We start from the raw sequence: 113,131 nt of genomic DNA on the forward strand, positions 1-113,131 counted from the left end.
CAAACTCTCCGTAAATGTTTGATATCAACCAGTCGAAACCAGTTAACAACCATACGAAGCAAGCACCCCTGCAAAGAGGCACTTGATTAATCAAGGCTACAAACCGAAAACTTGCGTTTTCAATTCATACCAAATAAACCTTGCTGCGAATCAGCCACCAGATCGAAGACCCAGCAACCAACACCAGACAAGGGGTCTTGGCATTGACTATTAAGCACACTGTTGAGTTCTCAAGGAGCGGACGCGCACCACTTCCAGACCGCTAAGGTCCTTCTCTTGGGGCAACCGTTCAAACTTACCCGGTGAATCCCGCCCTGTCCAATCCGCTATTCCTAGCGAATCAAACCGGCCGAAGACACCCTCTCGCGTCCCAGCATCCGATTTCAGGCAGAACCTGACCTCAGGACATCTGGTAAAGGAGTTCCAACCCCGGGAACAGCCACTTCGCGGCGGCTCTTGCGAGCTTCGCAGTGGTGTCTGTGCCTCCCTGTCGGGCTGACTTGATGAACAGTACGTTACGCAGAGGGGTCTTGGCGAATCAGGGTCTCGTGACCGCGATCATGGGGGGCGCGGCGCGACCGTGATCGCTGATCCACCCGGTAGGGCCTGGTCGTGCGTTGCTCGCCTCGCTGCGCGCAGGCAGTTACGACGAACTACGACACGCTCTATGAAGCGGCGCTCGGTGATGCCCGGGTTGGGGTGCAGGCGCTGCCTTTCCACGCAGTGGCTGCTGGAGATGCACGGCGACATCAGTCGGCCGTCACCGATCATCCTGTCGCGGAGCGACTTCGTCAGGTATGCGGCTGCATCCGGCCCCATGGGCGCCGTTGTCCAGTCGCTGCTCATGACAAAGCACTTCCTGACAGGCCTGCCCAGCGAAGCTCAGCCGCGTTGGTCCGCGATCATCGAGGCGCTGATTCCCAGCGGCGCGGACACGACCCCCTGGTAAGACGGCTGCCGCCAGGGCTACGCCCGCCCAGGCCGCCGCGCGTCCTCGCCGATGTCGGTACGGTCGCCTACGCTCTCCCCACGACGACGTCACCCGAGGAGGCTCCCATGCCGCAGCGCAACCGCAACCGGGAACGCCTGCGGGCAGGCGCCCTCACATCCCCTCCTGCCGTGAGCGCAATGGGCACGCCTCCCTCCGAGACTGCTCCGCCGAAGGCCGTGGTGCAGATCCACACCGCCGCGGAGGCTGCTGAGCTGGCCGATCGACTGTTGAGCGCCGGCCGCGGGTGGCCGGTCGCGGTCGTGACCATCGCGACCGGCAGCCAGGCGCCGTTCATCGACGCCGCCGAGCTCAAGACCGAGGTCGGCGACCTCGGCGAGGTCGTCGTGATGCCGACCAGCAACGTCTCCTGGGCGTTCTCGACCGCCATGCCGTCTCAAACGCAGGTCTATGGCGGGGCCGGGCGCGTCTACGGCGTCGACCAGGCGTGGGTGAGCGACCCGTACGCGAGCCCCCTGCGCTTCGCCTACTCCCCTGCGGACTCTCCTAAGGTCGTGGCACAGCTCCTCTCCGACACGATGGCCGCCGCGCTGCGCGCCGGGCTGCTGGTCGGCGACGACCCGCACTCCACCACGGAGCACAGCGGAGTGGTGCAGGGGCTGATCGGCGAACGCGCCATCGTCCAGCTGGACCATGGCGGCCAGGCGACGATCTGGGCTGAGCTGACCGTTCCCGGCATCGCCCTCGAGCAGCTGGTCCGCGCGGGCCAGCCGATCACCGGTCCGCTCGACCCGGAGTCCCGGCGTCTGGACATCCGCCATGCCATCGCTCCAGCCGAAGAATTCCTGCGCGGCTACGCACCAGGCGACGTGGTTCTGGTCGACGTCGCATCCGCCGACGAGGGCAGCGTGACAGTCCGCCCGCATCCGTCGATGGTCGTGCGGATCCCCCGGTTCCTCGTCACCGACAACCCGCTCGACCTGGTCAACGAGCTGTTCACCGCGGGCGAGGTCATCCTGGCCCGGGTGATCGCCGTGGGCTCCCGGCTCGAGCTGCGCCTGGATGACATCGACGACGACGCCCATGTCGACACCCCGGCCCTGCTCCCCGGCGGCCCGCCGTGGCTCACGCTGCCCGCGCCCCGGGTGGCCGCCCCGATCGAGCCCGAGCCGGTCGAAGAGCCACGGGCCGACGTCCCCCCGCCCCCCACCGCCACCATCGCGGGTCCCCCCGCCACCATGCACGACGGCGCGCTGGGTACCTTCCACGAGCTGCTCAGCCTGCGCGTGCTGACCCGCCGCCAGGAGGAGGAGCTGACCAGGACGCGGACCAAGCTTGCGGGGGCCATGACCAAGTACCGCAAGGCCGAGGACACCCGCCGCACGCTGCAGAAGAAGCTCAAGTCACGTCCCGCCGCGGCCGAGACGCACGACTACTCCGGCGCTTTCAACGATCCTGAAGAACAGTTCCGATTCGAGGTGGCGCTGGCCTGGGCGCGCCGGATTCCCGCCGATCAGAAACCCGAGCTCCCGCTCGGCCCGTACATCGTCGGCCCGCGGTTCGTGGCCTCGCTCGCGGCGACCGAGGGCATCAGCCGGGCGAAGGTGGTCGACGTCGTCGTCGAGGTGCTCACGGGGCTTGCCAAGACCAGCGCGACCCGCGCGCCGCACCTGCTCCGGATCAACGGCACGGGCGGGTCGCCCGCTCGCCAGCGCGAGGACGGGGCCGTGTGCTGGCGGGTGGCCCTGCAGCAGAGCAGCCCGTCGGCGCGGCGGCTGCACTACTGGGCGCTCGGGGAGACGATCGAGCTGTCGCGGATCGTCACGCATGACGACATGGAGCCCTGAGGACGACGGACCCGCCCCTGCGTCACGGACCCAACTCAACAGATTCCGTCACCCGGACCCGCGGGGCGCCCGCAAGCACGGTCGCCGCCGTCGGGGCGCCCCAGACCTCGCGCATCGAGGTGAGGAAGGCATCGGCGTCGCTGCGCGAGTCGAAGTCGAGCCCGATCATGACGTAGTTCGGGTCGTCGGTGGGGCGGGAGACGTCGTAGCGGCGGACCCGGTGGCGGGTGCGCATGTCGGAGAAGCGGTCGAAGACGACCTTCCAGCCGTCGAAGTCCTGGACGGCGTGCTCGATGTGGACGGTGAACATGGCGACCTCCCTGGGTTGATATCTCCACGCTAGGACGGTGCGATTCCCCTGCCCATCCCAGGTTTCTGGGATCTTCCCAGCGCCCGGCGTAGCCTCGGATGATGGTCACCGCGACCGTCAGGATCAGAGCCCGCGAGCACATCGAGGCTCTGTGCCACACGGCGACCGACGGAACCGTCCTGCGCGTGGCGCTCCTCGGCGAGATACGCCGCGCGATCGGCTTCGACGCCCACGTCTGGGTCATGACCGACCCTGTCACCTGCGTCGGCTCGACGCCCCTGGCCCAGATCCCCACAGTGCGCGACCTGCCCCGCGCGATCCGGTCGAAGTACCTGACGTCGATCAACCGCTGGACCACCTTGGCGTCAGCGGCATCGCTGGGCGAGCGGCGGGAGCAGAGTCGGCTGTGGACCGACGTGCTGTCCGGCTACGCCATCGGCGACGTCACCTCGAGCGCGTACGCGGACAGATTCGGATGCTGGGCCTTCCTCGACCTGTGGCGGCTAGAGAGCTCGGGGCCGTTCAGCACTGCCGACTGCACCTTCCTCGAGCTCACCGTGCTGAGCCAGACGGTGGCGAGCGAGGAATGGCTCGGCACCCTGCTGCCACCTGCTCCGGGCAGGTCGCCCATCCCGGCGATCGCCTACAACGTGGCGGGGCAGCTTCTCGCGCACGAGCAGGGCGTCGACGACCATCGACCTTCGGCGCGCGCGCACCTGGGCGAAGGGTTCTGGGTCACCGCGAGGGCCGCGCGGATCAGCGAGAACACCATCGCCGTGACTCTCGAAGAGTCGTCGCCCACGGACCGGATCGATCTGTACGCGCGGTCCTTCGGGCTCAGTGCGCGGGAGACCGAGCTGCTGGCCCATCTCGCGTCCGGGCGAGATACCCGAGAGATCGCCGGGCACATGTCGGTCTCGGTGAACACGGTGCAGGACCATCTCAAGTCCGTGTTCACCAAGACCGGGGCCCGCAGCCGGACGACACTGCTGGGCCGGGCGCTGGGGTTCACCGAGTCGACGCAACAGGGAGTCGCGGGTGACCGCTGACCGAGAGCCTTCTCGTCACCCCCGCCGAACTTCCCGCCCAACCCGCGCCACCTCGGCCGCGGGGACGAGGAGCACTGGCTTGCCTTTGGCATAGGCATCGGCCGCGGCCGCGATCGCGCGCTGGGCCACCATGATGGCTCGATCGGCGCAGTTGTCCTCGGTCAGCCTGATCACCTGGGCGATGAGGTCAGGGGTGATCGACGCCGCGTTCCCGACGAGCGTCACCAGGTACCGCGCTCCGATGACGGGCCGCGGATCGTGGAAGATCCAGAACCGCATCTGGCCCGCCGCCGCGGTGGCTACCGTCACCGGACCGCTGACCAGCGACAGCCCGGCGGCCGTCGTGACGGTCGTCAGCGTCGCCGGCAGCCCCTCCTCGGCGAGCCCTCGTTCGCCGGGCAAGCCCTGCGCAGCGGGACCGACCACGACAACCGGGGTAGTCCGCCCGCGCGCCAGTGCATGGTCGCTCACGTAGTACCCGTCGACGAGGCTCACGCCGGGCATCTCGGCGAGGAACTCACCGAACTCCGACTCGGTGCGCCCAGGCGCCCATAGTGCGTCCGCAACAGCCGCCATCAACGCGTGAAGTGTGTGGGGCCCTGCCGCGAGGGCTGAGGACAGGAGGAATCTCGAATATGCCGGAAGCGTCACATTCGCAGACACTACCGTCCCGCAAGTACCTATGCGACGCTCACGGCTGCAACCGCCTCGAGCACTCCCGCCCCGAACTTCTCGAGCTTGGCTGCACCGACCCCGCTGACCGCCGCGAGCTCGTCGAGGGTGGACGGGTGCAGCACGGCGATGTCTCGCAGGGTCGCGTCGTGGAAGACGACGTAGGCGGGCACCCCGGACTCCTTCGCGGTCGCGCCGCGCCAGGCGCGCAACCGCTCGAAGACCGCTGCGGCGGAGTCGTCCAGGTCGACGGCCACCTTTGCGCCGCGAGCACCCGACCGCGGCGTGCGGGCGGCCTTGGCCGCCTTGGGCGCCTCCCGGCGCAACATGACAAGCCGCGCCCCGGAGAGCACCTCGGCGCTCGACTCGGTGAGCTCGAGGGTTCCGTATCCCTCGCTGTCCACCCCGAGCAGGCCGCGTGCGAGCAGCTGGCGCACGACGCCGCGCCACTCGCCGTCGGACAGGTCGGAACCGATGCCGAAGGTGCTCAGGGTCGTGTGGCCGAGCTGGGTGACCCGCGGGGTCTCCTTGCCCAGCAGGATGTCGACCAGGTGGCCGGCGCCGTAGCGCTGCCCGCGGTCGCGCTCCAGCCGCACGACCGTGGACAGGAACTTCTGCGCGGCGACCGTCCCGTCCCAGGTCTTGGGCGCGTTGAGACATGTGTCGCAGTTGCCGCAGGCCGCGCTCTCCTGGCCGAAGTAGGCGAGCAGCTGCACACGGCGGCACTCGACCGTCTCGCACAGCCCGAGCATGGCGTCCAGGTGCGCGGAGAGCTTGCGCCGGTGCGCGGCGTCGCCCTCGGAGGTGTCGATCATGCGGCGCTGCTGGACGACGTCGGCCAGGCCGTAGGCGAGCCAGGCGGTCGCCGGCGTGCCATCGCGGCCAGCGCGGCCGGTCTCCTGGTAGTACCCCTCGACGGACTTTGGCAGGTCGAGGTGAGCGACAAAGCGCACGTCGGGCTTGTCGATCCCCATGCCGAAGGCGATGGTCGCGACCATGACCAAGCCGTCCTCGCGCAGGAAACGCGACTGGTTGGCCGCCCGCACCTGAGCGCCGAGACCGGCGTGGTACGGCAGCGCCGGGATCCCCTGGGCGACGAGGTACTCCGCGGTCTGCTCGACCGACTTGCGGGAGAGGCAGTACACGATCCCGGCGTCGCCGGGGTGCTCGGTGCGCAGCAGGTCCAGCAGCTGGGCCTTGGGGTTGTTCTTGGCGGCGATCCGGTACTGGATGTTGGGCCGGTCGAAGCTCGCGACGAAGTGCCGCGCGTCCTCGAGCTGCAGCCGCCGGGCGATCTCGGCATGCGTGGTCTCGGTGGCCGTCGCGGTCAGCGCGACCCGCGGGACGTCCGGCCAGCGCTCGTGCAGCACGGAGAGCTGGAGGTAGTCCGGGCGGAAGTCGTGCCCCCACTGGGACACGCAGTGCGCCTCGTCGATCGCGAAGAGCGAGACCTGCCCGCGGTCGAGCAGGGCAAGGGTCTCAGGGACACGCAGCCGCTCGGGCGCGAGGTAGAGCAGGTCGAGGGTCCCGTCGACGAACGCGTCCTCGACGGCCCGGCGCTCGTGCGGCATCTGGGTCGAGTTGAGGAAGCCGGCGCGCACCCCGAGCGCGGAGAGCGCGTCGACCTGGTCCTGCATGAGCGCGATGAGCGGGGAGACGACGACGCCGACGCCGGGCCGCACGAGGGCGGGCACCTGGTAGCACAGCGACTTCCCACCCCCGGTGGGCATGAGGACGAGGGCGTCCCCGCCGTCGATCACGGTCGAGATGATCTCCGCCTGGTCGCCGCGGAAGGCATCGTAGCCGAAGACCGAGCGCAGCACCTCGAGCGCGCGGGTGTGGGTGGTGGCGGTGGCGGGCGGCGGGGTCAGATCGAGCGAAGTCACCCGCCCACTGTAGGTGGCGTCACTGACCTCCGACGGTGATCCACAGCCGGGCACGGTGGCCGCGGCTCCCCATCGGGTCTAAGATACAACTTGTATCTATGATCTATACGGAAGAAGCCCAGCACGTGCTCCAGAGCAGCACCACCACCCCCGCGCACCCCGTCTCCGCCGCAGACCGCGCCCACGCCGTCCTGCACGAACGGATCCTCGACGGCACCCTCCCCGGCGGCACCCTCATCAGCGAGGGGCAGATCGCCGACGAGCTCGGCGTCAGCCGCACCCCCGTCCGCGAGGCCTTCCTCCGGTTGCAGGCCGAGGGGTGGATGGAGCTCTTCCCCAAGCGCGGTGCCCTCGTGCGCCCCGTCCAGCCCGGCGAGATCGCCGAGGTCATCGAGGCCCGCCAGGTGATCGAGTCCGCCGCGGTCCGCAAGGTCTGCCTGGACTCAGACGCCGCCACGCTGCTCGCGGCGCACCTGGCGGAGGTCGTCGCCAACCAGAACCGGGCCGCTGCAGCCGGCGACCTGACCGCCTTCGCCCGGGCAGACGTCGACTTCCACCAAGGGATCGTCGACGCCGGCGACAACTCGATCCTGCGCGAGGTCTACCGGACCCTGCGTGACCGCCAGCAGCGGATGACCGCGCGGTCGGTGCGCGCTCGCGCCGGCCAGCTCGACGCGATCGTCGGCCAGCACACCGAGCTCGCCCGGCTGATCGCCGACCAGGACGCCGCAGGCTTCACCCGGGCGCTGATCGATCACATGCACGACATTCACCGGGACCTCCTGCGATGACCGCCCCGACGCTCTCCCCCGCGGCCCCTGCGCACTCGACCTCTGCGCACTCGACCTCGCTCCACCACACCCAGCCACGGGCGGCCCGCCCCTGGCTGCGCGCCAGCGGCGCCCTGTTCGCGGTCGCCTGGGGCGGCAACGAGTTCACTCCGCTGCTTGTCATGTACCGCCACGAGGGTCTCGGTGCGGTGTCTGTGAACCTCCTGCTCGGGGCGTACGTGCTGGGTATCATCCCGGCCCTGCTCATCGGCGGCCCGCTCTCGGACCGGTACGGGCGCCGCCCGCTCTTGCTGCCAGCTCCCCTGCTCTGCATCGTCGGCAGCGCCATGCTGGCGGTGGGCACCCACGCGCAGGTCCTCCTCTACGCCGGACGGGTGCTGTCCGGCGTGGCCCTCGGCCTCGTCATGGCCGTGGGGACCAGCTGGGTCAAGGAGCTCTCCGAGCCGCCCTTCGAGGACTCCGCCGACGCGGGCCTCGGCGCACGCCGAGCCTCCCTCGCACTGACCGCGGGGTTCGCGCTCGGCGCCGCGGTCGCGGCCACGCTCGCCCAGTTCGGCCCAGCGCCCACCGTCCTGCCCTACGCGGTCAACATCGTCATCACGGTCGGCTTGTCCGCCCTCATGCTCTCCGTCCCCGAGACCCGGCCGCGGAGCCTGACCCCGGGCCGGCTCATCAACGACCTGCGGGTTCCGGCCGCCCGCCACCGCCGCTTCCTCTTCGTCGTGCTGCCCTCTGCGCCGTGGACGTTCGGGGTCGCCGCGAGCGCATACGCGATCCTGCCCGCGCTGCTCGCGGACAGGGTCCCCGGGTACGAGACGGGCTTCTCCGGGCTTCTCTGCTTCATCGGCCTGGGCAGCGGTTTCGTCACCCAACAGCTCGCCAAGAGGGTGGACACCCCCCGCAATGCCCGGGCCGTCGCCGTCGGGCTCGCGGTCACCGTCGCCGGGATGGTGCTGGCCGTGTGGGCCTCCTCGACGTTGAGCATCCTCGCCGCGGTCGTCGCCGCAGCCGTGCTCGGGTCGGCCTACGGGCTGCTGCTCGTCTCTGGGCTCCAGGAAGCCCAGCGCATCGCCGGGCCGGACGGGCTCGCCGGCGCCGTCGCGGTCTACTACTCCCTCGCCTACCTCGGGTTCTTCGTCCCCGTGCTGCTGGCCTCGCTCGCCAGCACGTGGACGTACCCGCAGATGTTCGCCGGGGGCGCGGTGCTCGCGCTCGGCTGCTTCGGCGTCGTCGTCTCCTGCTGGCGCCGTCACCTGCCGTCGCCCGTGCCCGACGCCGCAGCTCCCGCCGACTACCCGGCGTCCGTCACCATGGTGGCTTCGACCGACGAATGTGCGGCCACTAGTAGGTGAATGCTGAGATGCGCTCCCGCAGGTCGGCCGACATGCGGGCGAGCTCGTTGACGGACCCGCCCATCTGGACCAGGACCTCGCTGGACGTGGCGGCGCCAGATGCAACCCCGGTGATGTTGACCGCGATGTCCCCGGACCCGGTGGCAGCCTCGGAGACCGATCGGGACATCTCGTTGGTGGTGGCGGTCTGCTCCTCGACGGCGCTGGCGATGGTGAGCTGGTAGTCGTTGATGGAGCCGATGATCGCGCTGATCTCGCCGATGGCGACGACGGCACCGGTCGTGTCGGCCCGGATGGCCTCGACGCGACGGGTGATCTCCTCGGTAGCGCGAGCGGTCTCGCTTGCGAGCTCCTTGACCTCGCCGGCCACGACGGCGAACCCCTTGCCGGCCTCCCCGGCCCGAGCGGCCTCGATGGTGGCGTTCAGGGCGAGCAGGTTGGTCTGTTCGGCGATGGACCTGATGGCCTTGACGACGTTGCCGATCTCCCCGGTGGACACCCCGAGCTGGGTGATCAGGTCGTTCGTGGAGGCGGCCACGCCGGTGGCGTGGTTGGCGACCTTTGCGGCCTCATTGGCATTCTGGGCGATCTCCCGGATCGAGGCGCCCATCTGCTCGGCGCCCGCTGCGACGGTCTGCACATTACGGGAGACCTCCTCGGCGGCAGCGGCGACCACCCCGGCGCGTGCGCTGGTCTCCTCAGACCCGGCGGTCACCTGCGAGTTTGCGGCCGAGAGCTCCTCGGCGGCGGCGGCCACGGTCTGAGCAGTCTCGCCGACCCCGGACAGGGTGTCGCGCAGCGACGCCTGCGCTCGGGCGAGCGCGCGAGCCATGTCACCCACCTCATCCCGGTTCGGGATGTCGGTGGCGACGGTGAGGTCGCCGTCGGCCATGGCTGTGAGCGCGATGACGCACTGCCGCAGCGGGCGCACGATCGACCGTGTGATGCCGGTGCCAAGTCCGACTGCGATCAGAACCGCGAGGGCCCCAGCGACGATCACCTGCAGGCGCGCGCCGGACGAGGCGGCGTCGGCGTCAGCGTCCAGGGTGGAGATCCGGTCGTCCACGCTCGCCTGAAACTCGGAGGTGGTATCGAGCAGGTTGACCCAGGCAGTGTCGAGGCCCCCGTTCAGAATCTCGTGGGCGGCGTCGAGAGACGGCCCGGTGCCCTCGGCGATCAGGCCCAGCATCGAGTCGGTGAGGGCGAAGTAGTCCGCCCACTGGGTCCCCAGGGAACCCACTAGGACCCGCTCGGAGTCGGTCAGGGGATAGGCCTCGAGGACGGTCAGGAGGGCGTAGCCCGCCGCGCGCGACTCGTCCAGCCCCATGATGGTCGCGTTGTCGGCCGCGACTGCGGCGGCGGGGCCGTCGACGAGCGCGTCGACGAACAAGTAGCCCTGCCACCCGCTCACGTCGGCGTCGAGGTAGCGCAGCTGGAGCACATCGGTCCGCAATTCATGCAGCGCTGTGGTCTGCTGCGCCACCGCGCGCTGGCTGATCGAGCCGTTGAGACCTGCGGTGGCGACGACGACGAGCAGCACGCACAGGACGGTGAACGCCGCAGCGAGCCTGCGGCCGAGAGACAGGTAGGTCAGTGGATTGCGCATGCAATGCCCATTTCGTTGACGTCGGCTCAGCGCCGCCGCGAGAGGGCTGGATCATTCGGTCCGGCCTCGAGGGTGGCCTTCCGGCGTCCCTGTCACAAGCCCTATCGACCGCTCAGCCGCAGTTAGTACACAGGAGGCCGCCGGATGATGTCACGGCCCGGGCCCGGGCCCGGCGTGCTCTTGCACGTAGCCTGGGACCAGCACCCCACCACCCGAGGAGAACCATGCCCTGGACCGTCAACGCCGTCGTCGCGCTCGCCAAGGGTGAGCCCGTCTCGACCGTGCAGATCATCGTCCCCGACCCCGGGCCCGGTGAGGTCGTCGTCGACGTCGCGGCCTGCGGCGTCTGCCACACCGACCTGCACTACCGCGAGGGTGGCATCACCGACGACTACCCCTTCCTGCTCGGCCACGAGGCCGCCGGGACCGTCTCGGCGATCGGTGAGGGCGTCGAGAACGTCGTCGTCGGCGACTCGGTCGTGCTCAACTGGCGCGCGGTGTGCGGGCAGTGCCGGGCCTGCCGACGCGGTCGCCCGCAGTACTGCTTCAACACGCACAACGCGACTCAGAAGATGACGCTGCTCGACGGCGCCCCGCTGAGCCCCGCGCTCGGGATCGGGGCCTTCGCCGAAAAGACGCTCGTGGCCGCCGGCCAGGCGACCAAGGTCGACCCCGGCGTCGACCCCGCGGTGGCTGGGCTGCTCGGCTGCGGCGTGATGGCCGGTCTCGGTGCGGCGGTCAACACCGCGCCCGTCCAGCGCGGGGACACCGTCGCGGTGATCGGCTGCGGCGGCGTCGGCTGCGCGGCCGTGGCCGGGGCCAATCTCGCCGGGGCTCGCCGGATCCTCGCGATCGACCTCGACGACTCCAAGCTCGAGTGGGCACGCGCCCTCGGCGCGACCCACACCATCAATTCCTCCGGACTCGACCAGGATGGTGTCGTCGCGGCGATCACTGCCCTCACCGACGGCTTCGGCGCGGACGTCGTGATCGACGCAGTCGGGCGCCCAGAGACGTGGAAGCAGGCCTTCTACGGCCGCGACCTCGCCGGGACGGTCGTCCTCGTGGGCGTCCCCACCCCCGAGATGATGCTCGACATCCCGCTCGCCGACGTGTTCGGACGCGGCGGCGCACTCAAGTCCTCCTGGTACGGGGACTGCCTGCCCGAGCGGGACTTCCCGGCGCTGCTGGAGATGTACACCCAGGGCCGGCTGCCGCTCGACGCCTTCGTCTCCGAACGGATCGGGCTCGGCGACGTCGAGCAGGCCTTCGCGACGATGAAGTCCGGTACCGTCCTGCGATCGGTCGTGGTCCTGTGACCGCGCGGGTGGAGCACCTGGTCACGTCGGGGACTTTCTCCCTCGACGGGCAGACCTTCGACGTCGACAACAACGTGTGGATCCTCGGGGACGACTCCGAGGTCGTCGTCCTGGACGCCCCGCACGACGTCGACGCGATCGTCGCCGCGGTCGGGGCGCGCACGGTCCTCGCGGTCCTGGCCACCCACGCCCACGACGACCACGTCCGCCAGGCGCCCCGGCTCGCGGAGCGTCTCGGTGCGCCGATCTGGCTGCACCCGGCCGACCGCGAGCTCTGGGCGCTCACGCACCCCGATGCCGCGCCCACCGCCGACCTCGCCGACAGCCAGGTGATCGTCGTCGCCGGGACCGCCGTGCACGTCCTGCACACCCCCGGGCACAGCCCCGGCTCGGTGTCCTTCTACGTGCCCGACCTCTCCGTCGTGTTCACCGGGGACACCCTCTTCGCCGGCGGGCCGGGGGCGACCGGGCGCAGCTTCAGCGACTTCCCGACGATCGTCGAGTCGATCCGGACCCGCTTGCTGACCCTGCCGCCCGAGACGGTCGTGCACACCGGGCACGGCGACTCGACCACGATCGGGGCTGAGGCGCCGCACCTGGCGGAGTGGATCGCCCGCGGGCACTGAGGCTGGGACGGTCATCCGCCCCGGCAGGACCGCGCGACCGTGCCTATGCTCGAAGCATCGGTGCTCATCTGCGGTGCTCACCGACGACGCTCACCTACGACGCGCGCCAGGTGCGGAGGCAATGATGTCTGCTCGTCCCATTCGAGTCGTGATCTACGGCTGCGGGAACATGGCCCGCGTCATTGTCGGCTACCTCGTGGAGAAGGGCGCCGACGTGGTCGGCGCGATCGACTCCGACCCGGCGCTCGTGGGGCGAGACCTCGGTGAGGTCGCCGGCCTCGCGGAGCCGCTCGGGGTGACGATCTCCGACAACGCCGACGGCGTGCTCGACGCGACCATGCCCGACGTCGTCGTGCTCACCCTGCTCTCCCTCATGTCCGACATGGAACCGTTCTTCGAGGCCTGCGCCTCGCGCGGGATCAACGCCGTGTCCACCTGCGAGGAGGCCTTCTTCCCGTGGAACACCTCCCCCGAGATCACAGCCCGGCTCGACGAGCTGGCCCGGCGCAACGACTGCACGCTGCTGGGGACCGGCTACCAGGACGTCTTCTGGGGCAGCCTGGTGACAGCGACCGCCGGGGCGACCCACCGCATCGACGCCATCCGCGGGTACTCGACCTACAACGTGGACGACTACGGCATCGCCCTCGCGCAGGTGCACGGTGTGGGCCTGGACCCCGCGGCCTTCGACGCACAGATCCGCGCGGCGAACGTGCCTTCCTTCGCGCTCAACGTCCCGCCGTGGCTGGCGGGCGCCCTCGGCCTGGACGTCTCCGGGATCACCCAGGACCTCGAACCGATCTTCTCGAGCGGTCCGATCACCTCCCTCACCCTCGGGCGCGAGATCCCGCCGGGCCAGGTGACCGGCATGCTGGCGCGGGCCACGGCGACGACCGTCCAGGGCCCGACCCTGGTCATGGAGGTCGTCGGGAAGGTCTACGGCCCGCGCGACGTCGACCACAACGACTGGATCATCGAGGGCGAGCCCCGGACCGAGCTTGTGGTCACCGAGCCCAAGACGGTCGAGCTCACCTGCGCGACGACGGTCAACCGGATCCCGCAGGTGATCGACGCCCCCGCCGGCTTCATGACCGGCGACCAGCTCGGGCCGGTCGCCTATCTCCCCGATCTCCTCACCACGACCCTCGGAATCGACTAAGGAAAAATGGCAACTCTGACCCCACAGCTTGTACTGCTGCGCCATGGCGAGACGGAATGGAGCCGCAGCGGGCAGCACACCGGACGCACGGACCTGTCGCTCACGAGCGACGGCGAGGCGCAGGCCGTCGCTGCGGGCCGGTTCATCACTCGGCACACGTCCCTGCGCGGACGCCCCTTCGCGCAGATCCGCACGAGCCCGCTCGTGCGGGCCCAGCGCACCGCCGAGCTCGCCGGGTTCCCCGGTGCCCAGCTCGACGCGAATCTCATGGAGTGGGACTACGGCCAGGTCGAGGGGCGCACCTCGCTCGAGGTGAGCGACGACGTCGGGCACGACTGGCAGATCTTCCGGGACGGGGTGCGCGACGGCGCGTCCCCACGCGCGGGTGCCCCCGCGCCGCCCACCTCGTCGACCTCACCCACCTCCCCGGGCGAGACGCTTGCCGACGTGGCCACGCGGGCCACACGCGTCATCGACGATGTCGCCGAAGTCCTCGACGGCGGCGGGGACGTGCTGCTCGTGGCGCACGGGCACCTGCTCCGGGTGCTCGGTGCGCTCTGGCTCGGCCTCAACCCCACCTACGGCGCACGGTTGGTGCTGGGCACCGCGGCCACCTGCCTCCTCGGCACCGAGCACGATCAACGCATCCTCGACGGATGGAATCTCCGGTCGTGGGGCCTGTGAAGCCGGCCACCCCAGGAGGCACGACGCCCCTCCCGCACGTCGTCGTCATCGGCGGCGGCTTCGCCGGGGTCGCCGCGGTCAAAGCCCTTGCGGGCGCTCCCGTGAAGATCACGCTCGTGGACCGGCGCGTCTACAAGACCTTCCAACCGCTGCTCTACCAGGTGGCCACGGGCGGACTGAACGCGGGCGACGTCACGTACTTCTTGCGGAGCCTGCGGCTGCGGCAGAAGAATCTCCGGGTGGTCCATGAGCACCTGGTGGGCATCAACACCGAGACCAAGACCATCCGGCTGCTCGACGACGTCGAGATCGGCTACGACTACCTCGTCCTGGCCAACGGTGTCACGACCAACTACTTCGGCACGCCCGGGGCGAAGGAGCACGCCTTCGCCGTCTACTCCCGGTCCCAGGCCCTCGCCATCCGCGACACGCTCTTCGTGCGGCTCGAGCACGCGGCTGCCTCCCCCGGAACCCACGACGGCCTGCACATCGTGGTGGTCGGCGGTGGGGCGACCGGGGTCGAGATCGCCGGGGCGCTGGCCGAGCTGCGCGACCAGGGGCTGCGCCCGGCCTACCCCGAGATCCGTGGCGACGCGTTCAACGTGAGCATCGTCCAGCGCGGCGGCGAGGTGCTCAAGGCGTTCCCGGTCTCGCTGCGCGTCTACGCGGCGAAGCAGCTCGCCAAGCGCAACGTGGACCTGCACCTCGGCGCGGGCGTCGCGTCCGTCCTGCCCGACGCCGTCAAGCTCACCGACGGCACCCGCATCCGCTCCGACCTGACGATCTGGGCGACGGGCGTCGCCCCGCACCCCGAGGTCGGGGAGTGGAACCTGCCGATCGGCGCGCACGGCCGGGTCACGACCGGGCCCGACCTCCAGGTCGAAGGACTGCCGGGGGTATTTGCCGCAGGTGACATCGCCGCGACCCCCTTCGACCTGCCCCAGCTCGCCCAGCCCGCGATCCAGGGCGGCCGCCACGCGGGCAAGCAGATCCGCAACCTCCTCGCCGGACGCCCGACGACGCCCCTGCGCTACATCGACAAGGGCACCCTGGCTGTGATCGGCCGCAGCGCGGCCGTGGGAGACATCGCCGGCAAGATCCGGCTGCGAGGCAAGGTGGCGTGGTGGGTGTGGCTGTTCGTGCACATCGCCGGGCTGCTTGGGTCACGCAACCGCTTCACCACGATCGCTGGGCTGCTCTCGCGGTACTCGATCGGCTTCCACCGCAGGCCCGTGCCGATCGTGGGCGACGTCCCCTCGATCCGCCCGCCCAAACGTGGCGCGCCCCGAGGCCAGGATCGGCCACCGGCTGCCGAGTGAAGGACTGGCTGCCGGCTCAGGCCTCGAGCTGCAGGTCCCAGTAGGCGTGCAGCAGGTCCGCGGTCGCCGTGGGGTTCTCCTCTGCGGGGCAGTGCCCGGCGTCGGGGATGATCCGGTACGGGCCGGCGAGCACGTCGGCCATCTCCTTCTGCCATGCCTGCGGCCAGGCGTCGTCCGTCGCACCGTGCGCGACGAGCACGGGCAGCCCCGTGTCGCGCAGGTCCGCCGTGCGGTCGACCGTGTCCCACAGCACGTCCATGATCCCGCGGAGGTTGTCCGGCGAGGTCGCCGCGGCGCGAACCTTGAGGAAGGCGTCGGCCGGCTCGAGCTCGGCGGTGGGCACCTGAGCCAGTGCGGGGTTCCCGTTCGCCCACAGCCCGAGCGAGCCGCTCGCATCGACGATCGAGCGCAGGTCATCCTTGCTCGAGCCGAATCCGCGCGGGCCGGAGCACAGCAGCACGACGTCGAGGAACGCCTCCGGTGCCCGCAGCGCGGCGGCCCTCGCCACCAGGCCGCCGAAGCTGTGGCCGAGGAGGTGCACCGGGGCACCCACCCCGATGATGTCGGCGACCTCGCAGGCGTCGGCCGCGAAGTCCTCGAGCCGGTAGGCATCAAGGCCCTCGGGTGCGGCCGAGTCGGCCTGGCCCCGCTGGCTGTATGCCCAGGTGTCCCAGCCGTGCGCCGCGAGCAGCGGCAGGAGCGGACCGAAGTCCTCCTTCGAGCCGGTGAAGCCGGGGACGAGGAGAACCGTGCCGCGCGCGGCGGCCGTGGGCTCGGCATGCAGCCCGGTGAGCTCACCGACCGCCGTCCGGATGGTGACAGCGACAACACCGTCGAGCAGCGGAAGCGGTCCGAACGCTTCGCCGGGGCGGACGAGCACACCCGGGTCCCGGGGGGCCATGAACTCAGCCTGCGGCAGGGGCATGTCAGCATCCGTCCCTGGTGTCGTCTCAGGGGTCGTCTCGTGAAGCACCGCCGGGAGCGGCGTGGGGGCTTGGTGAGCGTTCGACGTCATGGTTGACGACCCTACGGTGCGGCACTCCGACAATTCCCACTAAAGAGGCTTCGGATGGGGACCTCTCCCCTGGTGATCTTGCACATAACCCCCGCCGACGCGGGCCAGCAGCCCCAGGTCCAGCACCCCGTCCCAGACCCGGGCCCCCCGCAGCCCGGCTCCCGGCGCCCGGCGCCAGCCGCCAGCCGGGACGTGTTGACAGGCGCGTCCAGCTCCTGTCATTGTATTAATGGATTGATTCATTAGACTTCAGTATCGACGTCAGGAGCGTTGCGATGCGGCCATTCATGTGGATCTACCTGTACCTGGCGGTCATGATCATCGGGCTGGTGCTGGTCGCCGTGGCAATCGTCAAGGCGACCTCCGCCCGCTCCGCCCGCGGGTCCGGGGACCGCCAACCCTCGGCCGCCGCGGCTGCAGCCCGCAGCCACGCTCTCCGGATCCACGTCGCCGCCTGGTGCGCCCTCCTCGTGGCAGCCGTCGCCATGGCGACGGCCTCGGAAGCGGCTGGCGGGCTCGAGACCGGACGAGTCACCGGTTTGGTCCTGGCCGCGGGCGGTCTGGCCTTCCTGGCCGTCTCCGCCTTCGGGGAGATCACCTGGCCCCGTCCGACCGGCTCGGTCCGCACCGCGACGCTGACCCACCGGTCCGTCCGGGACGTGACGCCCCGGCCGGCCGTGATCCTCCTCGCCATCACGTCCGCACTCCTGGTCGTCGCCCTGCTGGTCGGCGGGTTCACCGCCTTCCCGGACGGGCGCAGCTACGGGCGATCCGAGGTCCTGGCCGACGGCTCCAAGACCAGCTGGGCCTCGGGCCCCTACCCGGGGTGGTTCTACGCCCTGCCGCTGCTCATCGCAGCCGCCGCGATCATCGTGGCTGGCCTCGCCTGCCTGATCCTCATCGCCCGGCGCCCGGCGATCTCGGACGCGTCCCTGTCATGGGACCTGGCACTGCGTCGGCTGAGCGCGCAGCGCGCACTCCGCGGGGCGACGCTCACCCTCGGCGCGACCGCCGCCCCGGTCTACGGCCTCCTGGCGCTGCCGTTCCTGCGGGAGGGGCCGATCGTCGTCGCCGTGGCCTTCCTCCTCGGGGCGCTCGCGTCGATCGGCGCCGCCGCGACCGCAGTCGCCCTGCCCGGCTCCCTGGTGCCTGTCACGGCCGAACGCCCAGGCACGACGCCGGGCGCGGGTCCCGACGCTGGACGCACCTCACGCGCAACAGCCTCCGCGACGGACGCCGTGCGCCGCATCCGATGGACCATGCCGTGACGAGCGACCTGCAGATCGCGATCGACCTCGACTCTGGTGTCCCGCCCTACGAGCAGATCCGCGCGCAGATCATGGGGCATGTCTCGGCGGAGAGCCTCAAGGCGGGCGACCGGTTGCCACCGATCCGCGCGCTCGCGACCGACCTCGGCCTGGCCGCGGGCACTGTGGCGCGCGCCTACCGCGAGCTTGAGCTCGCCGGGGTGGTGACCACGCGGCGTCGGGCAGGGACGGTGATCGCGGACGGTGCCGTGGCCGCGGACGTGCTCGTCCAGCAGGCCGCGCGGGCCTTCGTCGACCAGGTGCGCGCCACCGGGCTGTCCGACGACTCGATCCTCGACGCCGTGCGCGGCGCCCTGCTCAGCCCGCCGCCGACCGCCTGACCTGCGTCGGGGCCCTCACTCCACCCAGGACGCCCTCGAGCCACCCGAAGACCGCAGCGAAGAACGCGGTGCGGGCCGGTTCCGGGGACAGGGCGAGGTCGTGGATGCCGCCGTCGATCTGCACGACCGTCACGTCCGTGCCCAGCGCGGGGGCGCGGCGGGCGATCTGGTCGACGTCGAGGATCACGTCGACGCGGTGCAGATCGCGGTTGTCGGCGCGGTTGGCCCCACTGCGGGTGGACGTGCACACGAGCACCGGGCAGGCAAGGTCAAGACCGCGGGCCAGGCGGGCCTGCCCCGCACGGATCGCCCGGAGCCAGCCCGCGAGCACCGCAAAGCCCTCGGGCGGTTTGAGCCGCCGGTCGTACTCCCACTCCCCGCCCGCCTCGCGGTGCAGCGACCGCGAGTACTCCGACGGCGCATGCTGCACGACGACGTAGCGCGCCCGGCCCCCGACCACGTCGAGCACCGCCGTGCCGATCACCCGGTCGAAGAACGGCCGGTTGAGGTCGAGGAACGGGCTGTTGAGCACGAGCGCGTCCACCGTCTCCCGCCCCGTCGCGCTGTGCGCCCACAGCGACGCGATCAGCCCTCCGGTCGAGTGCCCCATGAGGACAAGCCGGTCGTAGCCGAGCTCACCGCGGACGACCCACGTCGCTGCAGCCAGCTCCTCGCCGTACTCGCGCAGGTCCATGCAGAAGTTCGGCCTCTGGTGGGGCAGCAGCGAGCGCCCGTAGCCGTGCAGGTCGATCGCGAAGAAGTCGATGCCGTGATCGGCGAACTGGCGGGCCAGGTGCGTCTGGAAGAAGTAGTCGACGAAGCCGTGCACGTAGAGGACCGCCGCGCGCGGGGTCGGAGCGCCGGGGGCAGGGCCGGCGATGGCCGGGGCGCCGTCGAGCGTCGCTCGCCGGGTCACGAGCGTCGCGACGACCTCACCCTCGGCGTTGGGTCGCAGCGGCATGGTCCGGGCCACCCAGTCCCCACCGAGCACATCTGGGTGCCACGCGTCCGTCATGAGCCTCAGTCAACCACCGGCCGCCGGTGGCGTCCCGGTGAGAGGGCGGCCACGATGGGGAAACCATCCCGATCGCGATCACCAGGTACCCACCATGTCCCAGCTCCGCGTGCACAACGTCTCGATGTCCCTCGACGGCTTCATGGCCGGACCGGATCAGAGCCTCGATGATCCCCTGGGCGTGGGCGCGCAGCGCCTGCACGAGTGGATCTTCGCCACCCGCACCTTCCGGGCCGAGCAGGGGCTCGACGGCGGGACGACGGGTGTCGACGACGCCTTCGTGGCGCGTGGGGAGGCCGGCATCGGCGCCACGATCATCGGTCGGAACATGTTCGGCCCGGTCCGCGGTGACTGGGAGTCGTGGGCGGACACCCACGGCGGCGAGGCCTGGACCGGCTGGTGGGGCGAGGACCCGCCGTACCACCACCCGGTGTTTGTGCTCACCCATCACCCGCGCCCGCCGCTGACGATGGCGGGCGGCACGACCTTCCACTTCGTCTACGACGGCGTGGACGACGCCTACGCCGAGGCCAGCGACGCCGCCGGGGACCTCGACGTGCGCCTGGGCGGCGGTGCGTCGACGATTCAGCAGTTCCTGGCCGCGGGGCTCGTCGACGAGATCCACGTGGCCCTCGTGCCCCTCCTGCTCGGCGCGGGCGAGCGGCTCTTCGGCGACCTCGGCGCGGGCGCCGAGGACTTCGCCTGCGTGGAGATGGTCGCCTCCTCCGCGGTCACCCACATCCGGCTGGCTCGCCGCGGCTGAGGCCGCGCTAGAGCGTCAGCCCCACCAGCACGGGCTCGGCGTCCAGCTCGATGCCGAAGGTCGCCGCGACGCCGTCGCGCACGGTGCGGGCGAGGCGGACGATGTCGGCCGCGGTTGCCGACCCGCGGTTCGTGATCGCGAGGGTGTGCTTGGTCGAGAGGGTGGCAGGACTGTTCGGCCCGTCCACCCCGTACCCGCGGGTGAAGCCGGCGTGCTCGATCAGCCAGGCCGCGGACGTCTTGACCACGGACTCGTCGATCGTGCCCAGGCTCGGGCCGGTCGTGGTCATCGGGGTCGCCGAGCGGACCGGGAAGACCGGCGCCCCCTCGGGCAGGTCCGCCACGAGGTCGGCCGGCAGGATCGGGTTGGTGAAGAAGGACCCGGCGCTCCAGCGGTCGTGGTCGGGGGCCTCGGGATCGGCGTCGAGCAGCATGCCTTTGTTCCCGCGCAGCTCTAGGACGGCCTCGCGGACGGCGCTGGACTCCGCGCGGGCGCCGACTGCCACATCGAGGCGGCGAGCAAGCTCGGGGTAGGCGATCGGGGTCGAGAGAGAGCCGAGGCGGAACTGGAAGCTCACGTCGAGGACGACGTACCGCGGGCTCGGGTACCACGGGGCGAGCGGGTCGACCGGGGTGGACGGGGACACATCCGTCGGCACCAGCTGGGTCGAGCGCTTGAGCATGGACGTGCGGTAGCCGAAGCCGAGCTCGGTCAGGGCCAGGGTGCGCACCCGACCCTGCCCGCGGTCCCAGACCCGCACGTTCGCCACGGTTCCGGAGAGCTCCTGGCCGTAGGCACCGATGTTCTGCACAGGCGCCGCTCCGACGGTCCCGGGGATGCCGGAGAGCGCCTCGATCCCCACCCACTCCTTCGCGACCGCCTCGGCGACGACGTCGTCCCAGGTATGGCCGGCGGGGACGGTCACGGTCGCGCCGCCGCAGGAGTCGGCGCTCTCGACCGTGATGCCGCTGCGGGAGTCGCGCAGGACCACGCCGGAGAATCCCTCGTCCGCCACGAGCAGGTTGGACCCGCCGCCGATGACGAGCAGGGGTGTGCCGGCGTCGTCGACCGCGCGGATGGCGTCGATGAGCTCGGCCTCGGTCGACGCCGTCACGTAGGAGTCGATGACTCCTCCCACGCGCAGCGTGGTGAGGTCGGCGAAGGTGGGTTCGGTCAGGGAGGGGAGATCGACGGTCACTTCACCAGACTAGTTCGACCCAGCGCCCGTCGCTCCCGCTCCTCGGGAGAGGCCGCGACCGAGGACACCAGCAGACCGAGCAGCACGGGGACAGCGATCGTCAGGAGGGCGTGGCGGTAGCCGATATGGTCGGCCAGCCACCCCAGGACCGGCGGGCCGGCGAAGAATGCCGTGTAGCCGATCGTGGACACGACGCTCAGCCGCCCCGCGGCACGGGCGGGATCGTCGCTCGCGGCGCTCATGCCGACCGGGAAGCCCAGGGCGGCGCCCATCCCCCAGGCGATCACGCCCACCACGGCCAACGGCAGCCACGGGGAGAGCGCAAAGACTCCCAGCCCGACGAGCGCCAGGACGGCGGACAGCCGCAGCACAAACACCCGACCGTGCTTGTCGAGCAGAGCGGTGCCCAGCAGCCGCATGCCGGTCATCGCAGCGAGGAACACGAAGAGCACCATCGCGCCGACGGCGTACTTGTCCTCGTAGCCGTCGAAACCGTCGACGACGGAGAGGCTCAGCCAGTCGTTGGCGGCGCCCTCGGTGAGAGCCGCAGCCAGCACGACGAGGCCGATCAGCAGCGTGCGCCGCTCGAGCCAGGCGCCGAAGGGGTTGTGCTTGGTCGGTGTCACCCCGACCGCAGGGTCCGCGTCGTCGAACACGTGCCCGACAACGCCCGGTGCGCCGGACGCGGGGGCTTCGGCGGCGGGCAACAAGAAGCGGACGCTGACCAGCACGAGGGCGAGGGACACCAGGACTGCGAGCGTGACATGTAGGTCCAGCGGCACATTGAGCCAGGAGGCAAGTGCGCCCATTCCGGCGCCGGCCATCGTGCCGAAGGAGAAGCTCGCGTGAAAGCGGGGCATGATCGCCCGGCCCAGGCGCTGCTCGACGGCCGCGCCCTCAAGGTTCATCGCCGCGTCCCACACGCCCATCCCGACGCCGGACAAGAACAGACCCGCGAGGGCCAGCGGCACCGCGCCGTGGGTCACACCCCAGGCCGCGATGACAAAGCCGGCGACGTTGATCGCGGCGAAGACCCCGATGGCCAGACGCGCGCCGATGCGCTGGACGATCCAGCCCGAGAGCGGGAGCGCGAGGATCGACCCGATGGCCGCGATGAGGACGACGCGGCCCATCTGCGCGGGGCTGTAACCCAGCAGGTCCCGTACGAGCGGGATCCGCGAGGCCCAGTTGGCGAAGTTGAAGCCGGCGAGGAAGAAGATCGCATAGACCGCCCTCGCCGCAGCGCTCACGACGGTGGCCTCATTCGGTCTGCTCATGCGTCGACTCGCTCCTGTGGAACCTTCTGGTCGGCGGCGCGCTGGGCGGGCGTGTGCTCGGTCCGGACGATCGGACGGGCTTCGCCCACCGTGGCAGGCATCGCGGGTGCGGACGCGGCTGCGACCGGTTCCGCAGCGTCAGGCAGTGCCGGCGCCGTGACCGTCGCAGCCTCGGGGAGCACCTTCGCCACGTGCTTGGACAGCAGCACGCTCGCCACGAGCGCTACGACGATGAGCGTCAGGGCGTGCCGCGCGCCGATCGCCTCGGCGGCAAGGCCGAGCAGCGGGGGCGCTGCGAGGGAGGACATCGACGCGAAGGCCGAGACGACAGACACCCGCGCGGCGGCCTTGAGCGGGTCGTCGGAGGCCGCGGCGATCCCGAGCGGGACCGCGAGGGCCGCGCCCATGCCCCAGAGCACGACGCCGGCACCCGCCACGAGGAGGTTGGGCGCGAAGCCGAAGAGCAGCAGCCCGACGATCGCCACCGCGCCGGACAGGCGCAGCGTGACCACCCGACCGTAGCTGTCGATGAGGCGGGTGCCGAACATCCGGACGATGGTCATGGCGGTGACGAAGGCACCGAAGACGAAGGCGCCGATGGCCTCGGTCTCGGCGAAGCCGTCGACCACCGCGATGGGCAGCCAGTTGTTGGCCGAGCCCTCCGACAACGACGCGGCCATGATGACGACGCCGATGAACAACGTCCGCGGCTCACGCCAGGCTCCGAGGGCCGAGCCCAGGCTCGCCCGGCGGGCGCCCATGGCGGCCCGGGGGCCGCTGGTCCCCGGCTCGGGGACGACGACGCCGGCGCGGATCTCCGCCTTGCGCACCCGCGCCGAGCGCGCGGTGTCCGCGCGGTCCCAGCGGACGTCGTCGGGCAGGTGGGTGTCCAGGACGACGTGCGGGATCGCGATCAGGCGCCAGACGAGGGTGATCGTGGTGATCGTGAGGAACTGCGCGAGGACGGGGACGCCGAGCATCGAGCAGGCGGCGCCGATGAGGGACCCGAGAACGGCGCCGATCGAGAAGGCGGCGTGGAACTGGGGCAGCACGGCGCGGCCCATGCGCCGCTCGACCGCGGCGGTCTCCACGTTCTGGGGGACGTTCATCAGCGCGATGCTCATGCCGTTGAGCACAAGACCGAAGGCGAGGATCGCCGTGGAACCGACCGTGGGGCCGATGCCCTCGAGGGCGAGGGCGAAGAAGCTGCCGATCGCGGCGACCACGAGCACCCGTCTGCCGCCGAAGCGGGCGACGATCGACCCGGCGAGGGTGACCGCGGCGAGGGAGCCGAAGGCGCCGGCGAGCAGCACCATGCCGAGGTCAGCGGTGCTCAGGTCGAGCATCTCGCGGACCGTGGGCAGCCGGGCGAGCCAGCTGGAGGTGTTGATCCCCAGGAGCAGGAACAAGCTCAGCAGGAACATCCGCGCGCGGTGGACCTGCTGTTCGGGAGTGGTGAGAGCCTTGATGCGGATTCCTCGTCTTCGAATCGATTCGATTGCCCCCACGACTGGATCGAATCGTTTCGAGGCTGAGTAACAATTGTCGGGTACGCTGACGGTGTCCGTCAATTGAGAATCTGGAACGAAAATGTGAGGTTGACGTGTCGGCACACAGACCGACGCTCGCGAGCGTCGCGGAAGCTGCTGGAGTATCGCTGTCCACAGCCTCGCTCGCCTTCGCGGCTTCCGGACCCATCGCGGAGAAGACCCGCGCCAAGGTCCTCGCCGCAGCCGCCGACCTCGGCTACCGCGGGCCCAACCCGCTCGGCCGCCAGCTCCGCTCGGGCCGCTCGGGCATCGTCGGTGTGGTCATCGGCGACCAGCTGCGTCGCAGCTTCCGCGATCCCGTCTCGGTCCAGGTCCTCGACGGCCTAGCCAGCACTCTCGGCGCCCTCGGCCTGGGCATCCTGCTCATCCCCGGCACACCGCCGGTCGACGGGCGCCGCGTCGTCGCTCCGCTCGTCGAGACCGCCGGCATGGACGTCGCCATCCTCATCTGGGGCGTGCACGCCAACGACCCCACGCTGGACGCGCTGCAACGCCGCGGCGTCCCGGTCGTCGTGGGCGAGGGCCATCCGGTCGAGGGAGCCCCGCTGGTCGGCATCGCCGACCGCGCCGGGACCGCCGAGCTCGGCCGCTACCTGCTCGGCCTGGGACACGAGCGCTTCGGTGCCATCACCCTGCCCTTCGGGTTCACCCGCCGCTCGGGCGAGGTCGATGCCACGGGACTGGCCGACTGGACCCCGACCAAGCATCGCCTCGAGGGCCTCACCGATGCCGGGATCACCCCGGTCATCTGCTGGGAGGCCGAGGCATCCCTCGTCGAGCACGGCCACGCCGCTGCCCTGGCCATCCTCTCCCCCGAGCGCTTCCCCGACCCGTCCCAGCGCCCGACGGCGATCGTCGCCCAGTCCGACCTGCTCGCGGCGGGCGCGATCCTCGGCGCCCGCGAGCTGGGTCTGCGGGTCCCCGAGGACGTCTCGATCGCGGGCTTCGACGGGCTCGACCTGCCGTGGCTCGGGGCGGACGTGCTCACGACCGTCAAGCAGCCGCTCGCCGAGAAGGGTGAGGCCCTGGGCCGCGCCGTCGCGGCTCTGCTCGCGGGCGAGGTGCCCGGCGTGACGATCCTCGACGTCGAGCTCGTAGTCGGCACGACGACGGCAGCCCCCCAGAAGTTCTGACCCCGGCCCGGCCCGGTCCGGCCTCGAACTCGTAGACGGGCCGCCGAACTCGTGAGCCACCGGCATCTGCGCGCGAGAAACCGTCCTAGCTCACGAGCTCGGCGAGCGGCTCACGAGTTCGGCGGAGGCGCTGCGGGTAGGGAGGGGCTACGGGTGGCGCTCAGAGCGCGACGACGGCCTGGGACTTGCCGAGGACGCGTGCGCCCTCGAAGGTGACCGTGAGGTCCACCCGGACCCGGGCGGCGTCGAGGTCGATCACGCCGATCACGCCGGACACCTCGACGATCGCCTCGCCCGGGTTCGGCACCGCGACCGGCCGGGTGAAACGCGCCTGGTAGTCGACGACGGCCCCGGGATCCCCGGCCCAGTCCTCGACGAGGGCCACCGCGGCGCCCATCGTGAACATGCCGTGTGCGATCACGCCGGGCAGACCGACGCCCACGGCGAAGGAGTCGTTCCAGTGGATCGGGTTGAAGTCGCCGCTCGCACCGGCATAGCGGACCAGGCGGGCCCGGTCGACGACCACGCTGCGGGAGCCGATCGTGTCACCGACGGAGAGCGTCGTGATGTCGGGACGGACTGAGCTGCTCACAGGCCTTCTCCTCGCACAGCGAGCGTCGACGTGACCGTCGAGACGAGCTCGGTGGCCGGCGCGTCGTCGGGCTGCCCGGTGGCGGGCTTGCCTGCGGCGTCGGGCTGGGCCAGGGCGTAGATGTCGCAGCGGGTCGTGACCATGGCCAGACCGGCGCGCTCGGTGATCGAGACGACCGTGAGCACGGTGACGAGCTCGTCACCGGCGTGGATCGGGCGGTGGTGGACGAAGCGCTCGTCGGCATGCACGACGCGCGTGAAGTCAACGCGGGCGGCCGGGTCTTCGATGTACTGCGCCTCGGTTCGCTGGGCGACGATGACCGCGAAGGTCGGAGGCGCGATGAGGTCCGGATAGCCCAAACCCCGCGCAGTGTCCACAGAGTGGTGCGCGGGGTGGGTCGAACCTGTGGCAGCGGCGAACTCGCGAATCTTCTCCCGACCAACCGAGTACGGGGCGTTGGCCGGATACTCGCGCCCGACGAAGTCGAGGTTGACGGAGGAAGACGTCATCGCTGCTGCGGACTGACCGTGACGGTCAGCGAGTCTCGCGGTGGGCGTTGTGCTTGCCACAGCGCGGGCAGTACTTCGCCAGCTCGAGACGGTCGGGAGTGTTCCGACGGTTCTTCTTGGTGATGTAGTTGCGCTCCTTGCACTCAACACATGCAAGCGTGATCTTCGGGCGAACGTCAGAACTCTTAGCCACGGTCGTGCCACCTCTCGCGCCGCCGGGGCGCTACATACTTCGTTGACGCGCACCGCCGGTCGGCGCACGCAGTGTTGCCAGTGCTGGTAGCGGGGGCGGGGCTCGAACCCGCGACCTCACGATTATGAGCCGTGCGCTCTGACCAACTGAGCTACCCCGCCGCATCGATGTTCAGCGACCGGCGTGAGGTAAATATTCCCACGCCGACCGGCGTCGCACCAACAGAGCCCCCGATGGGAATCGGACCCATGACCTCAGTCTTACCAAGACTGCGCTCTACCACTGAGCTACGGGGGCAGCGCGGAAAACGATACATCCATGTGGGCTGGTTCATGAAATCGGCTCCCGGGGGAGCTGATCTCGGCCCTGCGATCCGCGACGCGCCAACGATACACGAGCCGGAGCCCCCCACAGGCCACCCGTCCACCTCGCCCCGCCGCCGCCCCGCCGCCCGCGCTCGAGCGCACCAACCGCCCCGCTGAGTGCGGCCGAATGGTTGCTCGATGTCCGATTTGGGCAGCCGTTCGGCCGCACTCAGCGGGGTGTGGGGTGCGCCACGTTGGGCATCTGGGAAGCACAAAGGGCGCCATCCGATGGATGGCGCCCCGTTGTGGCAGCTGAGGGATTCGAACCCACGTAGCATTACACGGCAGATTTACAGTCTGCTCCCTTTGGCCGCTCGGGCAAGCTGCCTAGCTTCTCCCCCAGATCTGCGTCGACGGCGCGAGCCATCAACCCGATCTGCAGGAGCGAGACTACGATACAAGACAGACCGGGTGATCGGAAATCGACGCGCTGTGACGGCGCCGACCGCGCATCTCTCGCCCATCCGTCTGCCAGCACAGGTTCCCCTGCGTCGTACGGTTGCCTCGTGCCGCCGACCACCCCCACCCCGTCCTCCCATGCCTCGACCGCTCCACCCAGATCGATGCGGTGGGGCCTCACTCTCGGCATCGCCTGCTACACCATGTGGGGCGCGCTCCCCCTGTATTTCCCGTTGCTCGAGCCGGCCGGAGCCCTCGAGATCATCGCGCACCGCATCGTGTGGAGCCTGCTGTTCTGCCTGGTCCTCCTGCTCGTGACGCGCCAGTTCGGCGCCTACGCCACGGTCCTGCGCTCGGGCCGGCTCATGGCCGCCCTGTCCGTCGCCGCGGTCCTGGTGGCCGCGAACTGGGTCATCTACGTCTACGCCGTGACGTCCGAGCACGTCATCGACGCCTCGCTCGGCTACTTCATCAACCCCTTCGTCACGGTCCTGCTCGCCGTGCTTGTCCTCAAGGAGCGCCTGCGTCCTGCCCAGTGGGTCGCACTGGGCTTCGGCCTGGCGGCGGTCGCCGTCATCACGATAGGCATGGCCGCGGTGCCGTGGTTGTCACTGGGACTCGCCCTGACCTTTGGGTTCTACGGCCTGATCAAGAACCGCGTCGGCCGGGACGTCGCGGCCGTCCCCGGGCTGGCCGTCGAGACGACGGTGCTCGCCCCGGTCGCGGCGGGCTACCTCGTCTGGCTGGCCGCCCAGGGCACGAGCACCTTCCTGCAGGACGGCGCGGGGCACGCCCTGCTGCTCGCGTCGTCGGGCATCGTGACGGCGCTGCCGCTGCTGTGCTTCGGTGCGGCCGCACGCATCCTGCCGCTACGCGTCGTCGGCATGCTCCAGTACATCGCCCCGGTCCTGCAGTTCCTCGTGGGGGTGCTGGTCTTCCACGAGCACATGCCGCCCCTGCGCTGGGTCGGCTTCGCCCTCGTCTGGGTCGCCCTGATCATCCTCACGCTGGACGCCCTGGCCGCCCTACGAGCCACCCGACTCCCCCGCCCAACTCACCACCCCGCCCCCACCCGCTGAGTGCACGAAAAAGCGTGTCGCATCGGCGTGTCGCGTACAAAATCGTGCACTCAGCGGAGGGGGCGGATGGGTGGGGCGCGGGCGTGGATCGGATACGGTGGGATCAGCCCATTTCTACAGTGCGACAGGAGACCTATCGTGGCTGACTCATCGATGGACATTGTGAGCAAGGTCGACCGCCAAGAGGTCGACAACGCCCTCAACCAGGCGGTCAAGGAAGTATCCCAGCGCTACGACTTCAAGAACATCGGCGCCTCGATCGCGTGGAGCGGCGAGAAGATCCTCATGATCGCCAACTCCGAGGAGCGCGTGCTCGCGATCCTCGACGTGCTCGAGACCAAGCTCATCAGGCGTGGCGTGTCGCTCAAGCACATCGACGTGCCCGAGAACGGCCCCCAGATCTCGGGCAAGGAGTACCGCCTCGAGGTCAGCCTCAAGGAGGGCCTCGCCGGCGAGAACGCGAAGAAGGTCACGAAGATCATCCGCGAAGAGGGCCCCAAGGGCGTCAAGACGCAGATCACGGGCGAGGAGGTGCGTGCAACCAGCAAGTCCCGCGACGACCTCCAGGAGATCCAGGCCCTGCTCAAGGGTGCCGACCTCGACTTCGCGGTCCAGTTCACCAACTACCGCTGACGGTGGCGACCCCGCGGGTCGTCGCGACCGACCTCGACGGCACGCTGCTGCGCAGCGACGGCTCGCTCTCGGCCCGGACCCGCGGCGTGCTCGCCGGCCTCGACGACCGCGGCATCCAGGTGGTCTTCGTCACCGCCCGTCCCCCGCGATGGCTCGATGCCGTCGCCGACGCGGTGGGCGGGCACGGCCTGGCGATCTGCCTCAACGGCTCGTGCGTCGTGGAGGTCGCGACCGGTGCGGTGTCCCAGGTGCGCGGCTTCGACGCCGCGACCCTGACCGCCGTGATCTCCGACCTGCGCAGCGCGCTGCCCGGCATCGCGCTTGGCCTCGAACGGCCCGACGGCCCGATCTTCGACCCGCACTACGCGTCAGACCACCACGCGCCGCCCAGCGCGCCCCACGCGGCCGTCGAGGACCACCTGGACGCGCCGGTGGGCAAGCTCCTCGCCCGGCTGGGCACGATGGCACCCGATGCCTTCTTCGCCGCCGTCGAGCAGGTGATCGGCCCCCGCGCGCAGCTGGCGTACTCGGGGGCGATCGGGCTCGCGGAGATGACCGCGCCCGGGGTGAGCAAGGCCGCCGCGCTCGCGCGCTGGTGCGCCGCCCACGACGTGTCCGCCGCCGACGTCTGGGCCTTCGGCGACATGCCGAACGACCTGCCGATGCTCACCTGGGCCGGGACGTCCTTCGCGGTCGCGAACGCCCATGACGACGTCCTGGCCGCCGCCACCCGCGTCACCGCCTCGAACGACGACGACGGCGTCGCCCGGGCCCTGGAGGGACTGCTCGCCCCGTAGCGGGCGGCTGTCCTGAACAGCGACTCAGCTCAGCGGCGAGCCCGGCAGCCCGGCCATCCGCTCGAGGCGGTTGATCCGCTCGGCCATCGGCGGGTGCGTGGAGAAGAGCTTGCCCATGCCGCCCCCGCGGAAGGGGTTGGCGATCATCATGTGCGAGACGTCCACGAGGTCCTGGTTCTGCGGCAGCGGCGTCCGCTGTGTGCCGGCCTCGAGCTTGCGCAGCGCGGAGGCCAGCGCGAGGGGGTCCCCCGTGAGCCTGGCGCCATCCTCGTCCGCGTCGTACTCCCGGGTCCGGGAGATCGCCAGCTGGATGACGGTCGCGGCGACCGGCGCGAGGAAGGCCATGAACAGGGCAGCCAAGGGGTTGCCCCCACGATCGCGGTTGCCTCCGAAGAACATGAGGAACTGCGCCAGGGCAGTGATGATCCCGGCGAAGGCGGCCGCGATCGACGACGTGAGGATGTCGCGGTTGTACACGTGCATGAGCTCATGGCCGAGCACCCCGCGAAGCTCCCGCTCGTCGAGGATGGCCAGAATGCCCTCGGTGCAGCACACGGCCGCGTTCTTGGGGTTGCGTCCGGTCGCGAAGGCGTTCGGCGCGGGCGTCGGGGAGACGTACAGGCGGGGCATCGGCTGGCGGGCCGCGGTCGAGAGGTCACGGACGATCCGGTACATGACCGGCTGCTCGATCTCGCTCACCGGCCGCGCGTGCATGGCCCGGATCGCGAGCTTGTCGGAGTTCCAGTAGCCGTAGGCGGTGCCGACCAAGCCGATCCCGGCGAACAGCACGAGCATCGACGAGCTGCCGCCACCCACGACGGCCCACAGGCCCAGCAAGAAGGCCCACATCACTCCGAACAGGACCACGGTCTTGAGCCCGTTGAAGTGCTTGTGTCCCACGAGCACCGTCCCTCCACCTCGCGCGCCGGGAGAATCTCATATTCTCGGCGGACGACGCGCATCTGCCCAGTTCAACGCACGAACCCCCGTGAACGTTCCCGATTCACCGATACTCACAGGGGTTCTTCAGTGCGCTCCGAGCAGTGACTACTGAGCGGCTCCGCGGGAGATCGCGATCATCTCGTCGCGGGCGATGACCTTGACCCGCGCACGACCCCGCGCCTCGCCGAGGGCACGCTCATGGGCGTCGAGCAGCTCCCAGCCGGACCACTCGATGACCTCGACGCCGCGCTCGGCGAGGAAGCTCGTGATGGCGCTCGGGTCGGGCTGACCGGCCGAGGCGAAACCGGCCTGGTTCTGAGCGTCCTCGACAAGGTTGCGGATCGTCTCGGCGGCGTCAGACTTCGTGTGACCGATGAGCCCGACGGGCCCACGCTTGATCCAGCCGGTGCAGTACACCCCGGGGACCTGCTCGCCATCGATGTCGATGACCCGACCCTCGACGTTGGGGATGACGCCCTTGCGGTCGTCGAAGGGCAGCTCGGGCAGCGGGGAACCGAAGTAGCCCACCGCGCGGTACACGGCCTGGACGGGCCAGTCGTGGAACTCCCCGGTTCCGGAGACCGTGCCGTCGCCGTTGAGCTTGGTGCGCTCGGTGCGCAGCGCGTCGACCGCGCCGTCGCCGTCGGCGTCGACGATCTCGGACGGGGCGTGCAGGAAGTGCAGGTGCAGCCGGCGCGAGGCCGAGAACGTCGCCGGGTCGTTGAGCGTCCAGTCAGTGAGCGTCTTGACGACTTGCTTCGTCTGGTTGGACGAGCCGATCGCGGCGATCGAGCCCTCGTCGAACTCGAAGTCCTCGGGGTAGACGATCACGTCGAGGTCGGGCACGTGGCCGAGCTCACGCAGCTCGAGCGGGGAGAACTTCACCTGAGCCGGTCCGCGACGGGCGAAGACGTGCACGTCGGTCACGGCCGAGTCCTTCAGGCCCGCGTAGACGTTGTCGGGGATCTCGGTGACGAGCAGGTTGTCCGCATTCTTGGCCAGCACCCGGGCGACGTCGAGGGCAACGTTGCCGGCGCCGATGACCGCGACCTGCTGCGCGTGCAGCGGCCAGGTCGTCGGCACGTAGGGGTGCCCGTCGTACCAGGAGACGAAGTCGGCCGCGCCGTAGGACCCCTCAAGCTCGGCGCCGGGGATCGTCAGCGCCGCGTCGGTGAACGCGCCGGTCGAGAAGATCACCGCGTCGTAGAACTCGCGCAGGTCGTCAAGCTTGAGGTCGATGCCATAGTCGACGTTGGAGAGCAGCCGGATGTCACCACGCTCGAGGATCTTGTGCAGCGCGGTGATGATCTGCTTGATCCGCGGGTGGTCGGGGGCCACGCCGTAGCGGACAAGTCCGAAGGGGGCCGGCAGCCGCTCGAAGAGGTCGATGGAGACGTCGAGATCCGTCTTGGACAGGATGTCGGCGGCGTAGATGCCGGCCGGGCCGGCCCCCACGATGGCCACGCGGAGTTGACGGTCAGTGCTCACGGAATTTCTTGCCTTCCGGTTGGAGTCGGCGGGTGCATCTGGAGTACGCATCTCAAGACTTCTCAAAGTCTAGGCGCATGTGCAAGGGGTCAACATTCCCAAACATCTCGCCCTGTGGATACTCCGTCTTGCTCCGCGGACAACTGTTACCTCCTGTAAATTGGATCAAACCAGGACGAGCGAGTCCTGGATCTCCCGGATCTGGGCAAAAGCCGAGTCGACCTGTGCGCCCGCGCACGTCCCAGTGATCTGCACCACATCGAAGACCGGACCCGCTGAGAGCACACACATCCGCAGGGCCTGCACAAGAGTTCCACCCTTCCCGTCCGAGAAGTAGCCCTCGATCCGCAACCCCGGCGCTCCGAGCAGGTCTGCGGAGTCCTCGCGCAGGGTCTCGGTGAACCGCGGCAGCTCCTTGAGCCGGCGGGTCACCTCCTTCCGGGCGACCGCTACGGTGTGGTCCGCGCCGAAGCGCGTCACCGTGACGAGCACGTTCGGACGGAACTGCCCCTTGGGCACCTCCTGGGCGAGGGCGAGCGGCAGCCCGACTCCCGCGAGCGCCACCCACCCCTCCGGCTGGACGACCTGCAGGCTGGGGTAGGCCGGGAACGCCTCGCTCGGGAAGGTCAGCACCGAGCTCATCAGTCGTCGGAGTCCACGTCGAGCAGCGGCAGGTCGGCCGACGTGACCAGGCGGGAGGTGACGGCGTACTCCACGAGCCGCGCCCGACGGTTCGTGGCGAGCTGCTTAGGCCCCCCACGCAGTCCCTTGACTCCCATCCGGTCGAGCTTGTCGCAGACGTTGTCGAGCTTGCGGTTGAACCGGGTCGTAGCCCACCCCAGCCGCTTGGCCGCCTCGGCGGTCGACGGGATCTCGCTCAGACCGGCGCCGTCACGCTTGAGCATGGGCTCGCACAGCGCGACGATGAGCTGCTTCTGGCTCGTAGTGAAGGAGATCACGCCGATCGTCGTCTCGCCGATGAGCGGGTCGTCCGTCACGACCTCCTCGTACGGAGAGCCTTCCAGGTGCACCAGGAGCTCGTACGTCGTCGGGCCAGCCGTAAACACGATCGTGGTCGTCTTGAAGACGATCGGCAGGCGGTTGCCCGGGGAGAGCCAGGACTGCACCCCACCGCTCGCGTCGCACACCGTCACCGAGATGAGGGACCCGATGTTGGACAGCCACCAGATCCCGTCCGTGTAGGAGATCCGCAGGAACCGGCGGTGCAGGTACGGGTTGTCGTCGACGGACAGGTCCGCATCACGGCCGATGTCGAAGGGCTCGTCCAGGCTCGGGCGGAACCACTCGCCGCAGTAGTCGATCGCGAGTTCTGTCATCGCTTCACAGCTCCTTCATCCGCACCGCGCGCTGCGGCACCTCTTGCCCGGGCGGCACCAGCGGGATCCACCGCGCCTGCTCGGAAACTGTATCGAAAGAAACCCGTCATCCGAGGCAGGCCCGGGCCGGTTCCGTCGAGATCCTGCCGTCGCGGACCACGACCACCTCGACGCAGGGGTCCTTGACGTTGAAGGTGTTGACCGAGACGTTGAGCAGGGCGGTCTTGCGGAACGACCCGTCCCCGGCGCGGTAGGCGTAGAAGTCGCCGTCGCGGGGATCGGGGTTCACCCAGGAGAACGTCGCCGCGCTCCCGTCGGCCGTCGGCGTTGCGGCGAGGTCGACGGGCTGGGGCACCCGCGAGGCGCTCAGCTCCATGGTGACCGCGACCAGCCGGTCGTAGATGATGACGCCGCCCGTCACGCCGAGGGCGAGGGCCAAGGCGACGACCACGGCGAGCGGCCGCCGTCGGACCCAGCTCGTCGCGCCCGACGCCGCAGCGGGCCTGGTCGCCCGGCGCAGGTCGGGCGCGGCGTCGGTGAGCGCGGGCGCGGGCGGCGCGACCGCCGGGCGCTGCGGCACGTAGGGGACCCCGTGGATCGAGCCGTAGCTCGTCGAGGTCGAGTCGGAGCCGATCCCCGAGACCGAGTCGACCAGCACCGTGGCGACCGGAGGCTCACGCCGCGGCGCCGCGGCGTGAGCGACGCCGTAGCCGGGATGGAACCGGTCGCTCGCGATCCGGATCCTCGTCCCGCCGTCGACCTCGTCGTCACCCTCACCGCCGCCGGTCTCGTGCCCGTCGGCCGCCGAGATCTCGAAGGCTGCCTGGGAGTCGTTGATGATGTCGATCGGCGTGACCGCGAGGTTCAGGCCCATCTGCACCTGCTGGAGGGCGCGACCCAGGTCGAGCATGCTCGGGTAGCGCTGGTCCGGTTCCTTGGCCATCGCCGCCTCGAGCACCCGCTCGAAGGAGGCGGGCACGTCGCCGCGCTCGAGCGGCGGCAGCGGGGCGCCTGTGATGCGTTCGATCAGCGCGCGCTGGGAATTCACCCCGCCCGGCACCTCGAAGGGCGATCGTCCGGACAGCAGCGTGTACATCGTGGCGGCGAGGGACCAGACGTCGCTGGTCACGCCGCTGCGTGGGGCCGCCGTCAGGTTCTCCGGCGGCGACCAGGGGACGGACATGCCGTCGGCCCCGGCTTCGCTCTGCTCGATGGTCGCCGAGATGCCGAAGTCGGTCAGGGCCGGGTGCCCGTAGTCCGTCACCAGGATGTTGGCGGGCTTGATGTCGCGGTGCACGATCCCGCTGCGGTGCGCGGTCTCGACCGCCCCGGCGATCTGGATGCCGATCCGCAGCGTCTCGGCGATGCCCAGGCGTTCCGTCTTGTACCGGGTGGACAGGTTGGGCCGCGAGCAGTACTCCATCGTCAGGAAGAGTCGGCCGTCCTTGGTGACGTCGGAGTCGAAGATCGTCACGATAGAGGGGTGGCTGGAGACCGTGGCCATCAGGTCGGCCTCGGCCGCGAAGGCCTCCCGGCTCGCGCCCTCGGACCACTGCGGGAGGAGCACCTTGATCGCAACCTGGCGGCGGGGACGGAACTCCTGGTAGAGGAAGACGTCGGCAAATCCGCCCGAGCCGATGAGGCGGAGGTAGGAGTAGCCGTTGATCTCGGGAGGCTGCGAGGGGGGTCGTCTGCTGCTCATACAAGCCCTTGGAAGGACAGCTGGATGCCGTCGCCGAGGTCGACGACGTCACCCTCCGCCACGAGGGTCGCTTCCAGGGGGTGCAGACGACGCGGCGCCTGCCCCGCGCGCAGCAGGGTCGTGCCGTTGACCGTGTCCAGGTCGACGAGCAGCACGTGCCACCCTTCGAGGCGGATCTCCAGGTGAGAGCGGGAGATGTCCTGGCTCGGGCTCGGGACGGTCACCAGTCGCTGGGAGACCGGAGAGCCGGTGGTCTGCGCCTGCGGGAACCGCCCGACGACGATCGGCACGCTGAGCTCGACACGCTCCCCGGTCGAGACGTTGACCCACCCCAACGGGGGCCGCTCGACGAGCTGGGCGTTGGGGCTCAGGCCGCCGCCGCACTGCGCACACGTCATCCGCACCGGCGGGTTCGGGTGCCCGAAGAAGCAGGACCGGGCCAGGATCTCGGTTCCGCGAGGGGCCCGGAACGGTTCCACGGGCAACTGCGCCGGCTGTGACGCAGCCGGAACGGACGACTGCATGGCGACAGGCTGGGGTGCTGCGGGCTGAGGCGCGATCGGCTGGGGCGCGACAGGCGGCGGGGGCGGGGGCACCGGAGGCATGCCTGCGGCGCCATGACCGGCGCTTGGCGACGACGGTTCGGGAGGCGGCGGGGGTGGCGGCATCGAGCTCTTGACCTGGGCGATCGCGGCGGCGAACAGCGTGCTGTCGTCGAAGTCGTCCTCGTCGCCGCCCTCGGTCGAGTCGATCGACTCGAAGGACTCGACAGCTTCGAGCACGGACGGCGCGCCTATCACGGCGTACCCGGGACGACCGTGGACCACGGTGTGCTCGTCGAGGACGGCGTCGTCGTCATCGTCGTCGTCGTCGACCACTGTGACCGGGGCGCCAGGGACATCGGTCGCCTCGTCCGCGTCCCACTCCTCTGGGAACCCAGCGAGCGTTCGTGCAAACTCCGACTCGGCCTGCTGGACGAGGCTGAGCCGGTGAGCCGATGCAGCGGCATCGGCGTCGGCGGTATCGGCATCGGCATCGGCATCGGCATCGGCATCGGCATCGGCATCGGCATCGGATGCTTCGGCCACCGGCACGGACTCGTCGATCGAGGCCACGACGATCGGCGCACCGACGTTCTCGTCGATCTCGCCAGCCGTCTGCACGGTCCACCGCAGCCGATCGACCTGCACGACTCCGTCGGCGATGCTCAGCAGCGCCGCGCCAGCCACGACCGCGTCGTCATCGACCGCGTCGTCATCGTCCGGGACACCATCGGCCGCGCCGGAGGCAAGCAGCTCGAGGCGCGTGACGTCGTGGACGAGCACGTCGACCCAGGTGGTCACCAGGGGGCCGCTGACCAGCTCGGTCCCGACCGGGGTCGTCACCGCGGCGCTGAACGCCCCGCGAACGGCGACCTGCGCCGAACGGCTCGTCAGCACACCGCCACCGGCTGCACCGCCGTCGACCAGCGCGATCGCGAAGGAAGGCAGCGCACGCCACGTGGGGTCGAGGACAGCGGTGACGGTGTCGAGGAGCGTGGCGAGATCACGGGGGCCCGGCGCGTCCGCCGCCTCGATCGCCGTCCACAGTGCAGCGGCAGTCTTGATCCCCACAGACTTGTCGACCATGACGACAAGACCGGGCCGCACCAGGGCGAAGGCCGGTCCGGGCGCATAGTGAATCGACATCTCTACCTCAATCTGCTGGGGGCGGCCGTCGCGCTCTCGCACCGGACACTACCGACTACGCCGTGCGAGCGGAACTTTCCCGGCCGTGGTGGACCATATCGCCCGCCGCCGCGACCCCGCTGATCGCGGGTCTGGCGACGCCCGGCGGGCGCGCCACGTCGACGACCAGGACGGTGATGTTGTCCCGTCCGCCTGCCAGCAGGGCGCTGTTGACCAGCTGGTCGGCGGCCAGCTGGGGGTGCGGCTGGTCCCGCAGGACGCGCGCGATCACGTCCGCGGAGACCTCTTCGGTAAGTCCGTCGGAGCAGATCATCAGGCGCTCCCCCGGAACGATCGGCAGGTACCAGCAGTCCGGTTCCGGCTCGACCATCCCACCCAGGGCCCGGGTGATGACGTGCCTGCGCGCGTAGGTCCGCGCTTCCTCGGGCGAGACCTCGCCCGCGGCGAGCATCTCCTGGACGAGCGAGTGGTCGGTCGTCACCTGAGCAAGCTTGCCCTCGTAGAACCGATAGGTGCGGGAGTCTCCGACGTTGGCGATGAGCCAGCTCGGGACACCGTCACGGCGCACGACGACGGCCCCCGACATGGTCGTGCCCGCGTTCCGTCCGGGTTGGGTCGCGATCCGCGACACCGCGCGATGCGCGTCGCTGACCACGGCGTAGAGGTCGTCCTCGGAGGCATTCTCGGCCTCGCCGATCGAGCACAGCACGGCGACGGCGGTCGCGCTGGCGCGGGCACCTGCCTCGTGGCCGCCCATCCCATCGGCGACGAAGTAGACCCCACGCTCGGCGTGGAAGGCATCCTCGTTGACGCTCCGCCGTCGCCCGGTGTGCGTGGTCGCGCCCCAGCGCAGCGTGGGGAGGGGGTGCCGCTGGTCCACGCGCCCGTCCACCTACCTCTTCTGCTGGGTCTTTGCCGGATCCCGGCGGATCACAGATCCGCATGGCAGGCCGCTCCGCACGTGCGGAGCCACCCGTGCCGCGTTCGTCCGAGCGCGGCGACCGACTGGACTCAGACGCTAGTCGTCTAGACGGCCATCAGCGATGGGGAGTAGTCCCCAGCGCCGCCGTCAGGACGTGCGGTCGACCAGCGACGCGGCGAAGGACACGAGCGCGTCCTTGACCGGGCCGCCCGGCAGCGGGTCGAGCTCGGCGATCGCGTCGTTCGCCCAGGCGACCGCCTGAGCGCGAGTCTCGGCGACTACGTCGTGCGGGCGCAGGGCCGCGACGGCGGCCTCGAGCGCGTCGTCGGAGGCGAGGTCGCCGTCGAGCAGGGCGAGGATCGCCAGGTCGCCCGGGAGGGGGGCCTGTGCGGCCGCCACGCGGCTGCGCAGCAGCAAGGCGGGCATGGTCGGCACCTTCTCGCGCAGGTCCGTCCCTGGGGTCTTCCCGGTGAGCAGCCCGTCGGAGGTGAGGTCGATGACATCGTCGGCCAGCTGGAAGGCGACGCCGAGCTTCTCGCCGTAGTTCGCGACGGTCTCCACGACCTCGGGGCGGCAGCCGGCGAACTTCGCACCGAATCGGGCCGAGGTTGCGATGAGCGAGGCGGTCTTGTCCGAGAGCACCTGGATGTAGTGCTGGATCGGGTCGTCCTGCGGCGTCGGGCCGACTGTCTCGTGGAGCTGGCCCAGGCACAGCCGCTCGAAGGTCTCGGCCTGCCAGCGCACGGCCTCCGGGCCGAGCCCGGCGACCGTGCGCGAGGCCCGGGCGAAGAGCAGGTCACCGGTGAGGATGGCGACGGAGTTGCCCCACACCTCGTGGGCGGAGGGCGCCCCCCGGCGCAGCGGCGCGGAGTCCATGACGTCGTCGTGGTAGAGCGTCGCGAGGTGCGTCAGCTCGACGACGACTGCCGCGTCGATGACCTCCGGGCGGCTCGCCTCACCCAGCTCGGCCGTGAGCAGGGTGAGCATCGGCCGCAGCCGCTTGCCCCCCGCGTTCACCAGGTGCCGGGAGGCAGTGTCCGCCAGCTGGTCGGCGTGGGTCACGGAGTCGCGCAGGCGCTCCTCGACGTAGGCCAGACGTGAGGCGAGCCTCTCGGCGAGTGCGGGGTCGGGAAGTGGCAGCCCAATCGAAGCAGTAGTCACAGGTAGAACTTAGCCGCTGAGCGGACAACATCGTGCACTGACACTCAGCCGATCCCCGTCATCCGGGCGATGAGGTCGAGCACAGGTGCCGGGAAGATGCCGAGCACGAGGATGCCGACGGCCATGACCGTGATGGTCACCGCACTCGGTCCCTCGGACCGGACCACGACGACGGCGGGTGCCCCGGTGGCCACCACGACCGACGTGTGAGCAGCGTTCGCGACTCCCTGCCCAACTCCGACGACGACCGGTTCGAGAACCGCCACGTCGACCGTCTCGACCACGCTCTCGACAACCGTCTCGGCCGGCGACATGAAGAACATGATGACGATGACCCGGATGTAGAAGAACACCGCGACCGCGGAGGCGAGCACACCGATCACGGCGAGCACGGTGGCGTTACCAAGCACCTCGGTGCCCTCGACCGCGGCACTGAATGCGGAGAACTTCGCGATGAAGCCCGCCGTGAGGGGGATCCCGGCGAAGGACAGCAGGAACACCGAGAAGCACCCGGCGAGCCACGGGCTGCGCTTGCCCAGGCCGGCCCACTGGCCGAGGTGGGTGGCCTCACCGAGCACCTCGCCGCCCGGCCCGGTCTCCCGGACCAGGGTGATCACCGCGAAGGCGCCGACCGTGGCCATGCCGTAGGCGAGCAGGTAGAAGATGACCGCCTTGATGCCCGCCCCGTTGAAGGACAGGATGCCCACGAGCACAAAGCCCGCGTGCGCGATCGAGGAGTACCCGAGCATGCGCTTCATGTCCGTCTGGGTGGCACCGACGACGGTCCCGACGATCATGGTCGCGATCGCCACGACCCACAGCGCAATCCTGACCGCCTCGAGCATGTCGGGCGTGCCGGAGAAGCCTCCCGCGTAGATGAGGCGCAGGAGCGCCCCGAAGGCGGCGATCTTGGTGCAGGCGGCCATGAACCCGGTGATCGGGGTCGGGGCGCCCTGGTAGACGTCCGGGGTCCATGCCTGGAAGGGCACGGCACCGACCTTGAACAGCAGGCCCGAGATGACCATGAGGATGCCCACGAGCCAGAGCAGCTCCCAGTGGTCGGGGGCGCCGCCGCCGACCACGGTCGAGGCCATGGTGGTGATCTCGGAAATCTTGACCGATCCGGAATAGCCGTAGAGCAGGGCTGCGCCGAAGAGGAACACGGCCGAGGCGAAGGCGCCGAGCACGAAGTACTTGAACGAGGCCTCCTGGGACAGCAGCCGGCGTCGCCGGGCCATCCCCGACAGGACGTACAGCGGGAGGGAGAGCACCTCGAGCGCGATGAACATCGTCAGCAGGTCACCGGCCGCGGGGAAGATCATCATGCCGCTGATCGCGAACATGAGCAGCGGGTAGACCTCGGTCTGGACCAGGCCGAGGCGCCGGGCCAGCTCCTCGTACTCCGACCCCGGGATGGAGGCCGCGCTCGGGGAGAAGGCGTCCTGCTTCGTGGAGGTGCGGTCGATGACGACGGCCAGGGCGAAGAAGGCCATCAGGACGACGAGGCCCTGGAAGAGCAGGGCCACCCCGTCGAGCTGGAGCACTCCGCCGAGGACCACGACGCCGCCTGAGCCCCCCTCGCCGAACCAGCTCACTCCCTGCCAGACGATCACGGCGAAGGCCGCGGCGAGTGCTGCCATGGCCATGATCACCTGGACCACGCGCCGGCGGTTGGCCGGTACGAAGGCCTCCACGAGCACACCGAGCACGCCTGCGCTGATCACGATGATGAGCGGGGTGAGCGCGAACCACGCGACCTCGGGTGGGACGAACCCTCCCGGAGCCGCGGCCATCTGTGCTGCCTGGGCGATCATGAGTCGCTCCCGTCGGTTGACTCGTCAAGGATGGTCATGTCGCTCCCGACCACGGTGGCCACGCTGATCGACGCCGGTGCTCGCACCAGGTCGAGCGCCGGGCCGGGGTAGAAGCCGAAGATCAGCAGGACGGCGATGAGCGGGGCGACGACCCACTTCTCCCGACCCGACAGGTCCGGCGTCGCGGAGAGCTCATCGCGCACCGGACCGGTGAAGATCCGCTGGTAGGTGACCAGGATGTAGAGCGCCGCGAGGATCACCACGAAGGCGGAGACGATCGCCGCGACCGAGTTGGTCTGGAAGGTCCCGATGAACACCATGATCTCGGAGATGAACGGGGAGAGACCGGGCAGCGACAGCGCCGACAGGCCCGCGACCAGGAAGGTTCCCGCGAGGATCGGGGTGACCTTGGCCAGTCCCCCGAAGTCGGCGATCGTCCGGGACTTCCCTGACGGCGACCGCGCGATGATGAACCCGGCGAGCAGGAACAGCAGCCCGGTCGAGATCCCGTGGTTGAACATGTAGAAGGATGCGCCGGCCGTGCTCACCTCGGTGAAGGCGAAGATGCCCAGGATGATCACGCCGAAGTGGGAGACCGACGTGTACGCGATCAACCGCATGAGGTCCTTCTGACCGAGCGCGAGCAGCGCCCCGTAGAGGATCGACACGACCGCGAGCACGATGATCACCGGGGCCGCCCAGCGGGAGGCGTTCGGGAACAGCGGCAGGCACAGGGTGAGCATCCCGAAGGTGCCGACCTTGTCCAGGACGCCCACCAGCAGCACGGACGTGCCCGCTGGGGCGTGCTCTGCGGCGTCGGGCAGCCAGGAGTGCACGGGGAACATCGGGGCCTTGATCGCGAAGGCGAGGAAGAACCCGAGGAAGAGCAGGCGCTCGGTGGTCGGTGCCATCTGCAGACCCACAAGGTTGGCGGTCAGGAAGCCCTGCTCCCCGCCCGGGCCCTGGGTGTACAGCGCGATGACCGCGACGAGCATGACGAGTCCGCCGGCCAGGGAGAAGATGAGGAACTTGATCGCCGCGTAGCGCCGACGGGCGCCCTCGCCGAAGCCCCCGATCATGAAGTAGACCGGGATGAGCATGGCCTCGAAGACGACGTAGAACAGGAAGACGTCCCGCGCGGTGAAGATGAGCACCATGAACATCTCGACGAGCAGCACGAGCGCGAGGTAGTGCCGCAACCGGCGGGCGCCGTTCAGCGCCACGTCCGAGCCGGTCTCGCCGTCGGTCACGCCCTGCTCACGCCAGGCCGCGCCGATCACGAGCGGCACGAGGAGCACGGAGAGCGCGACGAGCAGCAGAGCCACACCGTCGACGCCGAGCGCGTAGCTCGCCCCGATCTGCGGGATCCACTCGTGCATCTCGGTGAGCTGCTGGACCCCCGAGCGGGACGTGTCGAAGGCGCCGATGGCCAGGGCGAGCACCACAAGCTCGACGAGAGAGAAGCCGAGGGCCACGGGACGGGCCAGCTTGAGCCGGCCCGAGGGCAGGGCCCACAGCACGAGCGCGCCGATCAACGGCACGACAACAAGGACGGTGAGCCACGGGAAGGTCGTATCGATAGTCATCAGGGCGCCCCTCTCAGTTCCACACGAACAGGACGATGACAACCAGCACAAGGAACCCCGCAAGCATCATGGCGGCGTAGGACCGCACGAATCCGTTCTGCATCCGCTTCACACCCGAGCCGATCACGGCCAGCACACCGGCCAGGCCCATGAACGCGCCGTCGACCACCTTCTTGTCCGTGTAGACCAGCGACCGGGTGAGGTACTGCCCCGGGCGCATGAGGAGGTTCTCGTTGACCGCGTCCTGGTAGAGATCCACGCGGGCCGCCCGGGTGAGGGCGGAGCCGACCGGCGGCTCGACGGGGACCGCCGAGGCGGCGTACTGACGCCAGGCCAGGAAGGCCCCGACCAGCACGAGCACGAGCGTGACGACCATGATCACGGCGACCGGGAGGACCGGTTCGTGGTGGGCGACCGGGCCGGTGACCGGCTCGAGCCAGGTGGTGAATCCCCCACCGATCGCGAGCACCCCGCCGAGGCCGGCGGAGCCGACCGCGAGGATGATCATCGGCCAGATCATGAGCGCCGGTGACTCGTGCGGGTGGCGCACGGGCAGCTCAGAGCCGTCTGAGAGCTCCTGCGCCCAGCGCTTGTCCCCGTGGAAGGTCATGAAGAACAACCGCGACATGTAGAAGGCGGTGATCCCGGCTCCCACGAGGGCCACGGAGCCGAAGACCCAGGGCTGCCAGCCGTGGCCGCCGTCGGCCGCGAAGGCTGCCTCGATGATCTTGTCCTTGCTCCAGAAGCCCGAGAACGGCGGGATGCCGAGGATCGCGAGCCAGCCGAAGCCGAAGGTGATCCAGGTGACCTTCATGAACTTCGACAGCGCGCCGAAGCCGCGCATGTTCACGGAGTCGTCCATGCCGTGCATGACCGAGCCCGCGCCGAGGAACATGCCGGCCTTGAAGAAGCCGTGCGTCAGCAGGTGGAAGATCGCGAAGGCGTAGCCGATCGGGCCGAGCCCGGCGGCGAGCATCATGTAACCGATCTGGGACATCGTCGAGGCCGCGAGGGCCTTCTTGATGTCGTCCTTGGCGCAGCCGACGATCGCCCCGAAGAGCAGGGTGATCGCGCCGACGATCGCGGTGACCAGAAGGGCGTTCGGCGCGCCGGTGAAGATCGGGCCGGAGCGGACCACGAGGTAGACGCCCGCGGTCACCATGGTCGCTGCGTGGATGAGCGCGGAGACCGGCGTGGGGCCGGCCATCGCGTCGCCGAGCCAGGACTGCAGCGGGAACTGGGCGCTCTTGCCGCAGGCCGCCACGAGCAGCATGAGCGCGATCGCGGTGAGCTTGCCCCCGTCGGCCATGCCCGGCGCGGCGGTCAGGACCGTCGAGAAGTCGAGCGCGCCGAAGGTGTTGAACATGAGCATGAGCGCGACGATCATGCCGACGTCGGCCACCCGGTTCACGATGAACGCCTTCTTCGCGGCCGTCGCATTCGCCGGGACGTGGTTCCAGAACCCGATGAGCAGGTAGGACGCCAGGCCCACGCCTTCCCAGCCGACGAAGAGCAGCAGGTAGGAGTCCGCGAGGACGAGCAGCAGCATGGCCGCGACGAAGAGGTTGAGGTAGGCGAAGAACCGGCGCCGGTCGGCGTCGTGCTCCATGTAGGCAACCGAGTAGATGTGGATGAGGGTGCCCACGAACGTCACCAGCAGCACAAACGTGAGGCTCAGCGGGTCGATCCGCAGGCCAGCCTCGACGTTGAGCGGACCGGCATTGAGCCAGTCGAAGAGGTGGACGTCGACCACGCGGTCGCTCGCCTCACGTCCCAGCATGGCGATCAGGACGAGCGCGGCGACGACGAAGCTCGCCCCGGAGGCGATGACCCCGAGCCAGTGGCCCCAGGCGTTGGCGCGGCGGCCGGCGAGGAGCAGCACAGCGGCTCCCACGAGCGGGATGGCGATGAGCAACCAGGCAGCGTCGATCATTGAAGTGTCCAATCTGACCGTTCCTCCGTCAGTTCTTCAGCAGGTTGGCGTCGTCGACCGACGCGGACCTGCGGGTTCGGAAGATGGACACGATGATGGCAAGGCCGACCACGACCTCCGCGGCGGCCACCACCATCACGAAGAAGGCGATGACCTGACCGGTGAGGTCCCCGTGCATCCGGGCGAAGGTCACGAAGCTGAGGTTGGCGGCGTTGAGCATGAGCTCGATGCCCATGAACACGATGATCGCGTTCCGCCTCAGCAGGACGGTCGCGGCGCCGATCGAGAAGAGGATCGCCGACAGGACCAGATAGTTGGTGAACTCCATCTCAGTGCTCCTCCTCGGTCTCGGCGGGGGCCGCCGGGTCAACGTCGGGCGCGGCACGCTCGGGGCCGGTGGGAGTCTGCGAGCTCGCCTTGAGCTCGGTGAGGAGGTTGAGCTCGCCCTCGAGCGGGGCACCGCGTTCCTGACCGCGCACGCGCAGCACCCGCGAGACCGAAGCCTCGATGGGCTGGCCGTGCGGGTCGAGGGCCGGGACGTCCATCGCGTTGCGCTGGGCGTAGACGCCGGGCGCGGGCAGCGGGACGAGCGACTTGCCACCCAGGACGCGGGCGTCGGCCATCTCCTTCTGCCCCACGCGCGCGGTGAGCCGCGCCTTGTGAGTCAGGGTGAGCGCAGCGAGAGCCGCGGTGATCAGCAAGATGCCGACCACCTCGAGGTCGAAGACGAAGTCGGAGAACAAGATCCGAGCCAGGCCGACCGGGTTGGTCTCCAGGTTGGCCGTGGCGAGCCCAACACCTTCGGGGAAGGAGACCCGGGTGATCACGCCCACGAGGATCGCGCCCAGCCCGAGGCCGCAGAGCCAGCCCGCGAAGCGCTGGCCCTTGATCGTCTCCACGAGGGAGTCCGAGGCGTCCACGCCGACGAGCATGATGACAAAGAGGAAGAGCATCATGACCGCGCCGGTGTACACCACGACCTGCACGATCCCCAAGAACGGGGCTTCCTGCGCGACGTAGAGGACCGCGAGGCAGATCATGACAAAGACGATGCACAGGGTCGCGTGGACCGCCTTGCGGGCGAAGAGCAGCCCGAGGGCCGCCAGGACCATGAGGGGCGCGACGCACCAGAAGAGGATCGCTTCGCCGCCGCTCGCCATCAGCGCACCGTCCCGGTGGGAGCGCCGGACGCGGGCGACGCCGCTGTACCCGACGCCGCTGTACCCGACGCCGCGACGGCCGCCCGCGCCGAGGCGAGGGTCGGGTCGTCGGGACGGTGGTCGGCGACCCAGGCGACCTGCTCGGCGACCGGACCGGTCACTTCGCCGCGGTAGTACTGGGTGTCCTCGGTTCCGGGGACCATGGGGTGCGGGGCGGCGAGCATCCCCTCACGCAGCGGAGCCAAGAGGTCCTCCTTCTCCCAGATGAGTCCCGCGCGGGTGGGACCGGTGAGCTCGTACTCGTTCGTCATCGTCAGCGCGCGGGTGGGGCATGCCTCGATGCACAGCCCACAGAAGATGCACCGCAGGTAGTTGATCTGATAGACGCTGCCGTAGCGCTCGCCCGGGGAGCGGTGCGCGCCGTCGGGCAGGTCAGCGTTGCTGGCGCCCTCGACGTAGATGGCGTCCGCGGGGCAGGCCCACGCGCACAGCTCGCAGCCGATGCACTTCTCGAGGCCGTCGGCGTAGCGGTTGAGCTGGTGGCGCCCGTGGTAGCGGGGCTTGGTCGGGACCTTCTCGAAGGGGTACTGCTCCGTCACGGTGGGCCGGAACATCGAGGCGAAGGTCACGCCGAAGCCGGCGATCGGCGCGAGGATCTCGGCGATCCCGGTAGGTGGTTCGATGAGCGGCTCGTACGGCTCGTTCGTCGTTGGCTTGTCACTCATCGTCGTCGTCCTTCCCTGTGGTCGAGCTGGGGGCGGTCGGGCTGGGCGCGCCTGCGCCGATCGCAGCGCGGGCGCGGCGCTCGGCCCGAGGCGAGGGGGGCAGCTTCTGCCCGGGCATCGGCGGCACCGGGTAGCCGGCGGCGAAGGGGTCGAAGACCCCGTCCGCACCCGAGCCGGGGAGCTCCGCGGGGGCTGGCGGTGGTTTCTCGGGCAAGAACCGCAGCACGACGATCACCACGAGAGCGACCCCGAAGATGACCACCCCAACGGTCTGCAGGTTGACGTCGTGGAACTCGCGCAGGCCGCGGATGACGGACACGCAGACGATCCAGCCGAGGGCGAAGGGGATGAGGACCTTCCAGCCGAAACGCATGAACTGGTCGTAGCGCAGGCGCAGCAGGGTCCCGCGGATCCAGACGAAGAGGAACATGAACAGCCACATCTTCACGAGGAACCACAAGACTGGCCACCAGCCCTCGTTGAACATGCCGTCGTTGATCGCGGAGATCGGGAACGGTGCCCGCCAGCCGCCGAGGAACAGCGTCGTGGCCACGGCCGACACGTTGATCATGTTGATGTACTCGGCGAGGAAGAACCAAGCGAACTTCATCGAGGAGTACTCGGTCATATAGCCCGAGACGAGCTCTCCCTCAGCCTCGGGGAGGTCGAAGGGCAAGCGGTTGGTCTCACCGACCATGGAGATGACGTAGATGAGGAAGGCCGGGAACAGCGGCAGGATCAGCCAGTAGTCGGTCTGACCGTCGACGATCGCCCCGGTCGACATCGACCCGACCACGATGAACACGCTCACCAGGGACAGGCCCATGGCGAGCTCGTAGCTGATCACCTGGGCGGTTGACCGCACCGCGCCGAGCAGCGGGTACGTCGAGCCGGAGGCCCAGCCGCCGAGGATGATGCCGTACACCCCGACCGAGGCGCAGGCCAGGATGTACAAGACCGCGACCGGGAAGTCGGTCAGCTGGGCCGGGGTGGTGAAATCCGTGAAGGGGATCCGCACCTGCGGGCCGAAGGGGATGACCGCGAAGGTCAGCAGGGAGCAGAACACCGCGATCATCGGGGCGATCAGGTAGACGAACTTGTCTGCCGCCTTGACCGTGATGTCTTCCTTGAGCAGCAGCTTCATCGCGTCGGCCAGCGACTGCAGCAGCCCGAAGGGGCCGTGCACGTTGGGGCCCGGCCGCACCTGCATGCGAGCCACGACCTTGCGCTCGAACCAGATCGCCAGCAGCACGCTCGTGAGCAGGAAGACGATGATCAGGACGGCCTTGATGAGATACGTCCAGAAGGTGTCGTTGGAGAAGTCGACCATCACGCGTCCTTCCCGTCGGCGTTCGCAGAAGTCGTGTGGCCGGCGGCCGCATCGGGGCGGGAGACCTCGACGATGGCACCCGGTCCCACACCCAGGGTGCGGTGCACCTGTGAGCCGGGAGAGTTGAGAGGCAGCCAGACGACGTGGTCCGGCATGTCCGTGATCACCAGCGGGAGCGTGATCGCACCCTGCGTCGTGGTGACGGAGACGAGGTCACCGTCGGTCGCGAGGCTCAGCGTCCGCGCGGTTCCCGCGGACATCCGCGCGACCGGTCGCTTGGCCGTCCCGGCGAGGAAGACCTCGCCGTCCTGGGCCCGGCCGCAGTCGAGCAGCATCCGCCACCCGGCCAGGACCGCTTGCCCCGGAACGGGGCTGGGTGGTTCGTGCGCCGACACGTCCGGGGCACCCACCCGGGCGCCGTCCCAGGTACCGAGCTGCTCGATCTCGGAGCGGACGCCGTCCAGGGTGCCCAGACCGAGCTGGGTGCCCATCACGTCAGCGATCGCGTCGAGGACGCGGTGGTCGGCCATCGCCACGGACTCGAGGGCCTGGCCGAAGGGACGCACGCGCCCCTCCCAGTTCCAGAACGCGCCGGCCTTCTCGGCCGGCGGCGCGACCGGGAAGACAACATCGGCATGGGCCGTGACATCGGAGGACCGGACCTCAAGGGAGACGACGAAGTCGGCCATCTCGAGGGCCACCCGCGCGGCGTCCGGATCGGGGAGGTCGGCAAGCTCGACCCCGCCCACGACGACGGCGCGCAGGTCACCTGCGGACAGCGCCGCGAGGATCGCGGCGGTGTCCCGGCCCGGGGCCTGCGGGAGAGGGTCGGTCCCCCACGCGGCGGCCAGGTCGACGCGCGCAGCGGCATCAGCGACCGGACGGCCGCCAGGCAGCAGGGAGGCCAGAGCGCCCATCTCGACGGCGCCCCGCTCTCCCGCGCGACGCGGGATCCAGGCCAGGCGCGCGCCGGTGCGCTGCGCGAGGCGCAGCGCGGCGGAGTATCCGCCCGGAACCGCGGCGAGGCGTTCGCCGACGACGATGACGGCGCGACCGGCGCCCGCACCCTCAAGGGCAAGGCGCACGTGGGCGAGGTCCTCCTCGGAGCCGATCGCGTCGAGCACCTCGGCCTCGGTGCCCGGGGCGGCGCGCAGCAGCGTGCCCCCGCCGGCCCCGATCCGGGCCAGGCCGCGGGTCGCGAAGGGGGCGATCGAATAGGCCTGGAGGCCGTGGGCGAGGGCGCCCTTGCGCAGGCGCAGGAAGACCACGCCGGCTTCTTCCTCGGCCTCGATCCCGACGAGCAGCACGACGGCTGCGCGCTCGAGGTCGGCGAAGGTCACCCCGATGCCGGACCCGGCGACCGTGGAGGCCAGGAAGGCCTCCTCCTCAGCGGAGTGGTCGCGGGAGCGGTAGTCGACGTCGTTCGTCCCCAGTGCCACCCGGGCGAACTTGGCGTAGGCGTAGGAGTCCTCGATGGTCAGGCGTCCGCCGGGCAGCACACCCACGCCGCCGGCGGTGCGCCGGTCCCCGGCCTGGGCCGCGCGCAGGCCGGCGGCGGCCGCGTCGAGGGCCTCCATCCAGCTGGCGGGGCGCAGCTCGCCGCGGAACCCGCCCTCGCCGCGCTCGCGGATCATCGGGGTGGTCAGCCGGTCCGGCGCGCTCTGCCACGTGAAGGCGAAGCGGTCCTTGTCGGTGATCCACTCCTCGTTGACGGCCGGGTCGTCGCCCGCGAGGCGGCGCATGACCGTGCCGCGGCGGTGATCCACGCGGATCGCCGACCCGGAGGAGTCGTGCTCGGAGACGGACGGGGTCGAGACGAGGTCGAAGGGCCGCGACCGGAAGCGGTAGGCCGCGCCGGTCAGCGCGCCGACCGGGCAGATCTGGACGGTGTTGCCGGAGAAGTAGGACGCGAAGGGCAGCCCGGACTCGTCCGGCTCGGCGAATCCCGACGGGGTGTCCGAGCCGACCGAGCCGGCGTCGGCCGTGTCGTCCCAGCGGTCGATCGAGGAGTCGGCGAAACCGAGGATCACGGGGTCGAAGCGCCCGATCTGCTGCTGCGCGCCGCGCTTCTGCAGGTCGATGAACGCGTCTCCGGCGATCTGCTTGGAGAAGCGGGTGCACCGCTGGCACAGAATGCAACGCTCGCGATCGAGCAAGATCTCCGTCGAGATGGAGATCGGCTTGGGGAAGGTCCGCTTGACGTCGATGAAACGGCTCGTGGCGCGGCCGTTGCTCATGGCCTGGTTCTGCAGCGGGCATTCCCCGCCCTTGTCGCAGACCGGGCAGTCGAGGGGGTGGTTGATGAGCAGCATCTCCATGATCCCGTGCTGGGCCTTGTCGGCGACCGGGGAGGTGTGCTGGGTCTTGACGACCATGCCGGGCGATGCCTCGAGCGTGCAGGAGGCCTGCGGCTTGGGCATCGGGCGGACGTTGCCGTCGCGGTCGGGCACGGCGACGTCGACCAGACACTGGCGGCACGCGCCGGCCGGCTCGAGCAGCGGGTGGTCGCAGAACCGCGGGATCTGGATGCCGACCTGCTCGGCGGCGCGGATGACGAGCGTGCCCTTGGGCACGGCCATCTCCACACCGTCGATCGTGAAGGTCACGAGGTCAGCGGGCGCGGGGAGCGCGGCGGAGGCTTTCACGACGGCGCCCTTGTTGTCGGTGACGGTCATCAGTGGCCTCCTGCGCCGGAACCCGCGAGCACTGCGCGCGAAGTAGGCGTGTAGTCGAACAGCGCGGACCGCTCCGGGGGGAACAGCTCGCTGGCGGGGGTGTGCATGCCTGCCTCGAACTCCGCGCGGAAGTACTGGATCGCGGAGGTGATGCACGACGTCGCACCGTCACCCAGGGCGCAGAACGCGCGGCCGAGGATGTTGTCGCACGTGTCGAGCAGGGTGTCGATGTCGGTCTGAGTGCCCTGACCCTGCTCGATCCGACGCAGGATCTGCTTGAGCCAGTACGTACCCTCACGGCAGGGGGTGCACTTGCCGCAGGACTCGTGGGCGTAGAACTCAGTCCAGCGGGTGACCGCCCGGACGACCGAGGTGGTCTCGTCGAAGATCTGCAGGGCACGCGTGCCGAGCATCGAGCCGGCCTTGGCGACCGACTCGTAGTCGAGCGGGACGTCGAGGTGGGCGGCCGTGAAGATCGGAGTCGAGGACCCACCCGGGGTCCAGAACTTCAGCTCGCGCCCTCCGCGCACTCCCCCGGCCATGTCGAGCAGCTCGCGCAGCGTGATGCCGAGCGGCGCCTCGTACTGACCGGGCCGGGTGACGTGCCCGGAGAGGGAGAAGAGACCATGACCGGCCGAGCGCTCGGTGCCCATCGACGTGAACCACTTCGCGCCGCGGGCGACGATCGCCGGCACGGAGGCCACCGACTCGACGTTGTTGACGACCGTCGGGCGGGCGTAGAGCCCAGCGACGGCGGGGAACGGCGGCTTGAGTCGCGGCTGTCCGCGCAGGCCCTCGAGAGAGTCCAGCAGCGCCGTCTCCTCACCGCAGATGTACGCGCCGGCGCCGGCGTGCACCGTGACGTCGAGGTCGAAGCCCGAACCCTGGATGTTCTTGCCGAGGTACCCGGCCGCGTAGGCCTCCTCGACCGCCTTGAGCAGCCGGCGGTAGACGTGCAGCACCTCGCCGCGGACATAGATGAACGCGTGGTTGCAGCCGATCGCGTAGGACGTGATGACCACGCCCTCGATGAGCACCTGCGGGGTCGCGAGCATGAGGGGGATGTCCTTGCAGGTCCCCGGCTCGGACTCGTCGGCGTTGACCACGAGGTAGCGCGGCCCGCCGTCAGGAGCAGGCAGGAAACCCCACTTCATCCCGGTCGGGAACCCAGCCCCGCCGCGTCCGCGCAGGCCCGAGTCCTTGACGGTCTGCACGACGTCGCCGGGCGCCTGGGCGAGCGCGGCGCGCAGGCCCTCGTAGCCGCCCGTGGCGAGGTAGGTCTCCATCGTCCAGGAGCGCTCGGCGTCCCAGAACGCGGACAGCACGGGGGCGAGCACGGTGGGGGCAGGGGTTGCCTCCGCGGTGGTCTGCTGGTCGGTCATTTCCCTGCCTCCGGCGTCGTGTCGGCTGGGGCGATGGGCGTTCGTTCCGCGCTGGACTGCTCGCCGCCGGTGGCCGGCGTCGAGTCGGTGGGCTCCGCGCCGGCCGCCGCGGGAGCTGCCGCTTCGGTCGTGCCCGCGGCCGGCGCGGAGCCGGGTGCGACCCAGCCCTTCTCGCGGGCCAGGACCGTCCCGGCGATGGTCGGCGCTCCCGCGCCCACGCCCTCGTCGGCGCGTCCGTCGGTGAAACCGGCGAGCACCCGGGACATGGCCTTGAAGGAGCAGACCGACATGGCTCCGCGGCTGGGTGTGACGTCCTTGCCGAGGCGGAGGTCGTCGACCACGGTCGTCGCGCTCGCCGGGGTCTGGTTGTCGAAGAACTCCCAGTTGACCATGACGACGGGTGCGTAGTCGCAGGCCGCGTTGCACTCGACGCGCTCGAGGGTGATCGCGCCGTCGTCGGTCGTCTCGTCGTGCCCGATGCCCAGGTGGTCGGAGAGCTCCTCAAAGATCTCGTCGCCGCCCATGATCGCGCACAGCGTGTTGGTGCAGACCCCGACCGTGTACTTGCCGTTGGGCCGGCGTTTGTACTGCGTGTAGAACGTCGCGACGGCCGAGACCTCGGCCGGCGTGATCGACAGGATCTGCGCGCAGAAGCCGATGCCATCCCGGGAGACGAAGCCATCCTCGGCCTGGACGAGGTGCAGCATCGGCAGCAGGGCCGAGCGGGGCTCGGGGTAGCGGGCGATGATCTCGCGGGCGTCTGCCTCGAGCCGACCGAACGTCACTGCGTCATAGCCAGAGCCGGCGCCGGGACGCGGGGCCGGCTGGCCGCCAGTGGGCTGGGTGTCGATGCTCATCGGTCCACGCCTCCAAGAACTGGGTCCAGTGATGCCACGGCCACGACGACGTCGGCCACCTGGCCGCCCTCGCACATGAGGGCCACGGCCTGCAGGTTGTTGAACGACGGGTCCCGGAAGTGCGCCCGGTAGGGGCGCGTGCCGCCGTCGGAGACGATGTGCGCGCCGAGCTCGCCGCGCGGGTGCTCCACGGTCTGGAACACCTGGCCGGTCGGGACCCGGAAGCCCTCGGTGACCAGCTTGAAGTGGTGGATCAGGGCCTCCATCGACTCGCCCATGATCTCCTTGATGTGATCGAGGGAGTTGCCCATCCCGTCGGTCCCGATGGCCAGCTGGGCCGGCCAGGCGATCTTCTTGTCCGCGATCATGACCGGGTCGCCGGTCGACTTCTCGAGGCGCTCAATACACTGTGCGGCGATCTTCAGGGACTGGTAGCACTCCTCGAGGCGGAGCACCACGCGGGCGTAGGCGTCGGCGTCGGTCGAGGTGGGCACGTCGAAGTCGTAGGTCTCATACCCGCAGTACGGGTTGGCCTTGCGGACGTCGTAGGGCAGCCCGGCCGAGCGCAGAACCGGTCCGGTGACACCCAGGGCCATGGCGCCGGCCAGGCTGAGGTGCCCGGTGCCCTTGAGCCGCGAGGTGAAGATCGGGTTGGCGAGCATGAGGTCGGAGAGCTGCTTGAGGTACTTGCGGACCTCGACCTCGACCCGCGCGAACTCCTGCGACAGGCCGGCCGGGACGTCCTGGGCGACGCCGCCGGGGCGGACGAAGGCGTGGTTCATCCGCAGTCCGGTGATCATCTCGAAGATCCGCAGGATCTCCTCACGGGCCGTGAAGGAGATGGTCATGACGGTCGTCGCGCCCATCTCGTTGCCGCCGGTGCCCAGGCACACGAGGTGGCTGGCCACCCGGTTGAGCTCCATCAGGAACACCCGGATGACCTGCGCGCGCTCGGGGACGTCGTCGGCCACGCCGAGCAGCCGCTCGACGGCCAGGCAGTACGCCGTCTCCTGGAAGAAGGGGGCGAGATAGTCCATCCGCGTGCAGAAGGTCACGCCCTGGGTCCAGGTGCGGAACTCCATGTTCTTCTCGATGCCGGTGTGCAGGTAGCCGATGCCGCAGCGGGCCTCGGTGACCGTCTCGCCGTCGATCTCGAGCATGAGCCGCAGCACACCGTGGGTGGACGGGTGCTGGGGGCCCATGTTGACGACGATGCGCTCTTCGCCGAGCTCGGCGATCTCAGCGGCGATCTGGTCCCAGTCGCCGCCCGAGGCCTCGAAGGTGGGCAGGCCGGAGTCGTCGAGGGGTGCTTTGGTCGCGTGCGGGCGACCTTGCGCTTGCATCATGAGTAGGACCTCCTCTGATCCGGCGGGGGCACCGTGGCGCCCTTGTACTCCACGGGGATGCCGCCGAGCGGGTAGTCCTTGCGCTGGGGGTGACCAGGCCAGTCGTCGGGCATCTCGATCCGGGCCAGGGCCGGGTGTCCGTCGAAGATGATGCCGAAGAAGTCCCAGGTCTCGCGCTCGTGCCAGTCGTTCGTCGGGTAGACGGTCGTGGTCGAGGGGATGTGCGGGTCGCCGTCCGGCACCGAGACCTCGAGCCGCAGGCTGCGGCTGTGGGTGATCGAGGTGAGGTGGTAGACGGCGTGCAGCTCGCGGCCCACGTCGCCGGGGTAGTGCACCCCGGAGACGCCCAGGCTCAGCTCGAAGCGCAGGTCCTGGTCGTCGCGCAGCGCCTGGCACACGGCAACCAGGTGCTCGGGCGCCACATGCAGGGTCAGCTCGGAGTACTTGCTGGTGGCGAACGGCGGGTCGACGAGCACGCCGTTGATCGCGGCGTCGAAGCTCACGCCCGCCTCGGCAAGCACCTCGGCGAGGATGTCGACGGCCTCGTCGTACCAGCCGCCGTAGGGTCGTGGGCTCGCGTAGGCCATGGTGACCGGGTGGACGAGGCCACCGTAGCCGGAGGTGTCCCCCGAGCCCTGCACGCCGAACATGCCGGTGCGGACGTCGACGACCTCGAGGGGCTTGCGGTGGCCAGGGTCGGTGGGCGCCGCACCGATGTCACCACCCGGGGTGATGCCGCCGGGCGTGACGTCGTCGGGCGTTGCGTCGTCCGTCATCGCAGCAGCCCGTTCATCTGGTGGGTGGGGGTCGCCTCGAGGGCGGCCGCCTCGGCGGCGCGTGCGGCCGCCTTGCGGTTCACGCCGAGGGGCTCGTCCTGGATCTGCTTGTGCAGCTCGAGGATCGCGTTGATGAGCATCTCCGGGCGCGGGGGGCACCCGGGCAGGTAGATGTCCACGGGCACGATGTGGTCGACACCCTGGACGATCGCGTAGTTGTTGAACATGCCGCCGCTCGAGGCGCACACGCCCATGGACAGGACCCACTTGGGCTCGGCCATCTGGTCGTAGACCTGGCGCACGACAGGTGCCATCTTCTGGCTGACCCGACCGGCGACGATCATGAGGTCCGCCTGGCGCGGGGACGCGCGGAACACCTCCATGCCGAAGCGAGACAGGTCGAAGCGGCTCGCGCCGGCGGCCATCATCTCGATCGCGCAGCAGGCGAGGCCGAAGGTCACCGGCCACAGCGAACCTTTACGGAAGTACCCGGCCAGGTCTTCGATCGTGGTCAGGAGGAATCCAGACGGAGCCTCTTCGATGCCCATGTCTCACAGCCTTTCGTCGAGCACAGTGTCACGCGCCGTGGCGGAGGTCAGACCCATTCGAATCCACCTCGACGCCACTCGTAGATGAACGGCACCGTGATGAGCGCCAAGAAGGCGAGCATCGCGACCAGTCCGAAGGTGGCCAGCGTGGTGAAGTCCACCGCCCACGGGTAGAGGAACACCACCTCGATGTCGAAGATGATGAACGTCATCGCCACCAAGTAGTACTTGACCGGGAACCGGCCGCCGCCGGCGGCGAGCGGGGTGGGTTCGATCCCGCACTCGTACGCGTCGAGCTTGGCGCGGTTGTAGCGCTTGGGCCCGATGACCGCGCTCGCGCCCACCCCACCGAGGGCGAGCACCATGGCGATCCCCATGAGGACCAGAAGAGGAACATACGGATTGTTCATGCGGAGCGCACCACCCTGGTAAGACCCGCGATGACTCGGTCGACGACGTCGCCACCGTGGGGTTCGTAACAGTCGGACAGAAGCTTGACGACGAACTTCATGATCAACGGCCGAGGCAGCCCGTACTTGGTGCACAGGTGCATGATCTGCGGGTGCTCGATGAGCTTCACGAAGTATCGGCCGAGTGTGTAGTACCCGCCGAGATCCCTGCGCATGATCTCCGGGTAGGTGGCCAGCGCACGCTCGCGCGCCGCGTCCGTGCCGCGCACGCGGGCCTGCGCGACGGCGTCGGCCGCCGCGCGCCCGGCCTGCATGGCGTAGGCGATGCCCTCACCGTTGAACGGGCTGACCATGCCGCCGGCGTCGCCGATGAGCATGAGGCCCTTGGTGTAGAGGGGCTTGCGGTTGAAGCCCATCGGCAGCGCGGCACCGCGCACCGGGCCGATCTGGTTCTCAGGGGTAAAGCCCCATTCCGCGGGGGTGTTCTCCATCCAGCGGGCGAAGAGGTTCTTGTAGTCGATCTTCGTGGCCGCCGCGGTCGAGGACACCGAGCCGAGGCCGACGTTGACGGTCCCGTCGCCGAGGGCGAAGATCCAGCCGTAGCCGGGCAGCAGGTTGGACTTGCCGGGCACGCCGTCCCACAGCTCGAGCTGGGACTCCATCCACGGGTCGTCGTGGCGGGGGCTCGTGAAGTACGTGCGGACGGCGACGCCCATCGGCCGGTTGTTCGACTTCTCGATGCCGATCGCGGTGGCCATCCGGGCCGAGACGCCGTCGGCGGCGATGACGACGGGCGCACGGTAGGTGCGTTCCTCCCCGGCGCGGCGGCCGGCGTCGTCCACGGGACGGGCGGTGACGCCGACGACGCGGCCGGTGCGCTCGTCGATCACGGGCCCGGTGACGTTGGTGCGTTCCATGAGCTTGGCGCCGGTCGCGCGGGCGTGCTCGGCCAGGGTCTGGTCGAAGTTCATCCGCGAGCGCGCGAGCCCGTAGGCGGGGTAGCTCTTGAGCTCGGGCCAGGGGAACTCGTAGGAGCGTCCGCCGGCGACGGCGCGCAGCCCGATGTTGCGGATCCAGCCGTCTTCGGCGCGGGTGGGGACGCCCATCCGGACGAGCTCGCTCACGGCTCGCGGGGTGAGGCCGTCGCCGCAGATCTTGTCGCGCGGGAAGCTGGACTTCTCCATGAGGAGCACGTCGAGCCCCGCGGCGGCGCAGTAGTGGGCGGCGGCAGATCCTGCCGGCCCTGCGCCTACGACGATGACGTCTGCGTCATCGCTGCCGGTGAGTCTCATGTTCCTGTTGCCTCTTCACGAACCTGCGGGTCAAGCCTGGGATATTCGGGTGTCGAACTGTTTCAGCGCGCCAACCGTCGACGTTTGTGAAGCGAGTCACAAACGATAACGCCACTCTAGTCACCGGACCCTCCGATGTCTGCTTAGGCAGACCTTCCTTAGGCCGCCCGCGGGCAGCGCATCAGGCCGCGCGGGTCCCGCGGTGCAGCGCGACGATGCCGCCGGTCAGGTTTCGGTAGCCGACCTTGCTCCACCCGGCGGACAGCATGAGCCGGCCCAGGTCCTCCTGGGCCGGCCAAGCCCGGATGGACTCGGCCAGGTACTCATACGACCCGGGGTCTTTGGTCACCGCGCCGGCGACCTTCGGCAAGGCCCGCATGAGGTACTCGCTGTACGCCGTGCGCAGCGGCGCCCAGGTCGGAGCGGAGAACTCGCAGATGACGATGCGTCCCCCCGGACGCACGACCCGGTGCATCTCGGCCAGGGCCCCCACGGTGTCCACGACGTTGCGCAACCCGAAGGAGATGGTCGCCACGTCGAAGGACTCGTCCGCGAAGGGAAGCTTGGTCGCGTCGCCCGCGGTGAAGGGGAGGTCGGGGCGCCGGTCCTTGCCCACGGCGAGCATGCCGAAGGAGAAGTCGCAGGGCACCACGAGCGCGCCGGCCGCAGCGAAAGGCTCGCTCGAGGTCCCGGTCCCGGCGGCGAGGTCGAGGACCCGCTCGCCCTGGATCGCGCCGACCGCCTTGACGGTCGCCCGACGCCACGAGCGGTCCTGCCCGAGCGAGATGAGGTCGTTGGTGAGGTCGTAGTGACGGGCGATACCGTCAAACATCGAGGCGACCTCGGAGGGCTTCTTCTCCAGACTGGCACGTGACATGGCCCCATCGTCTCACCTGGGCAGGCATGCCCAGGCCCGCCGCCGATGCGCCCCGTCCCCCGGTCCGCGGGATGAGTCGTAGGCTTGGAGGCGATGAGTTCCCAGCCGGCCGCCCCGAGCGATTCCCCCCAGCCCCGCCCCACAGCCCTCGTGGTCCGCACGACCGCACTCGACGGCATCCTCGACTCCGACGCCGCCGCCCTGCTGCGCCTGTTGCCCCCCACCGGCCCCCTGGCCTGGGTGCGCCGCGGCGACGGCCTCGTCGCCTGGGGCGAGGTGGCCCGGATCGAGACCGGCGGCGCCTCCCGCTTTGCCGAGGCCGAGGCCGCCTGGGCGACGATGCGCGCCCATGCGATCGTGCGCGACGACATCACACTTCCGGGTACCGGACCGGTCGCCTTCGGGTCCTTCGCCTTCGACGAGTCCTCCGCGGCGGGCGGTGTGCTCATCGTCCCGCGCGTCGTCGTAGGTCGTCGTGGGGACCGATCCTGGATCACCACGATCACCACGTCCGACGCCGTCCCCACGCTCAGCCCCGTGCCGTCGCTCGCGGACGTGGTCGCCCGGGCCGGCGGGACCACGCCGATCACCTCCCCCGGCGCCGTCACGTACGTCCCCGGCGCGGTCAGCGACGCCGACTGGATCGACGCCGTCGACGAGGCAGTCGAGCGGATCCGCGCGGGCAGGCTCGACAAGGTCGTCATGGCGCGCGACGTCGTCGCCCACACGACCGAGCCGATCGACCCCCGGTGGCTGCTCACCCGGCTGGCTGACTCCTATACGGGCTGCTGGACCTTCAGCGTCGACGGCATGGTCGGGGCGACCCCCGAGCTGCTGGTCCGCAGCGAGAAGGGCCTGGTCACCTCGCGCGTGCTGGCCGGGACGATCCGGCGCACGGGTGGCGAGGAGGCGGACGTGGCCCGCGCGGCGGTCTTGGCGCACTCCTCCAAGGACCTCGAGGAGCACGAGTACGCGGTGACCTCGGTCGCCCAGGCGCTCGAGCCGTTCTGCCAGTCGCTCAACGTCCCCGAGACGCCCTTCGTGCTCCACCTGCCCAACGTGCTGCACCTGGCCAGCGACGTCACCGGGGTGCTGTGCACGTCGTCCGGGACCGCGCCGTCGAGCCTGTCGCTCGCGGCCGCGCTGCACCCGACCGCGGCGGTCTGCGGCACCCCCACGCCCGTGGCCAACGAGCTCATCCGGGAGATCGAGGGCATGGACCGTGCCCGGTATGCCGGACCGGTCGGATGGATGGGCGCGGACGGCGACGGTGAGTGGGGCATCGCCCTGCGCTCGGCGTCGCTCGACCCGGACGATCCGCGCCGTCTCCGGCTGTTCGCCGGCTGCGGCGTCGTCGCAGCCTCGGACCCGGCCTCCGAGCTGGCCGAGACCGAGGCCAAGCTCGAGCCGATGCGGCACGCGCTCGGCTGAGACCAGCTCCGCCCGTCTGTCTGTCCGTCTGTCCCTGGCGCGCACGACCTGGACGACATGCAAAGGCCAGCGCTCTCGGGGAAGAGCACTGGCCTTTGTCTGCCCTCGCCGAGCGCCTGGGGGGATGGCGCTCGTGAGGAAGTGTTCAGCCCACGGGGCGTCAGTTCCCGTTCGCCCCGGGGAGGAGCTGATCCAGGTTCGGGATCCCGCTGGGGTTGTCGGAGCCGTTCTGAGCGGAGCCGGGGCCGCTCTGACCGGAGCTGCCCGAGGATCCGTCGGAGTTCGACGTCGTGTCCTCGGCCTTGGTGGCGAGGGTCGCCTTGACCTCGAGGGCCTTGCCGTCGCGCACCACGGTCAGCGTGACCTCGGTGTTGGCTGGCAGGGCGCGGACGAATCCGGTGAGGGACTCAGCGCCGGTCACGGCCTCGCCGTCGATCGCGACGATGACGTCGTCGACCTTGAGCCCGGCCTTCTCGGCCGGCGATCCGGTCGAGACCGACTTCACGACGGCGCCCTGGCGGGTCGTGCCGTCGGCCGTCCCTGTGCCGTCGGCGAGGCTGACGCCCAGGAAGGCGTGCTGGGCGGTCCCGGAAGCGATCAGCTGGGAGCCGATGTTCTGCGCGAGGCTCGCCGGGATGGCGAAGCCGAGGCCGATGGACCCGGACTGACCGGATCCCGAGGACAGCGACGCGATCGAGGACGTGATGCCGATGACCTCACCGCTCGCGTTGAACAACGGGCCACCGCTGTTGCCCGGGTTGATCGCGGCGTCGATCTGGATCGCGTTGGTCACCACGGCCGTCTGGTCCGAGGTGGTCGTCGCGGTGCTGACCGGCCGGTTGATCGCCGAGACGATGCCCGTGGTGGCTGTGTTGGACAGTCCGAGCGGGTTGCCCATGGCCATCACCGGCTCGCCCACGACGACCTTGGAGGAGTTGGCGAAGACGGCCGACTTGAGGTCGCTCGGCGGGTCCACCAGCTTGACGACGGCAAGGTCGGTCGCCGGGTCGAGCCCGGTGATCTTCGCCTCGTAGATGCGCCCGTCGTTCAGTGTCACCTGGACCGTGTCGTTGGCGGCTCCCGAGACCACGTGGTCGTTCGTGAGGATGTGGCCCTCACTGTCGATGATCACACCTGATCCTTCGCCCGAGCCCTCGGCCGTGGTGACCGCGATGGCTACGACGGACGGGGCGACGGCCGAGGACACGGCCTGCCAGTCCGGGTTGGTCACGGTGGACGAGACCACCGGGACGGCGACGGAGGAGTCGCCCTTCTGGCCGATCGACCCGAAGCTCGACGAGTTCGCGGTCGCGGAGCTGTTCCCGTCGAACTGCCCGGTCACCGCGGCGGTGCCGAGGCTCGCGAGGACGGCCGCAGCGACCGCCGTGGCGGCGATCGGGACGAACAGGCGGCGCTTCGCCGGGGCCTGCGCTCCGCCGGATGCTGGCTGGCCGGACTGGGCCTGCGTGTGCTGCTGGGCCTGCTGGTGCGCATAGTGCGGTGCCTGCGGTGATGCGCTCTGCCCGGCGTTCGCGTAAGAGTGCTCGACCGAGGAGTTCACGTACTGCGGATGCTGTGGCTGCTGTGGCTGCTGTGGCTGCTGTGGCTGCTGCTGGTGAGCCTGGGGCTGCCCGTAGACCGGAGCCGCGGGTGCCTGCTGGCCCTGCGGTGCGGCGGGTGCCGGCGGGACGGGCGGCATCTGCGTAGGTTCACCAGAGTTCTGAGGGCTGAGGCTGTCACCACTGGGGGTGTTGTTGATGCTCATGGGGTCCACCTTCCTTCGACTGCACCCCACTCAACCGTGTTGGTCTGTGATGTGGCTTGAACTTCCCTGAGGATTTGCTGCAAGTTATCGGCAGTCCCCCGCAGCCCTCACCCACGTCCCCACACCCAGTCCGCCAGCCGAGCATAGGTGTCCGGATTCCGCCCCGTTCTGATGACATACAGGACGGAATTCGGACACCTATGCTCGGTGCGCCGGACCGGACCGGACTGGACCGGGCACACCGAGGCACCAGGTGGGTCAGAGCGACTTGCGGAGGGCCGCGAGCAGGTCGGACTCTTGGGTGGCGCGGGCGGCGCGGCTCACCTGGACCTCTACGACGCTGATGCCCGGTCGCGGCTGCGCGAGCAGTTCACCGAGCACCTGTGCGTCGTCGACTCGCTCGTGGTGCACGCCGTAGCCCGCGCACAACAGCCCCAGGTCGGCCCCGTGCGGGGTCGCGAAGACGCGCTCGAACAGTGCTGGGTCGCCGGCCCGACCGTGCTCGAGCCCGGCGAAGATCGCCCCGCCGTCGTCGTTGACGACAACGATCTGCAGGGAGACGGCCGGCTCGAAGGGCCCGCGGAGCAGCCCGCCGACGTCGTGCAGGAAGGTCAGGTCGCCGAGGAGCGCCCGCACGGTTCCGGCGGCGCCCTGCGCGCCTGGCCCGTGCGAACCGCCCTGCAGCCCGAGCGCGACGCCGATCGCGGTCGAGATCGTGCCGTCGATCCCGGCCAGGCCGCGGTTGGCGACCACGGTCGGCGGCTCGAACCAGCGCGCCACGAGGTCGAGGTCCCGCACGGGGCTCGAAGACCCGATGACCAGCGCGTCCCCGGGCGCGCTCGCCCTGGCCACAGCATCGGCAACGACCAGCGCGGTGAGCACCCCGACCGCCTCACCACACGCCTGCCCGACGACGTCCGTCGCGGCTTCGGAAGCTGCGCGCCACTTCTTGAGGGCACGCTCGCTGCGCGGGTCGGCGGAGCCGGTGAGCCAGCCCGCCGGCACGTGGTCGAGCACGAAGGAGGCGTTGCGCGCGGCGTCGGGCCACTGCTCCGCGCCCGTGGCGACGACCACGACCCGAACATCCGGGCGGGCTAGCAGCTGCTGCACGGGCCGGGACAGCGTCGGGCGTCCGAGCAGGATCACCTGACGGACCTGGGCCGTGAGATCGCTGGCCCCGAGCACGAGGCGGTGGGCGTGGATGAGGTTCGGGCCACCGGCGGCCCCCGAGGACGCCTCCGCCAGCAGCGGCCAGCTGCGGGTCTCGGCCAGCGCCCGGGCGACCGGACTGGCTCCGTCCCCCGCCACGACCACGGTCGCCGGCTCGGCGTCCAGGCGGAGCTCGTCGATCAGCGGATCGGTTCCGGGCTGGGTGCGCGGCAGAACCGTCCCCAGGCCCCGGCCAAGGCCAGTGGGGCCTTCGTCGTCGGCTCCGTGTGCACGGCGGGCAACGCCTACCTCCCCCGCCAGGCCGTCCATGCCCGCGAGTCCGGCCGTGCCGGCAAGGTCCTCTGGGCCGGGGGCCAGTGGCTCGCGGTAGGCGAGGTTGAGGTGCACAGGCCCCGGGTGCAGGGTGCGCGTGCCCGACGCCGCAGCGACCGCGCGGGTGACCACCGCGCGCAGGTCCCACAGCTCCTCGGGCCGTCCGGAGGGCGCGGGGACGTCTACGGCCAGCCTGGTGGCCGAGCCGAAGATCCCCACCTGATCGCCGGTCTGGTTGGCGCCGGTGCCGCGCAGCTCGTGCGGGCGGTCCGCGGTGAGCAGGAGCAGCGGGACCCCGCTGTGATGGGCCTCGAGCACCGCGGGCAGCAGGTTGGCCACCGCCGTGCCGGAGGTGGTGACCACCGCGACGGGCGCTGCGAGCGCGCGGCCGGTGAGCGGGTCGGCCAGGTGGCCTGCGAGCACCTGGCCCGCTTGGGCCAGTCCGAGGGCCAGGAAGCCGGCATCGCGCTCGTCGATGCGCACGTGCAGGCGGATGAGCGGGGACCGCCCTCCCGGCACCGTGTGCCCGGCGGCCGCGGCGAAGGCGTAGGCGAGGGGCGCGCTGCGCGAGCCGGGCGCCAGCACGACATCGCGCACGCCGAGCCGGACGAGGGAACGCACGAGGTCGCGGGCTGCGGCGACGGACGGGGAGGTGGTCACGGGGTGGTCTCTCCTGACGAGGCGGGCCGGGCCTGGGCCAGCCGGGCGACTCGCGTGGCGCGCTGTTCCCAGCGCTGGGCGACGAGCGGGTCGAGCAGGTGTGCGTCCGTCGCGGCGAGGCTGGCGGCATCCGGGACGGGCCGGCGGACCTCGATCATGCCGTCGACCGGCAGCAGCGGATCGGGGACCGTGTCGCGGACGAGAAGCTGGGAGGTCGCCAGGCCGCAGGCGTGGTCGAGCCGGGGCAGCGCCGCGGCGAGCGCAAGCCCCGCGGCCAGCCCGACCGAGCTCTCGAGCGCGGAGGAGACGACGACGGGCAGGGCGACCTGCTCGGCCAGGTCGAGGCAGGCACGGACGCCCCCGAGCGGCTGGACCTTGAGCACGATGATGTCGGCGGCTTGGGCCCGGACCACCGCAAAGGGGTCCTCGGCGCGCCGGATGGACTCGTCCGCCGCCACGAGAACCGACGTCCGACGCCGGACCTCGGCTAGCTCGGGGACTGTCGCGCAGGGCTGCTCGACGTACTCGAGTCCGCCGGCCGCCCGGTCGAGCAGGCGCAGCCGCTCAACGGCGGTCTCCACATCCCAGGCACCGTTGGCGTCGATCCGGATCGCCCCGGTCAGGCCGAGCGCGTCACGGACCGCCTCGAGCCGGGCGATCTCTTCGTCTACCCCCTGGCCGCGCTCGGCGACCTTGACCTTGGCAGTCCGGCACCCCCCGGAAGCCAGGACGATCTGGTGGGCCCGCTCGGGGTCCGTCGCCGGGACGGTCACGTTGACCGGGATGTGGGTGCGCAGCGCCGGTGGCCATCCCACGTGGGCGGCCTCCCAGGCGGCGAGCCACCAGGAGACCGACTCGGCGTCGTCGTAGTCCCAGAAGGGGGAGAACTCGCCCCATCCGGCGGGGCCGGCGAGCAGCACGCCGTCGCGCACCTCGATGCCGCGAAAACGCGTGGTCAGGGGCGTGGAGTAGACGTTCACCACCCCAGGTTAGGCGGTCTGGGCCACCGCGGTGAGAGGGAGGGGTAGTGGTAGGCACGGCTTACCAGGTGTCAGAGTCGTCCTCGTCGACGACCGCGGGAGCCACGACCTGCGACCGGGAACCGGCCCGGGCGGCCCAACCGAGCTCGGTAGCCTCCTCCTCGTCCTCAAGACCGGGGACGACAAATCCGCCGGAGGAGCGCTTGCGGCCGGACTTGCCCGCCCCTCCCGCGCCCCCGCCCATGCCGCCACCGCCCATGACCGCGTTGGAACCACCAGCCCCCGCGCCTGACACACCCGGGACACCGGAACCGCCTGCGGCACGTGGTCCGGCACCGGTCACTGATCCGCTGAGCCCCCCGGAGAGTCCACGCGCACCGGCCGCGCCGTTTGCCGAACCGGCCCCGCCCATCGGGCCGGTCAAGGCGCCCGCAAGCCCTCCGGACCCCGCACGCGCAGTGAGCAGGCCGGCACCCCCTGCAAGCGCGCTGCCGCCGACGGCGCCGACCCCGGCGATACTCCCCGAAAGTCCAGACTGGCCGCCGATCTGGGTGCCGCCTCCACCGCTCCCACCTCCCGGCCAGCCGGTGCTGAGGATGGCGCCACCACCACCGCCGGACACGCCCGGTATCGTTCCGGTCGATCCGCCGTCGACCGACACTTTGCCGCCACTGTTGGAACCTCCGCTCGATCCGGAGTCGCTGGCCCCGGGATTCCCCCCGGGGACGGCGGTCCCCAGATCGGCGCCGGGGTATCCCGGGTCAGAACCTGAACCAGGGGAGGGGTGATACGTGCCAGGGCCACCCGGGTAACCGGGCGTGATGGAGGAGCCGGGACCGGGCATGGAACCGCCGGGCAGCCCGGAACCGGGGGTAGTCGGGTCGACGCCCGCGAGATTCGGGTGGGACCACTCGTAGGGCTCTACGTCGTCGTTGTACGACCGCGGGACCCGCTCGGCCGCCGCTTGGACACCAGAGCCGGCGCCCGACGGGTCGACGATCGGAGCGGCATTGAGCCGTTCCTGGATGTTCGCGGCCGATTCGATGGCGGCCGTCATGTCGGCGTTGAGCTTTGACAGCGCGGTGGCCGCTGCCTCATCACGCGCGGGGTTGGTGACCGGCGTCCACTGGTCCGGCGAACCCGCAGGGTTCTCCCAAGGTCTGGGTTGCTGGCCGAGCTCTCCGAGCATCGGCGGGCGGACGACCTTCTCGTAGACGACCGCAGAGGGCAGGAGCTCGTAGGCCGTGCGTGCGCCAGAGACCGAGGTTTTGACCGTGTCGACGATGGTCATGACCTCGAGGATCGTGTCCGCATGAGTGAGGAGCTTGTTCGACGTCGCGTTGAGCGCCTCGCTCGCCGCCGTTGCCGATTCGGCCTCCCAACCAGGGTTGGCCGCGATCGTCTTGAGCACGTTGGCCAGATCCTCGATCTGCTGCGAGGCTCCGAGGAAGGCGCCCTCGTCCCAGCGATACTCGCCGAGCCCCTTGGTCTCGACATTCTGCAGGACACTCTCGTTGTTCCCAGGGGTCATCATGGCCTGGAGCTCCTTTCATCTCGTCTGCGTGAAGCGGGTGGTGGCGACCCCGCAGGGCCTCCATCGGGATGGGTCAGAAGAACCTCGACAAGCCTGATCCCCCGGACGGCCCGATCTCGGTGGTCACACGCTCCCCCGGTGGAAGCTGGAGGTTCTCGATCGCCGCGAAGTCGTCGGCGATGGACTGGTTCGAGGAGTACATCGTCTTCACGGTGTCGCGGAAGACCTCGATCACGGTGTCGAGGTTCCTCTGGGCGTCGGAGAACAGGGCCGCCGCCGTCCTCGTCGTGATCCCGTACTGCGTGGTGAAGGACCTGCATGACGGGACCGAGGTGAAGAAGTCCGACGTCGCGCTGTGCGCGACCTCTTCGAGCCGTTCCTTGACGCGCACGACGTCGGCATAGGCATCGCTGATCAGTCGGATCCGATCAGCGACGGCCTGCTCGCTGAAGACAACCTGTTCCATCTGTGCTCCTAGGTTCCGAAGCGGGGATCGTTTCCCGTGCGGTGCGCGCAATAAGTCAAGTCACACCCTAGGTCGCGCTGCCTGGCTCCGCACCCATCTGACGTGGGGACTTGTACCCACTCACTTCACCCATATGCGCCCGCGCCCGTAGGATCATTTCCGGCGCCCCAGGGCTATCGGGTGGCGCTCCCTGCTCGATGTTCCTGGAAGGACCTCGCTCGTGCGCACACCCCGGTCACACGCCCGTCTCCCGGCGGCACGCGCTGCCATCCTGGTTCTGGCCGGTGCCCTGGCTCTCACGGCGTGCGCGACCGACGCTTCGCCGAAGGTGAGCTCACCCGCCCCCACGACGACCGCAGCCACCGAGGCACCTCCCGAACCCACCGCAGACCCGACCACCGACGGCCCGCAGGTCATCGACGCCGGAGCGGTGACTGTGGAGACGCCTCAGACGGTCACCGGAACGGGACCCGCGACCATCGAGTTCAGCGTCGGCAAGATGAACCCGGTGTTCGAGTTCACCTGCGCCGACTGCGCCGACGCCGTCGACGTCACCCTCGCCGACCCGAACGTCATCATGTGGCGAACCACCGGTCCGGTCGACGGTGCGTGGCTGTCTCGACCGTTCGGCGCCATGCCTGCGTCGAACACGATCTCCGTCGAGGTCAACGGCACCTGGTCGATGACGATCTCGGACGCGTCGACGCTGCCGACCTCGAGCGGACCCCAGAGCGGTCACGGACCCGCGGTCATCACGCTCGACCAGCCGGCGACCCAGCTCGAGGTCACGTTCACCCCGCTCGACGAGACTGACATCCTTGACATCTACGTCTATGGCACGACAACCGACCGCGAATCGCTCCGCGACTTCATGACCGAGTCCACCACCGAGACCTTCGACGTCGCCCTCCCCGGAACCGTCATGATCCTCGCCGCTGGCGACTGGACGATCACCCCGCGGTAACCCCGCGACCGTGTACTGCGGAGCGACCTCCTCAGGCCCGCAGCGCCGAAGTGCCCGTACCCGGACCGCACCCCACCTCCCCTAAGGTGGTCGGATGAGCGCACTCCCCACCACGGTGTCCCAGACCTTCGAGCCCGAGCGCTGGCGCGTCGTTGCCGGCTTCGAGGGCCTCACCGACATCACGTACCACCGCGGCGTCGACCGGACCGGTCCGGTCGAGCGTGACCTGCCCGTCGTCCGGATCGCCTTCGACCGCCCCGAGGTGCGCAATGCCTTCCGGCCGCACGGCGTCGACGAGCTCTACCGGGTCATGGACCACGCCCGGATGACCTCCGACGTCGCCGCGGTGATGCTCACGGGCAACGGCCCCAGCGCCAAGGACGGCGGATGGGCCTTCTGCTCGGGGGGCGACCAGCGGATCCGCGGGCGCGACGGCTACCGGTACACGACGGACGACGCGTCCGGCCAGGCCGCGCAGACGGCCGACCACATCGACCCCGCCCAGGCCGGGCGGCTGCACATCCTCGAGGTGCAGCGCCTCATGCGCACCATGCCCAAGGTCGTCATCGCCGTCGTCAACGGCTGGGCCGCGGGTGGCGGGCACTCCCTGCACGTGGTCGCGGACCTGTCGATCGCGAGCCGCGAGCACGCCCGGTTTAAGCAGACGGACGCGAACGTCGGGTCCTTCGACGCCGGCTACGGTTCGGCGCTCTTCGCCCGCCAGGTCGGCCAGAAGCGGGCCCGCGAGGTCTTCTTCCTGGCCCGCGAGTACTCCGCGCAGGACGCCTACGAATGGGGCGCCGTCAACGAGGTGGCCGACCACTCCGACGTCGAGAACCTCGCCCTCGAGTACGCGCGGATCATCGCGACCAAGTCGCCGCAGGCGATCCGCATGCTCAAGTTCGCCTTCAACCTGGCCGACGACGGGCTGGCCGGCCAGCAGGTCTTCGCCGGGGAGGCCACCCGGCTCGCGTACATGACCGACGAGGCCGTCGAGGGGCGCGATGCCTTCCTCGAGCGACGCGATCCCGACTGGTCGGGCTTCCCCTACTACTTCTAGTTTGGGTCGAGTCGGCTGGTCACGTCAGTTCGCCCCGAGGAGCTTCCCGACGACGTCGATCAGCTCGCGGCCGAAGTACGCCGCGCCGAAGGCGACCGCGAACAAGGCTCCGAAGGCGAGCAGGACGGGGACGATCGAGGCTGCCTTGCTCGGCTCGTCCGCGGCAGTGTGAGCGTTGACCTTGCGTGACGTCACGGTCTTGGCTGAGGCCGCCGTGGCCGAGCCAGACGTGGGTGACGTGGTGCGCGCTGTGCGGCGCGGGGATGCCGGTGCGGTGATCCCAGCCGGCCCTGGGTGGTGGACGAAGGTTGCCATACCTCAAGGATGCGCGCGCAGGCCGCTCGCGCACGTCGGGCCCGAGGTGGGTCCTTGAGGCCGACGGCTCATCCGGTGGGCTGACGGTCCCAGGGGCGTCTCCCCCCACCGGATGAGGCAGGCCGGCGCCGGAGCGCACCAGGGATGAACCCGGCCATCCCCACGAGGCAAGCGGTCAGCTCGTGGTGACCGAACCGTTGCTCACCGGCACGAGCTCGACCCAGGTGTTGCCCGGCGCCAGGGTGATCGGCGTGCCGTCCGCAGCGGTCAGGGAGAAAGGCGTCGCGGCGTCGGGCTTGGTCCACGTCGCGGTGACGGACTTGCCGCCCGTGGCGACGACGGCCTCGCCCGAGCCGATCACCTGAGTCTCGGGGACGGGCGAACCGGCGGGGTCGGTGTACTGGGTGTTGAACAGGCTGACCTTGAGCACCACGACGTTCTTCGCGGCCAGCTGCGCGCCGGTCGAGGACACGGCAGGTGTGGTCCCCTCCGACCGCAGGAAGGTCCCCGACGCCGCGTCCCAGGCCCAGGTGGGCCGGCTCGAGGCGGACATCACGACGGCGATCGACGTGGCTGGCGCCCCCGAGACGGCCGCGGTGGCGGTCGCGGCGTCGGACGCGAAGAGGAACTCACCCTTCGGGGAGTCCATGTGCGTCGCGTCTGCCTGCGCGAGGAAGGTCGCGGGCGTCCCGAAGACGTTGTGCGGAGCCTTGCGGTCCTTGGTCCGGTAGAAGCCGGCGTTCCCGAGGTCGTGGCTGACCACCTGGAGGCCGACGTCGCGCACCGACTGCACGAAGGGCGGCTGCCCGCCCGAGAAGACCATCAGGCCGGCGAGCGGGGCGATGATGTTGGAGTCCATGGGGCGCACGGACCGGATCGGGCCGACCGTCTCGGGGATCTGGGAGTGGTAGACCGCGATGTAGCGGGTGATGCCGCCCTCGACGACTTCCTCCCAGACCACGTCGGAGTACTCGAGCCCGGTCTGGGGGCGGGCTTCGCGGGAGTTCTCGATCTTGATCGCGAGCGCCGGGCGGTTGACCAGATCGGCCGAGGGCACGCCGGTCAGCGCCCAGGTGGTGGGCAGGACCGGCTCGGGGGCCGCCGACTTGTCCGCGGTCGCGTCCGTCGTGACCTCCGCGGTCACGGTCGGTGACGCCGCCGGCTCGGATGAGCAACCTGCCAGCAGGAGGCTCGTCGAGACCACGGTAGCCGCGAGCGCACCCCAGGATGCGCGGGCGCGCACAGGGGATCCGGCAGTCGGCACGCTGTGGGTTCGCAGCACGTGGGGCACTCCTCAAGTCGGGACGATCGGTCGGGCTGTGGCGCGGGCCGGCCAGGAGATCTGGTCGGGTCGAGACCACCCTAGAGGCCGATCTAGGCTGATCTGGTGACCGGCACACCCCAGAGCGTACAGATTCCCGCACCAGACCCCGCCTCCCGCGAAGGCTCCGAGGTCGTCGCGCAGGTCGCAGCCGCGCTCTCGGCACCGGATGGCTCCCCCCGTGCCGAGCTGCGGGTGCCCACCTCCGGTTCGACCGGCCAGCCCCGCGTCGTGGTCCTGTCCGCGCGGGCCGTGCGCGCCTCGGGTGAGGCGACCGCTACGCGCCTGGGCGGACACGGCCAGTGGCTGCTGGCTCTGCCGACCACGCACGTCGCCGGTCTCCAGGTGGTCGCCCGGTCGGTCCTCGCAGGGACGACGCCGCAGGTCATGGACCTGCACGACGGCTTCCGGTCCCAGGCCTTCGCCGAGGCGTCCGGGCGGCTCACCGGCGCCCGCCGCTTCACCTCGCTGGTCCCCACCCAGGCGCACCGGCTCGTGGAGGACGCCCGCACCGGCTCCCCCGCCGGCCTGGAGGCCCTCGCTGGCTACGACGCCGTCCTGCTCGGCGGCGCCGCGCCCGCGCCGGCGCTGCTCGCCGCGCTCGCCACCGCCGGCGTCCGCGTGGTCATCACCTATGGCATGAGCGAGACCGCGGGCGGCTGCGTGTACGACGGCGCACCGCTCGACGGCGTCCGGGTGCGGATCCGCGAGGGGCGGATCGAGATCAGCGGGCCGGTCCTCGCCGACGGCTATGCCGACGACGCCGAGGCGACCGCGCAAGCCTTCGCCACGGACTCCGCGGGCTGCCGCTGGCTGAGCACGAACGACGTCGGCGTCGTTGTCGCTACCGACGGCGCGGACCACCTCACCATCCTGGGACGCGGGGACGACATGCTCATCACCGGCGGGGTGAACGTCGCCCCCGCGGCGGTCGAGGCCCTCCTGACCGGAGCCCTTGGCATCACCCAGGCATGCGTCGTCGGGCTTCCCGACCCGGAGTGGGGCACGTCCGTCGTCGCCGTGGTGACCCTGGCTGCGGGAACGGAAGCGACCCCGGAGGGGCTGCTCGCGCAGATCCGCCCGTACGTCACCGATATCCTGGGAACACCTGCCGCGCCGCGCCACGTCGTGATCGTTGACGAGCTCGCGCAACGCGGACCAGGGAAGATCGATCGTCACCGGGTCACGAGAGTCGCAGCACGGCTGCTCGGCCGGGCCGGCTCGACCACCCACAACTGATCGGAGTTCCATGGCAACGCCCTCTGAGTGGTTCGCAGGCGCCCGCCCGCGCACCCTGCCCGCGGCCGCGACCCCCGTCCTGGTCGGTTCGGGGGCGGCCGCGCAGGTCGACGGCTTCGCCGTGGTGCCGGCCCTCCTCGCCCTGCTCGTGGCGCTCGCGCTGCAGGTCGGGGTGAACTACGCCAACGACTACTCCGACGGGGTCCGCGGCACCGACCTCGACCGTGTCGGCCCGCTGCGGCTGACTGCCGCTGGCATCGCCCGGCCGTCCCAGGTCAAGTGGGCCGCCTTCGCCTCCTTCGGTGTGGGGGCGCTGCTCGGCTTGGCCCTCGTGATCATCTCCGGGCACTGGTGGCTGCTCGCCGTCGGCGCGCTGTCGATCGCCGCCGGGTGGTTCTACACCGGCGGTAAGAAGCCCTACGGGTACCTCGGGCTCGGTGAGGTCGGGGTGTTCATCTTCTTCGGCCTGGTGGCCGTGCTCGGCACGACGTACACACAGATCGACCGGGTGACGGTTCCCGCGGTCCTCGGCGCGGTCGCGGTGGGCCTGCTGGCCTGCGCGATCCTCATGGCGAACAACATCCGCGACATTCCGACCGACGCCGTCGTCGGCAAGCGCACCCTCGCGGTGCGGATGGGCGACTTCCGCGCCCGACGGGCCTACGTCGCGATGATCTGGCTGCCGCTCGTGCTCGGCGTCGCGTGCGCCTTCGCGAACGGATGGGCCGTGATCGTCCTGCTGCTCGTCTTCCCCGCCGTGCTGCTGAGCATCCCGGTCCTCGCCGGTGCGCGTGGCCGGCTGCTGGTCCCGGTGCTCGCCGCGACCGGGATGTACGAGCTCGGCTTCGGGGTGCTGCTCGGACTCGGGCTGGCGATCTGAGGCGAGTGAGCGTGCAGGCGGCTCCGGCCGCAGGCCGCTACGGCTTGTTTGAGTCTGGCTGGTCTGATTCCAGCTGGTCTGATTCCACCTGGTCTGATTCCAGCTGGTCGACCGGCCGGGCGGAGCCGTCGACGACCGTGTCGACCTCGGAGTCCTCGAGCGCGGCGTCATCCTCGACCGCCCTGCTGAACCGTTCCCCGGTGACCTCGCGGGTCTTCTTGCGGCCGGCGAGGTACATCGCTGCGGCTTCACGCTGCCTGCCCAGCAGCAGGTAGGACACCATGAGCGCCAGCACGATCGCCACGACGGGAAGCAGGAGGTCACGCAGACCGATCGCGTAGAGGATCACGCCAAGGACGAGGATCAGGGCCAGTCGGAGCACGGAATAGATGATGAAGGGCACCCGCTCAGCGTAAACGCATAGGCTGGAGAGATGTTCCGCGCCCTAGCAGTCATCGCCGCCTTCGCCCTCCTCGTCTATGCCCTCGCCGACTTCGCCTCCAGCGACGAACGCGACCGGGGCGGGATCCCCGGCTGGCTGTGGGCCGTGATCATCATCTTGCTGCCGTACTTCGGGCCGTTGTCCTGGATCGTGTTCAGCCGCTCACGTCGTCGCCAGGGCGCCGGCCCGGGCCACCCGTCGGCCGGCACCTCCCCCAGGACCCGCCGTCGCCCCAGCGGTCCCCTCGCGCCCGACGACGACCCGGAGTTCCTGTGGCGACTCGCCCGCGAGCAGCGCCGCCAGGCCCGTCCCGCCGCCGATGCCGGGACGTCGAACGCAGCGCCCGACGACACGTCCGCCCGCGATCACAGCACCCACGACCACGACCACGGCGCCCACGACCAGACCACGCCGCCCGAGCTCCGCGACGACCAGGGCCCAGACACCAAGCCCACAGCCTGATCCCCGCCGGCCCCGACCTGCTCCCCGCGCCCGTGCCGGCCCCCACCCACCCGCTCTCACCCACCCGCTCTCGCGCACCCGATAGGTGCGCGATTTCCGCCCCCTTGGCGGCGGAGACAGGGCGGAAACCGGACACCTATCGCCGGCGATCGCCGGTGGAGGGTGGGGTAAGGGGGGTGGACCTGCGGATGGGGTGCGGGACCGGGTGGGGTGCGGGACCGGATGGGGTGCGGGACCGGGTGGGGATGTCCGGATGTGACTCTGCCCGGTGTCCGCGGGGACACCGGGCAGGATCGCGTGCGTGGTCCTGGCCTGGGCGGGCCGGTTACTTGGCGTTGGGGGCGTTCTGGACTCCTGAGTAGGAGTGCAGGCCGCTGAAGAGGATGTTCACGCCGGTGAAGTTGAACAGCACGCACGCGTAGCCCACGACGACGAAGTACGCGGCACGGCGCCCGGACCAGCCGCGGGTCGTGCGAGCGTGCAGGTAGGCCGCGTAGACCACCCAGACGATGAAGCTCCAGACCTCCTTGGGGTCCCAGCCCCACGGTCGGCCCCACGCGCCGTCGGCCCAGATGGCCCCGCCGATGATGGTGAAGGTCCACAGCACGAAGCCGAGGCCGTTGAGCCGGAAGCTCAGCGCCTCGAGCGCCGTCGGGGTCGGGATGGCGTCGAGGAAGCGCCAGTTGAAGAACTTGCCCGCGGCGACGTTGCGCCCGCGGATCACGGCACCCTCGCCGTGCAGGAGCGTCGAGCCGTTGTCCCGGGAGTCCCGCAGCAGCTGCAGCACGCTCGTGGCGAAGGCCACGGTGAACACCGCGGTCGCGGAGACCGCGACGCCCACGTGGATGACCAACCAGTAGTTGCGCAGCGCGGGCTGGACCTCGTCGGCGACCACGTGGAACACGTTGAGCGCGAGGACCAGGAAGGTCACCGCGACGAAGGTGATGACCACGCCGAGGAAGCGGACGTCGAGCTTGAGCTGGAGCAGCAGGAAGATCCCGATCGCCAGGAAGGTCCCGGTGAGCCAGAACTCGTACATGTTGGCCCACGGCACGTGGCCCGCGGCCACGCCGCGGGTGACCACGGCGACCGCGTGGATGATGAAGCCGAGCCACAGCGTCGACATCGCAACGCCCAGCGACTTGCTCCGGCGACGACCCCCCTCGGGGTCGGCGGGGAAGGCCGCAGAAGCGGCCGCACGCACGGGCGCGCCCGCACCCACGGGGACGCGTGCGAGCTCCTCGGCCTTGCGCTGACCGATCGCGTCGGACATCTTCGAGAGATCCATCGCAAACGCGATCATGGCGACGGTGTATGCGGTCGCTGCTCCCCAGGCTAAGAGATCGCTGATCTCAGAGAGGTTCATCGGACGGCCTTTCACGAGCGGGACTGGTGGGAGCTGTGGGTGGTGCAGGCGCTTCGTCATAGAGGGCCGCCTCGTCAGCGGCCTCATCGGAGTCGGGAACGGCGTCGGGCAGCGGGTCGAGGCGTCTCAGCGCCGCGACGAGCGCGTCCACCTCGCTCTGCAGGCCCATGTCGTCACCACGGGCCAACCCGGCCACCTCGACCACTGTACGAGGGTTCTCGCCGTCGGGCGCTTCCGTACGGGCCCTCAGCCAGAGCCGACGGCGCGGGGTGAACAGGGAGATCGACACGCCCAGGAGCGCGGTCAGCGCGAAGACCAGCACCCATACGAGGGTGGGGTCGTAGCGCAGGTCGAGAGCGACGAACCGAGGCAGCTCGCTGAACTCGATCGTGCCGAGACCGTCGGGGAGGTCGACCGTGGTCCCCTTGCCGACGATCAGCGTCACCGGAGTCCCGTCCGCCTCGACCGACTGGGTCATCGCGTCGGTCTGCAGCCGGTAGACGTTCTGCGGCACGCCCCCGTCCAGGCCGAGGTCGCCGTGGAAGACGGTGAGCACAAGCGCGGGGTTGATCGGGTCCGGGAAGATCGAGCGTGCGCCGTCATCGGTGATCTCGGCCGTGGGCAGGAAGTACCCGACGAGGCCGATCTGCTCCCCGGTCGAGACGTCGGGCACTTTGATGACACCCTGCGAGGTGTACATGTCGTCCTCGGGCAGGAACGGGACCGGACCCGAGAACGCGATCTCGCCTGCGGCGTCGCGCACGGTGACGTAGGGGGCGTAGCCGTTGCCCTGGAGGTAGATCTTCGCGCCGGCCTGGCTCAGCGGCTCGTTGACCTTGATGGTCTCCTGGCGCTCGGATCCGTCGGTCTCGCGGACTGTGACCGACGCCGTGAAGTCCTGGGCCTTGGCATCGGTGATGCGGAACTTCGACGCGAAGGAGTCGAGCGTCATCGAGAACGGGTGCAGGGAGTTCTCGGTGAACAGCGCGCCCTTGTCGAAGGTGTCGTACTCGACGACAGAGTTCGCGAAGCCGCGTCCCTCGGTGATGATCACCTGGCCGCGGTACTCGAGCATCTGGCCGGCGCCGAAGGAGATGAGCAGGCCGAGCAGGGAGATGTGGAAGAGCAGGTTCCCGCTCTCGCGCAGGTAGCCGCGTTCCGCGCTCAGCGTGCGCGCGCCGTCGGGCTCCGTTGCGGTCACGACGCGGAACTTGGGCAGGCCAAGGAAGCGTCGGCGCAGGTGGGTGCGGGCCGCGGCGGTCACGTCGTCGGCGTCGGCGAGCGCGGCGTCGACGTCGAGGCGGCCCTTCGCGGGGAACCGAGCGAATCGGCGCGGGGTGCGCGGTGGGGCGCCGCGCAGGTTGTGCAGGTGCGCCTTGACCCGCGGCAGGATGCACCCGATGAGGGAGACGAACAGCAGGAGGTAGATCGCGGAGAACCACACCGAGGAGTAGACGTCGAAGAAGCCCAGCCGGTTCAACCACTCGCCCAAGGTCGGGTTGTCGCGCAGGTACTGCGCCACCTCGGCCGGCTTCTGCGACTTCTGCGGGAAGATCGATCCCGGCACGGCCGCCACGGCGAGCAGCATGAGCAGGAACAACGCCACGCGCATCGAGGTCAGCTGACGCCAGACGAAGCGCAGCATGCCCGTCACGCCGATCTGGGGCGCGTTCACGGTGGGGGCGTCGGTCCCCGCGAAGGAGTCGTCGATGCCTTCCGGGCGGTAGGACCGGTCCTCTGGGACTTTGGCGTTCTTGGCCACTAGATCACTGTCCCTGTTCCGCCGATGAACCCTTGCATGGCTCGGCTCCACTCGCCCCAGAGCCCGGTCACCAGCGCGAGGCCGATGAGCACCAGCATGGCGCCTCCGATCCGCATGATCGCGAGGCGGTGACGCTTGAGGAAGGCCATACCGCGCTTGGTGCTCTGCGCGCCCAGCGCGATCAGCAGGAACGGCAGCCCCAGGCCGATGCAGTAGAAGACCGCGAGCAGACCACCACGCAGCCCCGAGCCCTCATTGAGCGCGAGCGCGTTGATCGCGGTGAGGGTGGGGCCCAGGCACGGCGTCCAGCCCAGCCCGAAGACGAAGCCGAGCAGCGGCGCGCCCCACAAGCCCGCCGTCGGGCTCACGTGCATGCGCCGCTCACGCTGCAGGAACGGCACGGCGCCCAGGAACGCAAGGCCCATGAGGATCACGACGACGCCGAGCACGCGGATGAGCACGTCCTCCCAGCGCACCAGGACGGACCCGATGGACCCCGCGAGCACGCCGATCGAGACGAAGACGAAGGTGAAGCCGGCGATGAACAGGCTCACCCCGAGGACGACCCGGCGGCGGCCGCTGGTCGCCTTGGTGGCCTGCGTCGAGGAGGGACTTCCGGGGCCGCCGACGCTTGCAGCCGAGAGGCCGCCGACGAAACCGAGGTAGCCGGGGACGAGCGGGAGCACGCACGGTGAGGCGAAGGAGACGAAGCCGGCGAGCAGCGCGACCGGGATGGCCAGCAGCATCGACCCGCTGAAGATGGTGGTGCCGACCGAACCGGCGATGCTCGCGACCACCTGGACAGGTTCGGTCAGCAGAAGGGGCGCGGACACGTGGGGTCAGGCCCCCGGGGTCTCGGCGAGCACGTCCGCGACCAGCCCGTCGAGGGTCGTCGCATCAACCTGGCCGAGCACGCGGGCAGCGACCCGACCCTGGCGGTCGAGCACCACGGTCGTGGGGACCGCCTGGACCGGGACGACCTTCTGCAGGGAGGCCACGACCGACCCGTTCGTGTCGGCGATGCTCGGCCAGGTGATGGCGTGCTCGCGCTCGAAGGCCAGCGCGGCACCGGCGTCGTCGGTCCCGTTGATGCCGATGAGCTGCACACCGTCGGTGGCCCGCGCGGTCGCGACCTCGAGCAGGGCGGGCGCCTCGGCGCGGCACGGCGGGCAGGCCGCGTACCAGGTGTTGAGCACGACGACATCGCCGGCGAACTCGGTCGAGTCCACCGGTGCGCCGGAGAAGTCTGTGCCGGTCAGCGCGACGGCCTCGCCGCGGTCGGACACGGCCCACGTCCGCAGGCTGCCGTCCCCGGACAGGTAGCCCTGGTCGGCGACGTCGTTCGGATTCGTGTTCCCGGAGTCCGACGCGCACGAGGTCAGCAGCAGCCCACCAAGCGCCGCGACCGCGACCAGGGTGCGACGCAGGGCGGGTCGGGGGGCACGGACACGGGCGACGGGCGACGGTCGGGTTGCAGAGAACACCAGTCCACTATCCCCTTTGCGACTGGGAGAACTCTGAGAAGTGCGCTCCAGATCACCTGTGATCTGCGTGACGTCGGTCTCGTTGCGCCTCAGGCACCGGAGCCCTTCTGGGCCCCGGGCAGCAGGTCGGCGGCGGGCTCGGTGTAGTGCAGCCCGACCAGCTTGTCGCCGTCGAATCGCAGCGAGGTGACCGAGGCGAGGGAGCACTGGCGCTTGCGGGGGTCGTGCCACAGCCGCTTGTTCTCGAAGGCCTGTCGCGCGATCCAGATCGGCAGCTGGTGGCTGACCAGCACGGCTTCGTGGCCCTCCGCCTGCTCACGAGCGGTGTCGACGGCCGCGTGCATCCGCGCGACCTGCTCCTTGTACGCCTCGCCCCACGAGGGACGGAAGGGGTTGATCAGGTGCGGCCAGTGCTCGGGGTGGCGCAGCGAGCCGTCGCCGACGCCGAAGGTCTTGCCCTCGAAGTAGTTGCCCGCCTCGATCAGGCGCTCGTCGGTCCCGAGTTCGAGCCCGAGGGCCCCCGCGATCGGGGTCGCCGTCTCCTGCGCACGCTGCAGCGGGGAGGCGGTCACCACGGTGACGTCGAAGTCGCCGGCCGCGAAGTGGTCCGCGACGCGCTGCGCCATCTGGTGCCCGAGCTCGGAGAGGTGATACCCGGGGATCCGTCCGTAGAGGATCTTCTCGGGGTTGAAGACTTCGCCGTGACGCATGAGGTGGACTGTCGTGGTGGCCATGTGAGAAGTCTCCCAAACTTCTGCCCGGACTGGCGCATCGGCTCAGTCGCGGCAGGCCTCCGCGACGCGCTCCATCGCCTCGCCGAGCACGGCGAGCTGTTCTGCGGTGAGGACATCGACGAGGTGGCGGCGCACCGAGCGCACGTGCTTCGGTGCGGCGTCGCTCAGGACGGCGTATCCGGCGTCGGTCAGGACGGCGTTGATGCCACGGCCGTCGATGACGCAGGACTCCCGGTTCACCAGGCCACGTTCCTCGAGACGCCGGACGGTGTGGGTGACGCGGCTCCGAGAATGGGCCAGACTGTCCGCCAGGTGAGACATCCGCATGGTCCAGCTCGAGTTCTCTGAGAGCCGAACGAGGACCTCGTACTCGTTGAGCGAGAGCCCCGAGTCCCCCTCCAGGTCCCTGTTGAGCGCCTCCGAGAGTCGGGACGCCCCCTCGAGGAACGCCCTCCAGCTGACCTGCTGCTCGTCCGAGAGCCACGGGATCTCGGGTGTTTCGGTTGCCATGGACGCGCCTCCCCCTGCGTGGCGCGCCGTCCCAATACGGCGTACCAATACCCGCAGACGATAGCGTCCTCGGCCGCGAGATTCTGCCGATCTCGACCTTCGCCGCGAATCTCACCAAATATTGGTACGGCGAGGCACTTGCGCTGACCCTCGTTTATATAGTAGAACTTTCAACTATTGAAGGTGATAGTTCTTGACAGTCACCGTCAGCCGGACTTCGAGTCATCCATCGCCGGGTCAGGCCCGGCACGTACACCGACCCCCACCACATACAGGAGCACCTCATGACTGCAACCGCCTCGACCACCCTCCCCGCCGGCCTCGTCGCCGGTACCTACAACGTCGACGCCAGCCACTCGAGCGCATCGTTCACCGTGCGCCACGCCGGAATCTCCAAGGCGCGCGGCACCCTCGCAATCGCCGAGGCCGTCATCACCGTCGGTGACGACATCGAGAACTCCACGGTCACCGCCGTGATCGACGCGACCTCGGTCAACACCGGGAGCCCCGACCGCGACGCGCACCTGCAGAGCGCCGACTTCTGGGACGCCGAGAAGAACCCGACCTGGACCTTCGTCTCGACCTCGGTCAAGGCCGACGGCGACGACTTCGCCGTCACCGGTGACCTGACCCTCAACGGCGTGACCCGCTCCGTCGTCCTGGCGACCGAGTACACCGGCTCCGCCGTGGACGCCTACGGCAACCCGCGCGCAGGCTTCGAGGCCAAGACCGAGGTCTCCCGCAAGGACTTCGGCCTGACCTGGAACGTGGCCCTCGAGGCCGGCGGCGTCCTGGTCAGCGACAAGGTCAAGATCGCCCTCGACCTCTCAGCCATCAAGGCCTGACCCCCACCCGACCGGGCCTCGCCCCGGTCGGCTCGTTCCCCCGTTGAGTGCATGAAGATGCGCGTGTCGCCCCGGCGTGTCGCGTACAAATTCCTGCACTCAGCGGGGGTTCGTCGCCTCAGGGGCGGTTGCGGGAGTGGAAGGCGAGGATCTGGAGCTCGCTGCCCAGGTCGACCGAGCGCAGCTCGACCCCGGGCGGGACCTGCAGCACCCGGGGGGCGAAGTTCAGGACCTCCCGCACGCCGGCGGCCACCACGGCGTCGCACACCGCCTGGGCGCGCTCCCCCGGCACGGCGATGACGACGATCGCCACCCCGCGCCCCGCGAGCTCATCAGCGAGCCGCGCGGAGTCCTCGACCACCACGCCGGCGACGACCGTACCGATCATCTCCGGTGAGCTGTCGAAGAGCGCCGCGACGGTGAAGCCTCGCGCGGTGAAGCCCGAGTAGTTGGCCAGCGCGTGCCCCAGGTTCCCGACCCCCACGATCGCCACGGACAGCTCCTGGGCGACCCCCAACGCCGCCCGCACCCGCTCACGCAGATGCACGACGTCGTAGCCGACACCGCGCGTACCGTGCGATCCGAGGTGGCTGAGGTCCTTGCGCAGCTGCGCAGGCCCCACCCCCGCGAGCCCGGCGAGCTCGGCCGACGACGTCCCGGTCACGCCGCGTGCGGCGAGGTCGCTGAGCACCTGCAGGTACCCCGGGAGACGCTCGATGCTCGCCTGCGGGACGGTTCGGTCCCCCCGGGACGTCATGGCGTGAGCAGGCGCGTCAGGCGCGCCTCGTCGATGCGCCAGAAGCCCTGCTGCACACCGTCGACCATGACAACCGGCACGTACTCCCCATAGCGGCCCGCCAGTTCGGGTGACGTGTCGACGTCGATCGTCATCCACCCGGAACCGGTCGCGGCGCACACCCGAGCCACGACCTCCTCGGCCTCGGCGCACAGATGGCAGCCCGCTCGGGTGTAGACGACCACCCGTTCACCTGCTTGTAGTTCGTCGTTCATGCTCTCAACCCTAGAGGTCTGACTACAGTGGGTGTGTGCGCACCGACAGGACAGACCTCGAGACCGGCGAAGAGGTGGCCCAGGCCGCGCCGACCGAAGCCGTCGTCCAGGGCGCACTCCCCGACGTCTCGCCCACCCCCGACGCCCGCCCGATCGCCGCCTTCTTCGACGTCGACAACACGATCATCCGGGGCGCCAGCTCCTTCCACCTGGCCCGGGCGCTGTGGCAACGAGGGTTCTTCCGCAAGCGGGACATCTTCAACTTCGCCTTCCAGCAGGCCCGCTATCTGACGGTCGGGGAGACCAAGTCTCAGATCGACGAGGTCCGCTCCCGCGCGCTGTTCCTCATGACCGGGCACTCCGTCGCGGAGGTTGTCGCGATCGGCGAAGAGGTGTACGACCAGGTGCTCGCGCAGCGCATATTCCCCGGCACCCAGAAGCTCCTCGACGCCCACATCAGCGCCGGCCACCAGGTGTGGCTGGTGACCGCGACGCCGATCGAGATCGGCGATCTCATCGCGCGCCGGCTCGGCGCGAACGGCGCCCTGGGAACGATCGCCGAGCACGAGGGTGGGCACTATACGGGTCGCCTGGTCGGCGACATGATGCACGGCGAGGCCAAGGCCGCCGCAGTCCAGGCCCTCGCCGCCCGCCTCGCCATCAACCTCGAGGCGTCTTCGGCCTACGGCGACTCGATGAACGACGTGCCGTTGCTCTCGACCGTGGGCCACCCGTGCGCGATCAACCCCGACTCCCGGCTGCGCAAGCACGCCAAGACGATCGGGTGGCCGATCCGTGAGTTCCGTGGCCGACGCCGCGCGGCCAAGCGTGGTCTCAAGACGGCAAGCTGGGCAGGGCTCGCCTGGGCGGGTGGGCTCGCGCTGCGCTCAGCCACCCGGTCGATCCGCCACCGGCTCGACCGCTAGGCTCCACCGCTCCATGATCCGCGTCGTCGTTCCCGCCACCGTGCCGGTCTCCGCGCTCCCCCGGGCGCTCGAGCTGTACCGCGAGCTTGTCGAAGAGACCCGCACGGAGACCGGCTGCATCAGCTATGAGCTGCTGCAGCGGGCCGACGACCCGACCCGGCTGCTGCTCGTGGAGGAGTGGGAGTCCCGCGCCCACCTGGATGCGCACACCCGCACCCCGCACTTCGTCCGGCTGGTCGCTCTGCTCGACGAGGTCGAGCACGCAGAGCCGGCGGTCATCTACTCCAAGGTCCTGTGACCGCACGGCGGGACGGAGGCGGGCGGATCTCCGACTAGCTCATGAGCTGGGCGGTCACGCCGCCGAGCACCCCGCCGACGACCGGTCCGACGACGGGGACCCATGCGTAGGACCAGTCGCTGCTGCCCTTCCCGCAGATCGGCAGGATCGCGTGGGCGATCCGACCGCCCAGGTCACGGGCGGGGTTGATGGCCCAGCCGGTCACGCCGCCGAGCCCTAGGCCCACCCCGAGCACAGTGAGCGCGACGCCGAGTGGTCCCAGCGCGGACGGCGTGAGCGCGAGCTGGAGCAGCACGAACACGAGGATGAACGTAGCGACGCCCTCGCCGAAGGCGTTGCGCCCGAGCGACCTGATGGCCGGGCCGGTGGCCATGGCCGCGAGCTTGTCGTGGGGCACCGGGTGCTTGTCGAAGTGTGCCCGGTAGACCGACCACGCGAGGATCGCCCCGCAGATCGCGCCGACGAGCTCTCCCGTGAGGTAGGCGGCCGTGGTCGAGGCGGTGATCGCGATGCCGGGGGCGTACTCGGCCGGACCGCCGGGCACGGCGGACCTCGCGAGCATCCCGAGCGTCATGGCCGGGTTGAGGTGCGCGCCAGAGGCGTGGGCCACGTGGACGCCGGCGAAGACACCGAGCGCCCACCCGAGGGCGACCATGAGGTAGCCGCCACCCTTGCCGAAAGTCCGGGCCAGGGTGACGTTCGCCCCGACCCCGACCCCGAGGGTCATGAGCACACCGGTTCCGGCGATCTCCGAGACCAGGACCTGACCGATGTCTCCCACTGATGCTCCTAGGCTCGTTCCGCACGCGTCAGACCGGGCGCTGCGCGATACCTGTTTAGCAAGAGATAGAGCACCGAACGTAGGACGATTGTCACCGGGAGCCCAGCGAGCCCTCAGTCGACCGGCGCCGCGCGCGCCACAAGCTCAGACGCGGTCCGCGCGACCGGCCAGCCGTCCTCGGTCCACGCGAGCTCCCGGATACCGAGCTGGAAGTCTCCGCCGAGGTCCTCGTCGTAGTAGTGGAACGCCAGGTAGGCCGTGTCGCCCAGCTGGTACACCGACTGTCCGCCCGGGCCGATCATCGCGCCGTCGGTGTCCAGCAACGACGTGCCGCCGTCGTCGAGCAGGGCCACGCCGTCGGCGTCGAGGTAGGGGCCGGCCGGGTCGGTCGAGCGGCCCACTGCCATGTTGTAGGTGCTCGCAGTGCCCTTGCAGCAGGAGTCCCGAGAGAAGAAGAGGTAGTACCAGCCGTCGCGGGAGAGCACGTAGGGCGCCTCGATCGCGTTGGTCGCGGTGCCGCGGTCGGCCAGGTGGACGGGCTCGGCCGTCCCGCGCGGCTGCTCGGGCGTCGCCCCGACGGGCTTGCCCGAGGGCCATTCGAGCTCGACCATGAACAGCCCGTCCCAGAAGGACCCGAACGCCATCCACGGCGTCCCGTCGGCGTCGGTGACGACGCCGGGGTCGATCGCGTTGTACGGAGCGGTACCGTCCGAGCGCCACACCTCGCCCTGGTCGACCCAGCGGTAGGCGGGGTCGTCGGGGTCGAGCGTCGTGTTCGTGTAGAGGCCGATGAGCGAGGTGTTGGAGCCGAAGGTCGACGCCGAGTAGTAGGCGTAGTAGGTCCCCTCGTGGGCGATCACCTCGGGCGCCCAGAAGTTGTCGACCCCTTCGATGATCTCGCGGGACCAGTAGGGCTCGTCGGCGGCCGTCCACAGCTCGCCCACGTGCTCCCACGTCGCGCCCGCGTCGAGCGAGCGGCGGATCTGCGGGGCGCCGAGCGCGACCCGCCCGTCGCCGGTCGAGAAGACGTACCAGACGTCGTCGTCGGTCGCGTCGGTGCCGGCGTCGTCGATGATCAGCGCCGGGTCGTGGGTGCGCAGGTCACCGGAGACGGCCACCTCGGTGGCCGCCGGCCCGACGTCGGGCACGGCCTCGGCGTCGGGCGAGCCGGAGCAGGCGGCGAGCGTGAGGGCGAGACAGGACGCGGCGAGAGCCGCGGCCGCGAGGGAACGGAGAGGCACGAGGACAACTTCCTGGGATGCGCGTCCGGCCCGCACTCCCTGGGGAAGGCGGGCCGGACGAGGCGGGTGGGCGGATCAGGCGCGGCAGGCCGGGTGAGGCAGCTCAGACGACGTAGATCACGCCAGGCGGAGCATGTTCCAGGACACCGGGGGCACCTCGACGGTGAGCACACCGTCGACGACCTTCGCTGTGTCGTTGTCGCGCGGGAGGACCGACGTCGAGTCGTCCGCGGTCGCGGCCCAGGTGTGGTCCGGGTTCGACAGGGTTGTCGACTCCACGACCTCGAGGTTCCCCGCACCAGAGACGGTGAGTGCGCGGACGTCGACGGTGAGGACGGCCGTCTCGGTGAGGGAGCGGTTGACCGCGAAGATCGCGACCGCGCCGGTCTCCGGGTCGCGCGTGGCCACGGCGTCGGCCACCGGCACGTCGCCGAAGCGGGCCGTGCCGTAGGTGGGAGCGTCGATGCCCACCTGCAGCACGTCGCCGACGGCGTGCTGGGACGCCTGGGCGAAGGGGTGGAAGATCGTCTGCTTCCAGGACCGGCCGCCCGGCTCGGTCATGATCGGGGCGATCACGTTGACGAGCTGGGCGAGCGAGGCCGCGTGCACGCGGTCGGTGTTGCGCAGCAGCGAGATGAGCAGGTTGCCCACCACGACGGCGTCGGCCACGTTGTACCGGTCCTCGAGCAGGACCGGCGCGACGGGCCAGTCGTCACCCGTGGGCGGCTTGGACTCGGCGCGCTTCTGGTACCAGACGTTCCACTCGTCGAAGGAGATGTTCACCCGTTTGGAGTGCTTGCCGGCGGCGCGCACGTAGTCGGCCGCGGCGGTCACGGACTCGATGAAGTGGTCCATGTCGACCGCGGAGGCGAGGAAGGAGGCGAGGTCGCCGTCCTCCTCCCAGTAGTAGGCGTGGGCGGAGATGTAGTCGACGTGCTCGTAGGTCTCGGCGAGCACGGTCGCCTCCCAGGTGCCGAAGGTCGCCATGTCGGAGGACGAGGACCCGCAGACGACGAGCTCGATGGTCGGGTCGAGCAGGCGCATCGCGCGGGCGGTCTCGGCGGCCAGGCGGGCATACTCCTCGGCCGTCTTGTGGCCGATCTGCCACGGGCCGTCCATCTCGTTGCCCAGGCACCACATCTTGATGCGGTACGGCTCCTCATGACCGTTCGCGCGACGCAGGTCGGAGAAGTGCGTGCCCCCGGGCACGTTGCAGTACTCGAGCAGGTCGAGGGCTTCCTGGATGCCTCGGGTGCCGAGGTTGACGGCCATCATCGGCTCGACGCCGGTCTTCGCCGCCCAGGCCATGAACTCGTCCAGGCCCACCAGGTTCGGGTCGGATGAGTGCCAGGCGAGGTCCAGTCGCGTGGGGCGGTCCTCGCGGGGTCCGACGCCGTCTTCCCAGCGGTAGCCCGAGACGAAGTTGCCACCCGGGTAGCGCACGGTCGAGATCCCGAGCTCGCGGGTCATCTCGATGACGTCCTCGCGGAAGCCGTTCTCGTCCGCGCTGGGGTGGGCCGGGTCGTGGATGCCGGTGTAGACGCAACGCCCGAGGTGCTCGACGAAGGACCCGAAAGTCCGACGGCGCACGGGTCCGACCGTGAACGCAGGGTCGAGGGTCAAGGTCACGGGAAGCATGGGTCTCCTAGGTGTGGCGCAGGCGCAGCGCAGGTTGCGGTGGTGTGACGTGCATGCCATCAGCTCCGTCGCTGCGGTCGGGAGGGGGACGCCCCAACCGATCTACATCGTTGTAGAGGGATCATGCACCAGACCCCGGGCGGCCGTCAACACCCCGACCTCTCCCGCCACCCTCACGATTCTGCATCGATGTAAAGTCAAGTGCCCCAACACCTTGACCCGACGGCCAACCATGTGCCACCTTGTCTTCAACGATGTAAATCGGAGAGGTCAACGACGACCCTGACGCCGTATGGTTGTTCGCGAGAACGGCCATGGATCTTCTCTCCGCGAGCCGCACTCCGTGGTCCGGCTCGCAGTGAGAAGTGGGTTCACAGGCACAGTCAGGCCTTACACACCCTGTGGGAATCGAGAGGATCCGTGATGAAGAAGTCACGTCTGCACGCCGCACTTGCCGGCACCATCATTGCTTCGACCCTGCTTGTCGCCGGTTGCTCCGGCGGCGCGAGCAGCGACGACGGCACCAAGCAGCTCACCTTCATGTTCCGCGGTGGCGAGGACGAGAAGGCAGCCTACGAAGGTGCCATCAAGGCCTTCGAGGCAGCGAACGACGTCAAGGTCAAGATCATCGTCACGACCGCCGACGACTACAACACCAAGCTCAAGGCCGCCATCACGGGCCGCCAGGTCCCCGACGTCTTCTACATCGCCCCCGGCGACGTGCAGGGCTACGTCAACAACGGCGTGATCAAGGACATCACCTCCTACGTCGAGAGCTCCGAGACGATCGACCTGGACAACATCTGGGCCTATGGCGTCGACTCCTACCGCTACGACGGGACCCTGCAGGGCCAGGGTGCGATCTATGCCCTCCCCAAGGACGTCGGACCGTTCTCCTTCGGCTACAACAAGACGATGTTCGAGGCCGCCGGCATCCCGCTGCCCGACCCGGACAAGCCCTACACCCTCGACGAGTTCGTCGCGGTGGCCAAGCAGCTCACCAAGGACAACGACGGCGACGGCGCCCTCGACCAGTGGGGCACCGGCCTCAACGTCCAGTGGAACCTGCAACCCTTCGTGTGGAGCAGCGGCGGCGACTGGATCAACGAGGACCGCACCAAGGTCACCGTCGACACCCCTGAGTTCGCCGAGGCGCTCCAGTGGTTCGCCGACCTGCAGAACGTCGACGGCGTCACGCCCTCGATCGCCGAGGGCCAGACCTTGGACACGTACCAGCGCTGGATGAAGGGTGAGATCGGGTTCTTCCCCGTCGGCCCGTGGGACGTGAGCACCTACGAGAAGCTCGACTTCGACTGGGACCTCATCCCCTACCCCGTGGGTGAGACCGGCGTGAGCGCGACCTGGACCGGCACCCTTGGCATCGCGGTCTCCAACTCGACCAAGTACTCCGACGAGGCCGTCAAGCTCGCCGAGTACCTCTCCACGAACGTCGAGGCTCAGCAGACCCTCGTCGAAGCCGGGATCCAGATCCCGAACCTCAAGGACATGGCCCAGACCTGGGTCAACGACTCCACCACGCAGCCCGCGAACAAGCAGGAGTTCCTGCAGATCGTCGAGGACTACGGTCGTCCGCTGCCTGCCAACAACACCTACAACGGTGAGTGGTACGACGAGTTCTTCACGAACATCCAGCCCGTGATGGACGGCAAGCAGACCGCCGCCGACTACGTCAAGGAGGCCCAGCCGAAGATGCAGGCCTTCCTCGACAGCGCGAATGAGCAGGCCGCAGAGGCCGCGACAAACAAGTGATCCAGCGCAGCACGTAAGTCACCCCGGTGCGCCCGGCCAGTTGCCGGGCGCACCGCACCACCTTTTGTTCGACGCACTCGAGGGAGACTGCGATGGCGCACTCAGGCGCTAGCACGAGCGCTCCGGTCCGGAAGCGATCCGCCTCCGACCAGACCGAAGAACAGACGGCCGCCGGCTCGTCGGCCGCGCCCACCCGGCGCAAGTCCAAGCTGCACAAGCGTGAGCACCGCGTGGCGCTCGCCTTCGTCGCCATCCCGATCACCGGCTTCCTCATCTTCACGCTGTACCCCCTGGGCTACAGCATCTACGCCTCGATGACCAACTGGAACGGTCTCGGCGTGATGAAGTGGATCGGCCTGGACAACTACACCAAGATGTTCAACGACCCGTACTTCCGCAAGGCGTTGTTCAACACGTTCTACATGATGATCGGCATCCCCATCGGGCTGGTCATCTCGCTCCTGCTCGCCCTTGCGCTCAACCGCAAGATGCGAGGGACCACGTTCTTCCGCACGCTGTACTACCTGCCGGTCATCTCCTCGATCGCCGCGATCGCCATCTTGTGGCAGTGGGCCTTCAACGGCGACTTCGGCCTCATCAACCAGGCCCTCAAGCTCGTCGGGATCGACGGCCCCAACTGGCTCATGGACAAGAACACCGTGAAGCCGGCCCTCATCATCATGAGCGTGTGGAAGGGCCTGGGGTACTCGATGCTCCTGTACCTGGCCGCCATCCAGTCCGTGCCGCGCAGCCTCTACGAGGCCGCCTCGCTCGACGGCGCCAACGCCTTCCAGAAGTTCCGCCGGATCACCCTCCCGATGGTCAGCCCCGTGACGTTCTTCCTCGTGGTGACGTCGATCATCGGCGGATCGCAGATCTTCATCGAGATCAACATCATGACGCCCACCGGTGGCCCGGAGTTCAGCTCCGCCTCGGTCGTCTGGTACATCTGGCAGAAGGCCTTCGAGAACATGCAGATGGGCTACGCCTCGGCCATGTCCGTCGTGCTCGGTCTGATCGTGTTCACCATCACCGCCATCCAGTTCCGGGTCAACGCCCGCAACTCGTTCTCGGTCGACTGAGCGAGGGAACGGATCATCATGCCTTCAACTCTCACCTCCCCCAACAAGCCGCTGGGCACCCCGATCAAGAAGCTGCCCGCGGGCTTCGGCCGACGCCGGTCCCTGGACGGCGCGCCGCCCATGAGCTCCAAGGCCAAGTACAAGCTGGGCAACGTCCTCGCCACGGTTGTGCTCGCGGTCGGCTCGATCATCATGATCGCCCCGCTGCTGTGGACCCTGTCGACGTCCATGAAGACGAAGGAGGGTGTCTTCGCTCTGCCTCCCCAGTGGATCCCGGACCCCTTCGTCTTCGACGCCTACTCCCGCATCTGGACGGCCGGCCCGCTGCTCAGCGGTATCAAGAACAGCCTCATCGTTGCCGGATCGGTGACGATCCTGGGGACCGTGGTGTCCTCCCTCGCGGCCTTCGCCTTCGCCAAGCTCCACCTGCCGCACAAGAACGCGCTCTTCCTCGCGCTGCTCGGTGGGCTCATGATCCCGTTCCCGACGCTGATGATCCCGCAGTTCATGATGTTCTCGAATCTCGGCTGGGTGGACACCCTGCTGCCCCTGATCGTCCCCGGGTTGTTCGGCAACATCATGATGATCTTCTTCCTGCGCCAGTACCTGACGTCCATCCCGGACTCGATGATCGAGGCCGCGAAGATCGACGGAGCCGGCTATCTGCAGATCTTCGGGAGGATGATCCTGCCGCTCATCAAGCCCGCTCTCGCGGCCCAGTTCATCCTGTGGTTCATGGCCGTGTGGAACGACTACCTCGCGCCCATCATCTACCTGAACTCCCCCGAGAAGCAGACGCTGCAGCTCGTCATCGCGAGCTTCAACGCCCAGTACGCGATCCAGACGGACTACCCGCTGATCATGGCCGCGTCCTTCGTGGCGCTGCTGCCGGTCCTGACGATCTTCCTCATCTTCCAGCGCCAGATCGTCGAGTCCATCGCGCTCACCGGCGCGAAGGGCTGATCCGACGATGGCGACGTCGGATCAGGCGACCACGTTCGTGCCCACCCCGCTCGGTGGTGACCAGACAGCAACCGGTCCGGCCGCCACCGAGCTCATGGGCCTGGGCACCCGTCACGCGCACGACCCCACAGTGGTCCGCGCCGACGACGGCACGTTCTACATGTTCTGCACCGACGCCCTCGGCGGGCCGCGCCCCGACGGCGCACCCCACCCGCCCACCGGCGTGCACGTGCGCACCTCACGTGACCTGGTCGACTGGACCTGGGCTGGCACCGCGCTCGACGGCGTGCCCGCCGAGGCGTCCGCCTGGACCGGCGCACTGGGCCTGTGGGCCCCGGAGGTCGTGCGCTGGCCCACCGCGCACCCCACCCCGCTGCCCGACGCCGCAGCATCCGGCGCGTCGTCCATCGCACCCCAGCCGTCGCGCTTCCACATGTACTACTCGGCCTCGACCTTCGGCTCGAACACGTCGGCGATCGGCCTGGCTGTCGCAGACGACCTCACCGGTCCGTGGCGCACGGGCGAGCTCGTGGTCAGGACCCGAGCCGGGGAGCACACCCAGAACGCGATCGACGCTGCCGTCTCCTGGGACGCTGGCGGCGACCCGTGGCTGACCTACGGCTCGTTCTTCTCCGGCATCTACACCCTGCGGCTGGACCCCTCGACGGGCCTTGCGCTGACCCCCGGCGACCTCGGCGTGTGCATCGCACGCCGCGCCCGCTCCGTCGAGGCCGCGGTCGAGGGCGCCTTCATCGTGCACCGCCCCGGCGGCGAGGCCCGCTACGTCATGTTCGCGAGCTACGACTCGCTCTTCTCGTCGTACAACGTCCGGGTCGCCGCCGCCGAGTGCATCGACGGTCCCTACCGCGACCGCGCCGGCAACCTCATGACCGATACGGACCTGCCGCCCGACAGCGTCGGCACCCCGGTCCTCGTCGGCCACCAGCTGACCGACGGCACGGCCTGGATCGCCCCCGGCCACAACTCCGTGCTCACCGTCCTGGCTGGGGACGGCACGGCAGAAGTCGGCACAGCTGGTGCCGCGGAGGACTTCATGGTCCACCACGTGCGCCTCGCGCAGGACCCGACTGAGCACACGGCCCAGGTGCGCCGGGTTGTGTGGACGGCGTCGGGCTGGCCTGCCATCTCGCCTCAGCCCTACGCCGGTGAGCGCCTCGCGCTGTCCTCCCGGGCCCACTTCTCCCCCACCGGTCCCAACCCGCACCTGGCGGGCGTCTGGGACGTGCTCGACCTGCGCGACGCCCCGATGACTGGTCCAGCCGGTTCGGCCGGTTCCGCCGGCCCAGTCACCGCGAGCCGTCTGATCGACGTCGTCGACGGCAACCTCGGGAGCGTCGGGGCGGTCGACGTGGTCGTGCTCAACTCCTACGACTGGGTCGCCGGGCGTGAGGCCGTGTCCTTCACGGGCTACACCGAGGCCGGGACCGCGATCTCGGGCACCTTCAAGTCACCCACACCGCGCTAGCCTCGTGCGTGGGACCTGACCGGCCATGGCCGGGGGTCCGACGCACGAGCAGGGACAGGAGCAGTCATGCAGGAGTTCGGTTGGGCCGGACGCGTCATGGTCGTGCTGCGCTATGCGGCGCAGCTCGTGGCCATCAACCTGCTGTGGCTGCTGGGTACCTTCGGCGGGCTCGTGCTGCTCGGGGCCTTCCCCGCGACGCGCGCGGCGACCCGCCTGCTCGAGGCGCTGCGCCGCCGGACGCCGTCGGAGCACCTGCTGCGCGACTTCTGGGACGGCTACCGCACCGACTTCTGGCGCACCAACCTGCTCGGCGCGCCGTTCTGGGTGCTCGGCGCGCTCGCCCTGGTCGACCTGCAGATCTTCCGGGTCGCCGCCGCCGCGGGCGAGCGCTTCGCGAGCGTGCTGCTCGCGCCCTTCCTCGTCGTGGTCGTCGTCAGCGCGATCGCGCTGGCCTTCCTGTTCGCGACGGGCCTGCGCTTCCACGACGGCGTGCCGGCGACCTGGCGCTTCGTCTTCGTCGCGCCGTTCCTGTCGATCGCCACGTCGTTGACCATCCTGCTCACGGTCGGCGCCTTCCTCGTGCTGTCCTGGCAGTGGCTGATCGTCGTGCCCCTCGTCGGGTTCTCCGCGCCGATCTTCCTGGGCACCGCCTTCGCGGGCCGCCGCCTCGACCAGCTCTTCGACGGCGGCCTGCTCGAGGACCCGCTGCTCACGCCGCCGCCCGTCGAGCAGGACCCGGTCGACCTGGACCAGGTGCGACTAGGTGTGACTAGGCGCGACCAAGTGTCCTGACCGGGGACACGGGTGGAGCCTTACGAGGCCAACCGCTCACGTGCGTCGCGAGCAGATCTGATCGGTTCGTCGCCACGTTCGGGCTGGTGGATCTCGGCCCACACCGCATCGAGGGAGAGACCGAGGACATCGGCGATCGCCGCGATGGTCGGGAAGGAAGGGGTCGCCACGCGGCCCGTCTCGATCTTGCGGAGGGTCTCCGGTGAGACGCGTGCAGCGAGCGCGGTCTCGAGCATCGAGCGCTCTCCCCTGGCGCGACGTAACAAGGCACCGAGGCGTTGTCCGCGCTCGATCTCTGCGGGTGTGAGCGGCAACCTGACCATGGCTGCGATTCTAGTACCGGGATAGTATTGCCGGGATAGTTATTGGCAACGCGAGAAGGCACCCATGATCGAGATCCTCAGCCCCACCGAACTGGCCCGAGCGCGACAGACAGGCGCGCTGGTCGCTCACATCTTGCAGACGCTGAAGGGCCGCAGCGCAGTAGGCACGAACCTCCTGGACCTCGACCGGTGGGCCCAGGCCATGATCACCGAGGCCGGAGCACTGTCGTGCTACGTCGACTACGAGCCATCGTTCGGGCGCGGGCCGTTCGGCCACTACATCTGCACGTCCGTCAACGACGCCGTGCTCCACGGACTGCCATACGACTACACCCTCGCCGGCGGCGACCTGCTGACGCTCGACCTCGCCGTCTCCCTCCGCGGACTCGCCGCAGACTCCGCGATCAGCTTCATCGTGGGCAACTCACAACCCCCCGAGAGCGTCGCCATGATCAACGCGACCGAAAGCGCACTATCCGCAGGCATCGCGGCTGCCGTTCCCGGAGCCCGCATCGGCGACATCTCCCATGCCATCGGCTCGGTCCTGCGCGAGTCGGGGTATCCGATCAACACCCAGTTCGGGGGTCATGGCATCGGATCGACGATGCACCAGGACCCGCACGTCCCGAACACCGGACGCCCCGGCCGCGGATACACACTGCGCCCTGGGCTGCTCCTCGCACTGGAACCGTGGGTCATGGTGGACACCGCTGAACTCGTCACCGACGCCGACGGGTGGACGCTCCGAAGCGCGACCGGCTGCCAGGCAGCACACAGCGAGCACACGATCGCCATCACCAACGACGGAGCCGAGATCCTCACCCTGCCGAAGCAGGCACAACCGTGAGGCCGGAGCCACGCGTGAGCACGAGCCCCCGACACCCCAGCAGGATGCCGTGCCACCTGGTGCCCGCCGGGATGGAGCGCAGCAGCGTGTCGACCCGGAGAGCATCGTCTGGAATCTCCCGCGCCAGAGCCGCAACGGCTTCGGTGACGTAGCCGATCCCGATGTATCCGTCGTAGGCGAAGTCGAAGCTGAACCCACCACCCGTCATGAAAAGCACGGTCTCCTGCTCGGCGATGTCGGTCAGTGCCTCGATCCGGCGAAAGACCTCGCGCGACCACGGGCTAGCCGCCAGGAGCAGCCGGTCTCCGTACACCGGGCGCAGGGCCGCTTCGGCGCGATCGAGATCATGGGTCACAACATGTGCGACTCCGTGCTCGTCGACCGCCGGCTCAACACGACACCGTCCTCCGACAACGGGGTCCACGCCCGCTCGATCGCCGCCGGGGCCAGACCGTCGACGACGATCTGGCGGGGGAAGTCGGGCGGAGCCCTCCACATCCAGAACGGGGTGCTGAGCGTGGGCAGCGGCCGTTCGTCCATCTCGTCGATCTCCAGGGCCGCGCCAGACCACCGTCCCGTCACCGCGAAGCGCCTACCGAGGAGGGCCTCGCCGTCACAGGCGCGGGTCGACAGGCTCCGACTCGAGGGCCAGGACGGCGAAGACGGCCTCGTGGACGCGCCACAGCGGTTCGTCGTCGCGGAACCGTTCGAGGGCCTCGATGCCGAGCGCGTACTCGCGCAGGGCGAGCGACCTCTTGCGGCCCAGGCCGCGCTCCCGCAGCCGCGCGAGGTGCTCCGGCTCCGTGTAGTCGGGGCCGTAGATAATCCGTAGGTACTCGCGGCCGCGCACCTTGATGCCGGGCTGCACAAGTCCGCGTCGGCCTCGCACGAGGTTGGCGACGGGCTTGACGACCATTCCCTCTCCCCCGGCTCCGGTCAGTTCCTCCCACCATGCAGTGCCGGCCGCGACCGAGCCCTCGTCGTCGAGGTCGACGACGAGGCGGCGCGTCGCCTGCAGCAGTCCCGAGGTGTCCGCGGCGACGAGCTCGTCCACTACACCGAGGTGCCAGAGATGGTCTCGGTCGTGGAAGGTCGAACCCTCGGCCGCGAGCAGCTGGAACGGGGCGAGACGCACGCCGTCCAGGCCGTCGACGGCCCACGCGTATCGCCGGTACGCATCGGCAAAGCCTTCGGCGTTCGTTGCGCGGGACCGGGTACGCGCGAGAAGGTCGCCGACCGGAAGCCCCGCACGCTCCGCCGTCTCGAGCGTGCGGACGGCCGCCGGCAGCGCAGAGCGCGCTGCGGCGCCGACACTCGCGTACTGCTCGCGCAGCAGCGGCTCGGCCTTGAGCGACCACGGCATGAGCTCGCAGTCGAACAGGAGCCAGCCGCTCTCCCCGCCGTCTACCCCGGCGGTCTTCCACGTGCCCGCCGCGTCGGCCGCGCTGCGCAGCCAGCGCAGGAGCTCCTCGGTGCGGGCGTCGTCGAGGAAGGACCGGCCGGTGCGGGTGTGGACCACGCCGGTCATCCCCTCCGGAATCGAGAACCGCGACGACGCGGTCTCTTGGTCGCGGCACACGAGAACGACCGCCCGGGACCCCATGTGCTTCTCCTCGCACACGGCCTGGTCCACGCCGTCGGCGCGCAGCTGCGCGAAGGCCTCGGCGGGGTGCTCGAGCAGCCCGTCTCGGCTCGAGGTGGCGCACGGGCTCATGGTCGGGGGCAGGTAGAGCAGCCAGCGCGGGTCGAGGGCGAATCGGCTCATGACCTCGAGCGCGCCGGCCGCGTTCTCGGCGGCGATCCCCACACGTCCGTGAGTCCGTGTCTCGACGACGCGCTTGCCCAGGACGTCCGTGACGTCGAGCAGGTCCGGGGTGCGGTTGCCCCCGCTCTCCGCGACGGCGACGCCTGCTTCGCTCCCGGCGACCGGGAACGGCTTGACCGGCTCGTACCAGACGCGCTCTGCGGGGACCTGGACAACCTCCCGCTCCGGGTAGCGCAGCGCGCTGAGATGTCCCCCGAAGACGACCCCGGTATCGAGGCACATCGTGTTGTTCACCCAGTGCGCCACGGGCGTGGGGGTGTGCCCGTAAAGGACGGTCGCACGCCCTCGGTAGTCCTCCGCCCAGGGGTAGCGCACCGGCAGGCCGAACTCGTCAGTCTCACCCGTCGTCTCCCCATAGAGGGCAAAGCTCCGCACCCGGCCCGATGCCCGGCCGTGGTAAGCCTCCTTGAGACCGGCGTGGGCCACGACGAGGCGCCCCTCGTCGAGCACAAGATGCGCCACGAGACCGTCGCAGAAGGCGCGGACGTCGCGACGGAACTCCTCCGGCTCCTCCGCGAGCTGGGCGAGGGTCTCCGCGAGCCCGTGAGAGACCTGGACCTTGCGGCCGTCGAGGGCGCGCACGAGCTTGTTCTCGTGGTTGCCCGGGACGGCGAGGGCGTGACCTGCGGCGACTATGCCCATGACGAGGCGCAGGACGCCCGGGGAGTCGGGGCCGCGGTCGACGAGGTCGCCGAGGAACACCGCGCGGCGCCCCTCCGGCGGAACGGCGTCGACAGGGCGCCCGGCGTCGTCATGGACCAGCGTGTACCCGAGCGTGACGAGGAGCGACTCGAGCTCGCTGCGGCAGCCGTGCACGTCGCCGATGACGTCGAAGGGGCCGAGCTCGGTCCGCCGGTCGCTGCGCAGGGGATGGCGCACGATCGTCGTCGCCTCCACCTCCTCCGCGCTGTGCAGCACATGGACGTCGCGGAAGCCCTCGCGTCCGAGGCCCCGCAGCGACCGCCGCAGCTGCTCGCGCTGGCGCCGCACGACATGCGCCGGGAGGGACCGGTCGGCGCGTGCAGCGTTGCGCGTGAGACACACGTCCTCGCCCACGTCGAGGACCACTGCGACCGGGAGCACGTCGTGTGCGCGGGCCAGCTCGGCGAGGCTCTTGCGCGCATGGGGCTGGACGTTCGTCGCGTCGACCACCGTGAGGAGCCCGGCGTCGAGGCGCTTGCCGACGATGTAGGCAAGCAGGTCGAAGGCGTCGGCCGTTGCCTCCTGCGAATTCTCGTCGTTGGAGACGAGGCCTCGGCAGAAGTCGCTCGACACGGTCTCGAATGCGCCGAAGTGCGTCGCTGCGAACGTCGACTTCCCCGAGCCAGACGCGCCGACGAGCACGATGAGGGAGAGGTCGGGGACGGAGATCTCGGTCATGCGGACATTCCATCCTCGGGGGCTGTGCGGGTGAGCACAGCCATCTGGGTAGGCGGGCCCACCTCGGCGTCGACGGCACCGACGGGCGCGAAGCGCACCTGGTAGCCGTTGCGGGTCGCGGCGCCGGTGGCCCACTCCTCGAACTCGGCGCGTGTCCACTCGAACCGGTGGTCATGGTGGCGCAGGTGCCCGTGCTCGAGGTGGGGGTAGCGCACGTTGTGCTCGGAGTTCGGCGTCGTCACAACGAGGACGCGCGGGCGCGCGACAGCAAGGACCGCGCGCTCGAGCGCTGCGAGTCGAGGCAGGTCGACGTGCTCGACGACCTCCATGAGGACCGCCGCGTCGAAGCCGGCCACCCGCGCGTCGGTGTAGGTGAGCGACGACTGGGCGAGCTCGATGCGCGACCTCTGATGCTCAGGCATTGTGTCGAGGTGGAGGCGCGCCGAGGCCGCCTCGAGGGCGCGGTGGGACACGTCGACGCCAAGCACGCGCTCTATCGTCCGGTCCTCGAGGAGACGCGCCAAGAGCGCCCCCTCACCGCACCCGAGGTCGACGACCGTCCGTGCCCCGGCGTCGCGCAGCTCCGCGAGAACCGCGTCTGCGCGCAGGCGAGCAAGAGACGGGGTGGGCGGAGCAGCTGCGACTTCCGGAATCTCCTGGGTGATCGGAGCACCAGCGACGGCACCCCCACCAGCGGCGGCACCGTCGAAAGCACCGACGCCGTTGAACGTGCCGGCTCCGTCGAGAGCGGTGAGGACGTCGGATGCCGCCAGGCGCTCGACTGCGGCAGCCGCGAGGTCGCGCTGGTTGGCGAGGTACCGATGCGCGATGAGCTCGCGCTCGGGGTGCGCCGCGAGCCACCCCTCTCCGGCGCGGAGCAGCTTGTCGATCTCGTCGGGGCCGACCCAGTAGTGCTTGTCACCGTCGAGGACGGGCAGCAGGACGTAGAGGTGGCTCAACGCGTCGGCGAGCCGCAGCGTCCCCGTGAGCCGGAGCTCGACGTACCTCGAGTCGCCCCAGGCCGGGACGGTCGGATCGAGCGGCACGCCCCGGACGTCGACGTCCCAGCCGAGCGGCCGGAAGAGACGCTCGACGAGGTCTGGACCGCCGCGGGACGGGAGCGCCGGGATCTCCACGACGAGCGGCAGCTCCTGGGCGGGCAGCTCTGGGCGCGCCGTGCACGTGCCGGAGATCGCGGTGCGGAACACCTTGCCCAACGCCGCAGCGAGCATCGACGACGCGGCGTAGGGGCGGTCGTTGACGTACTGGGCAAGGCTGAATCCGCTGCGCCCTGCGGAGCCGGCGCGGCCCCGCACGAGAGCCACCGGATCGACCTCGAGCATCAGCGCGACCGTGCACCGCTCTGCTGTCGCCTCGGGGTAGAAGACGTGCGCCGTACCGACGGGCAGGTCGAAGGATTGCACCCTGCCAGGATGCTTGTGCAGGAGAAATCCGAGGTCAGCGGCCTCGGGCGCGGTGGACGTCACTGTCAGGAGCACGCTTGTGAGCCTATCGCCCCTGATCCTGACCGCAAGGGACATATGGCACGACTGCCAACTCTCTGCCTAACGCGGCACGGTCGCTGGGCGGCCCTGCCCCGTGTCGCTGGGCGGCTCTGTCCCGTGTCGCTGGGCGGCCCTGTCCCGTGTCGCTAGGCGGCCCTGCCCCGTGTCGCTAGGCGGCCCTGTCCCGTGTCGCTGGGCGGCCCTGCCCCGTCAGGTGTCGTGTCTCCACCGGATGGCTCGCCACCGCTCATGTCACGGTGCCTATCGAGTGTCTGAACTTCAGTGGGTGGAAGTGCCGGCCTGGGTGGGTGGACCTTCGCGCATTCTCGAACCTGTCCGTGCGACTGGGGCTGTCCGAGGGGGCAGGGTCGATCTGGGGGACCTGGTTTGATCAGCGGGCACGGTCCTTCTCGGTAGCCCGGTCTGCGTGGGTGGCCCGAGCGCCCTGGTTCGCAGGGGCGCCCCAGGCGGCCGATTCTCGTCGGGAATCTGATTCTCTCCGGGCGGCCGATTCTCGCTGGGCGGCCGATTCTCGCTGAGCGGCCGATTCTCGCTGAGCGGCCGGGTCTCATGGGGCGGCCGGGTCTCCCAGGGACGTTGATTCTCCCTGGGGTGCGGGTCCTCACCGGGTGGACGGAGTGTTGCCGACGGCCGACCTTTCGTGAGCGGTCGGCTCTCCGTGAGTGGTCGGCTCTCGATCGGCGTGCGGCGGTTGCTGACCAGGGCTGTTGGGGCCTGTGCCACCCGGCATTCGGCTGGTCCTGGGGTCCGAGTGACGCGGCCCCCGCCGCGGGCGACTCGCACCGTGCGGGTCCCCCCGGGCCGGCCCGCTGGGCTTGGGCTGCAGTCGATGGTGAGGTTGAGCCGGTGGACCTCGTGGTGATGAAAGCTGCAGAGGAGGATCGCGTTGTCGAGGGAGGTTTCGCCGCCGTTGGTCCACCAGTCGATGTGGTGGATCTCGCACCAGGGGATGGGTTGGGTGCAGCCGGTGAATTGGCAGCCGCGGTCGCGGGCGATGATGGCTCGGCGTTGTTCGCGGGTGTAGAGGCGTTGGGTGCGTCCGAGGTTGATGGGGACGTTGTCGGCGGTCATGACGATGCGGGTGAGGTCGGCGTCGCAGAGGATCCGGGCGACCTCGCTGAGTGGGACTGGGGTCCCGTCCTCGAAGGTCGCCGGTTCGAACTGGACCGACGCGCTCGTCGCCCGTCCACCAGGACCCTCGCCTGCACCTGCACCTGCACCAGCGCCCTCGCCTGCACCCTCCCCCTGGCCCGCGCTCTGGTCTGCACCGGGGCCTTGAGCCTCGGCTTCGGCTTCGGCTTCGGCTTCGGCTTCGGCTTCGGCTTCGGCCACGGTGGCGCGGCGGTGCAGTTCGCGTACTCCTTGGGCGAGGGTGTCTTCGGTCATGATGATGGATACGTGCGGGCGGACTGCGGCGCCGTTCTTGAACGATCCGCCGCTCATGGCGCGGTCGGCGACGTCGACGAGGGCGTCGGCCTTGCGTTGGTTGTAGTCGCGGTCGTCACCGTCGGCGGGGCGGTGCATCGCAGCCTCCACCGCCGCGTCCAGCTGGCGTCCGGCGACCACGTCCAAGAACCCCTTGATATACGTCCCTGTCGGGGTGTGGCTGATGGTCAGGAACCGCTTGCGGCGGATCTCCTCATGGGTGGCGTCATGAGCCACGGAGTCCCGGCGCGCCCACCACCGGTCGGCGGTCTTGACGAAGGTGTCCGCGTCCTGACCTTTCGCCAGGTCCAACAGCTCCCGATTCTCACTCGGGGTCAGCACCGGGGTACCGGGACGCTCAGCCTTGGCCCGCACCCGACCCAAGATCTCCGCGTGCACCATGGTCACTTCCCCGGTGGCCACCGCCTCCGCGGCCTCCGGCGACTCCTCCAGCACGGTCGCCACGGTCACCTGGGCGCGCGCCGCACGCAGCCCTTCGCCCGACATCTGCCCCCGCCACGCCTCGAACGAGGCGTACCCGGCCTTCTTCCACTCCCCGCAGTCCCGCTCCGCCATCAGCAACGACGCCCGCTCTGCCGTCAACGCCGCGATCGACCGGTCCAGCTCCACGATCCGCCCACACCGGGCCCTCGAGGAGACCGCCACCGGCTGCACGCCCATGGCAGCGCCAGGCACTCGGGCAGAGGACAAGGATGGGGACGGGTTGGCGTCTCCGCGTGCATCGGGCACGACAGAAGCAGCGCCAGTGGCAGGCACGGGCGCCAGCGTGCCGGCGCCAAGGACAGAAGCAAACGCGGGAGGCGCCAGAGCGGGAGCCTGCGGCCGGTCAACATCCATTTCTGCCGCGGCGAACAGCGCCAGCCCGGGCTGCACCATCGCCCTCGTCAGACCCGCCATGACCCACCACCCGACACCGTCGTCGACCGCCACAGAAACCGCCATGTCCCCGGACGAACGCGGGGCTCCCACCTGATGCTCTGACCCTAGACCGGACGTGTGACAAGCCTGCCGACGACCAATCTGAATCCCTGAGTGTCGGTCCAGAACCGCGAAATATCGCGCTTCCCAACCGCTACCTCGAGACTAGACCGAGCCACCGACAAACGGACGGGCCGACAAGGCACCGTCAGAGCGCTGTCGACCAGGCCCGGCCACCGCCAGGCGGCACGGCAGCCCCATCCTTCGGAGCCTGCCCCTCACAGCGCCGCGCGCGGCCCTCCGTGCGACCCGACGGTCGACTCCCGCAGGATGAGCTCGAAGTTGGCCACGACCTCGACCGGAGGGCGCTCGTCCCGCGGGTTCGCGATCCGGTCGCGCAGCAGCCGCACGGCCGTCCGGGCGATCTCCTCGCGCCCCGGCGACACCGAGGACAGCGGCGGCGCGGCGTAGCGTGCCTCGTCGACATCGTCGAAGCCGATCACCGCGACCTGGCCGGGGACTGAGATGCGGCGCATGTGCAGGGCGTGCAGGGCGCCGAGGGCGAGGGCGTCATTGAGGCCGAAGACCGCATCCACCTCCGTGCCGGCGTCGAGCATGCGGTGCATGGCCTCCGCGCCGTTCGCGCGGTGCCACGGGCCGGACTCCCCGATCAGGGCCGGGTCCGGGGTGATGCCGGCCTCCTGGAGCGCCTTGAGGTACCCCTCGGTGCGCAGTCGCGCCGAGCCCACCTGCTCGCCCTCGTGGGCGCCGATCACGGCGATCCGACGTCGGCCCTGGGCGATGAGGTGAGCGGTCGCCGCCCGCGCCCCCTCGACGTTGTGCATCGTGACGTGGTCGTGGGAGGAGCCGAAGATGCGCTCTCCGAGCAGCACCACGGGGAAGTCGACGTCGAAGGCGTCCTTGTCCTCGGGGCCGAGCTCGAGGGGGGAGAAGATCAGGCCGTCGGTGAGGTGCTTGCGTTTGCCGGAGAGCACCTCGAGCTCGCGGTCCCGGTCGGCGCCGGTCTGCTCGATGAGCACCGTGAGCCCGACCTCCTCGGCCGCGCGGATGACGGAGTCGGCCAGCTCGGCGAAGTACGGCAGGCTGAGCTCGGGGACCGCCAGGCAGATCATCCCGGTGCGCCCGGAGCGCAGGTTCCGGGCCGAGACGTTCATCTGGTAGTCGAGCTCTTTGATCGCCGCCAAGACGCGCTCACGTGTCGTGTCACGGATGTACGGGTAGCCGTTGACGACGTTCGAGACGGTCTTGATCGAGACACCGGCCAGCTTCGCAACGTCGTGCATCGTTGTAGACACGGGTAGGCCTCCGCCTAGATCTTCGAGGAAACGCCTCGTCACTGAGAGTCACCTGAGGATATCCCTCACCTCCGGCAGTTTCCGGATACGACTCGGGCCCGGTCGAAACCGGGCCCGGACGGGAACTGCTTACTTCTTGTTACGACGCTGGTGGCGGGTCTTGCGAAGCAGCTTGCGGTGCTTCTTCTTTGCCATACGCTTGCGGCGCTTCTTGATGACGGAGCCCATGGGTCCTCGCAATGTTGATCGGGTCTGCTCGCGCAGCACGCCGCAGAACCGCTCAGAACCAGGCGACCGCGAGGCCGCAAGACTGCAAGTGGTGCACGTGACGCCCACGCTCGGGAAAGTCCGAACCTATCCTATCGTCTCCGAGGGGGTCCGTGCGACGCGGCCCTCAGGAGGAGAGCCGGTCGCCCTCGATGTAGGCCGCGGCGAGGTAGCGGGTCAGCGCCTCCTGGGGCACCCGGAACGACTTGCCGACGCGGACCGCGGGGAGCTCACCGGCGTGCACGAGCCGGTAGACGGTCATCTTCGACACGCGCATGACGCCAGCAACCTCGGACACGGTGAGGAACTGAACGCGTGGTGCATCCGCAGTCATGGCTGAACCTTCTTGTCGTGGAGCGGTCGAGCTCGTGTGCACACCTTATGGCCTGAGCGGCCCCAGCGAGAAGCGACGGTGCGCTCAGACGTCCCGGCTGACATCCACGCCGAGCAGCGGGAACGCCGCCTGGCGCGTCGCCCGGATCGCCCTGTCGACGGCGTCGTCCGGGTCGTATCCAGTCTGCCACGGCACAAAGCCGACCTCACCCGCAGCGTCGGACATGAGCTCGGGAGCCTCGTGGTCCAGGACACGGCGGACGTGGTCACGCCACGCGGCCGGGACGGGCGAGAGCGGGGCGATCTCCCGGTGCTGCGCGATGGCCAGCACGTGGCACCAGACCAGCGGCACGACGTCGACCACTGCGTACCCTCCCCCGCCCAGGGCCACCCACCGGCCCCCGCACACCTCGTGGGCGAGGTTGTGCACCCACTGGGCGACCTGACGCTGGGCGTCGACCGCGACGTCGAGGTCGCTGAGCAGGTCCTTGCCGTGTGCGTCGCAGCCGTGCTGGGAGACGATGATCTCGGGCGCGAAGGCCCGGACCGCCTCGGGCAGGACCGCATCGACCGCGCGCAGCCACTCCCGGGAGCTCGTGCGGGCGGGCAGCGCCACGTTGACTGCTGAGCCGTGGGCGAGCGGCCCGCCGGTGTCGGTCGCGTGACCGGTCCCGGGGAAGAGCGTCGCGCCGCTCTGGTGGACCGAGACCGTCAGCACCCGCGGGTCGTCCCAGAAGGCGGCCTCGACGCCATCGCCGTGATGAGCGTCGACGTCGATGTAGGCGACCCGCCTCGCCCCGGCCGCCAGGAGGCCGGCGATCGCGACCGCGGCGTCGTTGTACACGCAGAAGCCTGCGGCGCCGCCCGGCATGGCGTGGTGCATCCCGCCCGCGACGTTCATGCCGTGCGTGGCACGGCCCTCCCAGACGGCCTGCGCGAGGCCGTTCGTCCCCGCGACGATGCGCGCTGCGGCGTCGTGCATCCCGGCGAAGATCGGGTCGTCCTCGGTCCCCAGCCCCCGGTTGAGGTCTTCCGTGCCGTCGTTCGAGGCGGCGTGGACCGCCGCGACGTAGGCGGCGTCGTGGACCGTGGTGAGCATGGCGTCGGAGGCCATGCCGTGGTCGACGACGTGGACGTCGGACTCGCCGAGCAGCCCCAGCTCGGTTGCCAGGCGCACCGTGAGCTCGAGGCGCACGGGCGCCATGGGATGCCCGGGGCCGAAGTTGTACTTCATGAGCTCGTGGCTCCAGGCCACATCCACGCTGAACGGCATGGGGTTCACGGTAGCGCGAAGCCCACCGGCTCGCGGAATCGCGGGCCGGTGGGCCGTCGTCGGGCAGGCGGATGTGCCGTCTACTTGACCGCGCCGCTCGTGACCCCTGAGATGATCTTGCGCTGGAAGACCATGAACACCACGAGCAGCGGCACGCTCATGAGCACGACGTAGGCGAAGATCAGGTGCCAGTTGTTGAGGTAGAGACCGGCGCTGGCCACGTTGAAGAGGTTCAGCGGCAGGGTGTCCATCTGCCCGCCCAGCACGAAGAACGCGTAGAACACGTCGTTCCAGACGTAGAGGCAGATGAGGATCGTCGCGGTGGACAGGACCGGGACGAGCAGCGGCAGGATGATCCGGGAGAAGATCTTGACCGGACCGGCGCCGTCCATCCGGGCGGCCTCCTCGAGCTCGAGGGGGATGTTGCGGACGAAGCCCGTGACGAAGAAGACCACGGTCGACAGGTAGATCCCCATGTACACGCAGATCATGCCGATCGCGGTTCCGGCGATCCCGAGCTGACGCAGCAGCAGCACCACGGTGACCACGGCGGGGGGCAGGATCAGGCCGGAGATCGCCGCGGCGTACAGGAGGGAGTTGAGCCGCCCCGCACGTCGGGCCAGGATCCACGAGGCCATCGCCCCGAACAGCAGGGTCAACAGCACGGCCGGGACCATGATGAGCAGCGACCCGACGAAGCCCGCGGGCACGTCGCCGCGCGTCCAGATCTCGGAGAAGTTCTCCCACAGCCGCCATTTCGCAGGCAGGGCCATGGTCGGGGTGACCGCCTCGGCCTGGCTCTTGCCGGCCGTGACGACGACGAGCCACAGCGGCACGCCCATCGTCAGGACGGTCACGACGACGACGGCGAGGGGCTGGATCTTGGCCCAGGCCCCGGTCCGACCGCCCTTCGGGGTCGGCCGCTGCCTGCGGGGCCGTCCTGCTGAGGGACTGGTCGGGGACACGGCTACCTCGGCGCTGACTGTCTGGGTGCTCACAGGACTTCCTCCCGACGACGCAGCATTCCGATCACAGGGAACGCGAGGATCGCGACGACGACAAAGAGCAGCAGGCTCATGGTCGTGGCCTGCGCATACAGCCCCTGGCCGAAGGTGCGGAAGACAAAGATGTTGAAGATCTCGGTGCTGCGGGCAGGCCCGCCGCCGGTGGTTGCCTGCACGATGTCGAAGCCGTTCATGGATCCGAGCAGCGCGGTGGCGACGTTGAAGGTGACGGCCGGGCCGATCAGCGGGAAGCGGACCTTCCAGAACATCTGCCAGGAGCCGGCGCCGTCCAGGCGTGCTGCCTCCATGACGTCGTCGCTGATGGTCTTCAGGCCCGCCAGGTAGACGAGCATGGACAGCCCCATCCACTTCCAGGCATGGATCATCGAGACGAGGACGAGGGTCCACGTGGTCGATCCGAGCCAGGCGATCGTCACAGGCTGGCCGGTGGCGAACGACAGGATCTCGTTGAGGGCGCCGTCGGGCTTGAGCAGCGCCTGGAAGATGTAGCCGACCGCGAGGGCGCTCATCACCACGGGGATGAAGAACACGACACGGGCGGCGCGGTTGATCTTCGTGTCCTGCTCCAGGAACAGCGCGAGCAGCAGCCCGAAGAGGTTCTGGAAGACGGACACGAGGATCGCGTAGGTGAGTGTGATCCGCAACGACTTCAGCAGGGAGCCGTTGTCCAGCAAGGACTTGAAGTTGTCGGTGCCGATGAAGTTGATCTGGGACTTGAAGCTCGACCAGTCGGTGAAGGCGTAGACGAAGTTGTAGACGGTCGGGACGAGGAAGAAGACGATCAGGACCGCGAACGCGGGGGCCAGGAACCACCACGGGTGGATCTTGCGTTCCGTGACCATCTCCGGTCGCTTCTTCACCTTGGCTGGGGCTGACGCGTAGCTGGTCGCCACGATCGCGCCTCTCTCTCGGTAGCTGGGTGGGCCCCGACCGCCCCGCGGACAGCGGGGGGACGCCCTGCGGGGCGGTCGGGACCTCGGGGGTTCGGGTGAGGCCGTCTGTGCGCTGGCCCCACCCGAAGATGGGAGGAGGAGCCGGGTCAGAACCCGGCGACCCCGGCGGCCTTGGCGAGCTCGGCGAACTGGGACTGGGTGGCCTTGGCAACGTCTTCGGGGGTCTTGACCCCGTTGATCATGTCGACCAGGTTGAGCCACAGGTCCGGGTTGGCGACTGCGGCGGCCTGCATGGACGGCGCGATGTCGGCCTGCGAGGCGTGGATGTCCAGGGCGAGCTGGGGAACCTCAGGAGAGTTCTCGACGCCGGTCACGATCGAGACTGCGTTGGTCGAGGCGACGAAGGTGGGGTAGCCCTCGCCCATCCAGAAGGACATGAACTGGCGGGCCGCGGACTCACGCTCGGCGTCACCCGTGTTGAAGGCGACGATCGCGTTGGACTGGTCCGGGATGGACGTCGCGACGGTGCCCTGGCGGGAGACCGGGAAGAACCCGATCTTGTTGTTGAGCTCGTCGGTCGTGGCGAGCGCCTGCAGCTGGGTCAGGTAGACGTTGTTCTGGACGACCATCGCAGCATCGCCGGCCAGCAGCGCGGTGCCCTGGTCGTTGAACGTCGCGGTCTTGATGTCCGCGTTGAACAGGCCCTCGGTGATGAGGTCGTTGTACTCGGTGATCGAGTCGAGCATCTCCGGGGAGGAGAAGGTCTTCGTCCCGGCGTTCACCTCGTCCCAGAACCCGGCCTTGGCGTCGTCGGCCATCAGCATCTGCGGGAACCACTGGGTGCCCCAGCCGTCACCGGCCATCTCGAAGAACGGGTCGACCCCGGCCGCGTCGATCACGGCGGCGTCGGCGAGCACGTCGTCGAAGTTCTGCGGGAGCTCGGTGATGCCGTTCGCCGCGAAGACATCCTTGTTGTAGTAGACGCCGATCACGGACGGGCTGCCGATCAACGTCGCGTAGCGCGTGTCGTCGAGGATGCCGGTGAGGTCCTGGAGGTCCGGCTCCATGGTCTCGATCCAGGGCGCCCCCTCGAGGGAGAGGAGGTTGCTCTTGGCGTTGATCGCGGTGAGCATCGACGGCGTCGGCTGCCAGAAGGCGAGGTCCGGCTTGGCGCCGGTCGCGACGCGGGTCTGGACGTTGGCCTCGTAAGAGTCGGGGATGACCTCGATGGTGACCTTGGCGCCTGTGGCCTTCTCGAAGGTGGCGGCGACCTCCTCGGGCACGGCCACGCTCGACTGGGCTGCCCAGAAGGTCAGCTCCACGCCGGAGAGGTCGGCCGTCTGGGCCGCCCACTCGGCGGGTGCGGAGGAGCCGGCGTCGGCTCCGCTGGGGTCGCCGCACCCAGCCAGGGTGAGGCCGAGAGCGGTGACGATAGCGGCGGTTGCTGCGAACTTCTTCATCGAAGGATCCTTTCGTGTCTGCAGTTCATCATCGACTGCGGAGGGGGTACGAGGTGGCTGGTGGAAGGGAAGGTAGGTGTCAGGCCGCAGCGCGGCGGGTGACCTTGAGCACCCGCGCGGAGGCCCGAGAAGCCGAGCCGGCAGCCACGCTGGTGCGCAGCACGCCGGCGGCGGAGTCCCAGCTGACCTGCCAGGACCCCAGTTCTGCTGGGAACACCGGCGTGACGTCCACGAGCTCCCCGGCGAGGCCGGCGAGCGGCAGGTCGACGACGTCGGTCGCGCCCGGGCGACGCCAGAGCGTGAGGTAGGTCACGTCGTCGGCCACGAGGGCGAGAGCGACCGCCGGGTCGCGCCAGGACGGCAGGCCGAGCGGCCAGGACGGGACAGACCGGGCGAGGTCGTGGCGGATGCCTTGGTGCGCGGCGACCGCGCTGGCCACCAGGGCGCGCTGGCCGTCGTCCATGCGGTTGAGGTGACCGGTGAGGTACATCCGGCCGAGCAGCCCGGTGGCGAGGGTGAAGGCCATCTCCTCCTGCGTCATCTCCGGCTGGGGGTAGGCCCAGTTTGCGGCCTGCTCGGGCAGGATCGATGCGGGCGCAGCGGCCGCGATCGGCGGGTACCTGAGCAGGTCCTGCTGGTCGGAGGTGGACTGCAGCTGCAGCTCGGAGAGCATCGCGTAGTCCATCCGCATGGCCCCCGACGCGCAGTTCTCGAGGATCAGGTCAGGGTGACGGTCGAGCACGGAGCGCAACCAACCGAGGTAGGCCCGGTTGTGCCGGAGCAGGCCCTCGCCCGGCGCCGACGGCAAGGACGCGCCATCGGCGGACCCATCGGTGCCCGGGCCGGGGGTGACGTTGTAGTCGAGCTTGAAGTAGCGGATGCCGAGCTCGGCGACCAGGGTGTCCACCCGCTCGTCCATGTAGTCGCGGACGGCCTGACTGGAGAAGTCGAGGTGGTGACGCTGGTGCTCGGTGATCCGGTGCCCGGCCCGCTGCATGAACGCCTCGTCCGGGTAGGACTGCGCGAGCGGGCTGCGCACGCCGATGAGCTCGGGCTCGAGCCACAGCCCGGGCTCCATGCCGTTCGCTCGGATGTGGTTGATGACCGCAGCGAGCCCGCCCGGGAAGCGCGCGGTGGACGGCTGCCACTCGCCGACGCCGTCCCACCAGTCGCTGTCGTCCGCGTACCAGCCGGCGTCGATGCAGAAGTACTCCGCGCCGACCGACCCGGCGGCCTCGATGAGCGGCCAGAGCTTCTCGGTCGAGGGGTCGCCCATGAGCGTGTTCATGTAGTCGTTGAAGATCACCGGGAGCGTGGTCGTGTCGTGGTGGGGACGGCGGATGGCGCGGCGCTGCAGGGTGAGCTCGGCGAAGGCACCCTCGGGTCCCGCGGCGGAGGCCACGATCGAGGCGGGGACCGAGGTGAAGGTCTCCCCCGGTGCGAGGTCGCTCGTCCACTGGTGCTCGTCGTCGGTCGGGCCGGTCAGGGCGAGGTACATGCCGTCCGCGCGCTCTCCGACCTGCCAGTGCCACGGGCCGTTGTGCTCGACCTGCCAGCCCCAGGAGATCCCGGACCTGCGGTCGAGGAGGACACCGGTCGGCAGGGTCTGCCCGGTCGACCAGGCGCCCAGGCCGGTGACCCGGAAGGCGCCGCGGGGGTCGTGCTCGTGATCGCTGCGGGACAGGTCGATGACCGGCTGGTTGCGCACGGCGCAAGTGGTCCAGCGGCTTTCGCCGAGCCAGTCGGTCGAGGCCCACAGGACATCGATCGCCTCAAGCTCGGTCGACGGGAAGGAGCCGACGACGAGGCTGGTCACCGCGCGCAGACGCAGCACGGTGTCGCTCTCGTTGGTCACTGCTGTCCAGGCCTGCAGTCCTGCGACGGACTCGTGGGAGCGCAGGGTGGTCACCACGCGCAGCCCGCTCACCGGGTCGGCCTGCTCGATCTCCAGGACGGACCACTCCCCCGCCGTGCGGCCAGCCTCGGTGCGCACGCGGTGCGCGACGTAGCGGAGCCGTTCGCCGATGATCGTGTCGGTGTAGCGGGTCGACGACCAGGCGCGTCCGTGGCCGGAGGCGATGATCTCCACGAGCCCCTGAGCGGAGGTGGCGGGGTTGATGAGGTGGGCCAGGGTGTTGCGGTCGATCGAGACGCCGAAGGTTTCCGGCGCCTGGCCGGCGACGGCCGGGCGAAGGCTCACGATACTGACGGGGGTGTGCTCATCCGCGGAGAGCTCGACGTGCAGCCTGGGGGTGTCCCAGCTGATGATGTGGCTTCGGTGCCCCATGAAAATCCGATCCTCGACGATGAGTGGAGTGTTGCTCCACCTCTATGAAAACGTTGATCAAGCCGGAAAGCAAGTTGCCGGCGTCAAGGTTTGATAACGCTTTCATACGCGGGTGTCGGGGTGCGTGCGAAATGTGAGGTCAACGCGTCGGCGACTGACCCACGTCCCTCACCCCACGTCCCTCACCCCACTCGTGAGCAGCCGTCGAACTCGTGAGCCAGCCATCGCGCCGGCCAGGCGACCGCACTGGTTCACGAGTTCGACGAGCAGCTCACGAGTTCGGCGGAGGCGGTGGCTGTGACGGGACGTTGGCGGGCAACGAGGGAGGGGCCCCGGTGGGGAGGGGAGGCACCCGGAACCGGCGCTGCCTAGAACCACCGCCGTCAGCGGCGGGGTGCGCCCGTGCTCTCCCGGACGACGAGGCGCGGTGCGGCCGAGGACGCCATCGGCGCCTCGCCCGTGGTGATCATGAGATTGAGCTGAGCGAACGCGCGGTGGCCCAGGTCGATGAAGTCCTGCGCGACGGTGGTCAGCGCGGGGATCGAGACAGCAGCGAGCGGTGAGTCGTCGAAGCCGATCACGCTCACGTCGTCGGGCACGCGCCGGCCCGCCTCGTGCAGACCGCGGATCACGCCCATCGCGACCTCGTCGTTCCCGCAGATCACGGCAGTCACGTCGGGCCGGTGCGCCAGCTGCAGGCCCACCTCGCGGCCCGAGGACGGCTCCCAGTCCGCGGCGATGATCTCGGGGACCTCCAGGCCCGCTGCGCGCAGCGCGTCCTCCCACCCCAGCGTGCGGCCCATCAGGGGTATCGCCTGCGGGACGGAGACGTGGTGGACGGTCGGGTGGCCGAGGCCCAGCAGGTACTCGGTCGCCTCCTGGGCGGCCCGGCGGTCGTCGAGGAACGCCTGGGGCTCCGTGGCGTTCAGGTCCCCCACCGCAACCGCGGAGACCATCGGCACGGTGCGTGGGATGGCGCCCTTGGCCACGATCCCGGCCTCGTCGAAGGCGAGGACAACAACCCCGGCGACCGGCTGGCCGAGCACGAGGTCGATCGTCGTGGCGACGGAGGCTTCGTCAGGGGCGTCTACGACCGTGATGACCACAAGATAGCCGGCCGCCCGGGCGGCCTCCTCGATCCCCTGGATGGTCATGGCATAGCCGTAGCGCGTGGTGTTCCCCGAGACGATCGCGATCATCGACTGCCGGCCGCTGACCAGCGCGCGGGCCGCGGCGTTGGGCCGGTAGCCGAGCTCACGGATCGCGGCCATGATCCGCTCGCGCTTGTCCTCGCTGACTGGGGTCGACCCTGTGAGCACCCGCGACACGGTCGGGACAGACATGCCCGCCACGCGCGCGACATCCGCGATGACAGGTACTTTGACGGCAAGGGGTCGGGCCACACCCCAGACAGTAGCGGGAACAACAGCCCCTGGTGCCTGTTTCCGCGTGCGACAGGTGCATCTCACCCGCCAAGTCATGGCAGAGTTCGGATGTACGAGTTGCGTTGACTTGAGGAGAGCGGATGGCATCGGGGCTCTCTGGGCGCCTGTGGGCGGGCCGTGAACTCGTCGACCGCATGGCGCGGCAGTCGCCCGCGCGCCTCGCGATCACCGTGTTCGCCGCGGTCATCGCCGTCTTCACGGGCCTGCTGTCGACGCCGTTGGCCACCGCGCACGGGGTCCGCGCACCCTTCGTCGACGCCTTCTTCACCGCGACGTCGGCCGTCTGCGTGACCGGCCTGGTCACCGTGCCCACCGGCACGTACTGGTCGGGCTTCGGCCAGGCCGTGATCCTCGTGGCGATCAAGGTCGGTGGCCTCGGGGTCATGACCCTCGCCTCCGTCCTCGGCATGGCCGTCTCCCGGCGGATCGGCCTCACTCAGAAGCTGCTCACCGCCTCGGAGACCAAGACCACCCGCCTCGGCGAGGTCGGCTCGCTCATCCGCGTCGTCATCATCACGTCCACGACGCTCGAGGTGCTGATCGCCGCGCTGCTCATCCCCCGTTTCCTGGCCCTCAACGAGGGCGTCGGGGAGGCGTTCTGGCACGGGGTGTTCTACGCGGTCTCGGCCTTCAACAACGCAGGGTTCATCCCGACCGCCCATGGCCTCGCCCCGCACGCCGGGGACTGGCTCCTGCTCATGCCGATCATCATCGGCGCTTTCATCGGCGCGCTCGGCTTCCCGGTCATCCTCAACGTGGCCCGCAACCGCAAGAAGTTCGTCCGGTGGAGCCTGCATGCCAAGCTCACCGTGGTCACCTCGAGCCTGCTCGTCGTGATCGGCTCGACCCTCTTCGTCGCCCTGGAGTGGATGAACTCCGGGACCCTGGGCGCCATGTCCATCGGGGACAAGATCCTCAACGGCCTGTTCATGGGGGTCATGCCGCGCTCGGCGGGCTTCTCCACGATCGACGTCGGTCAGATGCGCGAGGCGTCCTGGCTCATCACCGACTCCCTGATGTTCGTCGGTGGTGGCAGCGCCTCGACCGCCGGAGGCATCAAGGTCACGACCCTGGCCGTCATGTTGATCGCGATCATCGCGGAGGCTCGCGGGGACCGCGACGTGGAGGTCTTCGGCCGGCGCATCCCCCGGGAGACTCTGCGCCTCGCCGTCGCGGTGGTCTTCGTGGGCGCGACGGCGGTCCTCGTGGCCTGCCTGCTGCTGCTGGAGATCACCGGCTGGTCCCTCGACGTCGTCCTCTTCGAGGTGATCTCGGCCTTCGCGACCGTGGGCCTGTCGACCGGGGTCACCCACGACCTGCCCGAGGCAGGCAAGTACGTGCTCATCGCTTTGATGTTCATCGGCCGTACGGGCACGATGACCCTTGCAGCAGCGCTCGCGCTGCGCGACCGCCGTCGGGTCATCCGACTGCCCGAGGAAAGGCCGATCATTGGTTGACAGCACAGCGGCGAAGGTCGCACGCAGCGCAAAGGCCGCCGCCAAGGCGGACGCCGGCGTCCTGGTGATCGGGCTGGGCCGGTTCGGGTCGGCGATGGCCATGACGCTGGACCGGCTCGGGCAGGACGTCCTGGCCGTCGAGCGCTCCCCCGCTCTCGTGGCGCACTTCTCCGACCGGTTGCCGATCGTGGAGGCCGATGCCACCAACCCCGAGGCGCTCGACCAGCTCGGCGCGCGGGACTTCTCCGTCGCGGTCGTCGGGGTGGGCACGTCCCTCGAGGCGAGCGTGCTCATCACCGGGAACCTCGTAGACCTGGGCACCGAGCAGATCTGGGCCAAGGCCGTCTCGGCCGAGCACGGACGCATCCTGCAGCGGATCGGCGCCCACCACGTGGTGTTCCCCGAGGCCGACGCCGGCAACCGGGTGGCCCACCTCGTCTCGGGCAAGCTGCTCGACTACATCGAGGTCGAGGACGGCTTCACGATCGTCAAGATGCGCCCGCCCAAGGAGACCCAGGGCTTCACCGTGGCCCAGTCGAAGGTCCGCGAGCGGTACGGCGTGACGATCATCGGCGTGAAGTCCCCCGGCCAGGAGTTCGTCTACGCCGAACCGGAGACTCGGATCTCGGTCAACGACCTCCTCGTCGTCTCGGGCCACTCCGACCTGCTCGAGCGCTTCGCGGCACGGCCGTAGCGAACCGCATGAGCAGGCATACCCGGCTCGTCCGACGCGCCCAGCAGCGGCTTCGTCCCCAGCTCGGCGAGCTACGGTTTGTGGCCCGGTCGTGGGGAGTGCACTGGGGTGCGTTCGTCCCATGCATCCTCATCGGCTTCTTCTACGGCGCGATCGCCGAGTACGTCTCCTTCACTCCGCGAGTGCCGGACCGCTTCACCAACATCCCGCTGTACGTCCTGGTCTCCGCGCTCGCCGGGCTGGTGATGGTCGCGATCACGTTCGCGTGGAGCGTGCGCACCGTCCTGCTCTTCGACGGCGGCCTGGTGTTTCTCTTCTCCCAGAAGACCACCACCCGAGTGATCGGCTGGCACACCGTCCCCGCAGCCTCCGTGCGGGCGCTGTGGACCGATCACGCCACGATCGGGCGGGTCGTCCGCCCGCGGACCCGCAGCCTGTTCACGTCCATCGGCGTGAAGGGGCGCTATGGCGTCCTCTTCTCCGGAGCCGACGTCGCGGCGCAGGTTCCGACGGGACAGGCTCCGGCTGGGCAGGCCCAGCCGGACGCGCCCGTCGTCCGCACGTTCCTCTTCGCCCAGCGCACCGACACGGCGCCGCTCGTGCACGCGATGGCTGCGTTGATGCGGGCCCGTGGCGTCCCGGGCGCCGAGGCCATCGGGTGGACCGCCCTGCCGCCGACCAGAGTGAGCACGCCGATCGTCGTCGGCGAGTGACGACCGCTCAGCCGTAGGAAACGACAGCGGGGACGCAGCTTGCGCTGCGCCCCCGCTGTCGTTCCGCACCCTCGCAGGCCGCGACGCGGAGTTCTGTCAGAAGCCCTGCGCCAGGCGGTAGTACGCCTGGTTCCAGCGCAGCTCCTGGGCGAACTGGCGCGCCTCGGTCTTCTCGTCGATCGTGACGAGCTCGGTGCGAGCCATGTCGGAGAAGTCCTGGAAGGCCTCCAGGCCCACGGCGGTGCTCATGACCGTGTGGTGCGCGGCGCCGGCCAGCAGCCAGGCCTCGGCCGACGTCGCGAAGTTCGGCTGCGGCTTCCACACGGC

Annotated in this window: 106 protein-coding genes and 3 tRNA genes (1 of these 109 cut by a window edge); 35 read left to right on the forward strand and 74 right to left on the reverse strand. The window is 69.9% G+C overall.

Annotated features, from left to right (window positions below):
• The first annotated feature begins 667 nt into the window (after window positions 1–667).
• Entirely contained in the window at window positions 668–949 is a 282-nt protein-coding gene (locus BLQ50_RS16805; protein ID WP_093186253.1) for an SIR2 family protein, read from the forward strand.
• 107 nt (window positions 950–1,056) lie between these two features.
• The gene (locus BLQ50_RS16810; protein ID WP_217629198.1) at window positions 1,057–2,796 is read left to right on the forward strand and encodes a hypothetical protein; all 1,740 of its coding nucleotides are present in this window, start codon (window positions 1,057–1,059) and stop codon (window positions 2,794–2,796) included.
• A gap of 22 nt (window positions 2,797–2,818) precedes the next feature.
• On the opposite strand, the gene BLQ50_RS16815 is transcribed toward BLQ50_RS16810, so the two are convergent.
• Window positions 2,819–3,106, reverse strand: a complete 288-nt coding sequence (locus BLQ50_RS16815) for a hypothetical protein (protein WP_093186256.1) — start codon at window positions 3,104–3,106, stop codon at window positions 2,819–2,821.
• 101 nt (window positions 3,107–3,207) lie between these two features.
• Here BLQ50_RS16815 and BLQ50_RS16820 point away from each other — a divergent pair, with 101 nt between their 5' ends.
• A complete protein-coding gene (locus tag BLQ50_RS16820; protein WP_093186489.1) occupies window positions 3,208–4,155 on the forward strand; it encodes a response regulator transcription factor in 948 nt (315 codons plus the stop codon).
• Window positions 4,156–4,170: 15 nt separating this feature from the next.
• On the opposite strand, the gene BLQ50_RS16825 is transcribed toward BLQ50_RS16820, so the two are convergent.
• Together BLQ50_RS16825 and recQ are read right to left on the reverse strand one after the other, a co-directional pair.
• Window positions 4,171–4,731, reverse strand: coding sequence for a hypothetical protein (locus BLQ50_RS16825; protein WP_093186258.1), 561 nt, complete (start codon window positions 4,729–4,731; stop codon window positions 4,171–4,173).
• Window positions 4,732–4,835: 104 nt separating this feature from the next.
• On the reverse strand, window positions 4,836–6,713 hold the full coding sequence (gene recQ, locus BLQ50_RS16830; protein ID WP_175559179.1) for a DNA helicase RecQ: 1,878 nt from the start codon (window positions 6,711–6,713) through the stop codon (window positions 4,836–4,838).
• Between the two features lie 98 nt (window positions 6,714–6,811).
• Here recQ and BLQ50_RS16835 point away from each other — a divergent pair, with 98 nt between their 5' ends.
• Both BLQ50_RS16835 and BLQ50_RS16840 read left to right on the forward strand, forming a co-directional pair.
• Entirely contained in the window at window positions 6,812–7,504 is a 693-nt protein-coding gene (locus BLQ50_RS16835) for a GntR family transcriptional regulator (RefSeq protein WP_093186261.1), read from the forward strand.
• The gene (locus BLQ50_RS16840; protein WP_093186263.1) at window positions 7,501–8,856 is read left to right on the forward strand and encodes an MFS transporter; all 1,356 of its coding nucleotides are present in this window, start codon (window positions 7,501–7,503) and stop codon (window positions 8,854–8,856) included. Before BLQ50_RS16835 ends, BLQ50_RS16840 begins: the two co-directional genes overlap by 4 nt.
• Here BLQ50_RS16840 and BLQ50_RS16845 read toward each other — a convergent pair.
• A complete protein-coding gene (locus tag BLQ50_RS16845) occupies window positions 8,846–10,462 on the reverse strand; it encodes a methyl-accepting chemotaxis protein (RefSeq protein WP_093186265.1) in 1,617 nt (538 codons plus the stop codon). The genes BLQ50_RS16840 and BLQ50_RS16845 overlap by 11 nt on opposite strands.
• A 224-nt stretch (window positions 10,463–10,686) precedes the next feature.
• Between BLQ50_RS16845 and BLQ50_RS16850 the strand changes: the two genes are divergently transcribed.
• From BLQ50_RS16850 to BLQ50_RS16870, 5 genes are all read left to right on the forward strand, one after another.
• Complete coding sequence (locus tag BLQ50_RS16850; RefSeq protein WP_093186268.1) at window positions 10,687–11,781, forward strand: S-(hydroxymethyl)mycothiol dehydrogenase; 1,095 nt, start codon at window positions 10,687–10,689, stop codon at window positions 11,779–11,781.
• Entirely contained in the window at window positions 11,778–12,407 is a 630-nt protein-coding gene (locus BLQ50_RS16855; protein ID WP_093186270.1) for an MBL fold metallo-hydrolase, read from the forward strand. The genes BLQ50_RS16850 and BLQ50_RS16855 overlap by 4 nt, the downstream gene beginning before the upstream one ends.
• Window positions 12,408–12,531: 124 nt before the next feature.
• Complete coding sequence (locus tag BLQ50_RS16860) at window positions 12,532–13,566, forward strand: NAD(P)H-dependent amine dehydrogenase family protein (protein WP_093186494.1); 1,035 nt, start codon at window positions 12,532–12,534, stop codon at window positions 13,564–13,566.
• Window positions 13,567–13,572: 6 nt separating this feature from the next.
• Window positions 13,573–14,250 carry a histidine phosphatase family protein gene (locus BLQ50_RS16865; protein WP_093186273.1) on the forward strand — a complete coding sequence of 226 codons (678 nt, stop codon included), beginning with the start codon at window positions 13,573–13,575 and terminating at the stop codon, window positions 14,248–14,250.
• A complete protein-coding gene (locus BLQ50_RS16870) occupies window positions 14,223–15,569 on the forward strand; it encodes an NAD(P)/FAD-dependent oxidoreductase (protein WP_093186275.1) in 1,347 nt (448 codons plus the stop codon). The genes BLQ50_RS16865 and BLQ50_RS16870 overlap by 28 nt, the downstream gene beginning before the upstream one ends.
• A 16-nt stretch (window positions 15,570–15,585) precedes the next feature.
• Here BLQ50_RS16870 and BLQ50_RS16875 read toward each other — a convergent pair whose 3' ends face one another.
• Window positions 15,586–16,494, reverse strand: a complete 909-nt coding sequence (locus BLQ50_RS16875) for an alpha/beta fold hydrolase (protein WP_217629199.1) — start codon at window positions 16,492–16,494, stop codon at window positions 15,586–15,588.
• 365 nt (window positions 16,495–16,859) lie between these two features.
• Between BLQ50_RS16875 and BLQ50_RS16880 the strand changes: the two genes are divergently transcribed.
• Window positions 16,860–17,852 (forward strand): hypothetical protein, encoded by a 993-nt coding sequence (locus BLQ50_RS16880; protein WP_093186278.1) that lies wholly within the window; start codon window positions 16,860–16,862, stop codon window positions 17,850–17,852.
• Complete coding sequence (locus BLQ50_RS16885) at window positions 17,849–18,232, forward strand: GntR family transcriptional regulator (protein ID WP_245701334.1); 384 nt, start codon at window positions 17,849–17,851, stop codon at window positions 18,230–18,232. The genes BLQ50_RS16880 and BLQ50_RS16885 overlap by 4 nt, the downstream gene beginning before the upstream one ends.
• Here the strand turns inward: BLQ50_RS16885 and BLQ50_RS16890 are convergent.
• Window positions 18,210–19,247, reverse strand: a complete 1,038-nt coding sequence (locus BLQ50_RS16890) for an alpha/beta hydrolase (RefSeq protein ID WP_093186284.1) — start codon at window positions 19,245–19,247, stop codon at window positions 18,210–18,212. The genes BLQ50_RS16885 and BLQ50_RS16890 overlap by 23 nt on opposite strands.
• A 94-nt stretch (window positions 19,248–19,341) precedes the next feature.
• On the opposite strand from BLQ50_RS16890, the gene BLQ50_RS16895 reads away from it, so the two are divergent.
• Window positions 19,342–20,010 (forward strand): dihydrofolate reductase family protein, encoded by a 669-nt coding sequence (locus tag BLQ50_RS16895; protein WP_093186286.1) that lies wholly within the window; start codon window positions 19,342–19,344, stop codon window positions 20,008–20,010.
• A gap of 7 nt (window positions 20,011–20,017) precedes the next feature.
• Here the strand turns inward: BLQ50_RS16895 and BLQ50_RS16900 are convergent, their stop codons facing one another.
• Genes BLQ50_RS16900 through BLQ50_RS16910 form a run of 3 tightly spaced genes read right to left on the reverse strand, consistent with a single transcriptional unit; the run spans window position 20,018 to window position 23,909 of the window.
• Window positions 20,018–21,208 carry a UDP-N-acetylmuramate dehydrogenase gene (locus tag BLQ50_RS16900; protein ID WP_093186289.1) on the reverse strand — a complete coding sequence of 397 codons (1,191 nt, stop codon included), beginning with the start codon at window positions 21,206–21,208 and terminating at the stop codon, window positions 20,018–20,020.
• The gene (locus BLQ50_RS16905) at window positions 21,205–22,485 is read right to left on the reverse strand and encodes an MFS transporter (RefSeq protein ID WP_093186291.1); all 1,281 of its coding nucleotides are present in this window, start codon (window positions 22,483–22,485) and stop codon (window positions 21,205–21,207) included. Before BLQ50_RS16905 ends, BLQ50_RS16900 begins: the two co-directional genes overlap by 4 nt.
• Window positions 22,482–23,909, reverse strand: a complete 1,428-nt coding sequence (locus tag BLQ50_RS16910) for an MFS transporter (protein ID WP_175559180.1) — start codon at window positions 23,907–23,909, stop codon at window positions 22,482–22,484. The genes BLQ50_RS16905 and BLQ50_RS16910 overlap by 4 nt, the downstream gene beginning before the upstream one ends.
• A gap of 179 nt (window positions 23,910–24,088) precedes the next feature.
• Between BLQ50_RS16910 and BLQ50_RS16915 the strand changes: the two genes are divergently transcribed.
• Entirely contained in the window at window positions 24,089–25,168 is a 1,080-nt protein-coding gene (locus BLQ50_RS16915; RefSeq protein ID WP_093186294.1) for a LacI family DNA-binding transcriptional regulator, read from the forward strand.
• Window positions 25,169–25,328: 160 nt separating this feature from the next.
• Here BLQ50_RS16915 and BLQ50_RS16920 read toward each other — a convergent pair whose 3' ends face one another.
• The 6 genes from BLQ50_RS16920 to BLQ50_RS16945 all read right to left on the reverse strand — a co-directional run bounded on the left by BLQ50_RS16920 (window position 25,329) and on the right by BLQ50_RS16945 (window position 27,155).
• Window positions 25,329–25,760 carry a MaoC family dehydratase gene (locus tag BLQ50_RS16920; protein ID WP_093186296.1) on the reverse strand — a complete coding sequence of 144 codons (432 nt, stop codon included), beginning with the start codon at window positions 25,758–25,760 and terminating at the stop codon, window positions 25,329–25,331.
• Entirely contained in the window at window positions 25,757–26,269 is a 513-nt protein-coding gene (locus BLQ50_RS16925) for an FAS1-like dehydratase domain-containing protein (RefSeq protein WP_093186299.1), read from the reverse strand. Before BLQ50_RS16925 ends, BLQ50_RS16920 begins: the two co-directional genes overlap by 4 nt.
• A 25-nt stretch (window positions 26,270–26,294) precedes the next feature.
• Complete coding sequence (gene rpmG / locus BLQ50_RS16930) at window positions 26,295–26,462, reverse strand: 50S ribosomal protein L33 (protein ID WP_093186302.1); 168 nt, start codon at window positions 26,460–26,462, stop codon at window positions 26,295–26,297.
• Between the two features lie 84 nt (window positions 26,463–26,546).
• A tRNA-Met gene (locus tag BLQ50_RS16935) sits at window positions 26,547–26,623 on the reverse strand.
• 64 nt (window positions 26,624–26,687) lie between these two features.
• Window positions 26,688–26,759 (reverse strand) — tRNA-Thr (locus BLQ50_RS16940).
• Between the two features lie 314 nt (window positions 26,760–27,073).
• Window positions 27,074–27,155: transfer RNA gene (locus BLQ50_RS16945), tRNA-Tyr, on the reverse strand.
• A gap of 235 nt (window positions 27,156–27,390) precedes the next feature.
• Here BLQ50_RS16945 and rarD point away from each other — a divergent pair.
• The 3 genes from rarD (at window position 27,391) to BLQ50_RS16960 (ending at window position 29,735) form a co-directional block, all read left to right on the forward strand.
• Window positions 27,391–28,305 (forward strand): EamA family transporter RarD, encoded by a 915-nt coding sequence (rarD, locus tag BLQ50_RS16950; RefSeq protein ID WP_093186304.1) that lies wholly within the window; start codon window positions 27,391–27,393, stop codon window positions 28,303–28,305.
• Window positions 28,306–28,443: 138 nt separating this feature from the next.
• Window positions 28,444–28,938 (forward strand): YajQ family cyclic di-GMP-binding protein, encoded by a 495-nt coding sequence (locus BLQ50_RS16955; RefSeq protein ID WP_093186307.1) that lies wholly within the window; start codon window positions 28,444–28,446, stop codon window positions 28,936–28,938.
• Window positions 28,939–28,940: 2 nt separating this feature from the next.
• Window positions 28,941–29,735, forward strand: a complete 795-nt coding sequence (locus tag BLQ50_RS16960) for an HAD family hydrolase (RefSeq protein ID WP_093186309.1) — start codon at window positions 28,941–28,943, stop codon at window positions 29,733–29,735.
• 24 nt (window positions 29,736–29,759) lie between these two features.
• Here BLQ50_RS16960 and htpX read toward each other — a convergent pair whose 3' ends face one another.
• The 24 genes from htpX to BLQ50_RS17080 all read right to left on the reverse strand — a co-directional run bounded on the left by htpX (window position 29,760) and on the right by BLQ50_RS17080 (window position 57,686).
• On the reverse strand, window positions 29,760–30,635 hold the full coding sequence (gene htpX, locus BLQ50_RS16965) for a zinc metalloprotease HtpX (RefSeq protein WP_093186503.1): 876 nt from the start codon (window positions 30,633–30,635) through the stop codon (window positions 29,760–29,762).
• Window positions 30,636–30,782: 147 nt separating this feature from the next.
• A complete protein-coding gene (locus BLQ50_RS16970; protein ID WP_093186312.1) occupies window positions 30,783–32,165 on the reverse strand; it encodes an FAD-dependent oxidoreductase in 1,383 nt (460 codons plus the stop codon).
• A 165-nt stretch (window positions 32,166–32,330) separates the two neighbouring features.
• The gene (locus BLQ50_RS16975; protein WP_093186315.1) at window positions 32,331–32,807 is read right to left on the reverse strand and encodes a hypothetical protein; all 477 of its coding nucleotides are present in this window, start codon (window positions 32,805–32,807) and stop codon (window positions 32,331–32,333) included.
• Window positions 32,807–33,502: an FHA domain-containing protein gene (locus BLQ50_RS16980; protein ID WP_093186318.1), complete on the reverse strand. Its 696-nt coding sequence runs from the start codon at window positions 33,500–33,502 to the stop codon at window positions 32,807–32,809. The genes BLQ50_RS16975 and BLQ50_RS16980 overlap by 1 nt, the downstream gene beginning before the upstream one ends.
• Window positions 33,503–33,608: 106 nt before the next feature.
• Entirely contained in the window at window positions 33,609–35,204 is a 1,596-nt protein-coding gene (locus BLQ50_RS16985) for a serine/threonine-protein kinase (RefSeq protein ID WP_093186321.1), read from the reverse strand.
• Window positions 35,201–36,892, reverse strand: a complete 1,692-nt coding sequence (locus tag BLQ50_RS18725) for an FHA domain-containing protein (RefSeq protein WP_093186323.1) — start codon at window positions 36,890–36,892, stop codon at window positions 35,201–35,203. Before BLQ50_RS18725 ends, BLQ50_RS16985 begins: the two co-directional genes overlap by 4 nt.
• Before the next feature lie 55 nt (window positions 36,893–36,947).
• A complete protein-coding gene (locus BLQ50_RS16995) occupies window positions 36,948–37,772 on the reverse strand; it encodes a PP2C family protein-serine/threonine phosphatase (protein ID WP_093186506.1) in 825 nt (274 codons plus the stop codon).
• A 189-nt stretch (window positions 37,773–37,961) separates the two neighbouring features.
• On the reverse strand, window positions 37,962–38,975 hold the full coding sequence (locus BLQ50_RS17000; RefSeq protein WP_093186326.1) for a polyprenyl synthetase family protein: 1,014 nt from the start codon (window positions 38,973–38,975) through the stop codon (window positions 37,962–37,964).
• Window positions 38,976–39,019: 44 nt separating this feature from the next.
• The gene (nuoN, locus tag BLQ50_RS17005) at window positions 39,020–40,789 is read right to left on the reverse strand and encodes an NADH-quinone oxidoreductase subunit NuoN (RefSeq protein ID WP_245701335.1); all 1,770 of its coding nucleotides are present in this window, start codon (window positions 40,787–40,789) and stop codon (window positions 39,020–39,022) included.
• Window positions 40,786–42,375, reverse strand: coding sequence for an NADH-quinone oxidoreductase subunit M (locus BLQ50_RS17010; RefSeq protein ID WP_093186328.1), 1,590 nt, complete (start codon window positions 42,373–42,375; stop codon window positions 40,786–40,788). The genes nuoN and BLQ50_RS17010 overlap by 4 nt, the downstream gene beginning before the upstream one ends.
• Before the next feature lie 13 nt (window positions 42,376–42,388).
• On the reverse strand, window positions 42,389–44,308 hold the full coding sequence (gene nuoL, locus BLQ50_RS17015; RefSeq protein WP_093186330.1) for an NADH-quinone oxidoreductase subunit L: 1,920 nt from the start codon (window positions 44,306–44,308) through the stop codon (window positions 42,389–42,391).
• 28 nt (window positions 44,309–44,336) lie between these two features.
• Window positions 44,337–44,636, reverse strand: coding sequence for an NADH-quinone oxidoreductase subunit NuoK (nuoK, locus tag BLQ50_RS17020; RefSeq protein ID WP_093186332.1), 300 nt, complete (start codon window positions 44,634–44,636; stop codon window positions 44,337–44,339).
• A 1-nt stretch (window position 44,637) separates the two neighbouring features.
• Window positions 44,638–45,468 carry an NADH-quinone oxidoreductase subunit J gene (locus tag BLQ50_RS17025; RefSeq protein WP_093186334.1) on the reverse strand — a complete coding sequence of 277 codons (831 nt, stop codon included), beginning with the start codon at window positions 45,466–45,468 and terminating at the stop codon, window positions 44,638–44,640.
• A complete protein-coding gene (gene nuoI, locus BLQ50_RS17030) occupies window positions 45,468–46,193 on the reverse strand; it encodes an NADH-quinone oxidoreductase subunit NuoI (RefSeq protein ID WP_093186337.1) in 726 nt (241 codons plus the stop codon). The genes BLQ50_RS17025 and nuoI overlap by 1 nt, the downstream gene beginning before the upstream one ends.
• A complete protein-coding gene (nuoH, locus tag BLQ50_RS17035; RefSeq protein ID WP_093186340.1) occupies window positions 46,186–47,523 on the reverse strand; it encodes an NADH-quinone oxidoreductase subunit NuoH in 1,338 nt (445 codons plus the stop codon). Before nuoH ends, nuoI begins: the two co-directional genes overlap by 8 nt.
• Window positions 47,523–50,198, reverse strand: a complete 2,676-nt coding sequence (locus BLQ50_RS17040; RefSeq protein WP_093186343.1) for an NADH-quinone oxidoreductase subunit G — start codon at window positions 50,196–50,198, stop codon at window positions 47,523–47,525. The genes nuoH and BLQ50_RS17040 overlap by 1 nt, the downstream gene beginning before the upstream one ends.
• Window positions 50,198–51,580 carry an NADH-quinone oxidoreductase subunit NuoF gene (gene nuoF / locus BLQ50_RS17045; protein ID WP_093186345.1) on the reverse strand — a complete coding sequence of 461 codons (1,383 nt, stop codon included), beginning with the start codon at window positions 51,578–51,580 and terminating at the stop codon, window positions 50,198–50,200. The genes BLQ50_RS17040 and nuoF overlap by 1 nt, the downstream gene beginning before the upstream one ends.
• Window positions 51,577–52,437: an NADH-quinone oxidoreductase subunit NuoE gene (nuoE, locus tag BLQ50_RS17050; RefSeq protein WP_093186348.1), complete on the reverse strand. Its 861-nt coding sequence runs from the start codon at window positions 52,435–52,437 to the stop codon at window positions 51,577–51,579. Before nuoE ends, nuoF begins: the two co-directional genes overlap by 4 nt.
• On the reverse strand, window positions 52,434–53,780 hold the full coding sequence (locus tag BLQ50_RS17055) for an NADH-quinone oxidoreductase subunit D (protein WP_425424113.1): 1,347 nt from the start codon (window positions 53,778–53,780) through the stop codon (window positions 52,434–52,436). The genes nuoE and BLQ50_RS17055 overlap by 4 nt, the downstream gene beginning before the upstream one ends.
• On the reverse strand, window positions 53,780–54,559 hold the full coding sequence (locus BLQ50_RS17060; protein WP_093186354.1) for an NADH-quinone oxidoreductase subunit C: 780 nt from the start codon (window positions 54,557–54,559) through the stop codon (window positions 53,780–53,782). The genes BLQ50_RS17055 and BLQ50_RS17060 overlap by 1 nt, the downstream gene beginning before the upstream one ends.
• A complete protein-coding gene (locus BLQ50_RS17065) occupies window positions 54,556–55,107 on the reverse strand; it encodes a NuoB/complex I 20 kDa subunit family protein (RefSeq protein WP_093186357.1) in 552 nt (183 codons plus the stop codon). Before BLQ50_RS17065 ends, BLQ50_RS17060 begins: the two co-directional genes overlap by 4 nt.
• Window positions 55,108–55,154: 47 nt before the next feature.
• Entirely contained in the window at window positions 55,155–55,517 is a 363-nt protein-coding gene (locus BLQ50_RS17070; RefSeq protein ID WP_093186359.1) for an NADH-quinone oxidoreductase subunit A, read from the reverse strand.
• On the reverse strand, window positions 55,514–56,809 hold the full coding sequence (locus BLQ50_RS17075; protein ID WP_093186362.1) for a geranylgeranyl reductase family protein: 1,296 nt from the start codon (window positions 56,807–56,809) through the stop codon (window positions 55,514–55,516). Before BLQ50_RS17075 ends, BLQ50_RS17070 begins: the two co-directional genes overlap by 4 nt.
• Before the next feature lie 181 nt (window positions 56,810–56,990).
• Window positions 56,991–57,686 carry a demethylmenaquinone methyltransferase gene (locus BLQ50_RS17080; protein WP_093186364.1) on the reverse strand — a complete coding sequence of 232 codons (696 nt, stop codon included), beginning with the start codon at window positions 57,684–57,686 and terminating at the stop codon, window positions 56,991–56,993.
• Between the two features lie 93 nt (window positions 57,687–57,779).
• Between BLQ50_RS17080 and BLQ50_RS17085 the strand changes: the two genes are divergently transcribed.
• Entirely contained in the window at window positions 57,780–59,117 is a 1,338-nt protein-coding gene (locus BLQ50_RS17085) for an isochorismate synthase (protein WP_093186367.1), read from the forward strand.
• Between the two features lie 160 nt (window positions 59,118–59,277).
• Here the strand turns inward: BLQ50_RS17085 and BLQ50_RS17090 are convergent, their stop codons facing one another.
• The 5 genes from BLQ50_RS17090 to BLQ50_RS17110 all read right to left on the reverse strand — a co-directional run bounded on the left by BLQ50_RS17090 (window position 59,278) and on the right by BLQ50_RS17110 (window position 66,004).
• Window positions 59,278–60,882 carry a S1C family serine protease gene (locus BLQ50_RS17090; protein WP_093186370.1) on the reverse strand — a complete coding sequence of 535 codons (1,605 nt, stop codon included), beginning with the start codon at window positions 60,880–60,882 and terminating at the stop codon, window positions 59,278–59,280.
• 258 nt (window positions 60,883–61,140) lie between these two features.
• A complete protein-coding gene (gene menD, locus BLQ50_RS17095) occupies window positions 61,141–63,024 on the reverse strand; it encodes a 2-succinyl-5-enolpyruvyl-6-hydroxy-3-cyclohexene-1-carboxylic-acid synthase (protein ID WP_093186374.1) in 1,884 nt (627 codons plus the stop codon).
• Entirely contained in the window at window positions 63,021–64,007 is a 987-nt protein-coding gene (locus BLQ50_RS17100) for an o-succinylbenzoate synthase (RefSeq protein ID WP_093186377.1), read from the reverse strand. Before BLQ50_RS17100 ends, menD begins: the two co-directional genes overlap by 4 nt.
• A 58-nt stretch (window positions 64,008–64,065) precedes the next feature.
• Window positions 64,066–65,538, reverse strand: coding sequence for a hypothetical protein (locus BLQ50_RS17105; RefSeq protein ID WP_093186380.1), 1,473 nt, complete (start codon window positions 65,536–65,538; stop codon window positions 64,066–64,068).
• 73 nt (window positions 65,539–65,611) lie between these two features.
• On the reverse strand, window positions 65,612–66,004 hold the full coding sequence (locus BLQ50_RS17110) for a hypothetical protein (protein WP_093186384.1): 393 nt from the start codon (window positions 66,002–66,004) through the stop codon (window positions 65,612–65,614).
• Window positions 66,005–66,332: 328 nt separating this feature from the next.
• Here BLQ50_RS17110 and BLQ50_RS17115 point away from each other — a divergent pair, with 328 nt between their 5' ends.
• The gene (locus BLQ50_RS17115) at window positions 66,333–66,968 is read left to right on the forward strand and encodes a hypothetical protein (RefSeq protein ID WP_217629200.1); all 636 of its coding nucleotides are present in this window, start codon (window positions 66,333–66,335) and stop codon (window positions 66,966–66,968) included.
• A 94-nt stretch (window positions 66,969–67,062) separates the two neighbouring features.
• Window positions 67,063–68,028: a 1,4-dihydroxy-2-naphthoyl-CoA synthase gene (locus tag BLQ50_RS17120; RefSeq protein WP_093186389.1), complete on the forward strand. Its 966-nt coding sequence runs from the start codon at window positions 67,063–67,065 to the stop codon at window positions 68,026–68,028.
• 24 nt (window positions 68,029–68,052) lie between these two features.
• On the opposite strand, the gene BLQ50_RS17125 is transcribed toward BLQ50_RS17120, so the two are convergent.
• A complete protein-coding gene (locus BLQ50_RS17125; RefSeq protein WP_093186392.1) occupies window positions 68,053–68,343 on the reverse strand; it encodes a hypothetical protein in 291 nt (96 codons plus the stop codon).
• A gap of 175 nt (window positions 68,344–68,518) precedes the next feature.
• Complete coding sequence (locus tag BLQ50_RS17130; RefSeq protein ID WP_245701336.1) at window positions 68,519–69,586, reverse strand: DUF3048 domain-containing protein; 1,068 nt, start codon at window positions 69,584–69,586, stop codon at window positions 68,519–68,521.
• A 144-nt stretch (window positions 69,587–69,730) separates the two neighbouring features.
• Here BLQ50_RS17130 and BLQ50_RS17135 point away from each other — a divergent pair, with 144 nt between their 5' ends.
• Together BLQ50_RS17135 and BLQ50_RS17140 are read left to right on the forward strand one after the other, a co-directional pair.
• The gene (locus BLQ50_RS17135; protein WP_245701337.1) at window positions 69,731–70,903 is read left to right on the forward strand and encodes an AMP-binding protein; all 1,173 of its coding nucleotides are present in this window, start codon (window positions 69,731–69,733) and stop codon (window positions 70,901–70,903) included.
• A gap of 10 nt (window positions 70,904–70,913) precedes the next feature.
• Window positions 70,914–71,783 carry a 1,4-dihydroxy-2-naphthoate polyprenyltransferase gene (locus tag BLQ50_RS17140; RefSeq protein ID WP_093186395.1) on the forward strand — a complete coding sequence of 290 codons (870 nt, stop codon included), beginning with the start codon at window positions 70,914–70,916 and terminating at the stop codon, window positions 71,781–71,783.
• Window positions 71,784–71,820: 37 nt separating this feature from the next.
• On the opposite strand, the gene BLQ50_RS17145 is transcribed toward BLQ50_RS17140, so the two are convergent.
• Window positions 71,821–72,186: a DUF4229 domain-containing protein gene (locus BLQ50_RS17145; protein WP_093186399.1), complete on the reverse strand. Its 366-nt coding sequence runs from the start codon at window positions 72,184–72,186 to the stop codon at window positions 71,821–71,823.
• A gap of 30 nt (window positions 72,187–72,216) precedes the next feature.
• Here BLQ50_RS17145 and BLQ50_RS19240 point away from each other — a divergent pair, with 30 nt between their 5' ends.
• Window positions 72,217–72,687: a PLD nuclease N-terminal domain-containing protein gene (locus BLQ50_RS19240; RefSeq protein ID WP_093186402.1), complete on the forward strand. Its 471-nt coding sequence runs from the start codon at window positions 72,217–72,219 to the stop codon at window positions 72,685–72,687.
• Window positions 72,688–73,012: 325 nt separating this feature from the next.
• Here BLQ50_RS19240 and ccsB read toward each other — a convergent pair whose 3' ends face one another.
• The 6 genes from ccsB to BLQ50_RS17180 form a co-directional block, all read right to left on the reverse strand.
• Window positions 73,013–74,053, reverse strand: coding sequence for a c-type cytochrome biogenesis protein CcsB (gene ccsB / locus BLQ50_RS17155; RefSeq protein WP_093186404.1), 1,041 nt, complete (start codon window positions 74,051–74,053; stop codon window positions 73,013–73,015).
• Window positions 74,040–75,815 (reverse strand): cytochrome c biogenesis protein ResB, encoded by a 1,776-nt coding sequence (gene resB / locus BLQ50_RS17160; RefSeq protein ID WP_425424112.1) that lies wholly within the window; start codon window positions 75,813–75,815, stop codon window positions 74,040–74,042. Before resB ends, ccsB begins: the two co-directional genes overlap by 14 nt.
• Window positions 75,815–76,561 carry a cytochrome c biogenesis CcdA family protein gene (locus BLQ50_RS17165; RefSeq protein ID WP_093186521.1) on the reverse strand — a complete coding sequence of 249 codons (747 nt, stop codon included), beginning with the start codon at window positions 76,559–76,561 and terminating at the stop codon, window positions 75,815–75,817. Before BLQ50_RS17165 ends, resB begins: the two co-directional genes overlap by 1 nt.
• A 93-nt stretch (window positions 76,562–76,654) precedes the next feature.
• A complete protein-coding gene (locus tag BLQ50_RS17170; protein WP_342672072.1) occupies window positions 76,655–77,299 on the reverse strand; it encodes a TlpA family protein disulfide reductase in 645 nt (214 codons plus the stop codon).
• An 89-nt stretch (window positions 77,300–77,388) separates the two neighbouring features.
• Window positions 77,389–78,033 carry a histidine phosphatase family protein gene (locus BLQ50_RS17175; RefSeq protein ID WP_093186407.1) on the reverse strand — a complete coding sequence of 215 codons (645 nt, stop codon included), beginning with the start codon at window positions 78,031–78,033 and terminating at the stop codon, window positions 77,389–77,391.
• A 42-nt stretch (window positions 78,034–78,075) separates the two neighbouring features.
• Entirely contained in the window at window positions 78,076–78,543 is a 468-nt protein-coding gene (locus tag BLQ50_RS17180; RefSeq protein WP_093186409.1) for a MarR family winged helix-turn-helix transcriptional regulator, read from the reverse strand.
• A 284-nt stretch (window positions 78,544–78,827) separates the two neighbouring features.
• Between BLQ50_RS17180 and BLQ50_RS17185 the strand changes: the two genes are divergently transcribed.
• Window positions 78,828–79,388: a YceI family protein gene (locus tag BLQ50_RS17185; RefSeq protein ID WP_093186412.1), complete on the forward strand. Its 561-nt coding sequence runs from the start codon at window positions 78,828–78,830 to the stop codon at window positions 79,386–79,388.
• 118 nt (window positions 79,389–79,506) lie between these two features.
• Here BLQ50_RS17185 and BLQ50_RS17190 read toward each other — a convergent pair whose 3' ends face one another.
• Both BLQ50_RS17190 and BLQ50_RS17195 read right to left on the reverse strand, forming a co-directional pair.
• Window positions 79,507–80,145: a redox-sensing transcriptional repressor Rex gene (locus BLQ50_RS17190; protein WP_093186415.1), complete on the reverse strand. Its 639-nt coding sequence runs from the start codon at window positions 80,143–80,145 to the stop codon at window positions 79,507–79,509.
• Window positions 80,142–80,399, reverse strand: a complete 258-nt coding sequence (locus BLQ50_RS17195) for a glutaredoxin family protein (protein ID WP_093186417.1) — start codon at window positions 80,397–80,399, stop codon at window positions 80,142–80,144. The genes BLQ50_RS17190 and BLQ50_RS17195 overlap by 4 nt, the downstream gene beginning before the upstream one ends.
• Before the next feature lie 35 nt (window positions 80,400–80,434).
• Here BLQ50_RS17195 and BLQ50_RS17200 point away from each other — a divergent pair, with 35 nt between their 5' ends.
• On the forward strand, window positions 80,435–81,325 hold the full coding sequence (locus tag BLQ50_RS17200; protein WP_245701338.1) for an HAD family hydrolase: 891 nt from the start codon (window positions 80,435–80,437) through the stop codon (window positions 81,323–81,325).
• A 13-nt stretch (window positions 81,326–81,338) separates the two neighbouring features.
• Complete coding sequence (locus BLQ50_RS17205; RefSeq protein ID WP_093186420.1) at window positions 81,339–81,623, forward strand: putative quinol monooxygenase; 285 nt, start codon at window positions 81,339–81,341, stop codon at window positions 81,621–81,623.
• Between the two features lie 34 nt (window positions 81,624–81,657).
• Here the strand turns inward: BLQ50_RS17205 and BLQ50_RS17210 are convergent, their stop codons facing one another.
• From BLQ50_RS17210 to arfA, 3 genes are all read right to left on the reverse strand, one after another.
• Window positions 81,658–82,404 (reverse strand): MIP/aquaporin family protein, encoded by a 747-nt coding sequence (locus tag BLQ50_RS17210; RefSeq protein ID WP_093186422.1) that lies wholly within the window; start codon window positions 82,402–82,404, stop codon window positions 81,658–81,660.
• Window positions 82,405–82,517: 113 nt separating this feature from the next.
• Window positions 82,518–83,645, reverse strand: a complete 1,128-nt coding sequence (locus BLQ50_RS17215) for an arabinan endo-1,5-alpha-L-arabinosidase (protein ID WP_093186425.1) — start codon at window positions 83,643–83,645, stop codon at window positions 82,518–82,520.
• A 117-nt stretch (window positions 83,646–83,762) separates the two neighbouring features.
• Complete coding sequence (gene arfA, locus BLQ50_RS17220) at window positions 83,763–85,283, reverse strand: arabinosylfuranosidase ArfA (RefSeq protein ID WP_093186427.1); 1,521 nt, start codon at window positions 85,281–85,283, stop codon at window positions 83,763–83,765.
• Window positions 85,284–85,706: 423 nt separating this feature from the next.
• Here arfA and BLQ50_RS17225 point away from each other — a divergent pair, with 423 nt between their 5' ends.
• The 5 genes from BLQ50_RS17225 to BLQ50_RS17245 all read left to right on the forward strand — a co-directional run bounded on the left by BLQ50_RS17225 (window position 85,707) and on the right by BLQ50_RS17245 (window position 91,376).
• Complete coding sequence (locus BLQ50_RS17225; RefSeq protein ID WP_093186430.1) at window positions 85,707–87,053, forward strand: ABC transporter substrate-binding protein; 1,347 nt, start codon at window positions 85,707–85,709, stop codon at window positions 87,051–87,053.
• Window positions 87,054–87,145: 92 nt separating this feature from the next.
• The gene (locus BLQ50_RS17230) at window positions 87,146–88,135 is read left to right on the forward strand and encodes a carbohydrate ABC transporter permease (protein ID WP_093186433.1); all 990 of its coding nucleotides are present in this window, start codon (window positions 87,146–87,148) and stop codon (window positions 88,133–88,135) included.
• Window positions 88,136–88,153: 18 nt separating this feature from the next.
• Window positions 88,154–89,098: a carbohydrate ABC transporter permease gene (locus BLQ50_RS17235; RefSeq protein ID WP_342672073.1), complete on the forward strand. Its 945-nt coding sequence runs from the start codon at window positions 88,154–88,156 to the stop codon at window positions 89,096–89,098.
• A gap of 7 nt (window positions 89,099–89,105) precedes the next feature.
• Complete coding sequence (locus BLQ50_RS17240; protein ID WP_245701339.1) at window positions 89,106–90,584, forward strand: arabinan endo-1,5-alpha-L-arabinosidase; 1,479 nt, start codon at window positions 89,106–89,108, stop codon at window positions 90,582–90,584.
• Window positions 90,585–90,650: 66 nt separating this feature from the next.
• The gene (locus BLQ50_RS17245; RefSeq protein ID WP_093186435.1) at window positions 90,651–91,376 is read left to right on the forward strand and encodes a YesL family protein; all 726 of its coding nucleotides are present in this window, start codon (window positions 90,651–90,653) and stop codon (window positions 91,374–91,376) included.
• A 20-nt stretch (window positions 91,377–91,396) separates the two neighbouring features.
• Here BLQ50_RS17245 and BLQ50_RS17250 read toward each other — a convergent pair whose 3' ends face one another.
• On the reverse strand, window positions 91,397–91,699 hold the full coding sequence (locus tag BLQ50_RS17250) for a helix-turn-helix transcriptional regulator (protein WP_093186438.1): 303 nt from the start codon (window positions 91,697–91,699) through the stop codon (window positions 91,397–91,399).
• Between the two features lie 64 nt (window positions 91,700–91,763).
• On the opposite strand from BLQ50_RS17250, the gene map reads away from it, so the two are divergent.
• Window positions 91,764–92,546, forward strand: a complete 783-nt coding sequence (gene map, locus BLQ50_RS17255; protein ID WP_093186440.1) for a type I methionyl aminopeptidase — start codon at window positions 91,764–91,766, stop codon at window positions 92,544–92,546.
• Here the strand turns inward: map and BLQ50_RS17260 are convergent.
• The 14 genes from BLQ50_RS17260 to BLQ50_RS17325 all read right to left on the reverse strand — a co-directional run bounded on the left by BLQ50_RS17260 (window position 92,518) and on the right by BLQ50_RS17325 (window position 109,898).
• Window positions 92,518–92,901, reverse strand: a complete 384-nt coding sequence (locus tag BLQ50_RS17260; RefSeq protein ID WP_093186442.1) for a hypothetical protein — start codon at window positions 92,899–92,901, stop codon at window positions 92,518–92,520. The two genes, map and BLQ50_RS17260, sit on opposite strands and share 29 nt — an antisense overlap.
• The gene (locus tag BLQ50_RS17265) at window positions 92,898–93,128 is read right to left on the reverse strand and encodes a hypothetical protein (protein ID WP_139185866.1); all 231 of its coding nucleotides are present in this window, start codon (window positions 93,126–93,128) and stop codon (window positions 92,898–92,900) included. Before BLQ50_RS17265 ends, BLQ50_RS17260 begins: the two co-directional genes overlap by 4 nt.
• 31 nt (window positions 93,129–93,159) lie before the next feature.
• Window positions 93,160–95,751, reverse strand: a complete 2,592-nt coding sequence (locus BLQ50_RS17270) for a polynucleotide kinase-phosphatase (RefSeq protein ID WP_093186447.1) — start codon at window positions 95,749–95,751, stop codon at window positions 93,160–93,162.
• On the reverse strand, window positions 95,748–97,250 hold the full coding sequence (locus BLQ50_RS17275) for a 3' terminal RNA ribose 2'-O-methyltransferase Hen1 (RefSeq protein ID WP_093186450.1): 1,503 nt from the start codon (window positions 97,248–97,250) through the stop codon (window positions 95,748–95,750). The genes BLQ50_RS17270 and BLQ50_RS17275 overlap by 4 nt, the downstream gene beginning before the upstream one ends.
• Before the next feature lie 285 nt (window positions 97,251–97,535).
• A complete protein-coding gene (locus BLQ50_RS17280) occupies window positions 97,536–99,398 on the reverse strand; it encodes an HNH endonuclease signature motif containing protein (protein WP_175559181.1) in 1,863 nt (620 codons plus the stop codon).
• Window positions 99,399–99,919: 521 nt separating this feature from the next.
• On the reverse strand, window positions 99,920–100,945 hold the full coding sequence (locus BLQ50_RS17285) for a LacI family DNA-binding transcriptional regulator (RefSeq protein WP_093186455.1): 1,026 nt from the start codon (window positions 100,943–100,945) through the stop codon (window positions 99,920–99,922).
• A 141-nt stretch (window positions 100,946–101,086) separates the two neighbouring features.
• Entirely contained in the window at window positions 101,087–101,185 is a 99-nt protein-coding gene (locus BLQ50_RS17290) for a 30S ribosomal protein bS22 (protein WP_003792170.1), read from the reverse strand.
• 166 nt (window positions 101,186–101,351) lie between these two features.
• The gene (locus BLQ50_RS17295; protein ID WP_093186458.1) at window positions 101,352–101,558 is read right to left on the reverse strand and encodes a helix-turn-helix domain-containing protein; all 207 of its coding nucleotides are present in this window, start codon (window positions 101,556–101,558) and stop codon (window positions 101,352–101,354) included.
• Between the two features lie 84 nt (window positions 101,559–101,642).
• Entirely contained in the window at window positions 101,643–102,830 is a 1,188-nt protein-coding gene (locus tag BLQ50_RS17300) for an acetoin utilization protein AcuC (protein ID WP_093186461.1), read from the reverse strand.
• An 80-nt stretch (window positions 102,831–102,910) separates the two neighbouring features.
• Window positions 102,911–103,828, reverse strand: coding sequence for a carbohydrate ABC transporter permease (locus BLQ50_RS17305; RefSeq protein ID WP_245701340.1), 918 nt, complete (start codon window positions 103,826–103,828; stop codon window positions 102,911–102,913).
• Window positions 103,825–104,748, reverse strand: a complete 924-nt coding sequence (locus BLQ50_RS17310) for a carbohydrate ABC transporter permease (RefSeq protein ID WP_245701341.1) — start codon at window positions 104,746–104,748, stop codon at window positions 103,825–103,827. Before BLQ50_RS17310 ends, BLQ50_RS17305 begins: the two co-directional genes overlap by 4 nt.
• Window positions 104,749–104,894: 146 nt before the next feature.
• Complete coding sequence (locus BLQ50_RS17315) at window positions 104,895–106,208, reverse strand: ABC transporter substrate-binding protein (protein ID WP_093186464.1); 1,314 nt, start codon at window positions 106,206–106,208, stop codon at window positions 104,895–104,897.
• A gap of 79 nt (window positions 106,209–106,287) precedes the next feature.
• Complete coding sequence (locus BLQ50_RS17320; RefSeq protein WP_093186466.1) at window positions 106,288–108,495, reverse strand: alpha-galactosidase; 2,208 nt, start codon at window positions 108,493–108,495, stop codon at window positions 106,288–106,290.
• Window positions 108,496–108,878: 383 nt separating this feature from the next.
• Complete coding sequence (locus tag BLQ50_RS17325; RefSeq protein WP_245701342.1) at window positions 108,879–109,898, reverse strand: LacI family DNA-binding transcriptional regulator; 1,020 nt, start codon at window positions 109,896–109,898, stop codon at window positions 108,879–108,881.
• Window positions 109,899–110,020: 122 nt separating this feature from the next.
• On the opposite strand from BLQ50_RS17325, the gene BLQ50_RS17330 reads away from it, so the two are divergent.
• From BLQ50_RS17330 to BLQ50_RS17340, 3 genes are read left to right on the forward strand one after another with little or no spacing between them, the layout of a single operon-like run.
• Window positions 110,021–111,397 carry a TrkH family potassium uptake protein gene (locus BLQ50_RS17330; RefSeq protein WP_093186471.1) on the forward strand — a complete coding sequence of 459 codons (1,377 nt, stop codon included), beginning with the start codon at window positions 110,021–110,023 and terminating at the stop codon, window positions 111,395–111,397.
• On the forward strand, window positions 111,390–112,091 hold the full coding sequence (locus BLQ50_RS17335) for a potassium channel family protein (RefSeq protein ID WP_093186474.1): 702 nt from the start codon (window positions 111,390–111,392) through the stop codon (window positions 112,089–112,091). The genes BLQ50_RS17330 and BLQ50_RS17335 overlap by 8 nt, the downstream gene beginning before the upstream one ends.
• 8 nt (window positions 112,092–112,099) lie before the next feature.
• Window positions 112,100–112,804 (forward strand): hypothetical protein, encoded by a 705-nt coding sequence (locus tag BLQ50_RS17340; RefSeq protein ID WP_139185867.1) that lies wholly within the window; start codon window positions 112,100–112,102, stop codon window positions 112,802–112,804.
• Window positions 112,805–112,900: 96 nt separating this feature from the next.
• On the opposite strand, the gene araA is transcribed toward BLQ50_RS17340, so the two are convergent.
• A protein-coding gene (gene araA, locus BLQ50_RS17345; RefSeq protein ID WP_093186479.1) for an L-arabinose isomerase crosses the window boundary here: on the reverse strand, window positions 112,901–113,131 show its end. It continues 1,278 nt past the right edge of the window; 231 of the gene's 1,509 nt are visible here — the last part of the coding sequence; the start codon falls outside the window, past its right edge; the stop codon is at window positions 112,901–112,903.

It is taken from the genome of Sanguibacter gelidistatuariae (genome assembly GCF_900096585.1).
GTDB classification, from domain to species: domain Bacteria; phylum Actinomycetota; class Actinomycetes; order Actinomycetales; family Cellulomonadaceae; genus Sanguibacter; species Sanguibacter gelidistatuariae.

Coding starts and splice junctions, on each gene's coding strand:
- BLQ50_RS16805 (WP_093186253.1), top strand. CDS start 668: ATGAAGCGGCGCTCGGTGATGCCCGGGTTGGGGTGCAGGCGCTGCCTT.
- BLQ50_RS16810 (WP_217629198.1), top strand. CDS start 1,057: ATGCCGCAGCGCAACCGCAACCGGGAACGCCTGCGGGCAGGCGCCCTC.
- BLQ50_RS16815 (WP_093186256.1), bottom strand. CDS start 3,106: ATGTTCACCGTCCACATCGAGCACGCCGTCCAGGACTTCGACGGCTGG.
- BLQ50_RS16820 (WP_093186489.1), top strand. CDS start 3,208: ATGGTCACCGCGACCGTCAGGATCAGAGCCCGCGAGCACATCGAGGCT.
- BLQ50_RS16825 (WP_093186258.1), bottom strand. CDS start 4,731: ATGGCGGCTGTTGCGGACGCACTATGGGCGCCTGGGCGCACCGAGTCG.
- BLQ50_RS16835 (WP_093186261.1), top strand. CDS start 6,812: ATGATCTATACGGAAGAAGCCCAGCACGTGCTCCAGAGCAGCACCACC.
- BLQ50_RS16840 (WP_093186263.1), top strand. CDS start 7,501: ATGACCGCCCCGACGCTCTCCCCCGCGGCCCCTGCGCACTCGACCTCT.
- BLQ50_RS16845 (WP_093186265.1), bottom strand. CDS start 10,462: ATGCGCAATCCACTGACCTACCTGTCTCTCGGCCGCAGGCTCGCTGCG.
- BLQ50_RS16850 (WP_093186268.1), top strand. CDS start 10,687: ATGCCCTGGACCGTCAACGCCGTCGTCGCGCTCGCCAAGGGTGAGCCC.
- BLQ50_RS16860 (WP_093186494.1), top strand. CDS start 12,532: ATGTCTGCTCGTCCCATTCGAGTCGTGATCTACGGCTGCGGGAACATG.
- BLQ50_RS16865 (WP_093186273.1), top strand. CDS start 13,573: ATGGCAACTCTGACCCCACAGCTTGTACTGCTGCGCCATGGCGAGACG.
- BLQ50_RS16870 (WP_093186275.1), top strand. CDS start 14,223: ATGGAATCTCCGGTCGTGGGGCCTGTGAAGCCGGCCACCCCAGGAGGC.
- BLQ50_RS16875 (WP_217629199.1), bottom strand. CDS start 16,494: ATGCCCCTGCCGCAGGCTGAGTTCATGGCCCCCCGGGACCCGGGTGTG.
- BLQ50_RS16880 (WP_093186278.1), top strand. CDS start 16,860: ATGCGGCCATTCATGTGGATCTACCTGTACCTGGCGGTCATGATCATC.
- BLQ50_RS16890 (WP_093186284.1), bottom strand. CDS start 19,247: ATGACGGACGCGTGGCACCCAGATGTGCTCGGTGGGGACTGGGTGGCC.
- BLQ50_RS16895 (WP_093186286.1), top strand. CDS start 19,342: ATGTCCCAGCTCCGCGTGCACAACGTCTCGATGTCCCTCGACGGCTTC.
- BLQ50_RS16905 (WP_093186291.1), bottom strand. CDS start 22,485: ATGAGCAGACCGAATGAGGCCACCGTCGTGAGCGCTGCGGCGAGGGCG.
- BLQ50_RS16910 (WP_175559180.1), bottom strand. CDS start 23,909: ATGTTCCTGCTGAGCTTGTTCCTGCTCCTGGGGATCAACACCTCCAGC.
- BLQ50_RS16925 (WP_093186299.1), bottom strand. CDS start 26,269: ATGACGTCTTCCTCCGTCAACCTCGACTTCGTCGGGCGCGAGTATCCG.
- rarD (WP_093186304.1), top strand. CDS start 27,391: ATGCGGTGGGGCCTCACTCTCGGCATCGCCTGCTACACCATGTGGGGC.
- BLQ50_RS16975 (WP_093186315.1), bottom strand. CDS start 32,807: ATGAGCTCGGTGCTGACCTTCCCGAGCGAGGCGTTCCCGGCCTACCCC.
- BLQ50_RS16980 (WP_093186318.1), bottom strand. CDS start 33,502: ATGACAGAACTCGCGATCGACTACTGCGGCGAGTGGTTCCGCCCGAGC.
- BLQ50_RS16985 (WP_093186321.1), bottom strand. CDS start 35,204: ATGAGCAGCAGACGACCCCCCTCGCAGCCTCCCGAGATCAACGGCTAC.
- BLQ50_RS18725 (WP_093186323.1), bottom strand. CDS start 36,892: ATGTCGATTCACTATGCGCCCGGACCGGCCTTCGCCCTGGTGCGGCCC.
- nuoN (WP_245701335.1), bottom strand. CDS start 40,789: ATGATCGCCCAGGCAGCACAGATGGCCGCGGCTCCGGGAGGGTTCGTC.
- BLQ50_RS17010 (WP_093186328.1), bottom strand. CDS start 42,375: ATGACTATCGATACGACCTTCCCGTGGCTCACCGTCCTTGTTGTCGTG.
- nuoL (WP_093186330.1), bottom strand. CDS start 44,308: ATGATCGACGCTGCCTGGTTGCTCATCGCCATCCCGCTCGTGGGAGCC.
- nuoK (WP_093186332.1), bottom strand. CDS start 44,636: ATGGAGTTCACCAACTATCTGGTCCTGTCGGCGATCCTCTTCTCGATC.
- BLQ50_RS17025 (WP_093186334.1), bottom strand. CDS start 45,468: ATGGCGAGCGGCGGCGAAGCGATCCTCTTCTGGTGCGTCGCGCCCCTC.
- nuoI (WP_093186337.1), bottom strand. CDS start 46,193: ATGAGTGACAAGCCAACGACGAACGAGCCGTACGAGCCGCTCATCGAA.
- nuoH (WP_093186340.1), bottom strand. CDS start 47,523: ATGGTCGACTTCTCCAACGACACCTTCTGGACGTATCTCATCAAGGCC.
- BLQ50_RS17040 (WP_093186343.1), bottom strand. CDS start 50,198: ATGACCGTCACCGACAACAAGGGCGCCGTCGTGAAAGCCTCCGCCGCG.
- nuoF (WP_093186345.1), bottom strand. CDS start 51,580: ATGACCGACCAGCAGACCACCGCGGAGGCAACCCCTGCCCCCACCGTG.
- nuoE (WP_093186348.1), bottom strand. CDS start 52,437: ATGAGCATCGACACCCAGCCCACTGGCGGCCAGCCGGCCCCGCGTCCC.
- BLQ50_RS17055 (WP_425424113.1), bottom strand. CDS start 53,780: ATGCAAGCGCAAGGTCGCCCGCACGCGACCAAAGCACCCCTCGACGAC.
- BLQ50_RS17060 (WP_093186354.1), bottom strand. CDS start 54,559: ATGACGGACGACGCAACGCCCGACGACGTCACGCCCGGCGGCATCACC.
- BLQ50_RS17065 (WP_093186357.1), bottom strand. CDS start 55,107: ATGGGCATCGAAGAGGCTCCGTCTGGATTCCTCCTGACCACGATCGAA.
- BLQ50_RS17070 (WP_093186359.1), bottom strand. CDS start 55,517: ATGAACAATCCGTATGTTCCTCTTCTGGTCCTCATGGGGATCGCCATG.
- BLQ50_RS17075 (WP_093186362.1), bottom strand. CDS start 56,809: ATGAGACTCACCGGCAGCGATGACGCAGACGTCATCGTCGTAGGCGCA.
- BLQ50_RS17080 (WP_093186364.1), bottom strand. CDS start 57,686: ATGTCACGTGCCAGTCTGGAGAAGAAGCCCTCCGAGGTCGCCTCGATG.
- BLQ50_RS17085 (WP_093186367.1), top strand. CDS start 57,780: ATGAGTTCCCAGCCGGCCGCCCCGAGCGATTCCCCCCAGCCCCGCCCC.
- BLQ50_RS17090 (WP_093186370.1), bottom strand. CDS start 60,882: ATGAGCATCAACAACACCCCCAGTGGTGACAGCCTCAGCCCTCAGAAC.
- BLQ50_RS17105 (WP_093186380.1), bottom strand. CDS start 65,538: ATGATGACCCCTGGGAACAACGAGAGTGTCCTGCAGAATGTCGAGACC.
- BLQ50_RS17110 (WP_093186384.1), bottom strand. CDS start 66,004: ATGGAACAGGTTGTCTTCAGCGAGCAGGCCGTCGCTGATCGGATCCGA.
- BLQ50_RS17120 (WP_093186389.1), top strand. CDS start 67,063: ATGAGCGCACTCCCCACCACGGTGTCCCAGACCTTCGAGCCCGAGCGC.
- BLQ50_RS17125 (WP_093186392.1), bottom strand. CDS start 68,343: ATGGCAACCTTCGTCCACCACCCAGGGCCGGCTGGGATCACCGCACCG.
- BLQ50_RS17140 (WP_093186395.1), top strand. CDS start 70,914: ATGGCAACGCCCTCTGAGTGGTTCGCAGGCGCCCGCCCGCGCACCCTG.
- BLQ50_RS19240 (WP_093186402.1), top strand. CDS start 72,217: ATGTTCCGCGCCCTAGCAGTCATCGCCGCCTTCGCCCTCCTCGTCTAT.
- ccsB (WP_093186404.1), bottom strand. CDS start 74,053: ATGAACCTCTCTGAGATCAGCGATCTCTTAGCCTGGGGAGCAGCGACC.
- BLQ50_RS17165 (WP_093186521.1), bottom strand. CDS start 76,561: ATGCTGCTGGCCATCCCGGTCGCGCTGCTCGCCGGCTTCGTCTCCTTC.
- BLQ50_RS17175 (WP_093186407.1), bottom strand. CDS start 78,033: ATGGCCACCACGACAGTCCACCTCATGCGTCACGGCGAAGTCTTCAAC.
- BLQ50_RS17180 (WP_093186409.1), bottom strand. CDS start 78,543: ATGGCAACCGAAACACCCGAGATCCCGTGGCTCTCGGACGAGCAGCAG.
- BLQ50_RS17185 (WP_093186412.1), top strand. CDS start 78,828: ATGACTGCAACCGCCTCGACCACCCTCCCCGCCGGCCTCGTCGCCGGT.
- BLQ50_RS17190 (WP_093186415.1), bottom strand. CDS start 80,145: ATGACGTCCCGGGGGGACCGAACCGTCCCGCAGGCGAGCATCGAGCGT.
- BLQ50_RS17195 (WP_093186417.1), bottom strand. CDS start 80,399: ATGAACGACGAACTACAAGCAGGTGAACGGGTGGTCGTCTACACCCGA.
- BLQ50_RS17205 (WP_093186420.1), top strand. CDS start 81,339: ATGATCCGCGTCGTCGTTCCCGCCACCGTGCCGGTCTCCGCGCTCCCC.
- arfA (WP_093186427.1), bottom strand. CDS start 85,283: ATGCTTCCCGTGACCTTGACCCTCGACCCTGCGTTCACGGTCGGACCC.
- BLQ50_RS17225 (WP_093186430.1), top strand. CDS start 85,707: ATGAAGAAGTCACGTCTGCACGCCGCACTTGCCGGCACCATCATTGCT.
- BLQ50_RS17230 (WP_093186433.1), top strand. CDS start 87,146: ATGGCGCACTCAGGCGCTAGCACGAGCGCTCCGGTCCGGAAGCGATCC.
- BLQ50_RS17235 (WP_342672073.1), top strand. CDS start 88,154: ATGCCTTCAACTCTCACCTCCCCCAACAAGCCGCTGGGCACCCCGATC.
- BLQ50_RS17240 (WP_245701339.1), top strand. CDS start 89,106: ATGGCGACGTCGGATCAGGCGACCACGTTCGTGCCCACCCCGCTCGGT.
- BLQ50_RS17245 (WP_093186435.1), top strand. CDS start 90,651: ATGCAGGAGTTCGGTTGGGCCGGACGCGTCATGGTCGTGCTGCGCTAT.
- BLQ50_RS17250 (WP_093186438.1), bottom strand. CDS start 91,699: ATGGTCAGGTTGCCGCTCACACCCGCAGAGATCGAGCGCGGACAACGC.
- map (WP_093186440.1), top strand. CDS start 91,764: ATGATCGAGATCCTCAGCCCCACCGAACTGGCCCGAGCGCGACAGACA.
- BLQ50_RS17270 (WP_093186447.1), bottom strand. CDS start 95,751: ATGACCGAGATCTCCGTCCCCGACCTCTCCCTCATCGTGCTCGTCGGC.
- BLQ50_RS17285 (WP_093186455.1), bottom strand. CDS start 100,945: ATGCACGACGTTGCGAAGCTGGCCGGTGTCTCGATCAAGACCGTCTCG.
- BLQ50_RS17290 (WP_003792170.1), bottom strand. CDS start 101,185: ATGGGCTCCGTCATCAAGAAGCGCCGCAAGCGTATGGCAAAGAAGAAG.
- BLQ50_RS17295 (WP_093186458.1), bottom strand. CDS start 101,558: ATGACTGCGGATGCACCACGCGTTCAGTTCCTCACCGTGTCCGAGGTT.
- BLQ50_RS17300 (WP_093186461.1), bottom strand. CDS start 102,830: ATGCCGTTCAGCGTGGATGTGGCCTGGAGCCACGAGCTCATGAAGTAC.
- BLQ50_RS17315 (WP_093186464.1), bottom strand. CDS start 106,208: ATGAAGAAGTTCGCAGCAACCGCCGCTATCGTCACCGCTCTCGGCCTC.
- BLQ50_RS17320 (WP_093186466.1), bottom strand. CDS start 108,495: ATGGGGCACCGAAGCCACATCATCAGCTGGGACACCCCCAGGCTGCAC.
- BLQ50_RS17330 (WP_093186471.1), top strand. CDS start 110,021: ATGGCATCGGGGCTCTCTGGGCGCCTGTGGGCGGGCCGTGAACTCGTC.
- BLQ50_RS17340 (WP_139185867.1), top strand. CDS start 112,100: ATGAGCAGGCATACCCGGCTCGTCCGACGCGCCCAGCAGCGGCTTCGT.